Below are 114017 nucleotides of genomic sequence, written 5' to 3' on the forward strand. Positions count from 1 at the left end.
AAACCGATCGCGAACGTGCCGAACGCCGCCAGCGTCCCGGCCACCGGCGAGAAGGTGGGGAAGAACAGCGGCCCCAGGACGAGCGCTCATCAGCCGCCGGCTCCCGCCAGGGCCGACGCCGGGTCCGGTGCCGCCGGGCCCGCCGGCGCCCAGCGGGCGCCCTTCTTGCGGTACGGCCACCATCGGCCGTCCCCGCCCAGACGGAGCTGGACGTCCGCGCCCGGCACCGTCCAGTGGCCGGGGGCGGACGCCCGCAGCGCGGGACGCTCGCCGTCCTCCCACGCCTCCGCCAGCAGCGCCTCCGCTCGCGCGAGGAGCTCCGGGGCGGGCGCCGCGTCCTCCTCCAGTACGGCGAGAGCGGGGGCCCCGCCGAGGCGCCACGCGCGCGTGGCCAGGGCCAGGTCCGCCTGGCGCCGGCCGGTGGCGGCGGCCAGCCGTACGGCGGCCCAGGAAGATGCACCGTCCGGCTCCAGCGCCGCCGCCAGCCGCACCGCGTCCTGAGCGGGCGTCAACTCCGGTTCCCAGGGCTGGTCCTCATGGCCGGGGCCCAGCGCGTCCGCCAGCATCCGGTGCGCCCGCGCCGCCGCGTCCGCCGCGAGGAGCTCCAGGGCGGCCGTGTCGACGCCCGGCGCCGGCTTCGCCTCCGTGTCGAGCGAGGGCGGCTCGCCCGGCTGTCCGGGCAGCGGGGGAGGGGCGGGCAGGGGCGGCAGGATGTCCCGCGCGGCGAAGGCCTCGTCGGCCCGTACGCCCGCGGACACGGCAGCCCCTGCGCGGTCGCCGTCGCCTTCCCCTTCCGCCCACTCCTCCCGTGCGGCGCGCGCCGCGCTCCGTACCTGCAACTCGTCCAGCAGCCGCCGCTCCCCGCGCCCCCGTACGAGCAGCAGCACGAAAGGATCCCGGTCGAGCAGCCGCGCCACCTGGTAGCAGAGGGCCGCCGTGTGCGGACAGTGGTCCCAGGCCTCACACGCGCACTCCGGCTCCAGGTCGCCGATGCCCGGCAGCAGTTCGATGCCGGCCGCCGCCGCGTCCTCCACGAGGTGCGGCGGCATGTCCCGGTCCAGCAGCGCCGCGATGTGGCCCGCCCGGTCCACCGCCATGTCGAGGAACCGGTCCCACTCCTCGTCCGTCAGCTCCTGCAGCAGGACATCGCTCCGCTGCGCCGTGCCGTCCCGGTCCGTCACGACCGCGGTGATCCGCCCGGGCCGTACCGACACCGCCCCCACGGCGCCGTCACGCGCGTGCTTGCGGCCCTTCTTCAGCTGCAGGCCGTCGAGAGCCGTGTCCTCCAGGGCCTTCAGCCACGCCCGGCCCCACCAGGTCTCGGCGAAACCCCGACCCCTCGCGGGAGGGAGCGCCGCGAACGTAAGCTCCGCGTCCGTACGCGTCGTGTCGTCCCGATGGCTCATCGTCCGCTCCCTCGCAGCTCCACCAGCTCCGCCAGTTCGGCGTCGGTCAGTTCGGTCAGCGCGGCCTCGCCGGCGCCGAGGACGGCGTCGGCCAGCTCCTTCTTGCGCGCCAGCATGGCGGCGATCCGGTCCTCGACGGTGCCCTCGGCGACGAGCCGGTGCACCTGCACGGGCTGGGTCTGTCCGATCCGGTACGCCCGGTCCGTGGCCTGCGCCTCGACGGCGGGGTTCCACCAGCGGTCGTAGTGCACGACGTGCCCGGCACGCGTGAGGTTGAGCCCGGTGCCGGCCGCCTTCAGCGACAGCAGGAAGACCGGCACCTCACCCTCCTGGAACCGGGCCACCATCGCCTCCCGCGCGGCCACCGGCGTGCCGCCGTGCAGGAACTGGGTGCGTACGCCCCGCGCCGCCAGGTGCCGCTCCAGCAGCCGCGCCATCGCCACGTACTGCGTGAACACCAGCACGCTCGCCCCCTCCGCGAGGAGGGTGTCCAGCAGTTCGTCCAGCAGTTCCAGCTTCCCGGACCGGCCGGCGATCCGGGGGTCGTCCTCCTTCAGGTACTGGGCGGGGTGGTTGCAGATCTGTTTGAGCGCGGTGAGCAGCTTGACCACCAGGCCCCGCCGCTCCATCCCGTCCGCCTCGGCGACGGCCGCCAGCGTCTCGCGCACCACCGCCTCGTACAGCCCGGTCTGTTCCGCCGTCAGCGACACGGCGCGGTCGGTCTCCGTCTTCGGCGGCAGCTCCGGCGCGATCCCGGGGTCGGACTTGCGGCGTCGCAGCAGGAACGGCCGGACCAGCGCCGCGAGCCGCTCGGCGGCGGCCGGGTCGGTGCCGCCCTCCACGGCGTCGGCGTAGCGGCTGCGGAACGTCCCGAGGCGGCCCAGGAGTCCGGGCGTGGTCCAGTCGAGGATGGCCCACAGTTCGGAGAGGTTGTTCTCCACCGGTGTGCCGGTCAGCGCCACACGCGCGCGTGCGCCGATGGTGCGCAGCTGCCGGGCGGTCGCCGAGTAGGGGTTCTTCACGTGCTGCGCCTCGTCGATGACGACCATGCCCCAGTCCACCCCCGCGAGCCGCTCCGCGTCGAGCCGCATGGTGCCGTAGGTGGTCAGGACGAACTCGCCGTCGGCCAGGCCGCCCAGGACACGCGTGGGCCCGTGGAAGCGGCGCACCGGGGTGCCCGGCGCGAACTTCTCCACCTCGCGCTGCCAGTTGCCCATCAGGGACGTGGGGCAGACGACGAGCGTGGGGCCGGCTGCGGATGGATCGGTCCGCCGGTGCAGATGCAGCGCGATCAAGGTGATCGTCTTGCCCAGGCCCATGTCGTCGGCGAGGCAGGCGCCGAGGCCGAGAGAGGTCATGCGGTGCAGCCAGTTCAGGCCGCGCAGCTGGTAGTCGCGCAGGGTCGCGGCGAGCGCCGTGGGCTGACCGACCTCCGGCGTCCCGCCCTCTGGGTCCGCGAGCCGGTCCCGCAGCGCCCGCAGCCATCCCGTCGCCTGTACGTCGACCCGGCGGCCGTCCACCTCCGTGCTGCCGGTCAGTACGGCGCCGAGCGCGTCGACCGGGGTGAGGGCCCGGTCCCGCGTGTCACGGGCCCGCCGTACCTCCTCCGGGTCGATGAGGACCCACTGGTCGCGCAGCCGCACGACGGGACGGGCGGCCTCGGCCAGCCGGTCCAGCTCGGCCCGCGTGAGGGGCTGGTCGCCCAGCGCGAACCGCCAGTTGAAGGCGAGCAGCGCGTCGGCGGAGAGGAACGCCGGCAGCGCCGAGGCGTCTCCGTACGCCCCGCCGCCCGCCGCGTTCCCCGCGTCGTCCTCCGGCGGGCCGATTACCACGTGGGCGGTCAGCGAACGCGCCAGCTGTTTGGGCCAGTGCACCTGTACGCCGGTCGCCGCCAACGCCCGTGCCGCCTCGCCCAGCAGCTCGGCGACCTCGTCGTCGGCCAGGTCGACCGCGTCGGGCACGGCGGCCGAGAGCAGCGGTGCCAGCGGCGGCCAGGCACGCGCGGCGCGGCGCAGCGCGACCAGCGCGTCCATCCGGGCGCCCGCGTCGCCGATCTCGGGGGCCGCACCCGACCACACGTCGGCGGCGTCGGCGACCAGCGCCGGATCGTTGACGCTGTGCATCTGCACCACGGCACGGAAGGCGGGACCTTCGGCGGTGTCCAGCCCTTCGGCCGTGTCCAGTCCCGTCGCCTCGACGCGCAGCGACACCCGTACGCCCGCGTCGTGGCCGGCCGCGACGTCCGCCGCCCACGCGCGCTGCTCCGGCACATGCTGGGGGGCCCGCTCCGCGTACGCGCCGCCGCCCGCGAGGAGGGGCGCCGCGGGTGTACGCGGCAGTGCGTCGGCGACCGCGTCCAGGAACGCCCGCAGCAGCCGCTCCGGTTGGGACAGCAGCACCATGCCGTCGTCCGCCGTGCCGACGGGCACCGCGTGGGCGTCCGGCGGCATCGAAGCGGCCAGCGTACGGAGCCGCTCCAGGTCCTCGGCGGCGAGCGGTCCCACCCGCCAGGCGTCGTGGTCCGTCGCGCTCAGGCCGGGCAGCAGGCGCCCGCGTGCCACCAGCTGCAGGGCCATCAGGGCGGCCGCGCCCCAGAACGCCACGGAGGGGGAGGCGTGGGGGGAGAGGCGGGCCCGGGTGAGGAGGGGCAGAGCGTCGGACACGGGGACCGTCAGTGCCCGTACGGTCCGGGCGGCCGGCCCACCGCCGTCACCGGCCTCGCCGTTCCCGTCGTCCTCTCCGTTCCCGTCGTCTGTGACGACGGTCAGGTCCTCGACCGCGGTGGCGCCCGTCACCGAGGGCTCGGCGCCGTCAGGGAGAAGGAACCCGAAACGCCCCGCACGGGCGGGGTCGGCGGCCAGGAAGACCGTGGAACAGCGGAGCAGCAGGGGCAGTTGAGCGGGTCGGGCGACGTCGGGGCGAGGGGAGGGCGTTGCTTCGGTGAGTCTCTGCACAGCGCTGACGCATTCCTCAAATTTGACTAGTGCGAGCCGGAGCCGCCGAGGGTACCGGACGGCGTCTCGCCACGCGCCCAAGAACGTCGTGACATAGCCCACTTCGCGCCCAGGGTGCAGTTAGCACCACCCCAGTACGCTGGAAAGCCCCCGCCCGCTTCCGGGTGCTGGTGCCATGGCTCTGGGCGCTCGCTCATCCGTACGTTCATCAGGTCGGCGCATGTCAGCGCACGGACCAACCTCCGGAGAACCCATGCCCCAGGCCTTTGCCGCCCTCGCCGCCCCGCCGCCCTCACCGCCCGCCACCGCCGCCCGGGGCGCCCAGCGCCCCGCCAGCGAGTTCACGCCCCTGCTGCGCACCGTCAAGGAGCAAGGGCTGCTGGAGCGCCGCACCGGCTGGTACGCGCTCGGCATCACCGCCAACCTGCTCGCGCTGACGGCCGTCGCTGTCGGGCTGGTGCTCTTCGGGCACTCCTGGTGGTCCCTGCTACTCGCCGTCCCGCTCGCCCTGCTGTCCGCCCGCGCCGCCTTCTACGGCCACGACGCGGGCCACGCCCAGATCAGCGCGGACAAGCGCACGGACCGCCTGATCCAGCTCCTCCACGCCAACCTGCTGCTCGGCATGAGCCAGGAGTGGTGGAACGACAAGCACAACCGCCACCACGCCAACCCCAACCACGAGGACAAGGACCCGGACGTGGCCCCGGACGTCCTCGTCTTCTCCCCGCACCAGGCCGAGGGCCGCTCCGGACTGCGCGGCTGGCTCACCCGCCACCAGGCATGGCTGTTCTTCCCGCTGACCACGCTCGAAGGGCTCGCCCTGAAGGTGTACGGCTTCCAGGCGCTGTTCTCCAAGGACGGACCGCGCCTGACCCCGCGCGAGCGCCTCGTCGAAGGCGGCCTGCTGTTCGCCCACGTCGCCGGGTACGCCACGCTGCTGCTGACCACCATGTCCGTCGGACAGGCCGTGGTCTTCGCCCTGATCCACCAGATGCTGCTCGGTGTCCACCTGGGGATGGCCTTCGCGCCCAACCACAAGGGCATGGAAGTCCCCGACCCGGACGGCGAGCCGTGGGGCCATCTGCGCCGCCAGGTGCTCACCTCCCGCAACATCCGCGGCGGAGCCCTCACCGACTGGTTCCTCGGCGGCCTGAACTACCAGGTCGAACACCACCTCTTCCCGAACATGCCCCGCCCCCACCTGCGGCTCGCCCAGCCCCTGGTCCGCGCCCACTGCCGCGCGCTCGGCGTCCGGTACACCGAAACCGGCTTCGTCGACTCGTACCGCCAGGCCCTGGGGCATCTGCACCAGGTCGGCGAGCCGCTCCGCGCCTCGTAGGCGCGGGGCCGGGGAACCCGGACGCCCGATCCGGCGTTCTCCAGGGCAGAGAGCGGCCCCGGCCGTCGAGGAGGCGTCGAACATGTCGACAAGGACCAAAATCATCATCGGGGGAGTGGCCGTCGGCCTCCTCCTGATGCCGCTGATCGGATTCTGGCTGTCCCTGCTGGTACTGCTCGGCGTGCCCGCCGTGGCCTACCTGGCCCTGGACCCCGGCCAGCGACGCAGGCTCCGCCGCGTCGCCCGCAAGGAGCTGGGGCGCTAAAGGGCCTGTCTTCCGGATCTTGCCGGGCTCGCGACGCCTGGCACCGCTCCCCCAGAGCTTCGCCTGGGGGGTGCCCCCAGCCGCGTTGTCGTCGGTCGCCAATGGCCCCCGTAGCCCTTCGGGCACGGGGGTGCCCCCACCGCAGTGGCTGCCTCCTCCGCCTTGCGATGCACGGCACCAGACGCCGCTCCCTGATCCGGCCTGATCGACAAGACACCCCCTAACCGGCGGCCGTCCAGTAGGCGGCTAGCTTGTTCATGATCATTGGTCGTTCAATGATCATCCGTATGGGAGAGGGGAGCTCCACGCGATGGGCGGGACGGTCACGACGGTCAGCAGCCATGGGGAGCACGGGTTCAGCAAGGCGAACCGGCCGGCGATCACCCTGCTGGCCGGGCTCGGAGTGGAGGGGGACGCCCACGCGGGCGTCACGGTCAAACACCGCTCCCGTGTCGCTCAGGACCCCACCCAGCCCAACCTCCGCCAAGTGCACCTGATCCACCAGGAGCTCTTCGACGAGGTCGCCGCGGCGGGCTTCACCGTCGCCCCCGGCGACCTCGGGGAGAACATCACCACCCGCGGCATCGACCTGCTCGGCCTGCCGACCGGCACCCTGCTGCGCATAGGCCGGGAGGCCGTCGTCGAGATCACCGGCCTGCGCAACCCCTGCGGGCAGATCGACGGCTTCCAGCACGGACTGCTGAAGCAGGTCGTCGGCCGCGACGAGGAGACGGGCGAGATCGTCCGCAAGGCCGGGATCATGGGCATCGTCAGGACCGGCGGAGTGGTCCGCCCCGGCGATCCCATCAAGGCCGAGCTCCCGGACGGACCGCACCGCCCGCTGGAACGGGTCTGAGCCGCGCACACGTGGGTACCCGACCGTGACACACGGTCGGAGGGAGACACCATGGAAGAGGACGACGAGCGGCGTCAGGGGCCCGGTGCGGACGGGTCCAAGGAGAGCCAGGCCGGCATCCCGAGGGATCTTCCCGACGAACAGGCGGGGAACGGCTCCGACCACTGGGACGCCGACCTCTCACGAGCGGCGGACGACACCCGCGGCGGCACCCCCGCCGGAGAACCCGCCCCCGTCGACGACCCGGAGGGCGGTCAGCCCGCCGAGGAGCCCGCCCCCGACGAACCCACCGGCTAGGGTCCCCCGCCCGTCAGGCCGGACGTACCGCCATCGCGTCGAGGGCCGCCAGCAGACCGGGCAGCCGCGGCCCACGCCCCACGGGGAGCACCTCGCGCGGCAGGTCGTCGAGGAGGACGAAGGCGATGTCGTCCGTCCGCGCCACCAGCGACCAGCCCGGCCCGTCCGCCCGCAGCAACCGCGCCCCGTCGGGTGCGAAACCGGAGCGCACCCGCCCCAGCGGCGGCGGGTCCTCCAGATAGCCGCCCAGCTCGTCCAGCACGCGCCGCAAGGCGGCCCTGCTCCGGTCCCCGGTGCCCTCGCCGCCGCCGAAGGCACCGATAGGTGTCCCGGCGCCCGCGGGAGTCTCCGATGGCGGCGCGAAGTCGCCGTCGCCGAGCCGGCTCCGCCAGGACGCCCAGTGCAGCGCCACCTCGTCCGCACCCAGCCGCCGCAGCGCCGGGCCCCAGGTGCCGGCGTTCGGAGGGCGCAGCGGGGCCGGCTCGTCGGGGCCCGTCACCGGGTCGTGCGGCGCGGGCAGCCCCGGCGCGGCGACCGCGAGCTCCAGCGGCCAGCCCGGCAGGGCCATGACCACGCTGCGCTCGTCGGGGGAGAGGTCGTACTCCATCCCGCAGTCCCACGACGCGATCGCGACGGCGACCAACGACACGTCGTCGACGGCCACCGTCCACCGTGCGCCGTCGCCGTCCTGCCCGAGCACCAGCCCGTACCCGTCGGCGTACGGCTCCAGGCCCAGCGCGGCGCACGCCTCGGGATAGTCGTCCCCGAGCACACTCGGGAACTGCGCGGGCGTCAGCAGTGCGGCCGTCAGCACGTACAGCGCGTCGTCCTCCGCCGCCCCGCCCGTCGTCCGGCCTGGCGCCTCTCCCACCGTCCCGCCCTCGGCGTCCCCGAGATCCCGCGTACCGGCCACGACACCCTCCCCTCCGGTTCCCCGGTGCCCGGTCCTCCGGTGTCCCCGGCCCTCCGGTTCCTCCGACCGGTGTTCCGGCCGCTTGCCGGCGCACCTTAACCAGCGAGTAACCCCCGCGTCGAGAGCCGGCCGCCCGGAGAACGGGCCGGTAGGCCGACGACGTCAGGCGGCGGGCAGTCCCAGGAGGCTCCGAGCCACGCTCTGGGGCGACTCGTTCCGCTCCCGCGCGAGGGCGATGACCGCGCGGCAGGCCAGCTCGCTGACCCCGAACGACAGCGCCTCCGGCGAGACCCAGCCCGTCGCCTCGTCGGCCCTTTCCTGGTCGTCGTCCGCGCACGCGGACACGTACACCGCCGCCGCCTCGAAGAGGTTGTGCTGCCGGGAGCGGGGGGAGCCGTACCCGCCCTCCGGCGCCGGGGGCTTGGGGAACCTGGGGTACCTGAAGAATGTGCGGAGTCTGCTGAACACCGGGCCCACCTTCCCCTCGACCTGGACTGCCCCTCCAACGTAGGGCCCGCTCCCCGGCTGCAGAAGAGGACGTCAGTACTGATGTTCGTCCCGTACGGCGAGGGCCAGGAAGCGGTCGTCCTCGTCCGCGTACGACACCATCCGCCACCCCGAACCCGCCAGCAGCGGGCGCAGGTTGGGCTCGGCGCGCAGATCGTCGGCGGAGAGCGGCCGTCCATGACGCGCGGCCAGGGCGGCGCGGCCGACCGCGTGGAACAGCGCCAGCCGCCCGCCGGGCCGGACGACCCGGGCCAGCTCCCGCAGATCGTCCGCCGGCCGGGGCAGGTGCGAGACGAGGCCGGCGCCGAAGACGGCGTCCAGTACGCCGTCGCGCAGCGGCAGCCGGGCCACATCGGCGAGCAGCAGCGTCCCGCTGCCGTCGCGCCGGGCCCGTACCGCCGCCGCCAGCATCGCGGGGGTCACGTCCACCCCGATGACCGTGCCCGTCGGGCCCACGGCGTCCCGCAGGGGCGGCAGGGCGCGTCCGGTGCCGCAGCCCGCGTCGAGGACCGCGTCACCGGGGCGCAGCCCGAGCTCGTGGACGGCCGCCGCGAAAGCGGGGCCGTCGTCGGAAAACCGGGTGTCCCAGTCCGCCGCCCGGGCGGTGAAGAACTGCTGCACATCCGTGTGGTCATCGGCCATACGGACATGATCCCTCACGCCGCGGCCGCCCGGGCGGCCCCGTCCGCGACCAGGCGGTCGCGGACTACCGGCTACGGGCCACGGGCCACGGGCTACGCGGGCTACCTCTCCTCGTAGTCGTCCCGGTCGACACCGGCCTCTTCCAGCGCCTCGCGCATGGAGCGGCCGCCCTCCTGCCGTTCCCGGTCACGGTCCCGGGTCTCCTTGTCCGGACGGGCGGCCGAGGTGTCGTCGGTCGTCCTCGTCTTGGGGCGGTTCTCCTCGGGAACGGTCATCGCGGAACCCTTCTGTGTCGTGGTCGGAGGTGCGGGCGGCCGCTGCCGCCCGCGACCGGGTACCCAGGCCCCGGCACCGGAACGGTCACCCGGCTCACCGGCTCACCCGGTCGGGTCGCCGGCCGGCCGGGCGTGGTCGTCCCGGGGCGGATCGTCCGGCTCGCCGAACAGCACGTCCCGGCCGGCCGCGGCCGTGGGGAGCCCCCCGGCGGCCCTGGTTGCCCCGCCGCGTGGGTGCATCCGGTTGCCGACGCTCCGGTACGTGAACGGCAGGCCGGCCAGCCGCTCGGGGAGCAGGCAGTTCTTGCCGTCCACCACCACGGCGGGTGACGCCATCCGGGCACCGAGCGCCGACCAGTCGGCCTCGATCGTCTCGGGCCACTCGGTGAGGATCACCGCCGCACGGGCGCCCTCGACGGCCCTACGGAGGTCAGGGCACGGCCGGGCGCCGGGAAAGAGGCGGCCGAGGTGCTCGGCGTCCATGGCGGGGTCCCAGACCCGTACCCCTGCCACGTCCTCGAGCAGCTGCGGCACGACGACGCGGCTGGGAGCCGCCCGCATGTCGTCGCTCCACGGCTCGTAGCGCGCCCCCAGCACCGCGACCTCACAGCGCGCCAGGTCGTCACCGAGCTCCGCGCGCAGCGTGTCGCGGACCAGCCCGGGCTGCGCGCGGTTGACCGCGACCGCCGCGTCCAGCAGCGGGGTGGGCAGGCCGCGGGCCACCGCCCAGTGCGTCAACGCGGCGGTGTCCTTGGGCAGGCACGAGTCACCGAAACCGAGCCCGGGCTGGAGGAAGGCGTGCCCGATGCGCGGGTCGAGGCCCACGCCCTGCATCACGTGGTCGATGTTCAGCTCGGGAGCCGTGCACAGCCGGGCGAACTCGTTGGCGAAGCTGATCTTCATGGCGAGGAAGGTGTTGCTGGCGTACTTGACCATCTCCGCCGACGCCGGTGTCGTCACCACCCAGGGGCAGGCCAGCGGCCCGTACAACTCCCGCAGCGCCGGCAGGACGAGAGCCTGTGACCACAGGCCCACCACCACCCGCGACGGTGTCGACCAGTCGTCCAGGGCGCTGCCCTGGTTGAGGAACTCGGGAGTGTAGGCGTACCGGTCCCGCAGCTGCGGATACGCCACGAGGAAGCCGTCGCTCGTGCCCGGCGGCACCGTGGACTTGAGCACTACGTACGGCGCCGGGAGCAGGGCGGCCGCCTCCGCGAGCGCGACACCGACCTGGGAGAGGTCCGCCGAGCCGTCCTCGGTGGGCGGGGAGCCCACCGTGATCAGCACGACGTCGAAGGGCTCGCGGAGGTGCGTGTGCGCGAGATCGGGGGCGAACCGCAGCCGCCCGGTTCCCAGGGCGAGGGACAACTCCTCCTGGAGACCGGGCTCCGACACGGGCGTCCGGCCGGCCGTCAACGACTCCAGCCGCGTCGCGTCCCGTTCGATGCCGGTCACGTGGTGGCCCTGCCGTGCGAGGGCGACCGCTCCGGCCACTCCCACGTAGCCCTGCCCGACGACGGCGACACGCATAGGAGGCTCCTGACGCTGGTCCGGTGTGGCGGCCATGCCCAGCTTCACCGCGCCCTCACCGCCCGGCCACCCGCCACGGGCGGAAGGGTGACCGGCCCGGACGGCGCGGCCGTCCCGTCGCGGTGACGGAGCACTCTTGCCCTGCTCACGTCATTGCGGAAGGCTTACGGACGCAGGACGACCAAAGGGCGCGGGCCGACGGGCAAGACGCCGACGGGGAACGCAACAACAGTCGCAAGAACGGCCGCAACAACGGTCGCAACAACGCTCGTAAGAACGGGCGCGTGACCGCACGCGGGACCGAACGCGGACGAGGGGGAGATACGCACATGGCTCCGGACAAGGGACTCGACTGGCTGCTGGACGACCTGACGCAGCGGGTCGCGTACATACGGCACGCCCTGGTGCTGTCCAACGACGGCTTGGTGACCGGGGCGAGCAGCGGTCTCGCCCGCGAGGACGCGGAGCACCTCGCCGCGGTCTCCTCGGGGCTGCACAGCCTGGCCCGCGGGTCCGGGCGCCACTTCGGGGCCGGCAACGCGCGGCAGACGATGGTCGAGTTCGACGACGCGATGCTGTTCGTCACCGCCGCCGGCGAAGGCAGCTGCCTGTGCGTGCTGAGCGCCGCCGAGGCCGACGTCGGCCAGGTCGCCTACGAGATGACGCTGCTCGTCAACCGGGTCGGCGAGCACCTCGCGGTCGCCGCGCGGCGGCCCGGCGCCTGAGTTATCCACAGGCCTGACGCGACCGGCCTCCTCCGCGTTACCTTCGTGACACAGAGTGATGACACGCAGGGTGTCGCCTTTCACGGGGGAGGACCGTCATGACGGCCACCGAGACCACCGCACGCACCGTCGCCCTCGGGCGCGCCGCGCAGGAACTCTCGCTGAAGCCCAGCGAGTTCGACCTCGCGGTCCAACTCGGACTCGTGCGCACCGTGCCCGGCATCGGCACCGGCACCAGTACCGGCACGGGGGGTGGGCGGCGGCGCGTCGCCCAGACCGAGATCGACCGGCTGCGCGGCGCGCCCGACTTCCCGGACGGCCTGCGCGAGCGCGTCCGCACCGTCGGCACGGCCGAGGCGGCCGAGCTCGCCTCGATCACCGCCGACCGTTTCACCAAGCTCGCCAGGACCGGGCACTTCACGCCGGTGAGGTTCTACCTCAACCGCTACCGCGCCATCGTCTGGCTCTATCTCGCCGGTGAGGTACGGGAGTTCGCCGCGCACCACCCGGAGCTCCTCACCGGCAGGCTGCCCCACGCCCTGCGCACCAAGCTCGACGCCGGGGACGACGCCCGTCCGCGCAACTGGCGCGCCCGCCGCCTCGGCCTGCTGTTGCGCAGGGCGGAGGACCCCTGGGCTGCCGCGGCGGCCATCGCCACGCTGCTCGACCCCGTCCAGCTCGCCGAGGTGGTCGACGATCCGTACGAGCGCGCCTACCTCGACCGCCTGAGGCCGGCGCCTCCCTACGGCCGCCCCGAGTCCGTCTCCGCCCGCGAGATCGGCGACCGGCTGCTGCTGGCGGACGAGCCGGACGAGATCCTGTGGCACCGCCTCAACCTCGCGCTCACCCTCGACGAGGCCCGCGCGGTACGGCAGGCCCCACGCCCCGACGGCGGCGTCACCCCGGCACCCGACCCTGTACGGACCTCCACCACACCGGTCACCGGGGCGGCCTCCGCGTTTCCACCCGCGCGATCCGCGTCCGGGCGCAGCGGCCTGCTCGCCCGCCTCAGGCTGCGGCGCCGCAAGGCGGTGCCCGAGGTCCACGGGGGGCCCACCGGCCCCGGCCGGTCCAGCGGGCGGCGAGCGGCGACAGGGGCCGAGGCCCCTGCGTTCGGGGGTGAGTGACGGCGTCCGCGTGCCGGCGCCGGAGGCGGGCGCGGATCGGCAGCGCCCACGAGGCCGTCCGGCGAGAGACGGGCGACGGCCGACGGGCGACAAGCGGCGGGGGCGGACGGGCGCAGGCGCCGCGGGCGGCGCAGGGAACCCGCGGCCCGCACGGCGCGGAAGGGCGCGGCCGGCGGGTGCGAGTGCGTGTGCGGGTGCGGGCACGGCCCGAAGCGGCGGTCCGCGTGCGTGCGGCGCGCCGGGCGTGCACCATGGCCGCATGCTGCTGGCCCGTCTCGCGGAGGTCTCCCGCCAGGTCGCCGCCACCTCCGCGCGCTCGCGCAAGACCGCCGCCCTGGCCGACCTCTTCGCGGCGACCCCGCCCGAGGAGGCGCCGCTGGTCATCGCCTACCTCGCGGGACGCCTCCCGCAGGGGCGGATCGGCGTCGGCTGGAGCACGCTCAAGGACCCCGTCCCGCCGGCCGCCGAGGCCACGCTGACCGTCGCCGACACCGATGCCGCGTTCACGGCCCTCGCCCGGGTCGCCGGGCCCGGCGCGCAGGCCGAGCGGCAGCGTCTCGTGCGGGAGCTGATGGGCGCCGCCACCGCGCCCGAGCAGGAGTTCCTGCTGCGGCTGCTCACCGGAGAGGTCCGTCAGGGCGCGCTGGACGCCGTCGCCCTCGAAGGGGTCGCCCTGGCGGCCGCGGCGCCCGCCGCGGACGTACGGCGCGCTGTGATGCTCGACGGGTCGCTGCCACGGGTCGCCCAGGCGCTGCTCGCCGAGGGTCCGGCGGCCCTGGAGCGGTTCCGGCTGCGGGTCGGCAGCCCGGTGCAGCCCATGCTGGCGCACACGGCCAAGAGCGTCACCGAGGCGATCGCCGCGCTCGGCCCGTGCGTCGTGGAGGAGAAGCTCGACGGCATCCGCGTCCAGGTCCACCGCTCCGGCGACGACGTCCGCGTCTACACCCGCTCACTCGACGACATCACCGACCGCCTCCCCGAGATCACCACGACCGCCCTCGGTCTGGCGGGCGACGAGTTCGTCCTGGACGGCGAGGTGATCGCCCTCGACGCGGCCGGCCGCCCGGTTCCCTTCCAGGACATCGCCTCCCGCGTCGGCTCGCGCCTCGACGTGACGACCGCGGCGGCCGCGCTGCCCGTGTCCCCGGTCTTCTTCGACGTCCTCGCAGCGGACGGCCATGTCCTGCTGGACCTGCCCGGCCACGAGCGGCACACCGAGCTCGCCCGCCTGGTCCCCGAACCGATGCGGGTACGCCGTACCGTCGTCCAGGACCCCTCCGACCCGGCCGGCACCGAGGCGGCGGAGGCCTTCTTCGCCGACACCCTGCGCCGCGGCCACGAAGGCGTGCTGGTCAAGGCACTCGACGCGCCGTACAGCGCGGGCCGGCGGGGCCGCTCCTGGCTGAAGGTGAAACCGGTGCACACCCTCGACCTGGTCGTGCTCGCCGCCGAGTGGGGCCACGGCCGCCGCACCGGCCTGCTCTCCAATCTGCACCTGGGGGCGCGCGCCGCCGACGGCTCGTTCGTCATGCTGGGCAAGACGTTCAAGGGCCTGACCGACGCCATGCTCCACTGGCAGACGGAACGGCTGCGTGAACTGGCCGTCGAGGACGACGGTTTCACCGTCCGTGTCCGCCCGGAGCTCGTCGTGGAGATCGCCTACGACGGCCTCCAGCGTTCGCCCCGCTATCCCGCCGGGGTCACCCTGCGCTTTGCCCGCGTCGTACGCCACCGTCCCGACAAGCGGGCCGAGGAGGCGGACACCGTCGACCAGGTGCTCGCGAGCGGACCTCAGGGGGCGTCCCGCATCGTGTAGCGGTGCCGGACCCACAGCGGCAGGACGTACCAGCACACCAGGTACCAGCCCACCACGCCCGCGACCAGCCACGGCACGAAGTGGTCGCTGGTGGCGACGCGCAACACCAGGAACAGCGCCGACACGAGTGTCGCCAGCAGCAGCAGAAGCCCGATGAAGGTCAGCCGGGACGCCCACTGCACGGTCTGCGGTTTGATCCGCCGCCCGGCCACGATCCGGTGGAACGACACCGGGCCTATCAGCGCCCCGGTAGCCGAGGCGCCGAGCGCGACCGTTGCGATGTAGATGCCCTTGTCGGTGGAGGCCAGCTCCTGGTACCGCGGGGTGAACACCACCGTGAGCAGGAAACCGAAGAGGATCTGCACGCCCGTCTGGGCCACCCGGATCTCCTGGATCAGCTCACCCCAGCGCCGGTCCGCGCGCTCCTCCTCCGTCTCGTTCCGCCCCCGTGCCAGCCCCGAGGCGCTCTTGGCGCCGCGTCCGGCGGCACGCCCCGAAGCGCCTCTCTCGTCCTGGTCCGCCATGTCTGCCTCCCGCGGTCGGCTTGAGCACTTCCCTTGTATCCCGGCGGAACCCGCTCAACCAGGGTGGTACGGCACCCGACGGAACTCCGCGGGTGTCGCGCCGCCCGGTAAGGGCCGACGGCTCCCTCGCACCCATGCTCGTACGAAAAACGGAAACGGAAACGGGAACAGCAGGGAAACCGGCACCGGAAACCGGCACCGGAATGCGGCAGTGGAATCCGGCGCCGGGATCCGGAAGCGGAAGCGACGGAGGAAGAGAGACGACATGACGACCCGCGCGGCGGTCTTCGACGTGGACGGCACCCTCGCCGACACCAATCACCTGCACGTCGTCAGCTGGTGGGAGGCGTTCCGGCAGGCCGGGCACGACGTACCCATGCACGCCGTCCACCGCTCCATCGGCCTCGGCTCCCACGACCTGATCGCCCGCATCCTCGGCGAGGACCGCGACCGCGACCGCGACGACGAGCTCAGCGCGGCCCACAAGACCCTCTACGGCACCTACTTCGACCGGCTGCCGGCCTTCCGGGACGCGGGCCGGCTCCTGCGGACGCTGGCGTCGGACGGCTGGACGGTCGTCCTCGCCACCTCCGCCGGGGGTGCGGAGCTGTCCGCCCTGCGCCGTGCCATCGACGCCGACGACGCCATCACCGCCACCGCGAGCGCCGACGACGTGGAGGAGGGCAAACCCGCACCGGAGCCGGTGCGGCACGCGCTGGAGCTGGCCGGGGCACCCGCCGACACCGCGGTCTTCGTGGGGGACACGGTGTGGGACATGCGCGCGGGGACCCGCGCCGGCGTCACCTGTGTGGGGCTGCTGTGCGGCGGCATCCCGCGCGCCGACCTGACGGAGGCGGGGGCCGCCGTGATCCACGACGACCCCGCCGACCTGCTCGCGCACCTGGAGGACGGTCCGTTCGGCCGCCCCACCCCCTGACCCGACCGCCCCGCCGCCTCCCGGCGCGCACCCGTCACTTGCCGAGTTCGCGCTGGAGCTCGGCCTTGTTCATGGACGACCGGCCCTGGACGCCCTTGCGCTTGGCCTCCTCGTACAGCTGGTCGTACGTGGCCTCCTTCGACCCGCCGCCGCCCGACTGCCGACCGCCCCGCTTGGCGCCGGACGACGAGGACGTGTCCTTCGACGACTGGCTCGACCGGCTGGACTTGTTCGACTGGCTCGACTTGCCGGAGCGGCTCGAACCACCCGAACTCTTGGCCTCACCGCTCTGCGCCCGCTGCTTGTTCACCGTCCGGGCGGCGATCTCCTCGGACCGCTCCTCGCTCGCGCCGCGCTTCTTCGAGCTCTCCTTGATGTGCTCGTACTGCCGCTCCCGCTTGGGGCTGGATCCTGCGGGCATTGTTCCTCCTTACGGCCCCCCTTGCCTGTGCTCACCCTCGTACCAGGCGCCCACCCCCGCAAACGCGCGCCCCGGATCCAGATTGGAGCTCCGGAGGCGAGGTATGCGTGCCTGTACGACGCTGAACGGGTACCCCCTGCGGACCAGCGGACGAAGGAGTGGAGCGACGTGGAGAACAAGGCAACGAAGAACCACCCTGCGGACTGTGACGTCACCGTCCAGCTGAGCGACTGCGGTCGCGAGGAGGCGCGCATCGTCTTCGACACGCTCGACCACGTCTTCTCGGCCTGTGACGCGCCCGCCACCGGACCGGAGCAGCGCCACGACCACGAGCCGACCGTCTGGGTGGCGACGTTCGACAGCTCGGCGCACTCGAGCGAGCAGCCCCCCGGCCCGCCGCACCTCGGACACCCCGTCCAGGCCCTGCTGACGGGCGACCACCAGGCGGTGGCCGAGGTGGAGAAGGCGCTCGGCCGCCTCTTCGAGGTACGCACCTCCGAGTCGGTGTCCGGCGAGCACGAGAAGGAGTCGCGCCTGCTGCTCGCCCCGCGCTGAGCCGCCGCTCATTCTCATCCCCGCGACCGTCCGACCGTCTGAAGGACGCCTGGAGGCTCTGAAGGACGCCTGGAGGCATGGAGGCACCATGGCTGTACGGCACCGGTTGATCAGAAGGCCCCCCGAAGCGGTGTGGGCCGTCCTCGCGGACGGATCGCGGTACGCCGACTGGGTCGTCGGCACCGACTCGTCCCGTCAGAAGGACGACAGCTGGCCCGAGGTCGGCTCCGAGATCGCGTACACCGTGCGCCTCGGCCCGTACACGGCCGAGGGCGACACCGTCGTACGCAACTGCGACCCGCCCCGGACCCTGGAACTGGAGGCCCGCAGCGGCGCCCTCGGCACCGCCAGGATCGCCATCGAGCTGCGCCCCTGGGGAGACGAGACGCTCGTCGTCCTCGACGAGCACCCGCTGCGCGGGCCCGGCGGGTTCCTGCACAACGCGGTCCTCGACGCCCTGCTGCAACTGCGCCACCGGGCCATGCTCGGCCGCCTCGCCGACGTGGTGGAGCGGACCGCCCCCGACGCGCCGCGGACCGCCGAAACCCGCACCACCGGCACACCCTGAGGGCCGACCGCACGGAGAGAGCGATGCCACGGACACCGGAACCGGCCTGGCACACCCCCGCCCTGGAGACCACCGCGCCCGACGCGGTCGTCATCGGAGCGGGCCCCAACGGGCTCGTCGCGGCGAACGTCCTCGCCGACGCGGGATGGCGCGTCGAGGTTCTGGAAGCCAACGACGAGCCCGGCGGGGCGGTCCGCAGCGACCGCGGCGTGGACGCGGGGTACGTCAGCGACGTGTTCAGCGCCTTCTACCCGCTCGCCGTCGCCTCGCCCGTGATCGCACGCCTGAACCTCCACGAGGAGGGCCTGCGCTGGAGCCACGCGCCCCGCGTCCTCGCCCATCCCCTCGGCGACGGCCGCTGCGCCGTGCTGGAGCGGGACCGGGCGGCCACGGCGGCCGGCCTCGAACGGTTCGCCCCCGGCGACGGCCTCGCCTGGGACGGTCTGTGCGACATCTGGGACCGGGTCGGCGAGGACATCCTGGGCGCCCTGTTCACCCCCTTCCCACCGCTGCGCTCCTCGGCCCGCCTGCTCGCCCGGCTGCGCGCCCCTGGAGGCCTGCACCTCGCCCGTACGCTGCTGCTGCCCGCGCGCCGCCTCGGCGAGGAGGAGTTCCACGGCGAAGGCGGCCGGCTGCTCCTGGCGGGCAACGCCCTCCACGCGGACCTCGCGCCCGAGTCCGCGGCCAGTGGCGGCTTCGGCTGGCTGATGTCCATGCTGGGCCAGACCGTCGGCTACCCGGTCCCGGTCGGCGGCTCAGGCGCCCTCACCGCCGCCCTCGTACGCCGCCTGGAGCGGCGCGGAGGGGTGCTGCACTGCGGGGAGCGGGTCGTGGAAGTCGTCGTACGCTCCGGACGGGCCGTGGCGGTCCGCACCGACGACGGGGAGACGGTGCCCGCCGACCGGGCGATCCTGGCCGACGTCGCCGCACCGGCGCTGTACGGGGAGCTCGTCGGCCCCGAGCACCTGCCCGCACGGCTCCTGGACGACCTGCGCCGCTTCCAGTGGGACTGGGCCACCTTCAAGGTCGATTGGGCCCTGTCGGGGCCCGTGCCGTGGACCGCGGAGCAGGCCGCCGGGGCGGGCACCGTGCACCTGGCCGACGGTATGGACGAGCTGACCCGCTTCGCGGCCCAGATCGCCATGGGCCGGGTGCCCGACCGGCCGTTCCTCCTCGTCGGCCAGATGACCACCGCCGACCCGGCCCGCTCGCCGGCGGGGACCGAGTCGGCCTGGGCGTACACCCACGTGCCGCACCGCGTACGCGGCGACGCGGGCGACGACGCCCTCACCGGCACCTGGGACCCGCGCGAGCAGGAGGCCATGGCCGACCGCGTCGAGACGCAGGTCGAACGGTTCGCCCCCGGCTTCCGCGCCCGGATCCGCGCGCGCCGCGTCCTCGCGCCGCCCACCCTGGAGGCCCTGGACGCCAACCTCCGCGACGGCGCCGTCAACGGCGGCACGACCGCCCTGCACCAGCAGCTCGTCTTCCGGCCCGTCCCGGGCACCGGCCGCCCCGAGACACCCGTCGAGGGCCTGTACCTCGCGTCGGCGGGAGCACACCCGGGGGGCGGCGTGCACGGCGCCCCCGGCGCGAACGCCGCGCGCGCCGCCCTGCGCAGCACGCGCCCGGTCCGCCGCACCCTGGCCCGCGCGCAGAGCGCCCTGGCGAGGAGGGGCCACCGCGGCGGTTTCTGAGCCGAACGACCTGCCACGGACGGCGTAAGGAGCGCATGCTGGGTGAGTGGGGTCGCGCGGCCGCCCGCCGGCCCCGTCGAGCGGCATGGAGCGGAGGTGAGGAGCCATGGCCGTCGGGGACAAGGTCCTGCTGGTGGACGACCACGAGGACAACCTGCTCGCACTGCAGTCCGCCATCGCGCCACTCGGCCACCCCATGGAACTGGCGACCAGCGGCGACGCGGCCCTCAAGGCGGTGCTGCGCGGCGGGATCGCCGTCACCGTCCTCGACGTCGTCATGCCGGTGCTGGGCGGACTGGACGTCCTGCTCTACATGCAGCGGCTCGAACACACCCGGCACATCCCGGTCATCCTCATCACCGGCTGGGGCGCCAGCGCGCAGCTGCAGCGCGACGCGCTGCGCCTGGGCGCCGCGGACCTCCTCGTCAAACCGATCGACCCGTGGGCGCTCCGCATCAAGGTGGGCTACCTCCACGGCACCAGCCGGCGCCTCTCACCGGCGTAGAGCGCCACCCGGGCCCCCGCGGGCGCTCACCCGGCCCCCGCCGCGCGGGCGCTCACCCGGCCCCGGCCGGCCCACCCGGGGACCGCTCCTCGCGGCCCGCCTCCCCGGCCGCGTCCTCGGCCCGACGGCGCGCCCGGCGCGCCTCGCGCTCGGCCTCCAGGGCCCGGTCCCGCGCCTCCCGGGCCCCGGCGGCGGCCGTGCGCCGCCGCTCCTCGGCGGCTCTCAGCTCCTCGGCGAGGGCGGCTGCCCGCCGTTCCGCCTCGTGCAGCTCCTCGGCCAGCGCGGCTGCCCGCCGTTCCGCCTCGTGCAGCCTCTCCTCCGCGCGCTCCCGGTCCTCCCGCGCCCGCCGGTGCCGCTCCTCCCGCTCCCGTGCTTCCCGCTCGGCCGCCGCGGCCTGCCGGCGGGCCTGCCCCAGCCGCGCCTGCCGCTCCAGCCCCTCGCGCCGCCGCTGTTCCTGCCGTTCCTCCCCCTGGTGCTTCCGCTTCCCCTCCCGGGCCTTGTCCCCGGTCCCGGGCGGCGGCGGAGGAGGGCGCCGCGGCCGCTCCGCCACCGCGTCCGGCGAGGCCGCCGTGAAGCCGACCGGCGCGCTCAGCGGTCTCGCCAGCCGCCCGGCCGCCCACTCCTCGGCCGCCCCCGCATCGACGAGCGCCGCGTTCAGCGTCCCTTCGACCTCGTGCAGGACGTCCTCGCCGACCGGTTGCCCCGCCTCGGCCGCCAGCTGCCCCGCCTCCCGCGCAAGCGCCCTGGCCACGAGATGGCGGCGGTGGCCGAGCTCCCGCAGCCGCTCCCCGTCCAGCTCGTGGTGCGCCCGCCGCAGGGCCTCGCCGAGGGCGACGAGCGACCGTGTCTCCTCCGGCCGTTCCCGTACGAGCAGATTGCCGGCCCACGCGGCCAGGGTCGGTTTGCGCAGGGCCCTGATCCGGTCCGCGAGGGCCTGGTCGCCGGCCTTGCGGGCTTCGGCGGCCCGCGCGTTCCGGGCCGCGGTGAAGCGGTCGGGCCGCAGCCCGTAGAGCTCGTCGGCGACGCTGTCCAGATCCCGCATAGGACCACTGTGGCCGTCCGCGCCGGGTTTCTCCTCCCGGGAGCGTGGCAGTCGTAGCACGCGGGAGCCGGGCCCCTCCCGAGCGGACCGGACCGCCGCCGGGTCAAGGGATGGTATACGAAACGTAATGCCGCGGAGCGGCAAACGACCCGGGCGAAGACCCCGGGGAAAGGACGGGGAAACTCCGGCCGTCACGCAGGGTACGCACGTATGGCGACGGCCCGCACGGCCGTCTTGGTGCCGGCCGTGCGGGCCGCGGGGGAGGGCGCACCCGGGCATTCCGTCCCGCCCGTTCGCCCCTCACGCGTAGGACCGAAGAAGTACGGAGGCGGGATCAGAAAGCGAAGACACTGTCGCTTTCGGTCTCCATCACGCAGGAATTGGGGAATGTGCGGGTGTAGTCCACGCGTCGGCCTTCCCAGACGCCTTGCGCGGTGACGACCACCGGGTCGTAGATCTTGATGCAGGGGCGCTGCTCGTCTCCGCCGAGCTGGTCGAACCGGCCCTGCGCCGCACGCAGTTCCTCGCACGCCCGCTTCGGTGCCGGGTGCGTGCCGCCGGGGGTGGGGGCGCAGGTCAGCGTGGTCGCCCGCAGGGGCGTCGAGGACGCGACGTCCTCGCCCTGCCCGATGGTGAGGACGAGCGCGCTCGGGGCGTAGAGCCGCTGCCCGGCCTCGGCGGACTCCGCGGCCTCCGCAGCGGTCAGCGGGGCGACGGCGGCCACAGTGGCCAGGCCGCATATGAGGGCGCGCTTTACCAGCGTCCGCATGGCATGAATCCTCTCGTTCGGTTTCCCGGATGGGTACGGTGGACACACTGCCTGGTACGGGCTGTTGACGCACATTCAGCGATGCTTTTCAGTTTTGTCTGTTATTCAAGCAGTGACGCGAAACCGCCTGCCCGGAAGCCTCCGCCGGCTCACCCGACACCTCGTCACCAGGCCCTACGGGGCCGCCCGATACGGTTCAAAAGTTCACGATGCGTAGAACCCTGCGGACCGGCGCCGGGTCAACACGGCTGAAACGTAACGGCAACATGGCTCAGGGTGGCGCTGGAACCGGCTTTCATCTGAAGGTAATGTTCAGGCAAAGTCGGCGACGTCGCAGTGGGGCACGCTCGCATGGACACCGCACCACGGTGTCGCGCCCCCCGACGCAGCCGCGGAGACCCCGCGGCCCGCCGGCCCCGTCCATGACCCGACCACACCGCGCCCCAGGCCACGGCCCGGCGCGCAGGAGGCAGGCCAGATGTACCACCCGAAAGCCGCTGTTCCTGAACGGGCGACCGCCCACCGGACGTACCCACAAGGGGAGTTCGGGTCGCCGTGAGGCGCTCGGCCCCCTGTCCCGGCCCGCTCGGCTTCCTCGCCGTCCGACGTCCGCTGCCCGCCGCCGTTGTCGGCGGACCGCAACGCTAGGAACACACCCTCATGTTCACCGCTTTCAAAGACCCGTCCGTATTGCGCCGCGACTTCCTCGCGTCGCTCGTCGTCTTCCTCGTAGCCGTGCCCCTGTGCGTGGGCATCGCGGTCGCCTCCGGCGTACCGGCCGAACTGGGCCTGATCACCGGCATCGTCGGCGGGCTCGTCGTCGGCGCGCTGCCCGGCAGCTCCCTTCAGGTGAGCGGCCCCGCCGCTGGCCTGACGGTCCTCGTCTTCGAGGCCGTGCAGGAGTTCGGCGTCGGCGCGCTCGGCGCCATCGTCCTCATATCGGGGCTGCTCCAACTCGCCCTCGGAGCCCTGCGGTTCGGCCGCTGGTTCCGGGCCATCTCCGTCGCCGTCGTCCAAGGCATGCTCGCGGGCATCGGCCTCGTCATCGTGCTGGGCCAGGTGTACGCGATGGCCGACACCACCCAGCCCTCCGGTGGTCTCGGCAAGCTTGCCGGACTGCCCTCGCTGGCCGCCTCCGTCGCCTCCGGAGGCACCGCGCTCACCGCGTTCCTCCTCGGCGCGGGCACCGTCGCCGTCCTCGTCCTGTGGCCGCGGCTGCCCGCGCGGGTCCGGGTGGTGCCCGGCCCGCTGGTCGCGGTGGGCTTGGCCACGGCCGTGGTCGCGCTGTTCGAGCTGCCCGTCGCCAAGGTCGAGGTGCAGGGGTTGCTGGAAGCCGTCCAGCCGCCCGGCCTCGGCGACTTCAGCGACCTCGCCGGAGTGGCGGCGATCGGGACCATCCTCGCCTTCACCCTGATCGCCTCCGCCGAGAGCCTGTTCAGCGCGGCCGCGGTGGACCGCATGCACGACGGTCCGCGCACCGACTACGACAAGGAGCTCATGGCGCAGGGTGTCGGCAACACGATCTGCGGGGCGCTCGGCGCCCTGCCGATGACCGCCGTGATCGTACGCAGCGCCGCCAACGTGCAGGCGGGCGCCCGCACATCGCTCTCCCGCTTCCTGCACGGGCTGTGGCTGCTGCTGTTCGCGGCCCTGCTGCCCGCGACGATCGGCGCCATCCCGCTCGCCGCGCTCGCCGGCATCCTGGTTCACGCGGGCTGCAAGCTCGTACCGGTCAAGGATCTCGGCCCGCTGTGGCGTGAACACCGGGGCGAGGCCGTCATCCTCGGCGTCACCGCCCTCGCCATCCTGTTCACCAACCTCTTCGAAGGGGTGATGCTCGGGCTGCTGCTCGCCGTGTGCAAGACCGCGTGGGAGACCTCCCACCTCCACGTCGAGACCCGGGAGCTCACCGGGGGCCGGCTCGTGGTCGCCATCACCGGCAACGCCACCTTCCTGCGGCTGCCGAAGATCCTGGAGCAGCTGGAGGGCCTGCCCCAGGACCGGCCCATCGAGCTGGACCTGTCCGGGGTGCGCCACCTCGACCACGCGTGCCGGGTCGCCCTGGAGAACTGGGCGCTGCGCCACAACGACGCCGACACCGAGCCGGTCCGCCTGCTCCACCCGGCCCCGGTGGGCCCGGGGGCCCTTGCGGCTCCCGCGGATCCGGCGGGTCAGCCCTCGGCCGTGTCGAGGGCGTAGCCGACGACGGACCAGGGCGTCAGCCGGTCCTTCTTGACCAGCCCGACGGCCTGGTCCGGCTCGTGCCCGACGGCCTGCCCTGAAGGCTGTCGTTCCGTGGGCTGCCCCACGGGCTGCGCGGCGGCCTGCGCCGCGGTCCCGGTGCCGAGCAGCGCACCGGCGACCGCGGCCACGGCGGCGGCGCGGAGATTCACGGTGCGGGCGGTACGGGCGGCGCCGGCGATACGTGCGGCACCGGCGGCACCGGCGGTGACGGTGGCACCGGTCGTGCGGGCGGAACGGAGATTCACGGTTCCCCTCTCGACTTCGTCAGTCCTCAGTCCTCGGTCCTGCCGAAGATCAACGACCGGGAGCCCCGCAGGTGTCGTGACGCGGGCCGCGGAGAGGGGGATCTCCGCCTGTTGACCAAAAGGTCCGAAAGGAGTTTTATGGGATAAAGGGCAGATAAAGTCTTCCATAGGAGGCAGGCCCGCAATGACCACTCATCCGAGCATCGAGCAACACCCCGATCTGGCCGAGATGCGCTCCCGGTTCGAGCGTGCGACCAGCAACCCCCGTAGCCAGGCGGTCGAGACGCTGGGCCTTCTCACAGGTGTCTACCTGGCCGCCTCGCCCTGGATCGCCGGGTTCAGCGGCCTCACCGCTCTCGCCGTGACCAACTTGATCACCGGTATCGCCTACGTGCTGTGCATGGGCGGGTTCACCTCGGCGTACGAGCGGACCCACGCCATGGCCTGGTGCGCCTGCGCCATCGGCGCATGGACGATCGTCTCCCCGTGGGTCGTCGCCGGCAACGTCGACACGACCCGCAGTGTGGTCAACAACATCATCGTCGGCGTCGTGGCTCTGCTGCTCGGCGCGGCCATGGCCGCAGCCGCCAAGAGCGAAGCCCGCTCCGGACGCACCCGCGTCCGCGGAGGCCCCGGCCCGACCATGGAGTGAGGAACGGTACGGAACGAGGAGCTGACACGCTCGACATGAGGTGACGCGCGCACCGACGCGCCCCCCGTACGGCCCCGACGCCACCGACGGCGCCGGGGCCGCCGCATGCCAGGACCCCCGGCACCGGCCCCGCGCACCGACCACACGAACACGTAACACGGGACAGGTGTGCGACGACCCCGGCGCGGGGATGGCCGTGATCATGACATCGACTTCTGCTCCGGCCCGCCCGGGGCCCGGCCACCGCCCCGCCCGGCAACTCCTCGCGGCCTCCGTCGGCAACGCCGTCGAGTGGTACGACTGGTACGCCTACACCTTCCTGGCCACGTACATCGCCGGCCAGATATTCCCCAAAGGGGCCGAGACCTCCCTCGTCCCCCTCCTCGCCACCTTCGCCGTCTTCGCCGTGGGCTTCTTCATGCGCCCCGTCGGCGGCCTCCTCATGGGCGCCGTCGCCGACCGGCACGGCAGACGCGCCGCCCTGACCGTCACCATCCTGCTCATGGGCGGCAGCAGCCTGCTCGTCGGGCTCACCCCGACGTACGCGACGGCCGGCCTCACCGCCCCCGTGATCCTCGTCGCCGCTCGGCTGCTCCAGGGACTGTCGGTGGGCGGCGAGTTCGCCGCCTCCACCACCTTCCTCGTCGAGTCGGCCGGCCCGGGCCGCCGCGGACTGTTCTCCAGCTTCCAGTACGTCTCGACGACCGTCGGCCAGCTCGCCGCCTCCGGCATCGCGGCCGTTCTGGTCGGCACCCTCAGCGCCGGCGCGATGGAGAGCTGGGGCTGGCGCGTCCCCTTCCTCCTCGGTGCGGCCCTCAGCCTGGTCGGGTTCTGGATCCGGCGCGGTGCGCACGAGACGCTCACCCCCGCCGACGGCGAGGGCGGCCGCCCCCGCCCCGGCCTGTTCGACGCCCTGCGCCACCACCCGCGCGCGTCCCTGCTGATCTGCGGCATCACGGCCGGCGGCACCATCGCGTACTACACGTGGACCTCGTACCTCCCCACGTACGCCGAGCTCAACGCCGGTGTCGCCAAGGCCGACGCGCTGCTCGCGGGCACCCTCGCCCTCGGCTTCTTCGCGCTGCTGCAGCCGCTCGGCGGCCTGCTGTCCGACCGGTACGGCCGCAAACCGCTGCTGCTCTTCTTCGGCGTCGGCTTCGCGGTCCTCAGCGTGCCGCTCCTGCGCTCCATCAGCGGCTTCGGCACGCTCCTGCTGGTCCAGTGCGCGGGCATGGTGCTCCTGACCGGCTTCACGTCGATCTCGGCGGCCGTCAACGCCGAGATCTTCCCGGCCCGGGTGCGGGCGGCCGGCATCGGCTTCCCGTACTCCCTCACCGTCGCGCTCTTCGGCGGGACGGCCCCCTATGTGGGCACCCTCTTCAAGGACCTCGACCGCCCCGGGCTGTTCCCCTGGTACGTCTCCGCCCTCTGCCTGCTGTCCGCACTCGTCTACCTGCGGCTGCCGGAGAGCGCCCACAAGGAGCTGGAACGATGAACCCCGCCTGCTCCGGACCCGACCCCTACGTCGCGTCGTGCCGCAACGGCGTCAGCTGTTCGATGTCGTACCGCGCCCGCAACGCCGCGATCGCGTCGTGGTCCGGCGGGCCGCCCTGGTCCAGGATCTCCAGCAGCTCCTCGAAGTAGCGTTCGTGGTCCGGCGGCGGCGACGCCTGGAAGAACATCTTGGCCGGGGTGTCCGTGCGGTTGGCGAACGCGTGCGGGCAGCCCGGTGGCACCACGATGACCGTGCCCGGCGTGGCCCGCACCGTCCGCTTCCCGGACGCCGACTCCCAGTGCCGCCAGTCGTCCGGCGTGCGTACGCGCGGCTCGAACGCCAGGACGTCCAGTTCTCCCTCCAGTACGTAGAAGAGCTCCTCGCTCCGTGTGTGGAGGTGGGCCCCCACGTCGAAGCCCGGCGGCACCACCACCTCGAAGCTGGACGCCGCCCGCGAGTGCTCGCCCGTCACCTTGAACGTCACCTGCTGGGCGGGCGTACGCAGCGTCCTGCCGTGCCCCGTCGGCACCAGCAGCCCGTCGGGCGCGCCGGCGAGCAGGGCCGCCGGCGTCCCGTGGTGCGCGGTCACCAGGTCACCGGGAGGGACTCGGGTCCACGGATCAGCGCGCCCCGGCGGAACCGGAGCCGATCCACCGGGACCGCGAACCGGAGTCCGGGGAAACGATCCGCCAGGGCGTCGACGAGCAGCTCCGACTCCAGCCGCGCCAGCATGGCGCCGACGCAGTAGTGCGGCCCGTACCCGAACGCCACATGGGGGTTGGGGCTCCGGTCGAAATCGATCGTCTCCGGGTCGGCGAACACGTCCGGGTCCCGGTTGGCCGCCAGGTACGACACGTAGACCGGCTCACCCGCCCGGATGCGTACGCCGGCGACCGTCACGTCCTCCAGCGCGATCCGGGACAGGCCGACGGCGCTGCGGTGCGGGATGTAGCGCAGCAGCTCGTCGATGGCGCGCGGGCGGATCCCCGGTTCGGCGCGCAGCCGGGCGAGGTGCTCGGGGTGCGTGAGCAGGATGAAGACCATGTTGCCGACGTTGTTGGTGACCGCCTCCCCGCCGATCTGGATCAGCAGCGCCAGCCCCACCGCCTCCGAGGCGGTGATCTCGCCCGCCTCGACCGCCGCCCCCAGCAGGCCGATGACGTCCTCGCCGCCGCCCGCACCCCGCTCGCGCAGCACCTCCGCGAAGTACGCGCACATCTCGTCCTTGGCCCGCTGGCTGCGCTGGGCACCCTTGGCCGAGGACAGGATCAGCGACGTCCACTCGTGCATCTGCGGCCGGTCGGCCTGGGGCACGCCCATCAGCTCGCAGACCACGGCCAGCGGGAACGGTTCCAGCAGCCGCTCGGTGAAGTCCGCCGGCGGCCCGTCCCGCAGCACCTCCTCGACGAGCTCGTCGAGGCTCTCCCGGGCCCGTTCCCGGACCCGCTCCACACCGCGCGTGGTGAACGCCGGCGCCACCGCCCGGCGCAGCCGGGTGTGGTCGGGCGGGTCCTCGAAGCCGACCGCCCCGTCGACGGGGATGAAGTGCGGGGCGAGCCGGGTGACGTTGTGCTGGGCCACCAGCTTGCGACTGAAGCGCGGATCGTTGGTCACCATCCGCACGTCGTCGTAGCGCGTCACCAGCCAGGCCCAGCCGTCGCCGTTGGGCAGCTTGATCCGGGTGACCGGCCCCTCCCGCATCAGCTCGGCGAGCACCGGGTCGAAGTCGACCCCGAACAGGTCGAGCGCGGGCCAGGGGCGTACGGGCGGCAGCGTGGCCGTGTCGGCCGTGTCGGCCGTGTCAGCCGTTTCGGCCGTGGTGGCCGTGGTCGTCTCATCCAGCACGGTGCGAATCCTCTGTTGAAGACGCGGTCGGGAACGGTGTCCGGGGCCCGGTCAGCGTTGATCGGAGATGGTCCAGCGGCCGAGGGACATCTCGGCCGTGATGCCGGGGCCGAACCCGGCCAGCAGGCCGCGCGCCTCATGCTCCGCGCTGCCCTCGTCGAACAGCCGGCGCAGCGCGTCCAGGACGACGGCGCTGGCGATGTTGCCGTACTCGGTCAGCGTCGCCCGGCTGAAGCGGAACGCCTCCGGCTCCACCCCCAGGAACTTGCTGAGGTCGTCCAGGATGCGTGGCCCGCCCGCGTGGATGATGTAGAAGTCCAGGTCGGACGCGTCCCAACCGTGCTGCCCCGCCAGCTCCTTAAGCGCCGGAGCCAGTGGTTCCATGGTGCCCGGCACCCGCTTGTCCAGCTTGAAGTGGAACCCGGTGTCCTTGATGTCGTAGGCGATCCACTCCTCCGTCTGCGGCACCAGGTACGAGCCGTTGCGCTCCAGCGAGATCCCGGTCCCGCCGCGCCCGCGCATCACCGCCGCGGCGAGGCCGTCGCCGAAGAGCCCGTTGGACAGCAGGTTGCCGACCTCCAGGTCGGTGGGCTGGTAGCACAGCGAGCAGAACTCGCAGGCCACGATGAGGGCGTTGGCCTCGGGGTAGGCGGTGCAGAAGTCGTGGGCGCGGTTGATCGCCGCGCCGCCGGCGGCACAGCCCAGCTGTGCGATGGGCACCTGACGGGTGTCGGATCGGAAACCCATGGTGTTGATGAGCCAGGCCGTCAGGGACGGCATCATGAAGCCGGTGCAGGAGACGTAGATGATCACGTCGATGTCCTGGGCACGCAGCTCGGCGTCTTCGAGAGCCTGGCGGATGACGGCGGGCACACGGGCCTTCGACTCCGCCTCGTACACGGCGTTGCGGGCCTCGAAACCGGGGTGCTTGAGCGTCTCCTCGATCGGTCGCAGGAGATGCCGTTTACGTACGCCGGTGTTCTCCATCAGTCGCAGCGCCAGCGCCAGCTGCGGGTGGTCCGCGTGGATGGAGCGCGCCAGATCGAGTGTCTGCTGCATGGTGATCACATGCTCGGGGACCGCCACCGCAGGTCTGCACAACGTGGCCATGACGTAAGCCCTTTCGTCGCGTTTGCTCAAAGGATCACGGACCCGCGGCGAGGGCGCGCGTCGAGGAATTCCGGCCCCGTTGAGCCGATCCGGTGAGCGCGGCCCTCCCCGGGACCGGTGAACCGCCGCCGAGGCCCGGGGTGCCCGGCGGCCGTTTCCCCTCCCGGCGGACCCGCTCATGGGCCGCATCACGGCGTCAGGCCCCGCCGCACCGGCGGCCGTGGCGCACGGCACGGAGAAGTGGCGTGCGCGGCGCGCGCAACAACAGCGACGGCGTGGCGTGCCCACGTCTCACCCGTGCGGCCGAGCACGGCATGCCCCGGCCGAGGGCGTCGGCGCAGCATGAGGGAATGCCGCACCACCTCCGCATCGTCCACGGCCGCCCGACCGCCACCGAGCTCGCGGCGCTCACCGCCGTGCTGACCGCACTCGCCTCCCGGTACGCCACCGAGCACACGGCAGCCGGACCCACGGCCGCCCGGCGCAGGGCCGAGTGGGACCGCGGCTGGCGGGCGCACCCCTCGCCCGGATCGTGGCGCGCCCGGTTGGGCGCGGCCGTCCACCACCGCCGGCGATGAGCGACGGCGACGCCCTGCGGCTGCTGCTCACCTCCGACACCCACGTGCCCAAACGCGCCCGGCAGCTGCCCGCCGAGCTGCTCGACGCCGTCGACCGGGCCGATGTGGTGCTGCACGCGGGGGACTGGGTGGACGCCGCCACACTCGACCTGCTCGAGAGCCGCGCCCGGCGCCTGATCGCCGTGTACGGCAACAACGACGGCCCCGACCTGCGCGCCCGCCTTCCCGAGGTGGCCCACGCCGACCTCGGCGGCCTGCGCTTCGCCGTCGTCCACGACACCGGCCCGGCCCAGGGCCGCGAACGGCGCTGTGAGGAGCGGTTCCCCGGCCTCGACGTCCTCGTCTTCGGACACAGCCACATCCCGTGGGACACCACGGCCCCGGGCGGCCTGCGGCTGCTCAACCCGGGCTCCCCGACGGACCGGCGCCGCCAGCCGTACCGCACGTACATGACGGCCCTGGTGACCGGCGGCCGCCTCACCGAGGCCGAGCTTCACCGCCTGGGTTAGTCCGGCGCGAGCCGAGGAACACGGAGACCATGAACGAGCGGAAGCACACGCCCGAGACGGCGACGGAAGAGGTCCTGCACGAGTTCGAGGAGGCCGAACTCGACATCGACGAGGAGAAGCGGGACCGCAGGGGGAAGAACGGCGAGGCGGCCGACACCCTGACCCCGAGCCCCACGGCCCAGGAGTCGGTGCGCCGCGAGAAGGACCGCGAGAGGTAGGCCCCCTGCGGCCGCACAGCGGCGGACCGCTTTGCCATACATCCCCGGGCGGCGGCCGCGCGCGACCTGCTCCTCCGGCACGCGCACATCCGCCCACCCCCACCAGGTGGCGGTGCTCCAGCGGCGGATGCCGGTGGCGGCGGACGACCGCGTCACGCGGTGAGGCCGACGAGCTTTCCCACCTTGCGGCCCTCCTCCAGGTCCCGGTGGGCGGTGGGTATCTCGTCGAGGGAGTAGGCGTGGACGGGCCCGAGCCCGATCCCGCCGGTGGCGATGCGGTCGAGATACCCCTGCAGGACGGCGGCGGGCAGGTCGGCGGCGTCGCCGGAGTAGGCGGCCAGCCGCACCCCTGTGGGCAGGTAGGCGATCGGATAGAAGTCGCGCACGGTCCACTGGTTGGACAGCATCCCGGTGAAGCACACCGTGCCGTGGACGCGGGTGGCCGCCAGCGTGTCCGGCAGGGTGGGGGTGCCGACCAGTTCGAGGGCGGCGTCCACACCGGCGGGGACGAGCGCGCGTACCCGGTCGGCGACCATGCCGTCGTCCACCACGGCGTGATCGACACCGTGGGCGGTGAGGGCCGCGGTGCGCCCGGCATCGCGGGTCGTGGCCAGGACGGTGGCGCCCATGTCCTTCGCCAGGGCCGTCGCGGCCAGGCCCAGGGCCGAGGTTCCACCGCGGATCAGCAGCGTCGGGCCGGGCTTCAGATCCAGGCCCACCGTGAGGGAGCCGTAGGCGGTCTGGAGGGTCTCGGGGACGGCGCCGAGGGTCTCCCAGGGGAGGTCCGAGGCGAACGGGATCACCTGGGAGCGCGGCACCACGGTGTACTCGGCGTAGCCGCCGTCGAAGGTGCGGCCCATGCCGCCCATCATGGCGGCGACCCGCTGCCCCGGCCCGGGCCCGTCCAGCACGACGGCCCTCATGGTCGCGTTGACGGTCGTGCGCATGACGCCTCCTCAGGAAGCGTGCCAGGCGCGGCAATCGACCTGCCGCCACGTACGGCGATCAGGCTACGGGCTCACATGCCGTCAACCTAAGCTGTCAAGATCGCGGTAGCGACGGATGGCGGAGACGGGCGGAAACGGACGGAGGCGGACCGGTGGGAGAGGGCGGGAACGCGTTGTACGTGAGGTTCCAGGGAACGATCCGCAGCCAACGGGGCCACTACCCGGGCGTGTTCGCGCTGGCCAACGGGCTCGCCAGGGACGGCCGGCTCTCCGAGGAGGAGTACCGGTTCTGGCGGGCGGGCAACGACTGGTACGACGCCGCCTACCCCGACCCCTCCGCCACCGACCCCGGCGTCTACGACCAGGACGTGAACCCCGGTGCCGTCGCGTGGTTCAAGACCACGGCCGTGCACCTCATCGACCGGGTGACCGGTTACCTGGACCTCCTGGCGGCCCACGGAGTGGCATGCGAGCGCGTGGAGTCGTCGTCCCCGGGGCGGATCGTCTACGAGGACGACGTACAGGTCGTGGTCGTCCCGTGGGGGACGGAGCCGCCGCACCGGTCCGCCGCCGGAATACCCGCGGAGTGACGCGGTTGTAAGACAGCATGACCACCGACACGACGCACGACACGGACCGCTCGTTCCTCTTCGTCCTCGGCAGCTCCCGCCCGGACGGCAACACCGCGATCCTCGCGAGAGCCGCCGCCGAGCAACTGCCGCACGGCACGCCCCAGCGCTGGGTGGACCTGTCCCGACTGCCGCTGCCCGACTTCCAGGACGGACGGCACGAGACCGCCGGCTGGTCGACCGGAGAGACCGAGGAGATGCTGCGGCAGGCCACGCTGGAGGCCACCGACATCGTCATCGCCTCGCCCCTGTACTGGTACACCCTCTCCGCGCACACCAAGCGGTACCTGGACTACTGGTCGGGCTGGCTGGTGGCGCCCGGCTCGGACTTCAAGGAGCGGATGGCCGGCCGGACCCTGTGGGGAGTGACGGTCATGGCGCACCGGGAGGAGGTCGTCGCCGACGGCCTGGTGACCAGCCTCCACAACTCGGCCGCGTACATGGGGATGCGGTTCGGAGGGGTGCTGTTCGGCAACGGTTCCCGGCCCGGACAGGTGCGGAACGACGAGCGGGCGCTGATACGCGCCAAGACCTTCTTCCAGCGTGAGGCCCCGCTCGCCCGGTTCCCCTACGAGGAGGAGGCCGGGGAGCGGTAGCCTCGCGCTGGAGCCCTGGGTGACGGTGCGTCAGGACGCGGTGCAGCCGCCGAGGACCGGGGCCGAGGTGTTGCCGTTGGTCATGACGGTGAAGCCGAAGCTGGTCGAGGCTCCGGCCGCCAGGCTGCCGTTGCCGTTCGGCCTCATCGTCATGACGTTGCCGCTGGCGTCCCAACTGGGGGTGCCGTTCCAGGTGGCGGAGACCTTCTGCGGCGGCGTCACCGTGACCGTGGTGGTCCAGCCGGTGATCGGCGCGGCGCCCGCGGTCACGGTCACCTGGCCGTTGAAGCCACCGTTCCACTGCGCTGTCCTGGTGTACGACACGGAGCAGGTGGCGCCGCCCCCGCCGCCTCCGCCGCTGCCTCCGAGCGCGGCCAGCACGGCGTGGTACGCGGGCTTCTTGGCGTAGTTGCCGTCGAAGAGCAGCGGCGTGCCGCTGCTGCGCCAGGAGTACTTGTCGGTGACGCCCCAGACGGTGATGCCGGTGCAGCGCGAGACGGCCAGGCACGCCTTGACGACGTTGCCGTAACTCGTGGCCTGGGCGGTACCCGAACCCTCGATGTCGAGCTCCGTGATCTGGACGTCGACGCCGAGGTCGGCGAAGCGCTGGAGGTTGGCCTGGTAGTCGGCGGGCACCGGCGACGCGCTGTTGAAGTGCGACTGGAAGCCCACGCAGTCGATCGGTACGCCACGCGCCTTGAAGTCCCTGACCATGGCGTAGACCGCGTTGCTCTTCGCGTTGACGCCGTCGGTGTTGTAGTCGTTGTAGCAGAGCTTGGCGCCGGGGTCGGCGGCACGGGCCGTGCGGAAGGCCTCCTCGATGTACCCGTTGCCGAGTTTGTCCTGGAAGGGCGAGCTCCGCCGGGCGCCGCTGCTGCCGTCCTGGAACGCCTCGTTGACCACGTCCCAGGCGACGACCTTGCCCTTGTAGTGCTGCATGACGCGGGTGATGTGGTTGTTCATCGCCGACCGCAGGTCGGCGGTGCCCAGACCGCCGACCCAACCGGGCAGTTGCGAGTGCCACACCAGGGTGTGGCCGCGGACCGTCATGCCCCTGCCCAGGGCGTGGTTGACGATCCGGTCGGCCGAGGTGAACGTGAACGAGTTGCGGGTGCCCTCCAGGGCGTCCCACTTCATCTCGTTCTCGGGCGTGACCGAGTTGAACTCGGTGTTGAGTGTGGAGACGTACGGCGCTTCTCCCAGGTACTGCGCCGACACGGCGGTCCCGAAGTAGCGGCCCTTGGCGGACGCCGCCGATGCGAGGGTGCTCGCGGCCTCGGCCGTGCCGGACAGAGCGGTCACGCCCGCCGCGGCGAGCAGGAAGGCCGTACCGGCGGTGAGTAGGCGGCGCGCCCGGAACCGCCGGCCCGGACGTGCGGGCACCGACGCGGATGCGGATGCGGGTGCGGATGCGGGTGCGGATAAGGGGGTCGAGGCGGGTTCGGGGCTCACGGAGGTACGCATGACCATGTCGTGGTCCTCTTCTGGCGGTGCCGGACGACCGGAGGAGCGTCCGGACGGCTGATGGGTCGGCTGCCGTTCGTCGACAGACATGCCGGGCAGGGCGCCCCGCCGAATGGCGCGTGCGTCGGCATGCACTCCCTGCTTCGAAGCAGTGTTCCTGCCAGGATGGCCGCTTCGAAACTTTCGGAACTTCTTCCGAAGGTTGGCCAGACCATACGGCCGCCGCTCCGGGCGGTCAACCGCCGGGACGAGAGCGCCTCGCCTCAGGCCGAGGCCCCCCGGGGCGTCGGCGGCGCGGTGCTCTTGCGCACCACCAGCTTGGTGGCCAGCTCCATGCGCAGCGCGGCCTTTCCGGGGTCGCGCGGACGCAGCAGCATCTGGGCCGCCTCCTCGGCCATCTGCCGCAGCGGCTGATGGACCGTCGTCAGGGCAGGACTCGACCACTGGGCGAGCGGGACGTCGTCGTACCCGACGACCGACAGGTCTCCTGGGACGCTCAGGCCCTTCAGGCGTGCCGCCTCCAGCACCCCCAGCGCCTGGAGATCGCTGCCGGCGAAGATCGCGGTGGGCCGGTCCGGCCCGTCGAGCAACTCCATGGCGTGCGAGAAGCCGCCTTGGACGTGGAAGTCGCCGAACCGCACGTGGCGCGGGTCGACCGCCAGGCCGGCCACCGTCATGGCGGAGCGGAAGCCGTCGAGCCGCGCGAGCGAGCACATCATGTCCTCGGGCCCGGTGATGATGGCGATGCGCTCGTGCCCCTGGTCGATGAGGTGGCGGGTCGCGGCCATGCCACCCGACCAGTTGGCGGAGCCGACGGAGGGCACGTCCGGCTCGGGATCCCCGGCCGGATCGATGATGACGAACGGGATCGCACGGGACCTGAGCTGCTTCTTGACGGCGTCGGGCAAGGTCGAGAAGACGAGCACGACGCCGAGCGGGCGGCGCCGCAGGACCCCCTCGACCCAGTCGGGCCCGGGGGAGTGGCGGGTGCCGCTCTCGGTGAGGACGACTCCGGCGTTGTGCTGCTTCGCGACGTTCTCGACCCCGCGGATGAGCTCCATCGCCCAGACGCTCTCCAGCTCGTGGAAGACCAGCTCGATCAGCGGCGCGTGGGGCGAGCCCTGCGCGCGGCGCCGGTAGCCGTGGGTGACCAGGAGCCGCTCGACCTTGGTGCGGGTCGGGAGGGAGACGTCGGATCGGCCGTTGAGGACTTTCGAAACCGTCGAGAGGGAGACACCGGCCTGCTCGGCCACCTCCGCCAGGGTCACCCGGCCGTCCGCACCGTCGTCATCACGCATGCCCGAAGGATAGGGCACCTCCCGACGGCCGTGGTCCCGCCGTCCGGTCGTCCGCTCGTACCCCGTTGACGGCTGCGGGAGGCTGCCCTACTGTCCAGGACTCGCAGCGACTTTCGCTCATACGCCGGAAACTTTCGAGAGGCTAGGCGATGAAGACACGTGCGCGCTCCCCCCGTATGCTCGCGGCCGGCGTGACCCTGGCCATGGCCCTGAGCCTCGCGGCCTGCGGGGGTGGCGCCGGCGAGGCGTCGTCCGGCGAGGGCGAGTTCCACGTCCTGGTCTACGGAGACGCCACCAACAAGGTCGAGAAGCGGCTGGTCGACGAGTTCAACAAGACGTCGAAGGTCAAGGCCGTCCTGGACACCATCCCGGGCGCCGACTACCAGCAGAAGCTGCAGACCGTCATCAGCACTCCGCAGGCCCCGGACGTCTTCTTCCACTGGGGCGGCGGCAGCATCGCACCGTACATCAAGGCCGACCTGCTGCTGCCCCTGGACGAGTTCACCAAGAACGACCCGCACCTGCTGTCCCGGTTCCTGCCGTCCGTCTTCAACACCGCCGTCATCGACGGCACGCCGTACGGCGTGCCCATGCGCGGTACGCAGCCGGTCCTGCTGTTCCACAACAAGCAGGTGCTGGCCGAGGCAGGCATCCAGCCGCCCCGCACCTGGGACGAACTGCTCGCCGCGGTGAAGGTCCTGAAGGCGCGGGGCGTCACGCCGATCGCGCTCGGCGGCGGCGACAAGTGGCCGACCCTCATGTGGTTCGAGTACCTCTACGACCGCATCGCGGGCCCCGAGCTGTTCCAGAAGGCGCTGGAGGGCGACAAGAGCGTCTGGGAGAGCGCCGACAGCAGGAAGGCCCTGCGCGCGCTCCAGGAGCTCGTCGACGCTGGCGCCTTCGGCTCCAACGCCGACTCGGTGAAGTTCACCGACGGCGGTTCCCCGGCCCTCCTGGCGAGCGGCAAGGCGGGCTTCGAGCTGATGGGCTCGTGGGCGTACGCGACCCACCAGGACGCCGACGAGGAGTTCGCCGAGAAGCACCTCGGTTACACCGCCTTCCCCGCCGTCCCGGGCGGCAAGGGCGACCAGGCCAACCTCGTCGGCAACACCAACAACTTCTACTCGGTGCTGAAGAAGACCAAGCACCCGGAGGCCGTCGCGGAGTTCCTGAAGCTGATGTACTCCGACATCTTCGTCAAGGAACAGCTCGCCGTCGGCAACCTGCCCACCACGACCAACACCGAGAAGTTCCTCGGCACCGCCGCCAACCCGGCGTACTCCCGCTACCAGTTCGACCTGGTCAAGAAGGCGCCCTCGTTCCAGCTGTCCTGGGACCAGGCCTACCCGCCGGCCGCCATCACGCCCATCCACCAGGCCGTGCAGAGCTTCCTCAACGGCCGGACCGACGCGGACGGCTTCATCAAGGCCATGCAGGCCCTCCCGACGGTCTGACGCCGAACCGACATGACCTCACAGCCCCAGACGACCCGGATGGGCCGCCCCGGCTTCGGCTGGGCGCTCCCCGCCACCGTGTTCTTCGCCCTCTTCGCGCTCGTCCCCCTCCTCATGGTCGCCGTCCTGTCCTTCACGACCTGGAACGGCCTCGGACCGCCCGAGTTCGCCGGCACGTCGAACTGGACCAGGGTCTTCCGCGACCCCGTCATGATCGAGAGCATCTGGCTCAGCCTTCTGCTCACCGCGCTCGGCGTGGCGGTCCAGACCCCGCTGAGCATCCTGCTCGGCGTCTGGGCCGCGGGACACCAGCGCAACCGCGCGGTGCTGTCGGCCGTCTACTTCGTCCCGCTGCTGCTCTCCACCACCGCCGTCTCGGTGCTGTGGCGTGCGGTGCTCGACCCGAACTTCGGGGTGCCCTCGCGGGCCACCTGGCTCTTCGGCGACGGCAACCTCTTCGGAGGGCAGGCCACCGCCATCGGCGTCCTGGCGTTCGTCTCGACCTGGCAGTTCACGCCGTTCCACACGCTGATCTACCAGGGTGCCGCCCGGGCCATCCCGCCCGTCCTCTACCAGGCCGCGCTCATCGACGGCGCAGGGCGCTACCGCCGGTTCTTCCACATCACCCTGCCCCAGCTGCGCAACGCGATGATCACCTCGGTGGTCCTCATGGTCGTCGGCGGGCTCACCACCTTCGAGACCGTCCTCATCCTGACCCAGGGCGGCCCCGGCACCGACACCACCATCAGCGCCTACTACATGTACCAAAAGGCGTTCAAGGGCTTCGACTTCGGCGCCGGATCGGCCGTCGCCCTGGTCCTCGTCGCCGCGGCGACCGTCGTCTCGCTGGTCGTGGTGCGGGCTTCCGGCTACGACAGGATGCGCAGCTCCACGGAGGGCCTCTGATGAAGCCACGACCCCACTACCTCGCGGGCGCGGGCTCGCTGCTCTGGCTGTTCCTCGTCGGCCTTCCGCTGTACGTGATGCTCACGGCCACGGTCCGCTCCCGATCCGACTACGCCCGCAACGGCCCACTGGCCCTCCCCGAGACCCTCACCCTCGACAACTACCGCAGCGCCCTCACCGGCGGCTTCGGGCAGTACTTCCTCAACACGCTCCTCGTCACCGCCGCCGTGGTCGGCCTGGTGCTGCTGCTCGTGCCGCCGCTGGCGTACGCGATCGTGCGCGGCGGCGGCCGGATCACCTCCGGCGCCTTCCGGCTCTTCCTGCTCGGCCTGGCCATCCCGGCCCAGGCCGTGATCGTCCCGATGTTCTACCTCATCAGCCAGGCCGGTCTGTACGACAACCTCATCGGCGTCGTCCTGCCCACCGCGGCGTTCTGCCTGCCGGTCTCCGCGCTCGTCCTCAGCGGCGCCATGCGGGACATCCCGCCCGAGCTGTACGAGGCCATGGCCGTGGACGGTGCCTCGCCGCGCCGGATGTTCTTCCGGCTCGTGCTGCCCCTCTCCAAGGGCGGCCTGTCCACGATCGTGGTGTTCTCCGCCCTCCAGGCGTGGAACGGCTTCCTGTTCCCGCTCGTCCTGACCCAGTCCGACTCCACCAAGCTGATCACGCTCGGTCTGTACGACTTCCAGACCGAGCACGGCGTCGACATCCCCGGACTGCTGGCCGCCGTGGTCCTGTCCATGCTGCCCGTCCTGCTCGTCTACCTGTTCGCCCGTCGCGCCCTGGTCCAGGGCCTGATGGGTGTGGGAGGAAAGTGACCACCAACCCGGCCGACACGGCCGAAGCCCAGCCGCCGTCCGCGGCCCCCGTCCCGGCCCACCTCGCCCAGGACGTCGACAGCCCCGTCCCGTCCGGCTCCGCCCAGGACGTCGACACCCGCGCCCCGTCCGGCTCCGCCCAGGACATCGACACCCGCGTCTCCGCCCTCATCTCCGCGATGACCCTCGAGGAGAAGACCGCCCAGCTCTACGGGGTATGGGTTGGGGCCTCGAACCAGGGCGGCGAAGTCGCCCCCCACCAGCACGACATGGAGGAGCCCGCCGACCTCGACGCCCTCCTGCCCGCCGGTCTCGGACAGCTCACCCGCCCCTTCGGGACCGCCCCCGTCGACCCCGCCCTCGGCGCCCTCTCCCTGATGCGCACCCAGCAGCGCATCGCCTCCGCGAACCGCTTCGGCATCCCCGCCCTCGCTCACGAGGAGTGCCTCGCCGGATTCGCCGCCTGGAAGGCCACCGCCTATCCCGTCCCCCTGTCCTGGGGGGCCACCTTCGACCCCGGCCTGATCCGCCGCATGGCCGCGGCCATCGGCGCCGACATGCGCTCCGTCGGCGTCCACCAGGGCCTCGCCCCCGTCCTCGACGTCGTACGGGACGCCCGCTGGGGCCGCGTCGAGGAGACCATCGGCGAGGACCCGTACCTCGTCGGCACGCTCGCCACCGCGTACGTCCAGGGCCTGGAGTCCGCCGGGATCGTCGCCACCCTCAAACACTTCGCCGGCTACTCCGCCTCGCGCGCCGGACGCAACCTCGCGCCCGTCGCCATGGGCCCGCGCGAGCGCGCCGACGTCGTACTCCCACCGTTCGAGATGGCCGTACGGGAGAGCGGGGCGCGCTCGGTCATGCACGCCTACACCGACACCGACGGCGTCCCCTCCGCGGCCGACGAAGCGCTGCTCACCGGGCTGCTGCGCGACACCTGGGGCTTCGACGGCACCGTCGTCGCCGACTACTTCGGCATCGCCTTCCTCAAGACCCTCCACGGGGTCGCCGGCGGCTGGGCCGACGCGGCGGCCACGGCCCTGCGCGCCGGTGTCGACGTCGAACTGCCCACCGTGAAGACCTTCGGCGCACCCCTCCGCGACGCCGTCGCCACCGGACGGGTGCCCGAGGAGCTGGTCGACCGGGCCGTGCGCCGGGTGCTCACCCAGAAGGCGCAACTGGGCCTGCTCGACGCCGACTGGAGCCCCGTTCCACCCGCGCTGGGGGGCGCCGACCTCGACGACCCGGCCGCACTGCGCGGCACGGTCGATCTCGACTCGCCCGCCAACCGGGAGCTGGCGGCGCGGATCGCCGACCAGGCGATCGTCCTCCTCACCAACGACGGCACCCTGCCGCTGACCCCGTCCCCGTCGCCGCTGACCCCGTCCCCGGCCCGGCCGCGCACCATCGCCCTCGTGGGCCCCAACGCCGACGAGCCGACGGCCGTCCTCGGCTGCTACTCCTTCCCCGTCCACGTCGGTACGCAGCACCCCGGCACCCCGGCCGGGATCGAGCTGCCCACCCTGCGCGAGGCGCTGGAGCGCGAGTTCCCCGCCGCACGGATCGTCACCGCCCGCGGCGCGGACGTCGACGGCGACGACACCTCCGGCATCGCCGAGGCCGTACGCCTCGCCCGGGACGCCGACGTCGTCGTCGCGGCGCTCGGCGACCGCGCCGGGCTCTTCGGCCGCGGCACCAGCGGCGAGGGCTGCGACGCCGACTCGCTCGCCCTGCCCGGCGTACAGCAGGCGCTCCTCGACGCCCTCCTCGACACCGGGACGCCGGTCATCACCACGCTGCTGGCCGGACGGCCGTACGCGCTGGGCCGCGCCGTGGCGGAATCGGCCGCGATCGTGCAGTCCTTCTTCCCCGGCGTGGCCGGTGCGACAGCGCTGGCGGGAGTGCTCAGCGGCCGGACCAACCCGTCGGGCCGACTGCCCGTCAGCGTCCCCCGCACACCCGGCGCCCAGCCCTCCACCTACCTCGCCGCCCGCCTGGCCCAGGCCACCGAGGTGTCCAGCATCGACCCGACCGCCGCCTTCGCCTTCGGCCACGGCCTGTCGTACACCGCCTTCTCCTGGAGCGGCCTCACGGTCGTGAACGAGGAGACCGGGACGGACGGTGAGTTCGCGCTCGCCTTCACGGTCCGCAACACGGGCGAGCGCGAGGGCACCGAGGTCGTCCAGCTGTATCTGCACGACCCGGTCGCATCGGTCGTCCAGCCGGTGCAGCGCCTCATCGGGTACGCGCGCGTACCGCTGCCGCCGGGGGAGGCGCGCCGGCTCGAGGTGACGGTCCCGGCCGACCTGGCCTCCTTCACCGGCCGCGACGGACGGCGCGTCGTCGAGCCGGGCGAGCTGGAACTGCGCCTGGCCGCCTCCAGCTCCGACCCCCGCCTGGTGGCGAGGGTCCGCCTCACCGGGGCCGCCCGGTACGTGGACCACACGCGGCGGCTCCACGCGCACATCGGTCCCGTCAGGCGAGCCCGTCCACGGGCAGGCGCATCAGCAGCACGTGATAGGGATCCCAGCGGGACATCGTGAAGTACACCTCCGCCCCGGTGGTCGCCGGGTGGAGGAACCCGCCGTAGAGGCCCGGGTGGTCCCGGCCGTCGGCGACCACCCGCCCCTCGCTCCAAGGTCCCGTCGGCTGCGGGGCGGTACGCGCCACGATCGCGGCACGGGACTCGTCCAGGTGGAGCGCCAGCCACTGGCCCAGATGCGTGTTGTACTGCACCGACAGCTCACCCACGGGACCCCGCATGACCGGTACGGCGTCGGCCTGCGCGCCCACCCGCCAGCCGGCGGCGGTCCAGTACTCGTACGCCGCCGGCTCCAGCAGGGCCGCCGCCGTGGTCCTGGCCAGATGGGCGTCGCCGAACCGGCCGTTGGGAGTGCCGAAGAGGTAGACGTGCTCGCCCCACGGGACCAGCGCCCCCATCTGGAAGGCGCTGGTACCGCCCGCGTTGTCCCAGCGTGCCGTGGAGGGCCTGGTCCAGGTGCGGCCGCCGTCGTCGGACCAGGCCATGCCCGCGTGGTTCGTCACCCACCTGCCGGGTGGCCCCCAGGACCGTACGGACATGTAGTGCACGTAGTCCCGGCCCAGCGCGCTGACCCCGGCGGTGGGAATGACCGTGACCTCGCCGACGCCGGGGTCACCGGGCAGGAAGGGTGCCGCGTGGCCGGGCCGGTCGGTCACCATGGAGTCGAGGTACATGCCGTCGTCCAGCCGGCTGTCGGTGGAGTGCGCCAGCGTGTTGAAGCGCCAGTCGGCGGTGGCGGGCCCGGCGCCCTTGCCTCCCCAGCCCTCTCCGTAGGTGTCGCCGAAGGCGACCGCCACCCGGCCGCGGCTGTCCCGCCACAGCACGCCCAGGTCGGTGGCGTGCACGGCGAACCGGTCGCGGGTCCGGTTGACGTCCCCGTCCCCCTGGCCCGCCACCAGGGCCACGACCTCAGCCCGCGGCGCCGAAGCCGGCGCCGGGGCCGCCGGCGCCTCGTGGTCCCGTGCCCGGTCGGCCGGGCGGGCGTTCCGTACCGACGCCCAGGCGGCCACCGGGATCAGCGCGAGACACACGGCGAGGGAGACACCCCACGCGGTACGCCGTCGTCGTGCCGTACGACGCTGTGCCGCGGCCGCTTCACGACGCCGCCTCACCGCGCGGAGTCCACGCGGCGGGGCCCGGCCGGGTGCCGTGCCAGGTGCAGTCCGACGACGGCGACCAGCACCGTCACGCACGCGGTGAAGATCAGTCCGGCCTGCTCGAGCCCGCGCCACATCGTCAGCGCGCCCACGCCCACCACGGGCAGCGAGATCCCGGCGTACGCCACGACGAAGAACGACGAGATCGTGCCGGCCCGCCGCGCGGCGGGCGCGGCGTTCCCGACCGCGGTCACCGCCGCCCGGAACGCGAGGCCCTGCCCGAACCCGCCGCAGACCGCGCCCGCCACCAGCAGCGGCATGGCCTTCACCCACAGGGACGCGCCGACGAGGAGCAGCCCCACCACCAGCACCAGGCAACCGAGCGGTGCGGCGGTGGCCAGGGTCAGCCGGCCCGTCAGCGACTGTCCCACGGTCGAGGAGAGGAACACGGTGAACACCACCAGACCCGCGACGGCCAGATTGGTCACGCCCAGGGTCTGCGCCACGAAGCTCGGAGCGACCGCCGTGAACAGACCGAGGAGCGAGAAGCCCGCGAACGCGGCGAGCGCCGACGGCACGAACACCCCGCGCGTCTCGGGCGGTACGTGCAGTCCCTGGGGCCGCAGGGGCGTCCGGAGGTGTGGACCGGCCACCGTCTCCGGCAGCAGCAGCACGAGGACGCAGGCGACTGCCACCAGCACCAGATGGGCGACGAACGGCAGCCGGAGCGGCAGCGGGGCGTACTCGGCCAGCAGCCCGGCCAGCAGGGGGCCGCAGCCGAGGCCGCCCATGTTCGCGGCCGTCGCGGCGAATCCGGCGCGGGACTTCCGCCCCGCCGCGGCCAGCTCCATGACGGTCACCGTGCCGACACCGCTCAGCAGTCCGGCCGAGAACCCGGACAGCAGTCTGCCGGCGAAGAGCAGCGGCAGCCCCCCTTCGAGCAGGAAGCACACGGCGCTCGCCGCGGCGAGCGCCAGGGCGTACAGCAGGACGGGGCGGCGCCCGGCCCGGTCGGAGTAATTGCCGGCGAGCAGGAGGGTGGCGATGACGCCCACCGCGTAGACGGCGAAGACGACCGTCACCATCAGCTCGGAGAAGCCGAGTTCCCTGCGGTACAGCCCGTACAGGGGCGTGGGCAGGGTCGTCCCCGCCATGCCGATGGCGAAGACGGCGGCGGCCGCCGGGTAGCCGAGGCGTCGTCCCCGGTTGCGGGGGGAGCTGCGCGCGATCCGAGAGGACGTACCGGTCATACCGGTCACCCTAGGCGCGTGCACCGGGCGCCCAGGGAACGCCACAAGGCGGACGAGGACGCCCGTCTCACGGCTCTCGCCCGATCGGCGGTACGCGCCCCGGGCCTCGCGCCCTGCGCCCGCAACTCGGAGCAGTCCGGAGCAGTCCGGAGCAGTCCGGATCAGGCCGGATCAGGCCGGATCGGCGGTCCATGGCCAAGCGGCCTCGCGGCCCGCCTCGATGAGGCCCACCATCCGGAACGCGGCGTCCGTGAGGCCGCCGAAGGTGTGGCGGCGCGGGCCCTTGAGTCCGTGGGCGGGCCGGTAGCCGGCCAGGTTCCACGTGTAGACCGGGATGTCCGCCGGGACGGGTTCGGCCGGTCCGCCCGGGTCGTAGGCGGCGGTCTGCTCGTCGGTGACGATCAGGACCCGGTCGTGCTCCCGGTACTGCTTCCGCAACGCCAATGCGGTGTAGGTGCCCCCCATACTGCGGAACCGTTTCATCACGTCCAGCACCGGCTCGCCGCGCTCGAACGGCACCGCCGCGCTGCCCCAGCCGAACTCCACCAGATCCGCCTGCTCGGCCCGCATCGCCAACGCGGCGCCGAACACGGCCGCCGCGTCCGCCCGGGTCAGCGTGGACCGTTCGGAGACCGTGTCCCAGAACATCGAGTCGGACCGGTCCACCAGGATCAGCGTCCGCCCCGGCAGCGACGGCACGTTGGCCAGCGAGTGGCCCAGCGCCCGTTCCAGCGCGTCCGCCCAGCGCGGCGACGGCGCGTGCCGGTGGGCGGCAAGGTAGCGGAAGGGGAACTGCCGGGACCGGGCGACCTCGGCGGGGTCCGCGAGCCGAGCGGCGACCCGCGCCGCGACCTCGTCCGAGACTCCCGCCTCGTCGAAGTTGCGCAGGTTCCGCAGGAGCGCCATCGGACCCATCGCGGGGATCACGGCCTCCCAGGCGGCGGCGTCCATCGGCCCGTGGAGCCAGCCCGCCAGGGCCTCCCACGTCATGCCCGCCTCGGCCAGCCGCTCGGCGCCGCCCGGCCCGGTCACCACCGCCCGGCGCTCCTCCACCGGCATCTCCATCAGCGCCCGGTGCGCGGTCAGCAGGTGGTCGGAGGCCGGCGGCACCGCCCGCTCCGGGTGGTGGCGGCGGTCCACGGCGTACCGGAAGAGCGCGCCCTGCCAGGGCTTGCCCGGGTCCGGGGAGGCGTGCACCAGGTTGAGCACGTCACCGAAGCGGAACCACGTGGACGCGGTGTCGTACTTGAGCAGGGACCGCGACGTGTACAGCCGGCGTACGGCGTCGGCGACGCCCCGCTTCACGGGCTGCGGCACGTTCCGCCCGTACGCCGTGAACCAGTGGGCGAGCAGCTCGCCGGGCTCGTCGGCGCGCTGGAGCACCGAGTCGATCACGGACCGGTTGGACGGGCCCTCGGCCGCCCCGGCCTCGAGCCGGGCCCGTACATAGGCGGCGGCACCCACCAGGGCCGCCGTACGCATGGTGCCTTCGCCGCGCAGCCAGCGCAGCAGGCCGGCCGTCCAGACGGGATCCTCGACGGCGAGTTCGCCGACGAGCCGGGCGTACCGGTCGTCGCGTTCCCGGCCGCTCTCGTAAAAGGTCTCCTGGGAAACGAAGTTGCCGACCGCGAGGAGGAAGAGCTCCTGGCGCGGCTCCCGGACGTAGGCCACACCACCCGGGTACGTGCGGAACTGCGGCTCCGGGGGCCTGTGGAGGCGCGGTGTCGGGGCGGGCATGGAGCGGGCGGCCGCCGTGACATGCGGCGCCACGAGCATCTCGGACCACATCTTCGAGACGCGTCGGGTGTAACGAGGCAGCGAACCCCCCCGGATTCAACGGATGGTACGGCCCCGGCCACAAGGGCCCGACGGGCAAAGACGCCCGCGCCTGCCGAGATCAAAGGGGCGGCGGCGTCACTTGGTTGTCGAAAGAAGTAGCCGCAGCCGAGCGCATCGTCAGGCGCGGTCGCGACGCCGACCCTACACAGACCACCGAGCCGCACACCACCGAATTAACGCGGGCGCCCTGGGGAGTCGGCACGTTTCTGCACGGGTCGCCGCCCGCCGCCCAGCCGTGGACGGACGCCGTCTCGGTCCCGACCGCTCGTGCGTGCGCAGGCCGGCCCTGTCCGTCGGGTCCGGCCGTCCCACTGTCAGACCTGCGTGGTCCACTGTCCTTGATCGGAGAACAGCCATCGGGGGAGACACATCATGGAGACCCGTTCGTACGACGCACGGTACGTGGAGGTCCACCGGGCGGCGGTGGCCGCCATCGACCTCCTGCGTCGCCTGGCCGCCGAACAGAACGGGGGCGTCGCCCCTCCGCTGCCCGCTGATGCCGAGGTGGTGCGCCGTCTGGGGGGTACGCCTCGCAACCGGTACCCCCGGTCGGTGGGCCGCCCCGAGTGGCTGGCCGAGGCATGGCGCCGCTGCGACCTGCCGGCGGACGCCCAGGTGCTCCACCCGACGCCTCCGGCCGACGGGCGCGAGGCACTCGAGCGCCTGCGGCGTGACGTGGCGGAATTCCCGCTCGCCGCCGGCCGCCGCTCCGCCCTCGATCACCGGCTGGCGACGGCGTACGAGGCCGGGACGCTCACGGCGGGCGACGTCGTCGAGGCGTACCCGGCGCGCTGGACGATGCCGGTCCCCACGGAGTCCCACCTCAGCCGGGCCCGCCGCGCCTTCGAACGGGAGGTGCGGAGGTACCTGACGACCACTCTGGGAACCGAGCCGACCGCCTGGCTCAAGCTGCTCACCACCGTCGACGCCTTGTGCCGGCCCGGCGGCTCAGGCCTCGACACCCGGCTCAGCTGGCCCGCCCTGGTACAGCGGTCCCTGGACACGGAGGCGGTCGACCCCGCCCGCCTGCTGCCCGACCGCCCGCCCACGGGTCGCGCGATCGAGGACCGGCTGTTCCACGGTCAGTGGTGGTGGCCGACGGGCGAGGTACTGCTGCGGTCCGACGCCGACGTCCTGGACGCGTTGATGCCCGCACTGCCGCCCGGCACGGGCACGCAGCTGGCGCAGTACGTCGTCGCCCTCCGCCACGGCACGCCCAGGGCGGTCCTCGAGCACCTCCTGCGCAGCCGTGACCGTGAAGCCCTGCTGGTGATCGCCCGCGGAATCGACCTGACCCGGGGCACCGCGCTACGGCTCCTGGAGTACGGCGATCCGAAGATCCACCTCGCCGTCCTGGACAATCACTTCTACGTCTGCGCCGAGGAGCGCCGCCAGGCCCTCACCGACCCGGCGGTGCCGCTCGCACCGTACGTCGACCGCATTCCGTGGGGAGCGCTTCCCGACTGCCTCCACGCCATCGAGCCGGCACTGGTCGAGGCGGCGTTCGCCAGCACGCACCGGGAGTCGTTCAAAATGCCGGAGCAGCTGACAGGCTGCCTCAACGTGCTGCGGCACGGGGGACCGGCCCGGCTGTCGGCCCTGCTCGCCACCGGACTCGTGGGCCCGGCGGTGACCCGCATCTGCGAGAAGGCACTGACCGCCGCCGACCCGCTCGCGGCCCTCCGCGCCCGGGCGGACAAGGAGCTGACCACGCCGAAGCTCGCCTCGCGCCTGCGCCGCCTCGGCCCGCGGGCCGGCGCGCGCGCCGCGGACCGGCTGATGGAGCTCCTCGCGGACCCCGACTGGGATTACCTGGAGGCGGAGCACGCCCGCGAGCTGTTCCGGTACTGGTCACAGATGGTGAACCGCCCCGGCACACCGCCCGACGTGGCGGCCCGCCACATCGACGCGATACGCGGCGACTACCGCAGGCACCGCTCCTACGCCGCGAACTGGCTCAGGGGCGGGGGCACGCTGCGGGCCGGACTGGGCTACAGCAGCGATCAGGAGAAGGAGACGGGCCCCCTTGAGGAGTTGCTCACTGAGGGGCTCGTCACCCCCGAGGAGCTGCTGCGGCGGGTGGGCCGGGGCCCGTGCGTACTGCGCCACCTCGGTGACGCCCGGCACCGACCGGACGCCCCGCCGCAGATCGGCGAAGCGGTGGAGCAGCTCACGGCCCTGGTCCGTACGCACCTGCCGGTGACGGACGAAGCCGCCTGGCATCGGCTGTACCACCGACTGGCGGGCTGCGATCCGCGGCGCCCGGAGCTCGGCACGATCGAGGAGCTGCTGACCGCGGAGTGCCGAAGCACCGGACACGACGCCGCGGTGGGCGGAGATCTCGCGGACTCTCCGGCCCCCGGGGACCGGCTCGCCCACGGCCTACGATGAGGCCGTGGGGGACCTGATCGCGGGATGGCTGCTCTTGGTCCTCGGCGTGGCCGGGTCCGCAGGCGGGGTCGCATGGATGCACGGGGACATCTGCCTGCTGCGCCGAGGCGTACGCGTCGAGGCGGACGTCGTCGGTGTGCGGGAGCACGAGGACGGTGACGGCGACGTGCACCACTACCCGATCGTCCGCTTCACCGCCCGGGACGGGACCGAGGTCGAGGGCGAGACGTACGCTCGCGTGCACGAGTACCACGCGCCGGCCACGATCGGCGTGGTCTACGACCCCCGCAAACCCCGAAGGTTCCGGGAGGGCCCGGGGGTCGTCGGGCCCCTGGTGCTCCTCGCCGTATCGGTGCCCGCGGCCGCCGTCGGCCTGACGGTACTGCTGGGGTAGAGCGGGAGGCGGGGGCACCGACCGCACTGCTGACGGTCTGTCAGGGCCGTAGGTGCCCCCCGGAGCTTGACCGATGGACGTGCGGGGACGTAATTTCAGCGCACCGACCCGTGAGCACTGGAAAGGAGGCGAAGTCGGATGCCAATCTTCTCCGACCTGCATCGCCTCGTCCAGCAGGCCGCCTGGGTTCCGGGTCGTGTAGCACACGGCTGCTAAGCAGCCCTTTTCCGGTCTGCCCCCACGCGGGCCCGGTATCTTGCCATCCTTTTGGTTTCCTTCACCGCCTGCGGCACGTCGTTACGTGCCGGTTTGCGCGGGTTCTTGAGCTGCGCCACCGAAATAGAAGGCTTTCACATGGCGACTTGGACCATCAGATCGACCGCGCCCGGAAACGAGGACGTGCCATGGTAGCGGCGCGGATCACGGTCAATGGGAAAGAAGCACCGATTTCCCCGGCAGCACCCCACACCACGGTGCTGGATTTCCTGCGCGAGCGCGGCCTCACCGGCACGAAGGAGGGCTGCGCCGAGGGTGAATGCGGCGCCTGTTCCGTCCTCGTGGCCCGCCCCGGGACGGACAAGCCCACCGACTGGGTGGCGGTCAACGCCTGCCTCGTCCCGGTCGCGGCCCTCGACGGTCAGGAGATCGTCACCTCCGAGGGTCTCGCCACCACCGGCGAAGCCGGCGAGCCCGCCGTGCTGCACCCGGTGCAGGAGGAGATGGCGGTCCGCGGCGGCTCCCAGTGCGGTTACTGCACACCGGGCTTCATCTGCAGCATGGCCGCCGAGTACTACCGGCCGGGCCGCTGTGCGCACGCGGAACCGGCCGACGGCGGCACCGACGCCGAGACCGACCCCGAGCACGGGCCGAACGGCTTCGACCTGCACGCGCTGAGCGGTAACCTGTGCCGCTGCACCGGTTACCGCCCGATCCGCGACGCCGCGTTCGCCGTCGGCGAGCCCGCCGAGGACGACCCGCTGGCCCAGCGCCGCGAGCAGTCCCCGCCCGCACCGGTCGCCACCGCGTACACCCAGGGCGACAGCACGTTCCTGCGGCCCGGCACCCTGGCCGAGGCGCTGCGGCTGCTGCGCGAGCGGCCCGACGCGGTGGTGGTGGCCGGATCCACCGACTGGGGCGTGGAGGTGAACATCCGCTCCCGCCGGGCGGGTTGCGTGGTCGCCGTCGACCGGTTGCCCGAACTGCGGGAGCTGCGCGTCGAAGCCGGCCACATCGAGATCGGGGCGGCGCTGACGCTCACCGAGATCGAACGCCGCCTCGACGGCAGCGTACCGCTGCTGGCGGAACTGTTCCCGCAGTTCGCCTCCCGGCTCATCCGCAACAGCGCGACCCTCGGCGGCAACCTGGGTACCGGCTCCCCGATCGGCGACAGCCCGCCGGTGCTGCTGGCGCTGGATGCGTCGGTGGTGCTCGCCGACGCCGACGGAGAGCGCGAGGTCCCCCTCTCCGACTACTTCACCGGGTACCGGCAGAGCGTGCGCCGTCCCGATGAGCTGATCCGCGCGGTACGCGTCCCGCTGCCGCTGTCGCCGGTCGTCGCCTTCCACAAGATCGCCAAGCGGCGTTTCGACGACATCTCCAGCGTGGCCGTCGCCTTCGCGCTCGACATCCAGGACGGCGTCGTCCGCACGGCACGCATCGGCCTGGGCGGCGTGGCCGCCACCCCGATCCGCGCCCGCGCCACCGAGGCGGCCCTGGAGGGCGAGCCGTGGGCGGCGGAGACCGTCGAGGCCGCGGCCCAGGTGCTGCGGGCCCAGGGCACGCCGATGGACGATCACCGCGCCAGCGCCGGCTATCGCTCCGCGATGCTCGGCCAGAGCCTGCGGAAGCTGTACGCGCAAACCACCGAGGCGGTGTCGTCATGAGCCAGTTGTCCGAGCGTCCCGAAAACCCCGCCGTCGGCGTGTCGATGCCGCACGAGAGCGCCCACCTGCACGTCACCGGCGCCGCGCTCTACACCGACGACCTGGTCCACCGCACCAAGGACGTCCTGCACGCCTACCCGGTCCAGGTCATGAAGGCCCACGGCAGGATCACCGCGCTGCGCACCGAGCCCGCGCTCGCCGTGCCCGGTGTGGTCCGCGTGCTCACCGGTGCCGACGTGCCCGGCGTCAACGACGCCGGAATGAAGCACGACGAACCACTCTTCCCCGACGAGGTCATGTTCCACGGCCACGCCGTGGCCTGGGTGCTCGGCGAAACCCTGGAGGCGGCCCGGCTCGGTGCGGCGGCCGTCGAGGTGGAGCTCGACGAACTGCCCTCCATCGTCACGCTGCGGGACGCCATCGAGGCGGGCAGCTTCCACGGAGCCCGGCCCATGATGGAGACGGGCGACGTGGACGCAGGCTTCGCCGACTCCGCGCACGTCTTCACCGGCGAGTTCCAGTTCTCCGAGCAGGAGCACTTCTACCTCGAGACGCACGCGGCGCTCGCCCATGTCGACGAGGCCGGGCAGATGTTCGTCCAGAGCAGCACCCAGCACCCGTCCGAGACGCAGGAGATCGTCGCGCACGTCCTCGGCCTGCACAGCCACGAGGTGACCGTGCAGTGCCTGCGCATGGGCGGCGGCTTCGGCGGCAAGGAGATGCAGCCGCACGGCTTCGCGGCCGTCGCCGCGCTCGGCGCCAAGCTGACCGGCCGCCCGGTGCGGCTGCGGCTCAACCGCACCCAGGACCTGACCATGTCCGGCAAGCGGCACGGGTTCCACGCCACGTGGCGGATCGGCTTCGACGCCGACGGTCGCATCCAGGCCCTGGACGCCACCCTGACCGCGGACGGCGGCTGGAGCCTGGACCTGTCCGAGCCGGTGGTGGCCCGCGCGCTGTGCCACATCGACAACACGTACTGGATCCCCAACGCCCGCGTCGCCGGGCGCATCGCCAAGACCAACAAGGTCTCCAACACCGCCTTCCGCGGCTTCGGCGGCCCCCAGGGCATGCTGGTGATCGAGGACATCATGGGCCGGTGCGCGCCGCTGCTCGGCCTGGATCCGATGGAGCTGCGCGAGCGCAACTTCTACCGGCCGGGGCAGGGACAGACGACACCGTACGGACAGCCGGTCACCCGCCCCGAACGGATCTCCGCCGTCTGGCGGCAGGTGAAGGAGAACGCCGGCATCGCCGACCGCCGACGCGAGATCGCGGCCTTCAACGCCGCGCACCCGCACACCAAGCGGGCGCTCGCGATCACCGGCCTGAAGTTCGGCATCTCGTTCAACCTGACCGCCTTCAACCAGGGCGGCGCGCTGGTACTGATCTACAAGGACGGCTCCGTCCTGATCAACCACGGCGGCACCGAGATGGGCCAGGGCCTGCACACCAAGATGCTGCAGGTCGCCGCGACCTCGCTCGGCATCCCGCTGCACAAGGTGCGGCTGGCCCCCACCCGTACCGACAAGGTGCCCAACACCTCCGCAACCGCCGCCAGCGCCGGAGCGGACCTCAACGGCGCGGCGGTGAAGAACGCCTGCGAACAGCTGCGCGAGCGCCTGCTCCAGGTGGCCGCCACCCAGCTGGGGGCGAACGCCTCGGACGTACGCATCGTCCAGGGCGTCGCACGGGCGCTCGGCAGCGACAAGGAGCTGGCCTGGGACGACCTGGTGCGCACCGCGTACCTCCAGCGCGTCCAGCTGTCGGCGGCCGGCTTCTACCGGACCGAGGGCCTGCACTGGGACGCCAAGACCTTCCGGGGCTCGCCGTTCAAGTACTTCGCCCACGGCGCCGCCGCGACCGAGGTGGAGGTGGACGGCTTCACCGGCGCGTACCGCATCCGGCGGGTGGACATCGTGCACGACGTGGGCGACAGCCTCTCCCCGATGATCGACATCGGCCAGGTCGAGGGCGGTTTCGTGCAGGGCGCGGGCTGGCTGACGCTCGAGGACATGCGCTGGGACACCGGCGACGGACCGAACCGCGGCCGACTGCTGACGCAGGCGGCGAGCACGTACAAGCTGCCGAGCTTCTCGGAGATGCCCGAGGAGTTCCACGTCACGCTGCTCGAGAACGCCACCGAAGAGGGCGCGGTGTACGGGTCCAAGGCGGTGGGGGAGCCCCCGCTCATGCTGGCCTTCTCGGTCCGGGAGGCGTTGCGGCAGGCCGCCGCGGCGTTCGGGCCCGACGGGGTCAGCGTGGAACTGGCCTCCCCGGCGACACCGGAGGCCGTGTACTGGGCGATCGAAGCGGCCCGCGGTGGCGGCGAGGGCGGCGAGGCCCCGGCCCACGCGACCGCTCTCAGCAATGCCTGACATGACCTGGGTGTCCGCGGTCGCGCGGTTGCGAGCCCGCCGGGAGTCCGGCGTGCTCGTGACCGTCGCGACCGTGCGCGGCCACGCACCCCGCAAGGCCGGCGCCAAACTCGTCGTGGGACGGACCGACACCTGGGGTTCGATCGGCGGCGGCAACATCGAGGCGGTCGCGATCGACCGGGCCCGCGAACTGATCGCCACGCCCGACGCGGAACCGGAGCTCATGGAGTTCGCCCTCAACGACAAGGTGACCGGCCGGCACGGCGTCCAGTGCTGCGGCGGCGCCGTCACCGTCCTGCTCGAACCTCTGCCGGTGGTCCCCGCGGTGGCGGTCTTCGGCGTCGGACACGTCGGGCTGGAGCTGGCCCGCATCCTGGCGCGCCACGACCTCGACCTGCACCTGGTGGACACCCGCCCCGACATGCTCACCGACGAACGGCTCGGCGTGCTCGCGGACGCGGTGGCGCAGGTCCACGTGCACCACACACCGCTGCTTCCGGAGGAGGTGCTCGGCGAGCTGGCGCCCGGCACCCACGTCCTGATCATGACGCACGATCACGCCGAGGACGCGGCGCTGTGCGACGCCGCCCTGCGTACCACCGGTCTCGGCTCGATCGGACTGATCGGCTCGGCCGCCAAGTGGACGCGGTTCCGGCACCGTCTGGCCACCGAGGGCGGCCACGACGCCGCCACCATCGACCGGATCAGGACCCCGATCGGCATCACCGGGATCACCGGCAAGGAACCCGCCACGATCGCGGTGAGCGTCGCGGCCGACCTGCTCCTGACCTTCGAGCGGGAACACCGCCCACCGGCGCGGTAGCCCTCGCCGTCGGCCATCGGGCCCGTTGACACGGCGGGTGGGCCGCCGGCCCGCGAGGGGCCGGCGGCCAGGGGATCAGGAGGCGGAGGCGGTTTCCGATTCGAGGCCGCGGGCGGTCACCAGATGGGCCGTGCCGTCGGCGAGCCGGTACGACATGCCCACGACCGCGACCCGGCCGTCGGCGACCGCCTCGGCCAGGACCTTGGAGCGGTCCAGCAGGAGATCGACGGTGTGCCGGATGTGCTCGGTGATGAAGTCCGCGTCCTCGGTGCGGCCGGCGGCGCGGGCGGCCAGCACACTGGGAGTCACCCTTTCGATCACGTCCCGCACGTACCCGCCGGCGGTCGTGCCCTCCTCGACGGCGCCGCGGGTGGCCGCGACCGCGCCGCAGGCGTCATGGCCCAGGACCACGACCAAGGGGCTGCCGAGCACGCTGACCGCGTATTCGATGCTGCCCAGCACTTCGGAGCCCGCCACGTGCCCGGCGGTCCGTACGACGAAGAGGTCGCCGAGCCCGCGGTCGAAGACGATCTCGGCGGCCAGCCGGGAGTCGGAGCAGCCGAACACCACGGCAAAGGGGTACTGGGCCGGCGCCGTCTCGGCCCGCCGGGCGGCGTCCTGGTTGGGGTGCTCCGGCGAACCAGCGACGAATCGCTTGTTGCCAGCCAGCAGCACCTCGAAGGCTTCACGGGGCGTCAAAGTCTGGGCAGCAGTCATGGGACCAGATTACGGCGCTGACCTCGCGGGGAGCCGCAGCGGGGCCCACGGATGTCCGGATGATCCGCGAGTATCCCGGACCGTGTCCCCGCACCATGGCCGGCACATGTCACCGTGCGGTCTCACCGGTGAACGTCTCGTCGGCGCCACCGCGCCCGGCCGGCGCGGGCAGCCCCTCCAGCAGGTGGCCCAGCGCGCCCCCGACGAGACGGCACACGTCGTCGGCGTCGGCGTCGGTCAGGGGCCGCCTGCCGACCACCACCCGCATCAGGCCGATGCCCAGGAGCCACGACAGCGCGAGATCGGCGCGAAGCCCCCGGTCGTCCGCGGTGCTGAGGGTGGCCAGGGCGCGGGCGTACTCGTCACCCAGCGCCGTCACCACCGCCCCCACCTCGTCGTCGCCGCCCACCGAACGCAGCAGGGTCTCCAGCGACCGCCCCGTCCCCGCGTGCCCGCCCTCGGAGGTGGGATGCAGCAGGCTCCGCAACACCACTTCGACCAACCGCTCCGGCGGCGTGCTGCGCAGCTGCTCGTGCCCGCCCTGCGCGACCACCTCACCGAAGAGGGCCTGCTTCGAGCCGAAATGGCGGAACAGCAGCGCCTGGTTGACCCCCGCGCGGGCGGCGATGTCCCGTACCGTCGCCCGGTCGTAACCCCGCTCGGCGAACAGGGCCGACGCGGCCGCCAGCAGCCGGTCCCGGGTCGAAGTGCCCGTCTGCGCAGGCTCCGCCCCCGCCCCGTCGACGGCCGGCCCGTCCTCCACCGCAGGCTCCGTCCCGTCGACGGTCGGCCCGTCCTCCACCGCAGGCTCCGTCCCGTCGACGGTCGGCCCGTCCTCCACCGCAGGCTTCGCTCCCGTCCCGCCCGCCGGCCCAGCCTCCGCCGGAGGCTTCCCCACCGCATCCCCCACGGCCTTCGCAACCGCCATTTTCCGCCACCCCTCCCTCGTCCGACGCATCGTCCAAGGCCCTTCGCCCCGGGCGCCGTTGACTGTCCACCCGCCCCACCCTAGGTTCGTAAGCAGCTGCTTACACCAGGGAGGTCACCCCCGATGACGACCACTGACGAGCAGGCCCCGCTCGTCTACCCGTTCAACGAGCCCGAAGGGCTCGGCCTGGCCGAGGCGTACACCGAGGCGCTCGAACGTCCCGGCCTGTTACGCGTACGGATGGCCTACGGCGAGCCCGCCTGGCTGGCCACCCGGTACGCCGACGCCCGCCTGGTCCTCGGCGACCGGCGCTTCAGCCGGGCGGACGCACTGCAGCACGACGAGCCCCGCCAGTCCGAGGGGCGGCAGGACGCCGGCATCCTCAGCATGGACCCGCCCGAGCACACCCGGCTGCGCACGCTGGTGGCGAAGGCCTTCACGGTCCACCAGGTGGAGAAGCTGCGCCCGCAGGTACGGGACCTGGCGCACGGTTTCCTCGACGAGATGGAGGCCGCCGGACCGCCCGCCGACCTCGTCGAGTCGTACGCGCTGCCCATCCCGGTCGCCGTGATCTGCCGGATGCTGGGCGTCCCGGAGGAGGACCGGCCCAAGTTCCGGGTGTGGAGCGACGCGGCCCTGTCCACGAGCTCGCTGACCGCCGAGGAGTTCCTGCGCCACCGCGAGGACCTGCGCGCCTACATGGCGGCGTTGATCGAGGACCACCGCGTCAGCCCCCGCCCCGACCTGATGACGGGGCTGATCGAGGCCCGCGACACCGGGGACCGGCTCACCGAGCTGGAACTGGTCGACCTGTGCGTCGGCATCCTCGTGGCCGGCCACGAGACCACGGCCAGCCAGATCCCGAACTTCCTCTACGCGCTCCTCGAACACCCCGACCAGCTCCAGTTGCTCCGCGAGCGGCCGGAGCTCATCGCGGGCGCGGTCGAGGAACTGCTCCGCTTCGTGCCCCTCGGCAGCGCGGCGGCGTTCCCCCGCTACGCCAAGGAGGACATCGAGGTGGGCGGCACCCTGGTACGCGCGGGGGAGCCGGTGCTGGTGGCGGTCGGCGCGGCCAACCGCGACGCGCTCAAGTTCGACGCGCCGGGCCGGCTGGACGTCACCCGCACCGGGGTGCAGCACCTCGGCTTCGGCCACGGCGTCCACCACTGCCTGGGCGCGCCGTTGGCCCGCCTCGAACTCCAGGAGGCGCTCCAGGCGCTGATCACCCGCTTCCCCCGGATCCACCTCGCGGGTGACGTCGCCTGGAAGAACGAGATGCTGGTCCGCGGGCCGCGTGTGATGCCGGTGGGGTGGTGACCACGGTGACCTGGACCCTGGAGGTGGCCCAGGACCAGTGCATGGGCTCCGGCATGTGCGCGGGCCTGGCCCCGGACCTGTTCCGCCTGGAGGGCGAGTGGGCGGAGCCGGTCCGCGAGGAGCTCGCTCCCGACGAACGAGCCCTGGACGCGGCCGACTCCTGCCCAGCGCTGGCCATCATCGTGCGCGACGGCCACCGCACCGTCGGCCCGCGCCCCTGACACACGCGCCGCGTCCCGGTCGCCCGCCCCCGGCCCCGGGCGGGCGACCGGAACCGGAGCCGGGACCGAGCGGGACCGAGCGGGTCCGGCCCGGGCCGACCGGAGCCGAGCGGGTTCGGCCCGGGCCGGCGGGTGTCATCGCGGGAAAGCGCTCCCTGCGCGCGGACTTCCGCAAGCCGGAAACCGCAACCGCGCCCGTTTCGCCCCTTCCAAATTCTCCTTTCCTTCCACAGGCATCTCGGTGAGGGAGCCGTCGACGGCCCTCCCCCCGCCCGTCTCGGGGGACGTCCGGATGTGACACAGGTTCGTCATTGCGGCCGTACCAGCCGCGGACCGACGATGTGGACATGTCCAAGATCAGTCACCGCGTCGTGATCGCGGTCTTCCCCGACGTCGACCTGCTCGACGTCACCGGGCCGGCCGAGGTCTTCACGCTGGCCAACCGGGAGTCGCGCGGCCGCGCTTGCTATCAGGTGCGCCTGGCCGGGCCCGGCCAGGCCGGAGAGGCGGTCGTCACTTCGGCGGGCGTACGCCTCGTCACCGACATCGGCTTCGCCGACGTCGGCGCCGCGGTGGACACGCTCCTCGTCCCCGGCGCGGTCGAAGCGCACGCCGACGGCCCCCGGCCCCGGATCGACCGCCACATCGTGGACTGGATCAGGGACACCGCTCCCCACGCGCGGCGGATCGCCTCCGTGTGCGTGGGTGCGCACCTGCTGGCGGCGGCCGGTCTGCTGGACGGCAAGGCCGCGACCACCCACTGGTCCACGGCCGACCGGCTCGCCGCCGACCACCCGCGGGTCACCGTCGACCCCGACCCGATCTTCATCCGCTCCGGCCGGGTGTGGACCGGGGCGGGCATCAGCGCCTGCCTGGACCTGGCCCTCGCCCTGGTCGCGGAGGACCACGGCGAGGACCTCGCGCTCGCGGTCGCCCGCCACCTGGTGGTGTACCTCAAACGACAGGGCGGCCAAAGCCAGTTCAGCGTGCCGATCAGCCGGCCGCCGGCGTCCCGCAGGGACATCGACGAGCTGCGCCTGTACGTCGCCGACCACCTCACCGCGGACCTGTCGGCGGCCGCGCTGGCTGCCCGCATGTGCCTGAGCGAGCGTCACTTCGCCCGCGTCTTCACGCAGGAGACCGGGACGACACCCGCCGCGTACGTCGAGGCCCTGCGGGTAGAGGCCGCCCGCCGCCTGCTGGAAACCACCGACCAGCCCCTGGAGGAGATCGCCCGGGCCACCGGGCTCCGCTCGGTGGAGACCCTCCACCGCGCCTTCCGGCGGCAGATCGCCACGAGCCCCGCCGCGTACCGGCGCCGGTTCCGTACGACCACGGCCTGACCGGCCGACAGCCCGGCCCGGACCAACACCGGCCCGGCTTCACCCCCTCGAGAGGAAGATCACCATGTCCACGCCCATGTCCACGCCCACGCCCGTGCCCACGCCCGTGTCCGCGACCCTGCGCGACGTGATCGGTCTGCACAACGAGCTGCCGAAGCTCGCCGACGCCACCCTCGTCATGATCGACTTCCAGAACACCTACCGCACCGGCGTCATGGCCCTGGAGGGAGCCGAGGAGGCCCTGGCCGCCGCCGCGCGGCTGCTGTCCGCCGCCCGGGCGCAGGGCGCACGCGTGGTGCACGTCGTCAACGACGGCGGCGAGGGCACCCCGTACGACATCCGCGCCGAGATCGGCGCCATCAGCCCCGAAGTCGCCCCGGTCGAGGGGGAGCCGGTGGTGGTCAAGCGGGTCCCGAACGCCTTCCACGACACCGAGCTGGAGAAGACGTTGGGCGAGCTGGGCGCGGGTCCGGAACTGGTGCTGGCCGGATTCATGACCCACATGTGCGTCACCTTCACCGCACAGGGCGCCTTCAACCTCGGCTACCGTCCCACCGTCGTCGCCGAGGCCACCGCCACCCGCGCGTTGCCCGCCTCCGATGGCACCGCCCTGCCCGCCGAGGCCCTCCGCAACGCCGCCCTGGCCACCATCGCCGACCTGTTCGGCCCGATAGCGCGCCGGGTGCGGGACCTCACGGTCTGACGGCCGGGGGAGGGCTCGGAGAGGGGCGAAGACCTTTCGGGTGAACAACGGCAGGAGGCGCAGGACCCGCCCGCGGCCGACGGGGATACGGACCCTGTGCCTTCCGCCCCTCTCGGGCGACGCCGCGACACGAAGGAACCCGCCATGACCGTGCCCTCCACCATCGACCACCACGCCAGGGGCTACAGCGTTCAGCTCGCCTACTGGATGGCCCAGGCGGCCGACCTGGCGTACAAGGACGAGGCGACCATCGCGCGCAAGGCCCGCGAGTGGGGCTTCGACGAGGTACGCCACCACCACACCCGGTTCACACCGCCGTTCCCCCTCCAGGACACGCAGGCGTACACGATGGCCAGCGACCACATGATCATCACCGGGTTCCGGGGCACCGAGCCAGCTCAGATCCGCGACTGGCTCTCCGACGCCACCACCCCGCCCTGGCCCGGCCCCGCCGGTACCGGCTACATCCACTACGGCTTCGGCGAGGCCCTCGACTCCGTCTTCCCCGCCGTCAGGGACGCTCTCGCCGAACTCCGCAACGGCGACCAGACCGTCTGGTTCACCGGACACAGCCTCGGCGGCGCCCTCGCGATGCTCGCCGGCTGCCGCATGTACCTGGAGGAGCCACGCCTCCAGGCCGACGGCATCTACACCTACGGCCAGCCCCGCACCTGCGACCGGCTGCTCGCAGCCGCCTGCAACAAGGGCTTCAAGGACCGGCTCCACCGCTTCGTCAACAACAACGACATCGTCCCGCAGCTCCCCCCGGAGCCCGCGTACACCCACGTCGACACGCTGCGCTACATCGACTCCCACGGCAGGATTCGCAGCTCCATGCCGGTGCTCGGCATCCTGACCGACCGCGTCATGGGCGCGACCGCCGACCTCCTCGCCCCGGTGAGCGACGGAGTGCGGGACCACTTCATGCACCGGTACGTCTCCGCCCTGGAGAAGAACCTGAACTGACCGCCGCTTCGCCACCGGGCCGGCGGGCGACCTCACCGTACGGCCGTCAGCCGCCAGGGCAGGGGCGACGGGAGCCGGCCGTACACGGCGCCTTCCTCACCGTCCGCGCCGGTCCCCCCGGGCCTCTCGGCCCGCGACGTCTGCTTGGCCTGCTCGGCCTGTTCCGCGCGCGCCGGGCGGCCCGCGCTCCTGCCGACCGCAGACGTGCCGGCCCCGGAACGCCTCCGGCGACATCTCGACCGCCCTCGGCACCGTGGTCCGGCCCCAGGGCCGTTCGGACGCCCGGTGGCGGCCTCGCGGCCGGCGTCGTAGACCTGGGTGCATGGGCGAGGAGAAGACGTCGTGGCACCCCGGCGAGATCGTGCCGGCCAGCGGGATCTACGAGTGCGACTGCGGCGGCGAGCACCACTGGAGCACGGACGTGAAGGGCCACCGCTTCCCGCCGCTGCCGACCGGCTGCTCGGGCGAGTACTGGACGCTGAAGACCCAGGCGCACCCTGAGGACCAGCTCGGCTGACCCGCACCGGCGGGCCGCCGGCCCGGTCACGAGCGGGTGGTGCCGATCTGGTGATCGACCGCGTCCCGCCAGTACTCGGCGACGGTCGGCGACGAGCCGCCACCCGCTCCCCGCACGGGCGCGCCGAGGTCGGCTGCCGGGACGGGGCGGGCGTCCGCCAGAACGGCGTGCTCGTCGCTCGCGTCGTGCCACGACGCGGTGGCGAAGACGTACTTCCCGCCGATGGCCAGGCGTGGCTTGTCCGCGGGCTGTGTCAGCGTGATCGTGCCCCGCACCCCACCCTTGAAGACGTGCCCGACGCGCACCTCGTACAGGTCCGAGGGGATCTCCGCGATGGTACGCCGCCCGGCGTGGCGGACGACGGTGCCGTGGAAGACGTCATCGGCGCTGCCGACGATCCTCCGGGCGCTCTCGGGAGCGTGGACGGCGACGGTCGCGCTCCGCGCGGGGGGAGCGGTGACGTGCCGGTGGGTGAAGTAGCCGGCGGCGGCCAGAATCGCGAGGGCGGCTGCGGCGAGGGCGGCGGCGACATGCTTGTTCATGGGTCTTCCCAACGGGGAGGCGGCGGTGTGCTTCATCACGCCTTCGTAGAAGGGTGGGCTTCCGCACTGCAGCACAACGGCCCGCGTGTCACCCGCTCGCGCGTACAAGTCGTATCGGAGGGACGGCCGCCGACACGCGCGGCTGATACGCGGAGCCCGCGTGGTGACGCGCGCCCCTCGGCGCGGGGTGCTCGCCGCCTACCTCAACGGGCTGCTGGTGCTCCTCGGGCTCGGCGCGACCGGCTGGCTGCTGTTCGAGGGCGTCGGCTGGGGCGCGTACGGCAACTCCTTCGGCTTCGCGACGCTGATGCTCGCCACGATCCTGCCGCTCGGTCTCGCCCTCGCGGCCGCCTCCACCATCCCGCAACTCCTCCAGGTGATCCCCGCGGGGGCCAAGGTGGGGCAGGTGCTGTACGGGGTGTTCGTCATGGTCGGCACGGGGATGTGCTTCAAGGGCGACGGCATGACGGCGAAGGTCGTCGGCGGTGCGGTCGTGCTGGTCGCCCTCGGCGCGGTGAAGCTGCTGGGGAAGGCGGAGCTCGGCATGCGGGGCGACCCCCGGTCGGCGCCCCAGCCGGCGCCGCGGTCCGCGCCGCAGTCCGTACCGCCGTCCGCACCCGCCGCGCCCGCGGCTGCCGGTCCCTCGCCCTCCGGGTTCCCGCCGGCACCGGGGTACGGACCGCCGGGACAGCCGGTCGCCTACGGTCCGACGGCCTCGCACCCCGGCTATGGACCGGTCGCCCCCTGGCCGCCGCAGGCGCAGGCGCGTCCGCAGGCGCCCACACGTTCGGCTTCCTCGATTCCCAGGGCGGCACCGTTGCCGACACACCGAGAGCCCGAACGCCCCTGACTACGGAATCGGGGCACGAAGGGGAAGACGTGCTGGCCGCCTTCCCGCAAGGCCGGACCTGACGGCGGGGCGTGACGACCGGGCCTGACGGCCGGACCTGACGACCGGGCCTGACGGGCCCGGCCGATGCCCGGGCCCCAGGTCAGTCCAGGCAGAACTCGTTGCCCTCGGGGTCGGCCATCACGATGAACCCCGCGCTCATCGGGGGAGCGGGATCGAAGCGGCGCACCCGCGTCGCTCCGAGCGCGACGAGCCGGTCGCATTCGGCCTCCAGCGCCGCCATCCGCTCCTCCCCCTGCAGTCCCGGAGCCGCACGGACGTCGAGATGCACGCGGTTCTTGGCGACCTTGCCCTCGGGGACCTGCTGGAAGAACAGCCGCGGGCCGTGCCCGTCCGGGTCCTCGAGGGCCGACCGCGTGGTGCGCTCCTCCTCCGGTACGCCGATCCGCGCGAGGAAGTCGTCCCACGCGGCCAGCGGGTCGGCGCCCTCGGGCAGGTCGACCCCGGGCGGGCCCGGGTGGACGTAGCCCAGCGCGTCGCGCCAGAAGGACGACAGCGCCCGCGGGTCGTGGGCGTCGAACGTGATCTGGATGTGGCGGCTCATCGGGGTCGCTCCGTTCGTCACTGCTTCGTCTCGACGGGTTCGTCTCGACGGCTTGTCTCGGTACAGAGGGCCACCCTGACACCCATGGCGGACAGAACCGGTCCGCTTCGCTCACCTGCCGCTGAAGGGCCAGGAGTCGACGTCGCGGTACTGGATCGGGCCCGGGCCGCGGCCGTAGTTGCTGCCGACCAGGTGCAGCCGCTCGGCCGGCCATGTACGGCCGGTGAACGCGGAAAGCCCCGCGGCGGCCTGCACCACGCTGGAGGTGTCGTCGCGGCGGGCCCGGGCGAGGGTCAGGTGCGGGTTCAGCGGCCGGTCGGCGAAGGCGACACCGTGCTCCTTGACCAGCGTCCGCACCTCGCCGGCGAGCAGCCGCAGACCTTCGAGGTCGCCGCCGATCCCGCTCCACAGCACGCGCTCGTCGAAGTGCCCGCTACCGCGCAGGGCCAGGTGCAGGGGCCGGTGCCGGGCCGCCAGTTCCGCGAGGGGCGGCTGCAGGAGCGAGACGGCGGACCTCGGCAGCTCACCGAGGAACGCCAGGGTGATGTGCCAGTCCTCGATGCGGTTCCACCGCAGGCGCGGATAGGCCTCGTAAGCGGGTCGCAGCGCCTGCGCCAGTTCCTCCTTGGCGTCGTCGGGCGGTGCGAGGGCTATGAAGACGCGGATGGTCGCGGCCGGAATCTGTTCGTTCACGAAGGACTTCGTACACCACCGGCGCCCGACGTCGACGGCGGGACAGGCCGACGGCCGGTGCGGCCACCCGGTGAGGAACGGGCGGAGAAGTGGGCGACCGTACGATGACCGGGCCCTCGTCGCCCGTCGGCGCCCCGGGGACTCGCACGCGCGGAGGGTCCTGCACCACCGGAGTGCGGACAGAGTGAATCCTTCCGCGCCCGCCGCGCCTCTCATACGTGTGCGGACGACCGTGTCCGCCGCGCACCCCTACCGGGAGGACCCCATGACCACCGCCATCATCGCCGCCGCGGCCGCCGTGCTGCTGTGCGCGTGCACCGCCGCACTGCTGCGCCGCCGGAGGCGTCAGCGTGGCTGACCCCACCTGGCCCGGCGCGACCCTGGTCGCCGCGGCGCAACGCGGCGACGCCGAGGCGCTCACCGCGCTGGTGTACGGCTCCCACCCGCATGTGCACCGGTTCGCGCACTCACTGTGCGCCACACCCCAAGACGCTGAGGACGCCGCCCAGGAAGCGCTGATCATCCTCTACCGCAAGATCGGCATGCTGCGCGCCTCCGGGGCGCTGGCATCGTGGATGTTCCGGATCGTCCGCAACGAGTGCCTGCGGCGTACCCGTGCCCTGCTCCCCAGCAAAGGGGCCGACGTGCCGGGCGGGCTCGGCACGCCGGGCCGGTCCGACGCGTCCGGCGGCACCGCACGCTCCGCCGAGGAGGACGTCCTGCTGCGTCTGGAGGCCGAACGCGTCGCCGCCGCCGTGGCGGCCCTGCCCGACGACCAGCGGCAGGTGCTGGTCATGCGGGACATCCAGGGGCTGCCCGGCCGCACCGTCGCCGACCGGCTCGGGCTCAGCACCGCCGCGATGAAATCCCGCCTCCACCGGGCCCGTTCGGCGGTACGGGAAGCACTGCGCGACGAACCGGCCGGAACGAAGGGCACCGACGATGACACCTGATCCGACCACGACGACATCTCACGTCACCCCCGGTGCCGCCGGTGCGCGTGACGCACCGGCGCGCAGGGGTTTCGCGAGCGCCACCGTCCCGCGCCATCTGGCCCGCGGCGCCCTCGGCTTCGGCGCGCTCGCCGCGTCCCTGGCCCTGCTACCGGTCACCGGCCCGGCGAGCCTCCTGCTCGCCCCGGCCGGTCTGGTCGCGCTGCGCGGCTGCCCGATGTGCTGGGCGATCGGCCTCGTGGAGACGGTCTCGGCCGGCCGGCTACGCCGGTCCTGCGCGGAGGGGAGGTGCGAACTGACCCGCGCCGGAAGCTAGTGCTGCCGGTCGACAGGACTGTGCGGCGCGGAAGATGACGAGCACCCGTTCGGCTTCCCCGGCACCGATGGAATGTGAGGAGGGTGGGCTGGCAGGGCGGGGCCTGTGCACGAGCCCAAGGAACAGGCGGCCCAGGCCACGGTCGGGGAAGGGGAAGCGTGCCGCCGGCAGCGCGGCATCGACGCACCCGACGGGCCCGGCACCACACCACCCAGCGCCCGCCGCCTCCACCCCGACGACCACCGGGCCCCCTGCCCGACTCCGACTTCCGCTCTGACTCGGCCGCGTCGGCGGATTCCGGACGCAGCCGCGGGGGAGCGGTGTTCACGCGCGGCGACCACCTCGGCATCGGCTGGTTGTCCGCCGACAACGCCCGCGGCTCCGGCACGCTGGTTGAGCGGGGAGTCGGGGCCGTCGGTGAGTTCGATGGTGGTCGGCACCCACCCGGCATAAAGCGCCTGCGCACCGCGGACGGGAGCCCGCTCGGGCGGACCGGTCGCGGCTCCGCGATATCAGTTCATGAGCAGCAGCCGCGTATTCGGCACAAGCTTCCGATTCACGCTCGTGCTCTGCACGAATATCGTGAAGTCGTCGTTGTGGTCCGGCTTGATGCGCACTTCCATGTCCGGCAGGCCGAGCAGGGCTCGCGCTTCCGGTCCCGTGTACACGCGGTCCGTCTTCTTCTCCAGCACCGCGATCTGCTTCCGGGCCTGGATCTTTTCCGACTTGCTCAGCTGGTAGAAACAACCTCCGGTGCGGTAAGTGTGCCCGTTCTCGGTGACCCACTCCCGAATGGCCGCCGCGCGAGTCACCGGAATGAGCTGGTACTGGGACGGATCCACCGGCGTGAGACCGGCTGCCTTGATGGTGTCCTTGTTGACCGCGTCCGCACCGGTGGAGAACACCGCCCGCGATCCCCGGATGCCCTTGGTGCGGCCCACCATGAACTTCTCGGTGGCCTCCTGGATGACCTGCCCGGCCTCCTCCAGACCCTGTGTGCTCGTGGCGTCCCAGATGGCGATGTTGTCCTCGGGGAACCCGTACTGCATGGCCTCGCGCTTGCCCATCTGGTCCGGCACGAGCACGGCGAGCGTCCAGTTGTCCTCCTGGGTCTCGATCATCTTGGCCACGGCCTGCACCAACTCCCGCTGATCGCGGGAAGGGGCGTCCGGACAACGATGACTCGCGTTCTCCTGACCGTCGGTCAGGACGAACGTCAGGAAGCTGTGATCCCCGTACAGCTGAGCCGTCTGCGCGAGTTCACTCTGTGACTTCAGCGTGGCCGCCAGCAGCGCCGTCATTCCACCGACCCGGTACAACTGCTTCAAGGACGGCATCCGCAGCACGTCCTTGTCGTATATGACGCACTCCACCTGTCCCGCGAATACGTACACGGTGACGCGGGTTTCCTGGTCCAGCTCATCCGACCGGCGGGCCAGATAGGCGATTTGCTGGTCGGCGACCTCGATGACCTTGTGGCTCAGGTGTGACATGGACGAACTGGCATCCAGCACAAGAGCGACGTGATTGATGTAGTTCTGCCGTCCCGACATGAAAGATCCCCCTCTTCCGACGTGATGCTCAGATCCTCTCACCCACCACTGACAATCGATCTTGATCCAGGCCGGGCCGGGGCGCTGACCGCAGGGCCGCCCCGCCTCGTCCGGGGCGGCACCGAGCAGTCGCCGCCTTCTGCCGCCGCGCTTGCGGTCAGAGCCCGACGGCGCGCACCCGGGGCTTCCGCCGGTACAGGGGGGGGAGCGGGCCGTACGCCGACCGGGTGTGACAGGGCCGGTACTCGATCGTTCACCGGGCATGATCAGTCGACGCATCACGACCGTGCTCGCCGCCGCTCTGTGTGCCGCCACGGCCACGGCCGCCCCCGCCGGCGCCGAGGAACGAGCGCCCTCCGCGTTCAACCTCGAGGACTCCCGCATCAAGGAGTCCAGCGGTCTCGCCGCCAGCCGGTTGCATCCCGGTGTCTACTGGACGCACAACGACAGCGGTGACGGCGCCCACGTGTACGCCGTCGACAGCCGCACCGGGCGGACGGTCGCCACCCTCACCCTTGCCGGGGTCGACCCGCGCGACGTCGAAGCCGTCTCGCTCGGGCCCGACGGCAACCTCTACCTCGGTGACATCGGGGACAACAGCAGCGGCTGGTCGGAGGTGTGGATCTACCGCTTCCCCGAGCCCACGCAGCTCAAGGACGCCACCCTCCCCGCCACCCGTTACACCGTCCGCTACGAGGACGGGCCCCGCGACGCCGAATCGCTGATGGTCCACCCGAAGACCGGGCGTGCCTACATCGTCAGCAAGAAGAGGTCCGGCAAGGGCGCTCTCTACGAGTCGCCCACCGTCCTTTCGCCCTCCGGCGTCAATACCTTCAAGCGCGTCGCCGACATCAACGTGTGGGCCACCGACGGCGCCTTCTCGCCCGACGGCACCCGGCTCGTCGTACGCGGCTACTTCGAGGCCCGCGCCTACCGCTGGCGCGACGGCCGACCCGCCGAGATCGGCCGTCGGCCTGCCGTACCGCTGCAACGCCAGGGTGAGTCCGTCACGTTCACCCTCGACGGCAGGACCCTGATGTACGGCTCGGAAGGCGCACGCAGCCGCGTCGTGCCCGTGACGCTGTCCGGGGAGCTGCTGCCGGAGACCGCTGCCAAGGGGAACCGGAACCTTGCCAAGGGGAACCCCGATCCGAGGCGGGCGGGCGCCGGGGCGGCGTCGTAGTGACCGTCACCTCCGTCGTCGTCCCGGCGCCCCGTGCCGCTCGCAGCCGCGTTGTCACAGCTGCGTGCGGTGGTGAGCCACGCAGGGCATCACGTCGGCACGGGACAAGTCCGTCAGGCGGTCGGGGCGTTCGGGGGTGGAGGCGGGGGTGGCGGGAAGGGAGGCCGTGGCGGAATCCGGGGCCCCGCTGGTGGCGCGCTGGCAGGAGGCGGCGGGGGCTCCGTGGGTGGGCGGCGCGGCTGCCGGGGAGGCCGTGTGGGTGCCGGAGGCGGCGGGCCCGGCGGCGGTGGCGGGGGCGGCTCGATGTCCGACAACAGCGGTCCACCAGCGCGTAGCCGGGCGATGGTGAGCTCCCTGCGGCGGCGTGCCTGGGGCGCGTCGTCGCGTTCGTAGACGAGCCGGACACCGCTGGGCCAGACGCTGTGGACGCTGAGTAGCCGGTACCCGAGCGCGTGGGCTATGTCGTCGGCCCGGCGCTGCCTCGCGGCGGTGAACTGGCCGGGCAGCAGCTCGACTCGGGCACGTCCGTCGAAGCGCGAGCGAATCTCGTCGTCCTCCACCTGACTCCTCTCGGAAAGATCATCAGCTTCAATGCCACCGCACCCTGTGATCGTCGCACACACGAACACCCCCGGCCCTCGCCGCCGGGCAGGCCCGGCTGCACGAGGCCTCTCACGGCGGTGACGTGAAGCCGATGGCCATGCGAGCGGGTCGGTAGACGCTGAAGCACGGCGAACAGGTGATGGCCAGCTGGACCTCGGCCACCGCCTGGAGCAAGCGCAGCGCGGGACCGGCCAGGACGATGACCGAAACCGTCCTGGATCATGACGGTCGGGCACCGTTGAATGGTATCCCGGGACGGGGATATCCACTAGCGGAGTCAGCTCGTGAACGAACGCACGTTACGCAGGCGATGCCGGAGCATCCTCAGGGAACTGGGCATCACCCCACCCCTCCGGGTCGCCGAGCTGTGCCGGCTCCTCGGTGAGCACCGAGGGCGGCCGATCCGGCTTATCCCGTACCCCCTGCCTGTCCCCGGCCCGTACGGGCTGTGGATCGCGGGCCCCCACGCGGACTACATCTTCCACCAGAGGGAAACCAGCAAGGCGCACCAGGACCACATCATCCTGCACGAGGTCGGGCACATCCTGGCGGACCACCGAGGGGATGAGTCGGACGACGCCGTCTGGCGGGAGCTGCTGCCGGACCTTTCGGCCGAGGTGATCAACCGTGCGCTGAGACGCACCTCCTACACCGAGGACCGGGAGCGGGAGGCCGAACTCGTCGCCACCATCATCCTCGAGTGGGCCTCCGTGCTCGACCGGGTCACGCCCCGCGCGCCCGGTGACGTGTCGGCCCGCCGGGTGCACACGGCGCTGGCGGACCGGCAGGGGTGGTTGTGACCGTGCTGTCCCTGGTGCTCGCCGTCGTCCTGTACGGCTCGCTGCTGTGGACGGGGCGGCAGGTGCTGCGTGATCCGTCCGACCGTCTGCTGCGCGCGGTGTTCCTCTGCCTGCTGTGCGCGGGACTGTCCTTCCCGTTCGGTCTCCCCGCCGGTGTCCGGCTCGTCGACGGCTTCACCGGGGACGGCATCGCCAAGCTGGTGCAGAACCTCTGTCTGCTCGGCACCGTGTACTTCCTGGGGTGCTTCTTCATCCATTCGGCGTCGGACCCGGCGGCCGCTCGGGCGCGGGTGCGAGGGGAAGCGGTGCCGTTCGCGGTGACCGCGGTGACCGTCTGCGTGGCCATGGCCATGACGCCGCACGTCGAACGCAGCCATACGTACGCCACGGCGGACATGCGGGTGCCCGGAGTCGCCGTCTTCTACCTCTCGGCAGGCGCCTATCTCACGTACGCCCTGGCCATGGCGCTGTTCTGGACGGTGCGGTACGCCAGGCTGGCGAGCCGACCGCTGGTGACCGGGTTGTGGATGGTGGCGGCCGCCCTGACCGGCATAGTGCTGGCTTCGGCGGTACGGGAGTGCCTCACGCTCGTACGGCTGCTCGGCGGGGCCGTTCCCCAGCCGGTGATCATGGGGGCGAAGCTCCTGCTGGACCTGGCGATCCCGCTGTTCGTGGCCGGCGTGGTGTATCCCGGGCTCGTGACGCGCTGGGCCAGTCTCCGTTTGTGGTGGCACCACGGGCGCGTCTACCGCGAGCTGGCCCCTCTGTGGACGGCGCTGCACACCGCGTTCCCGCAGGACGCGCTCGAACGCCCGCGGGTCGGTCGCCGCTGGGGCCTGCCGAGTCCGCGGAGCGTCCACCGGCGTTACTACCGGCGTGTCATCGAGTGCCGTGACGGTCTCGTACGGATCAGTCCCTATCTGGCGCTGGAGGCTGCCACGGCCGACGCCGAAGCGCCCCTTTCGCCAGAGGTCGCGGCGCGCCATCTGAGGACCGCGCTGCGGGCGTACGCCTCGGGTGAGGACGCGCCGTCGCAGGCGGTTGCGGTTGCCCTGCCCGAAGGGGGCGGCGGACTGGAAGACGACGTACGGCAGTTGACCCGGCTCTCCCAAGCCTTGGCCGCGCATTCTTGAACGAGGAGTATCCATGGACACCCTGATCTCGGCCGGGCGCGTGGTGACCGGGCCGCACGGCCGTCTGCTGGCGGACGGCGCGGTGCTGGTCCGTGGCGGCGTCATCACGGACGTCGGGCCGCGCGGCGAGGTGGAGACCCGCGCCCCTGCGGGCGTCGCCCGCCACCATCACCCGGACGGCACGCTGTTGCCGGGGCTCGTGGACGCGCATGTCCACCTCGCCCTGGACGCGGGGCCCGACCCGGTCACCGCGCTGTGCGAGGCGGACGACGCGAGCGTGGCCAAAGGCATCGCACAGCGGGCCCTCGGCCTGCTGGACGCGGGCGTCACCACCGTGCGCGACCTCGGGGACCGCAACGGACTGGTGACCGCGTTCCGTGACGCCGTCGCGGCCGGCCGGATGCCCGGTCCCCGCGTCCTGGCGGCCGGCACCCCGCTGACGGGACCGGGCGGACACTGCTGGTTCATGGGCGGGGAGGTCTCCGGCGAGGACGCCATTCGGGAGCTGGTCCGCCGTAACGTGGAGCGGGGCGCCGACCTGGTCAAGGTGATGGCCACCGGCGGCGGGATCACCCGGGGCGGCCCGCCGATCTGGGCACCCCAGTTCACGGCCGCAGAGCTGCGGGTCGTGGTGGAGGAGGCGGCGCGCGCCGGGCTGCCGGTGGCAGCGCACGCGCACGGCACCGAGGGCATCGTCGCGGCGGTGGCGGCCGGGGTGAGCACGATCGAGCACTGCACGTGGATCGATCGGGACGGGTTCCGGCTCCTCGATGACGTCGTCGACGAGATCGCCGCCCGGGGCATCCGCGTCTGTCCGGCGGCGAGCCCCGACTGGCGCGGCTTCGCCGAACGTTTCGGTGCCGAGCGCGCGGAGGAGATGTTCGGCGGGATCCGCCGGATGCGCGAGCGCGGGGTGCGCCTGCTCACCGGCACGGATGCGGGCGTGAGCCGGGCCGTCTTCGACGATTTCGTGTCCAGTTTGGAGTTCTTCGCCTACCTGGGATACACGCCGGCGGAGATCGTCGACCTGGCGACCTGCGAGGCGGCGGACGCACTCGGGCTGCGCGAGGTCACGGGCCGCATCCTCCCCGGCCTGCGTGCCGACATCCTGGTCGTGGAAGGGGATCCGCTGCGCGATCTCCAGGCGCTCCGGCGCGTTCGGCTGGTGATGGCGGATGGCCGCCTGCACGCCTGACGACAGGCGGCCCGACCGACCGACCGCGTGGTCCGGCGCGACGGGCACGAAGGAGCGGGCCTCCGCGCACTCCGGGTAGAGCTGAGCGAGCGCGGCGATCTGGGCGTCAGCAGCGCTGAAGGACTCTTCCCGGAGGCGCCACCCGCCTACAGGCGCTCGCCCTCCGCTCGCTCACAGCAGCCTCGGCGTCCGCGCGGAGTCAGGAAGCCGGCAGGATGCCCTCTTCCTGGGCGACGTGGGAGCAGGCCATGGCCGCGGCCGCCATACCGAGCCGGTCGAGTACCTCGATGGACTCCAGCAGAATCCGGGTGTCGGCGTCGGCCATGGCGTTGCCGCAGCGGTCGCGTTCGGCCACGTCCTCGGGGGCCGTGGCGGTGCGTAGCGCTGTCACCCGGGCGGCCAACGCGTCGCGTGAAGCCTCCAGGGCGACGATGCCGCGCACCGCACGGGCGATCTCTTCATCGGTCAGGTCGTTCATGCCCTTCCAGACGGCGCCCAGCTGTCCCCGGTCACACCGTCGTCCCTCCCTGTGAGGGAGAAAACGGCAGCCTCCGCCGGGCCCGTCCCCGCTCCCTGGGGGAGGGAGTCAGAGGCGGACGATGAGGAGGGCGATGTCGTCGCGGGCGCCGTGGGCGACGTCGAGGTGATCCAGCAGGGTGTCGGCGAGGTCGGCTGAGCTGAGTTCGCGGTGGGGGACGAGGGCGTCGGTGAGCCGGGTCAGGCTGGCGTCGATGTCTTCGTCGCGGCGTTCGACGAGCCCGTCGGTGTAGAGCATGTCGCCGGGGCGGTAGGCGGTGCTGGCCTGCGGGCGGGGTACGTGCTCGGGCCGGGCGCCCAGGGGCGGGTCGGTCGCCCGGTCGAGGAATTCGTGGGAGCCGTCGAGGTGGAGGAGCACGGGCGGCAGATGGCCGGCGCTGCTGTAGACGATCAGGCGGGAGCGGCTGTCGATCAGCACGCTGACGGCGGTGGTGGCCAGGGCTCCTTCCACCGCTCGGGCGTACATGCCCAGCACTTCCAGGGCGTGGGCGGGGGAGGTGACGGTGCGGCTGGCGGCGGACAGGGCGCTGCGGAGCATCCCCATGACGGTGGCGGCGTCCGGGCCGTGGCCGACGACGTCGCCGACGGCGACGCTGAAGCGGTCTTCGGGGAGGTCGACGGTGTCGTACCAGTCGCCGCAGATGTTCAGGGAGCCGACGGCGGGCAGGTAGCGGACGGCCACGTTGCTGTGACGGGCCAGGTCGGGGGAGTGCAGCATCGCCTCCTGGAGGGTGAGGGCGACTTTGCGTTCCTTGGCGTGTGCTTCGCGCAGTTCGTCGTTCAACCGCTGAAGTTCCCTGGCGCGGGCGTAGAGCTCCGCTTCCATCTCCTGCTCGAGCGGGCTCATGGAGTCGTGCGCCCGGTGGACGCTGTGGCGTGCGCGTACGAACTCGGTGACGTCTTCAAGGCGGGTGAGGACCCAGGCCACCTCGCCGTCGGGTCCCGTGACCGGGGTGTGGATGGGCGACCACCAGCGGTCGTGGACGTGCCCGGGGCGATCGGGGTCGGGGATCTCGTAGTGCAGCACGGCCATGGTCTGGCGTCGGCCGGATTCGACCGCACGCCTCAAGGCGGCGGCCACGCTCTGCGCCGTGTCGTCGCCGGGCCGGCCGGGAAAGGCGTCGAAGAACAACCTGCCGATCAGGTCCTGGCCCGCGTGGCCGGTGGTCTGGCAGAACGCCTCGTTCACGTCCGCGATCACCAGATCGCGGGTCAGCACCAGGCAGGGACTCGGAGTGACAGAGAACAGTGCCTGGTAGTCGACTTCCGCCGTGCCCGCGCGGATGGCGCCCGTCGCATTGACGTTCACCCCTCAAGTGTAGGAACCGCCCGGTAGCCCCGCAGCCCGCGACGTGCGGAGCTGCCGGGCGCGCCCTGCGGACCCGTACGCGCCCTGTCGCGGGCGACGGTGCGCTCGCCGGCCCGGCCGCAGTCGGGCGTTGCGCGGGCTGGGCACGTTCCGGCCCGAGCCGGCCGAGTGACAGGTTTGCCGGGGCGGTTGTCACCGGGCGGTTGATGCTTGGCCCGTGACGGTAGGTGTCGCTGTCCTGGGTGGGCTGGCTTTCTGCACATCGATCCAGGGGCGGGTGGGCCTTGTGATCAAGGGCCTCGCCCAGAGGGGCTTGTCGGCGCCGGGAGGGGGTGGTAACGGCTACGGGACCGGCTGGAGTCCGCCAGGCTCGCACAGGTCCGCGCCGCGTACCGACGACATCACCACCTACGACCGCCTGCGCGACCGCTGAGTGCGGCGCGCGGCCGGCCTCCTGGCCGACCGCGCCAGCCCTGCTCCTTGGGACTGCTTCGGCTCTGTCGTTGGTCCGGCCGGGCGTCACGCCCACTCCACACCCGGTTCCCGCAGCGTGGCCAGCTGCTCCTGGGGGAGCGCACCCCACCTTCACGGTCACCGGCTTTCGGCTCGACGTCGCCGTCACTGATGCCCGGCTCTTCGAAAAGCACCGAGCCTGCTGGCGATGACCGCCCCAGGAGAGGGGCTCGCAAGGCACCGGGGCGGTGTCAGAGCAGCGAGCGACCGGTGGGCCTGAGCCGCAGGATCCGGGGCGCCGCTGTCTGTTCCCGTTCGATACCCGGCAGGGCTTCGCCCTGGGCGGCAGGATGGGCTTCCACGGCGGCGAGGTGCCGACGGTGCGCACTCTCATCGGCGTACGAGGTGAAGATCGCGGCGACGTTCTCGCCGGTACGGACCGGCAGCCTGGCAAAGGTGTTGTGCGCCGGTTCGGTGGTCAAGAAGGCGAGCGGCGCGGGTCCCGTCTCCTGGAGCACGGGGAGGAGCCGGTCCCGGATCAGCTCGACGCCGTCCTGCCGCCCGGGCGGGAAGGACCACACGGTGGCGGACACGAACCGGTCCGGCGCGGGAGCGCCGACGGGAGGCCGCCCGGAGACCGAGCCGGTGAAGCCGCTCCCGGCCGACACCGGGCGAAGGAGGAGGACATCGTCGGAGTCGATCATGGTGTCGTTCGCCCGCGAACCGTGCTCGGCCCAGACGGGTCCACCGTAGAAGTCCGTGAGCGCGCGATGGCGCGCCGCCATGTCCCGGAAGCCGCGCAACCAGACGAAGCGGTTCGGATCGTCCAGGTCCCGGAACTGGCCGAGCACACTCATCCCCACGTCTTCCTGGGTTTCCAGGAACTCCCGATCGAACAGCTCGATGAGATCGTCGCGCCGGTTCGGACGCAGCGTGTACTGGCGAAGCTCGATCACGGCGGGCGGGCCGACGAGTTCGGTGGGTGGCACAGCAGGGCTCCTGTTCGGCGGGGGCCGGGGTACGGGTCGACGGTAGGGAGGCTGTGTGACAGGTGCTGTCAGGGTTTCCGAGGAGAATGCGGCGCATGTCTGCCAGTCGACTGCTTTCGCTGCTGATGTTGCTGCAATCGCGGGGTCGTGTGTCCGCGCGGGGAATCGCCGACGAGCTGAACGTGTCCGTGCGCACCGCCTACCGTGACGTGGCGCGCCTGCAGGCCGCAGGGGTCCCGGTCTACGCGGAGCCCGGCCGCGGGGGCGGCTACCGGCTGCTCGATGGCTACCGCACCCGCCTCACCGGGATGAGCGAGGGCGAGGCGCGGGCACTGTTCTTCGCCGGACTGCCCGGGCCGGCCGCCGACCTCGGGTTCACGGCCGAGATGTCGGCAGCCCGGTTGAAGCTCCTGGCTGCGCTGCCGGCCGGATTGCGCGAGGAGGCGGCACGGGCCGCGACGCTGTTTCACCTGGACGCCCCCGGCTGGTACCGGGAACCTGAACAGACACCCCACCTCCCCTTGTTGGTCGACGCGGTGCTCAACCAGCGCGCGGTGGAAGTCCGCTACCGCCGCTGGCGCGCCCCGCAGGAGGTGGATCGCCACCTCCACCCCTACGGCCTGGTACTCAAGTCCGGTACCTGGTACCTCGTGGCTGCTACGGAGAAGGGAGCCGCGACCTACCGCGTCACCCACATCCTCGAGGCGGCACTGGGCGACGAGCGGTTCGACCGGCCGCGGGACTTCGACCTGGGCGCGTACTGGGCCTCGTACCTCGACGACTTCCGGGCCCGCCGCTACACCGGCACAGCCACCGTCCGCCTGTCTCCCCGGGGACGCCGGCGCCTGCCCGACAACGTCCCCCCGGAGGTGGTGCGGGCGGTCGACTCCACCGCGACCGCCGTCGGCGACGACGGATGGGTCGAGGCGGTCATTCCGATCGAGGGCACCGAGCACGCCTGCGGCGAGCTGCTGAGGCTCGGAGGAGACGTCGAGGTCGTCTCACCGGCCGAACTCCGCCAGGCCATGACCGCCACCGTAGGGATACTTGCCCGTGCTTACGGCCTCGGTCGGTAGGCGGTCGGAACGTACGGCGACGTCCCTAATCCACCAGATAGTCGATGCGCCCGACGACATACTCCCCGTACCCGAACCGGGATCCCAACTGGCCTAGCCGGTCAAACACTTGGGGCGAGATCGACGAGTGGAAGGCCGTGAGCGCATGGAGTGCAAAACGGAAGGCGAGCTCGGGGCGCACCGTGTCGGCACACCGGTACACCGCCGCTCGTGCCTCGGGCAGCGTGACGCCGGCGTTCTGGTGCGGATGCACGAGATCGGGTACGGCCTTGACCTCACCGATGAGAGCCTGATGATCGTGATGTGGCAAGCAGGGAGCGATCGGTGTCCAGGAGGACCTCGGCGCACCGAACCGCTTCACGACAGGCACGACCACCGCCAGGACCTCATCGAGCCATACGCGCTCCCGGCCCTTGATCGACGGACTGCCATCGAAGGCGTTGCTGTTCGTGAGCTCCCAGAGGGTGGCGATCTCGGCGTCGGTCAGTGCCGAATCCCTCAGCCGTAGCACGTCCTCGATCAGCAGCAACTGGCTCACGATCCCGTTCTCGGTGAAGCCTGTCATCGTTGAGATGTGCTGCTGCTCGCTTTCGGCGTCCAGAATCCAGTCGCCGTGGAAGGAGCCACCCAAGGCGGTGATACCGAAGTCGAACGTCAGGTCGTCGGGAGTGAGGGCGGAGTCGTGCAAGGGATGCTCCTGCATCAGACGGGGGAAGGCGGTCGACACGTAGGAGCCGCCGGGCTGGTGGCCGGGTGCGCGTCGGCGGAGAACGACGTAACCGTTTCCCGCCTTGCTGAACTCTCCGTCACGCGTCATGACGTCACCAAGCGAGTTGTCGGCGCCGAAGGTACCGTCGACCGTGAAGGGGTCGTCCCCCAGACCGATGACAAGGACCGCGACAGGCTGGGGCAGCACCCGCAGGTCCAGCGCCTGGCCGACGCGATCCCGGAATCCGGCCATCCGGCCATCCGGCCATCCGGCCATCCGGCCATCCGGACACCGGCAACGGCAGGCGCGCCGCCGGGCCGTGCTACTTCCCAGCCACTGCCGGCTCCACGGCCGCCCTCGGCACCACGGTTCATGGCCACGGCTGCGGCCTCGGCATCCACATCGTCGCTGTGCATGCGCCCACCCTGACGGACCCGTGGGCGTCCCGTCCTGGAGAGAAGTTCCGCGGGCCGACATGCGCAAACGGCCCGGCGACCGCCCCGAGTAAATACGGTGGCACCGACAGCTTTCGGGCGACAAGACTGCACGGGTGAACACCCTGCCACCACAGTCTGACCCGCTCCTCCTGCCGGTACGGGACCCGCGCGCCCGCGACCTCGTACTCGACTATGCGGACATGCACGCCCTGGTTGCCGACCTGGTCCTGCCCGGCGACGCGTCGATGTACGTCATGAGTGCGATGGAAACCTCCCGCGAGCTCATCCGGCACTCCTTCTACCGGTACGAGTTCGCCACCGTCGCGGTCACGCATTCCCTGTTCGCCTTGGAGCACGTCCTCGCCGAGCGTCTGGGCACGAACGAACCGCTCCACCTCCTCATCGAGCGGGCCACCGACGCAGGGCTCATCACGGCCGGACTCGCTGCCGAACTCGACCGCAGCCGACTGCTGCGCGACAAGCTCGCGCAGGGCGCCGAGTCAAGTGCCGCCCTCCGCCCGCTCCGGGCGGTCGCAATGGTGCGTGCCGTCTTCGACGCCGTCTCCCTGCTCCTTCGCCCAGCGTCCGCGACAGAGGCGACAGCCGCCGACGTGGGCGGAGCACAGCCCGACGGCGGCCTCGCCCGACTGTGGGAGGACCACCTGCGCGCCCCGTTCCCCGACGGCTTCCGCGGCGTGGACTTCGACGGCGTGGACCTGGTCCTCCTGGACGCCGACGTCGCCGGCCTCGTGCAGAGGGAGCTGAAGGGCGGACTCGACGACAATGGTATCGCCTGCCTCTGGGGCTGTATCGCCGACCTCGACAAGATCGTTCCTCTGATCCACGAGGAGTACTGCGCCTCCTACTTTGCGAAACTCCGGACTATGGCCCAGGTCGCAGCAGCGCCCTACATACCCACCGCGATCTGACCACCGGGTTGAAACAGACTCAGGGTTTCCCGCGACCCTTGTCAGAGTCTGGTTCGGTCTCGTTTGGATCAGGCTCTCTGGACCCTTGGCGTTTTTGCCCACTTCGTAGCGGGTGGCGGGCTGCTTGTTCTCCGAGCCGAGTGGCCGGCGGGTCCAGGCCTCGACGGTTTCGGCGGCTGTTGGTGGCGCGCTGGCTTCGCCCCGCGGCCCGCCCGTACGTCACGATAGCGGCGGTGGCGGTTCTCGTAGTGTCCACGCTCATGCTGAGTGCGGTGGGGCTCCGCTGGCAGATGCTGCCGGTACTGGCAGGCGCTGCCGTCACGTTGCCGTTCACCCTCTCGCCCCTGCTGCGACGCCGTACCGGCTGGCCGGCGTGGCGGGCCCGATGGTGGGTGGCGTTGCCGGGGTCGGTGGCCTGCCTCGGCTTGATGGCCACGGGTCCGTTGGCCGCCTGGGCCTTTCCTGTACCCGTGTTCCCCGAGCCGTCGGGCCGCTTCGCGGTCGGCACCCGGGTGGTGCAGTGGACCGACCCACGCCGCCCCGAGACGTTCACCACCGATCCGCACGACCGGCGCACGGTCGTGACCCAGCTCTGGTATCCCGCGCAGAAGAGCCCCGCAGGCGCGCAGCGGGCCCAGTACCTCGGACGCACGGAGCACGAGGCGCGTACCGTTTCCGACGCCCTCGTCCGCCAGGTTGGCCTGCCCGGCTTCCTGGTCGACGGTGTCCCGCGTGCCCGCACCCATTCGGTCTTCAACGCCCTCGTGGCCGACGGGGGCGAACGGTTCCCGGTCGTGCTGTTCTCGCCCGGGTCGGGGGGAGTGCGTACCCAGAACACCGCCTGGGCGGAGGAACTGGCCAGCCATGGCTATGTGGTCGTCGGCCTCGACCACCCGTACGACTCCGCCGCCGTCGTCCTCGCCGACGGCCGAACGATCCACACCACGACCGACTCCACCGGAGACCGGGACAAGGACGACAAGCTAGCGGCTGACTGGACGGCTGTGCGGGCCGCCGACCTCAGCTTCGTCCTCACCCAGCTGGACCAGCTGGACCGAGGTGAGATTGCCGGCCCGCTGACCGGACGCTTGGACACCAGTCGGGCCGCGGTCACCGGCCACTCCATGGGGGGTGCCGCTGCTCTCCAGGCAGCCCGGCAGGACCGCCGGTTCGACGCCGTCATCGATCTGGACGGCTACCCCCACGGCCCCACCTCCCCCTCCCTCCACCAGCCGACGCTCGCGCTCACCCAGGCCATCACCCCAGGAACCGACCCGCACTACATACCCCGCATCGCCAAGGCTCTCCAGCTCAACACCGCGACGAGCTACCGGCTCACTATCCCCGGCGCCGCACACCTCACCTTTATGGACGGGCCCCTGTACCTGCCGCCTGTGCCCTCGATAGTCGGCTCTCTGGGCCGCACCGGCAGCCCGCACGTCGTCGCCGCAACCACGCTCGCCTTTCTGGACACCACCTTGCGGCACAAACCCGGTGACCTGGCCGGCGTTCTGTCGGCCTACGGCAACCTCAGCGTCTACCGGCCGGACAACAGCCGCTGATCAGCTGTGCCACGGCAGCCGACGGGGCACGGCAAGCCATCCTGGGCCGCGGGGAGCAGCGCGCCTGCGACTGTCGGCGTTCGCTTCACAGGGCACAGGGCACCGGGCGCTACACGCGAACGTGCACCACGCGTCATGGCCGGGCTTGCATGGTCGGCCACGCGCCGCGAGCTGGCGCCAGTGCTGGAGCGCATCACCGACCGGTACGTCCGTGACCACGGGCGGCTGCCCGACGAACGGGCCCGCCACGCGCTCGGCTGGTGGGCGGCGCCGGACACCCGCCGGGAGAATGAAGACGCCCAAGCCGGTGGAGCGGCTGCTCGCACGGTGGCGCGCCTCGGCGTCCCTGCGCTTCGGCAAGCAGATGGTCGACGGGCTGTTTCAGCGGTGCCGGGCCCCCTGGGCGGTGGTCCGGCAGAGGGTCGCCCTCCGGGTGAACACCGCGCCCGCCGCCGTCGACGCGGTCGTCTCCGCTATGCGCCGCGCCTTCGGAGACCTTCGCGGCCGCGCCTTCGTACCCGGCTCGGACGACTCCATCGCGAAGGCGGCGCTGTGGTCACAGGCGGGTGGTGACCGGCCGTCGGGCGGTTTCCGCAGCCAGCCGCGATCGACGAGTCTGACCGGCTTGCGGCGGCCTGCCGCACGGCGACGATGATGCGCTGGTAGTCCCACGGAAGCGAGATCTCCTCCACGCCCGGTTCGCGGTGCCCGCTCCAGCAACTCGGGATCCAGCATGCACCGGGTCGTAGTAGACCACCGCCCACGGGTGGTGAGAACCGGCAATCCAGCCGCTGACGGATGGCTCGTAGGCGAGATGCGGTTCTGAGTCAAGCCGCGGCCGCGCGGGCTCACCCCGTCAGGTCGGAGCCGGACCCGGGGAGTGACAAGGCCCGCACGTGGTCGGGTGAGAGGTGCAGCTCATACGGCAGGCAGCAGTCAGAGCAGAGGGTCGCGACCAGTGTCCCGCAGGCGCAGACCTGGTTCAGTCCCCCATCGGGAGTGGCCCCGCAGCATGCGGCGGAGGCGTGCCGCGTCGTCAACCCGCGGCAGTCATCCGGGTTCAGGACGATATTGCCTCGTGGCCCCTGCGAGACCAGTGGCTGCCCGTCGATGTTGTAGCGAGTTCCGTGCCGTGGCATCACCGGGCCGGGTGCCTCGGCAACGACGAGAGGCGGGCCGTACGGTTCCGTCTCGATCGCGTAGCAGCCGGACGGCACAGTGGCCGGCGATGGCCCCATCTCCTCCGCATCCCACCAGGCGTAATCGGGGGCCTCGGGCACCGCCGGCAGACGCTTTAGTGGCCCCGTAAGCGCAGCGCCGCAGGCAGCGCACGCAAACACGGTCATCTCCGGCGTGGTCCGCTCGACCATGGTGGCGTCGGGCGCGGCGGTCTGCTCGCTGTCCAGCCGGACACTGGCCTCATCCTGATGACGCTGATCTTCCATGGAGGAACCGTACTGAAGCCCGCTGGTTGCGGCACTCCGAGAACCGATCACACCAGCCGTTTGACCTGCGACTTCATGTTGGCGGAGGCTCAGTGGAGTCCACCGCCGTGCCCATCGGCTGGGGCGCGGACTCCGCTCCGGCGAGCACCGGCCGATGGGGAGAGGGGCACGCACCCGGCGCGGCCTCGCATCCGCGCCACATCCTCGGTGCACCGGATCCCGGCCGCGCGCGATGCGCCTCCACGACGCGCGCGACGGTGGCCTGGTTTCGTTAGTGCAAGCGGGCGCTTTGTCGATGGTTCCGAGTAGCAGTTGGCGACGCCACGGCGGGCCCGCGACAACGGCACCGCGGCTGGGAGGTACCCCGGCCGTCGCACGGCCGGGGTACCTCAAGACGGTGAGTGTCGGCTCGCGGCAGATCAGCGCCGCAGGGTGAGGACGCCCGGCCGCCACGGCAGCTGGTCGTAGGGTCCGCCCGCCTGCGGGGACTTGCCCTGGTAGAGGAACCGCAGGTTGCAGGGGTCGATGGTCATGGTCTGGTCGGGGTTGTCACGGACCAGGTCACCGTGGCTGATGTCGTTGGTCCAGGTGGCACCGCTGTTGGCCTTGCCTGCGAAGGGGTTGCTCTCGCTGGCGGCCTGCGGGGTCCACGAGCCGCTCAGGCTGGTGGCCGTGAAGGAGCGGAAGTAGCGCCCGTTCGCGCCCATCGCCTCGACGATCATGAGGTACTGGTTCTGGCCCTTGACCTTGTAGACCTGTGGCGCCTCGAACAGGTTGGCCTTCGTGTCGCTCATGATCGTCGTGTACGACGAGCCGAAGTTGCCCGGGAAGTTCCCGATCGGCATGCTCGCCCGGTAGATCTTGCCGTTGTCCCCCGCGAAGAACAGGTACATGTTCTGGCCGTCGGCGATCAGCGTCTGGTCGATCGGGCCGGTGTCGGAGCCGGAGATGCTCCCGGTGAACAGCGGCTGCGGAGCGGACCAGCCGTTGGGGTTGGTGGGGTCGCTCGACGTGCGGTAGATGAACGGCCACGCGCCCCACTGGTACGCCAGCACCCAGATGTTCTTGGGCGCGAAGTAGAACAGCGTGGGCGCCACCGCGGCCTGGCTCATCCCGGTCTGGCCGGCCGACGCCATGTCCGACCAGTTCGTGAAGGGACTGAACATCATCGAGCCGTACGACGACCCTGACACGTTCGACGCGTAGACCAGGTGCTTGCCGTTGTGCGTCACGGTGGTGAAGTCCTTCACCGCGGCCCACCCGTTCGCCGGCTGCGCCAGCACACCCGTCGACGTCCACCGGTACGTCGACGGAAGAGGACACGCGCCGTCCGTCGGCGGGGTTGCGGGCAGGCCGGTCCACTTCTGGTTGCTGCCACCGTTGCACGTCCCGATCTGCACCGCCGTGCCGTTGGTCGTACCGGCGCCGGTGGTCTCCAGGCACAGCCCGGACTGCACGCCGACGACCGTGCCGTCGGAGTTCACCCGCCACTGCTGGTTCGCGCCGCCGGAACAGGCCCATATCTGCACCCGGGTACCCGGCGCCGTGGCGTGGCCCGGGACGTCGAGGCACTTGTCGCCGTACACGGTCAGCTGGTGGGTGTCCGTCGACGTCCACTGCTGGTTGGTCCCGCCCCAGCAGTCGTGGATCTGCAGATACGTGCCGTTGGTCTGGCTGGCGCCCGGTACGTCGAGACACCGGTTCGAACCCACACCGCGCAAGGCGCCACTGGCGGCCGCCTGAGCCGGGGTGGCGACGAGCATGGCCGCCACCGCGGCCAGAGCCGCGAACACGGCGGCGAGCACCGCGGTGGGATGCCTGCGGCTGAAACGTCCTCTGTACATGGTGACTTCCCCAACCTTGGGTGAGCGGTTCCGGCCGGCCTCGTCGGAGGCTGTCCGGACTGTCGTGGAGTGCGGCGCGCGGCGATCTGCGAGCACCACGGCGGTGCGACCTTCTGCAGGACTGATGGCGCCCGGTGCCTTCGGGCCGCGTGGGCGCCCCGGGGCGGAGGTGTGAACGGTGTCGGCGCGGTTCAGGGCGTGGACAGCTCGAACCGCGTGACGCGGACCGAGCCGCCAAGCGCCCGGATGTCCGCGCTCGCGCGCAGCCGGACGCGGCTGCCCGAGACGGGCGCGCTCGTGAGTTCGTAACCGGTGCCGGTGGTGTTCCAGTTGCTGTCCATGGTCAGCCCGCCGACCCTCACCACCCGGGTGGCGCCGCCCTCGCGCTCGACACCGATCCACGCGGAGGCGTCACGCAGCAGCACGAGTCCGGCCCGGTCGCCGTCCCGCATCGCGGCGTGGTCGAGCTGGACCGTGGCGGTGGAGGTGGGTCCCTGGATGCGGTGCGTGAGGGTGTTTCGGGCCCCGTACAGGTCGTTGGTGACCGTCGCGGTGCGCAAGGTCAGACCGTTGTCGGCCGACCACTTGGTGATGTCCGGGTTGTGGTTCCACTCCCCTCTCGGTTTGAGGGTCCTGCCGTCGAAGGTGTCGACGCCGGTCATGGGGGTGTGACCGGTGCCAGCGCCGGCACCCGGCCGCCGGGGTAGGCGTCGACGAATGCCAGGTAGTACCAGGCGCCGTTGAGCGTCTGCACCAGACCACCCTGGTGCGGGACGCCTCCGCCGGGAATGGGCCCCGTGCAGGTCGAGGAGCACCTGCCGCATCGTGTACGGACCGGAGGGGCCGCCCGACGACTTCAGGATGTACTGCCCGTTCGCGGGGCGGGTCAGGAAGATGGAGTACTGCCCGTTGATCTTGTGGAAGCGCGCCCCCTCAAGGGTGCCGACGCTCGACGGGGTCGTGAACACCTGCTGGGTGCGGACCTGGGTGCGGCTGTCGGGGGAGAGCTGGGCCACGCTGATCGCGGTGTTGCCGTACGCCACGTACAGGGTGTCGTCGCTGTCCACCAGCAGCCCCGCGTCGTAGTAGGGCGTACTGATGGTCGTCAGCCGGTTCCACGGCCCCTCGGCGGCCGTCGCGGTGTAGAGGTACGTCCGGGCGAAGTCGACCTGGCCCAGCCAGTAGAACGTCCTGTTGCTCGGCCGGTAGGCCGGCGTCGACGCCCAGATCCCTCGGACATAGCCGCGGCCCCCATTCAGGTCGTACTGGGCACCGAAGTCCAGGACCGGCACCGAATGGCCGGCGATCTCCCAGTGCACCAGGTCGTACGAGCGCAGGACGGGTGCGCCCGGCGAGTAGTGCATGGTCGAGGCCGAGGCGTAGGAGGCGTCTCCGACGCGGATGACGTCGATGTCCGCGAAGTCTTGCCAGATCACCGGATTCACGTATTCCCCGGCGGCACGGGCCGGCCCCTGGGCGGGAGCGGCTGCGGCACGAGAGCCTCCCTCCGGGAGGATCATGCCGACGGCGAGGCCGGTGACGGTCGCCAGCGCATGACGACGAGGAAGAGGCTGACGAGGGCATGACATGCGTGGACGGGCTCCTCGGGCTCGGGATGCGGAGGGCGTATCGCGGAGATGCCCTCCTGCGCGGCGCATCAATTCCCGTGGGTTCGAAATATCGACCGTAGTTCGATTTATCGGTCCCCCTGAATGGTAGGGAAGCGGTGAACGACGTCAACCCCTCTCGCATGTATCGCCGCATGCATCGAAACATTTCGAAGGTCTCCCACGGGAAAGGCGCACGTCACGCCGTCAAATGCCCTGCGCCCCGATTAGTTGGCGCCAGGTGGCGTGTTTACGCGGATGGCGATAGCACCCGGTCGGACGAGTCCGACGCATGCGCGGCACGTCGTTTCCCGAGGGGCGCCGGTACTTTCGACCGCATCCTGACGTGCGTCACGTCGATTCAGCCGGTCCGTCCTCAGTCAACAGGAGGTCTCGGCCCCTCACGCCGACTGCGCGAGGCCACCACGGTCGGCGTCAGCGGAAGCCCGCGCGTGACTCGACGCGTCCCGTCCATAGCAGAGGCGGCGCCGCGCGTAGGTGCGTCCGACGGGACCGGACAGGGCGGAGCCGGCCGTTTCACGCCAATGACCAGCACGTCGGAGATTGGTGGGTTCGCCACCCGGAGGGAGCGCCTTTCCGGTCACCGGAGCCTTGGTCTGGTCGTGAGGGATAGGGATAGGGATAGAGATAGGGAGATCGCTGACGCCGCGTAGGCGGTGATCGCGCCACCGGCCACGAGCCTGGCCCACAGGCGGCCGGGGGGAAGGTCGGACCGTCAGGTCACCCCGAGTTCGATGCGTACCGTGAGGCGCTCGGCCAGCAGGTTGGTGCGGCGGGAGCGCTGGTTCGTCAGCCGCGCGCCGAGTTCGACCTCGTCCTCCCGGCTGTTGTGCACGACCCGCTCAATGCGGGATGGCGAGACGCCGGTCAGAGTGCCTTCGTGGGTGAGGCAGGCGCACGGCAGCCATGCCTCGTCCCCACGCCGCCGCCCGCCCCCCATCGCTCTTCGGCGCCGCCCGGGCTCGGGTGCGCCCTCCACGCTCGGTTCTCCTCTCTGTCCCGTCACGGTCATCCGTCCTTCCCCAGGGCGTCCGGTGATCGTTGCCCGGCACTCCTGATCAGGGTGTTCGCAGTCGTTGGGCGGTTGCCGGCCGTTTGGTGCCCACTTGGAGTGGGCATGTCAGCGCGCGATCGTCCGGTCCACCGTCCGGCACGCGGTGCGACCCCTCAACCCATCGCCTCGACCCCCGCAGGGAGCCGGAGTTGAAGACCTCGCGCCGCGTTACGAAGGGGGCCGCCGTCCTCGGCGCCGCCCTCGCGCTCCTCCTCGCGTTCCCAAGAAGCGCGTTCGCCGCACCGCCGCCCCCGCTTCCCGCGAACGCGTCCGCCCTGGAGCGGGCCTTCCAGCCCGCGTACGACTACGACACCGACGGCTGCTACCCGACGGCCGCGATCGGCCCGGACGGCACCCTCAACCCCGGACTCAGCCCGTCCGGCACGGTCAGCAGCCAGTGCCGCGACTCCTGGGACCTCACCCAGACCAACGGCTACTCCCGCGCGCTCTGTGACAACGGCTGGTGCGCGGTCCTCTACGGCCTCTACTTCGAGAAGGACCAGGCGGTCTGGGGCAGCGGTCTCGGCGGCCACCGCCACGACTGGGAGCACGTCGTCGTCTGGATCCAGAACGGGCAGGCCCAGTACGTGTCCACCTCGAACCACGGCTCCTTCACCGTCCACGGCCGGGCCGCCATCCGCTGGGACGGCCCCCACCCGAAGATCGTCTACCACAAGGACGGCATCGGTACCCACTGCTTCCGCGCCGCCAACGGCAACGACGAGCCGCCCGAGAACCACCAGCGCACCTGGCAGTTCCCCGCACTCATCGGCTGGGACGGCTACCCGCCCGGCCTCCGCGAGAAGCTCAGCCGGGCGGACTTCGGCAGCGCCCACTTCGGATTGAAGGACGGCAGCTTCGCGGACTACCTGGCCAAGGCCAAGCCGGCCGGCGTCCCCTTCGACCCGTACGCCTAGGGGGTGTCCGGTCGATCATGTTGCTGCTGCGGCTGGCGCCCAGGGAAGCTGTGGCACATCGGCGTGATGCGGCAGGTCGCCCACTGCTTCCGGAGTCATCCATGGGTGCGGACGGTATCCTCGTCCACAGCCGTGACGACCAGGACTACGAACTCGGGCTTGGCGATGTGCTGCTCATCGACCTCCATGCCACGGCTGACGGCTGACGGCTGACGGCGCCGTCCGGTCGGCGGTTCCCCAGCTGTGCGCCAAGCACCGTTACGAGGGAGCCCCACTGCCGACAGGTCCGGCTCGGCAGTGGGACCGGGCCACCCGCAGGGTCACCTGATAGGTGATTCGCTCCTGAGGTCGTCGAGTCTGCGGCATCGTCGTCTCCGGCGTCCCGTGACCGGGTGCGCGCGGGAAGACAGGCGAAGCGGCTGGAGGAGCGGCATGGGTGAACGGGAGACGTGGACGACCGACGAGTTCGGCGCCTCGCATGAGGGCGCGGTGGGTGTCCTCCTGGCCGACGGGACCGTACCGGCGCCCGTCCTCTTCGACACGGGCTCCGGTGGGAGCGGGGAGTCGATCGCTCAGTGGAGCGTCTACGACGGCCGCATCACGCACGGGCCGCGCGCGGCCGCGCTGCGCGCGGTGTGCTCGTGCGGCTGGACCGGCACGGAGCACACCCTGGCCTGGGACGAAATCGGCGAACAGGAGCTGGCGGAAGCGAGAGCGGGCACGGCAGACGCGTGCCAGATGGACTGGGATGCGCACACCACCGCAGTAGAGGCCTCGGCCGTGGCCCTGCCGGAGGCGGTCACCTCCTTGCTGACCCAGCTGGAGGAGGAGATCGAGAAGCTGACGAAGACGTCCCCGTTGGCCGCCCTGCGAGCAGCCCGCCGACTGGAGGTGACCGCCGTACGGCTGGGGTACTGGCCGGCCCGCGATGCCCGGCAGGAGACGACGGCCGAACAGGCCGCTGCCGCCCTCGGGCTGGACGAGGACTCGGCACGGACGCTGCTGGCCCGCTTCGGCCGCTTCAGCCCCTACCGCTGAACACCTGCTCGCAGGTCTCACCGGACGAGTTCAACAAGATGCTGGACCTGCTCAACAAGCATAGAGAAAGCAGGCCTGTACTCGCGGGTTGAATTCATCCGGCCTGAGCACTTCCGGCGGAAAGGCGGCGGCCCCCACCACTGCTGGTGAGGGCCGCCGTCGTGTTGAGGGGCTGGAGGTAAGGAACTCTTACAGTGCGGCGCACGCCGTCGCGCGGCGATGACGCTCTACGGGCCACTGGCCGCGCCTGGCTGCGAGACACCGGGCGATGCGTCCCGGCCGGTGGTGACGACGGCGGCAGCGCCACTGGACGGTGGTGACGACGGCGGCAGCGCCACTGGTCGCTGGTGACGCACCACAGCGGTCAGCACGGCCGGGAGCCACTGCCCGTGTCAGGCACCCGGCGTGCGCAGGTAGTACCAGGTGTTGGGGCCGACCTTGCCGTCCCGGGCTATCCCCTTCCGGGACTGGAAGGTCTTCACGGCGCGCTCGGTGTCGGCTCCGAAGACGCCGTCGACGCCTGACGATCCGATGGACACGCCGTGGAACCTCAGCAGTGCCTGGATTTCCCGTACCTTGTCCCCCCGGTCCCCACGGTCGCTGTACGCGGTACCGGGGTAATACCCGCAGTACCAGCCGATGAAGTCGGCGAGCGTGCACCTGGGCGCGGCGGCCGGGACCTGTGCGTCGGGTGCAGATGCCGCTTGGGTGGCGCCCCGGACCGGGGCTGCGGAAGCAGTGGCGGCGCCGGCGAGCAGGCCAGACGCCAGTACGCCCGCCGTGAGGAGGACGGCGGCCTTGTTGCGGATGTGCATGGATTTCCCCCTGGTCATGAGTAGATCACCTGTCTGTCACGGTGACGGGTGAGCAGAGGAAGGGACTGGAACGTGGTCCACCGCTCCCCGTGGCCCGAGTGGCACCCGCTCGGGGTGGTCACGCTGCCGGCCATCGAGCAGGGGTTACTCAACGTTGCCTGTCCAGCTCATCGGGTGTCACCGCTTGGTTCGGGAATGGCCGACATCAGGGCCTGTGAAGGTGGACATGAGCGTCGGCCGTCGGCCGAACCGAGGTCCCCATGCCGCCCGCCGCCCGCAGACGCGTAGGCCCTGCTGCCGTGTGGGGAGTGACTATGCCCACCTGCTGCAATAGTCGACGGCTACGCCTGACTTGGTCAGACACACCTGAACAACCACCTTCTCGGAGGAACCGAAGTCGTAGGAAACGGGCTGGGTCTCTCCCTTCGGGCAGGCGTAGGGCGTCAGATGGTAGGGGTGGCCGTCGTCGAGCACCCGGACCTGGGCGCACCAGCGATCAGCTTCGACGTCCTTCACGGTGCCCCGGACTCGGCCGGCGTATCGTCCGTCTCCGTTGCCCCACCAGTCGACGGTCAGGTTTGCCTGGCCGCCGGGCGCGCCGTCGCTGGTCTTGAGCGATACGGTGCGTGAAGCGGCCGAGGCGGATGGAGCCATGACAACGCCTCCAGCGACCAGCAGTGTGGTTGCGCTGAGAGCGGCCAGCGCTCGTGCTCGCACGCGATTCCCCTTTCTGTACTCCGGCAGCGGCTGCCGGATCGCATCGGCTATGGCGCGGTACCCGCGATCCGTGGTCGGCGGACTTATCCGCCAGTCGACCGGACGTCCCGTCGACGCAGGCGTACATCTTTGCGAAAGGGAGGGCTTCCGAGCGTGAGCAATGCCTGCCATCAACTTGGCTCACAGCGTCAACTCTCCGCGGCCATGGCCGGGCTGTACCTAGCCGCCGTCCCGCCGGCAACGCAACGAGCCGGTCGGTAGACCCCGGTGGCCGTCTCAAGGCCCTGTTGCTCTACGACGGGGGATCGGCATAACGCTCTGCCGGGAGGTCCTGGTGATTCCGCGCTTGCCCGTGGAGCCCGTGCTCCATCAGCGCCGCAGCCTGCCCTGCCCGGCATCCCGCCCGGCGCCCCTGTCTTCTGATGAGGAGGAGACCCGCGTCAGCCGGCTACCGCCGCGCGCATAGGGGCGGGCGATCGATCAGTGGTCGGCAGCGGTCACTGCCCACTCGGGACTGTACGGCCCGTACGAGACGCTCACCTGCTCCTCATCCTCGACCTTCGTCCCGGTGCCGTCGGTGAGCCAGTAGTGCTCAGCTTCCGCCTCGCCGCCCCAGAGGCCCTCGAAGCCGTCCGGGCCGGTGATACGGGCACGGGCGTACGGCGCCCAGTCGTCACCCTTCGCCTTCCACAACTGGAACTTCACCGGCCGGCCGAAGTCCGTCGGTACCGCGATGGTGTACGTGTCCGTGCCGCCCGCCTCGAAGTCGTTGTGGTCAGGGGTGTCGAGCGATCCACGTGATCAACCTGTGGACCCGAGCCCGGGTAGTTGGCGCGGCACGGCGGCCTCCGTGTGCATGCCCTTGAGGCGGTCCTGCGTCCGGGTGCCCCGGTGAAGCTGGACGAGAACGCGCGCTGGCCGTCGCGAAGGCCCGAGGAAGCCGCCAGGTCATGCCGGTCCTTGTTGAGTCGCCTGTCTTCCGTGACACCGAAGTTTGAGCGCGTGCCATTGGCGTCTGAGCAATCCGGCCTGCAGTGAACTCCCCCGTGAGACCTCATTCGCCGCCGCCTGCACCCCCGCCCCCGCCGCTGTGACCGCCGCCGGAGTGCGTGCCCGTATCCGGGCCGGGGTCCCCGTACAGGCGATTGCCCGTGCGCCTCGGATGCCGGCCGCGACGGACTGGAACCGCCTGCGTGCGGCCAACCGGGCGTCGCACGGTCTCCTCCCGGAGCATGGTGCTTTCGACGGAGACGTACGCCGGCATGCTCGGGTCGCACTCGGCCTGTTGGAGGTGCCGCCGGCCCGCGTGCGTCACCTGACGGTCCGCGCCCCGAACATCCTGGAGAACAGATGGCTACGATCACTGCTCTGACTCAGCTGTGCCCGCCACCCTCGGAGCCCAGCCGTCACGATTGGGACGAAGTGGAGCAGTCTGTCGGGCTGTGCCTGCCTGACGACTACAAGCAGGTCGCAGATCTCTATGGGCGCGGTGAATTCAACAACTTCATCACCCTCTACCATCCTGGAGGGCACGAAGAATACAGCCTGACCGGTCCCATGCCGGGACGCCTGCGCGAACAGATCAAGCAGATCTGGCAGGCCGACCCGTATGCCGAGCCACTTCCCTGCAATGTCGAAAATCTTCTGGCCGCAGGTGTCACAGGAAACGGCGACTATATTTTCTGGATCGCGGATCCCGTCGAAGATCCGGACTCCTGGAAAATTACGCTCAATCACGCCATGCGCGGCGGGTGGTTCACATTCGAGGGGAAGATTAGCGAATTCATCCTCGCCGTCCTGCAGGGGTCCGTGCAAGTGCCCATGTTTCCTCGCACGCTTCCCACTGCAGGGCCCGTGTTCTCCCCAGCCCCACCAGAACGCGGCCCCAGCGTGCGGGTCAGCACAGAAGATGCCGCAACGAGCCCTAAAGAAGTCAGAGCATGGGCACGTGCCAACGGGTACGAACTACCGGACCGCGGACGTATTCCTCCCGAGATCGTCCGGGCTTGGGAGCAGCGCGGCGACGGCTGACATCAGATTGGCCTCCCTGCCTGACTGCGCCAAGGCAGGCATGGGCAGCTGGCCCCCTGTACCGAAACCCGCCGCACCAGAGGTCAACGGAGGCTGGCAATTCCGCCCAGGTCGGGAGTGAGTAGAAGCCCACTACCATCCGGCTGCGCCAGACCTGCTCGAATTGTCCGCGACTATCGCCGACCACCCGGCCAGCGGTACGGCGCTCGGGCGGTGGCCGGATATCGCAGCGGCCATCTCGCAACAGCTGCCCGCCGACGGCCAAGCCGTCGGCCTTCCGCCCAGGTGCGCAGCTCACCTGCACCTGGCAGACCGTACGGCCGCTGAGGAGCATCGCGCGGTCGGCATCCCATTGAGCTGGGCAAGGCACGAAGGCCAACACCAACTTGCAGCCACCGGCTTCCTGGCCAAGGTGCACGGGCTGGGCGATCGCAGGCAGGCGTCGGTGAGGTTCTCGACGGCGGTCAGGCTGAGGCGGACACTGGGGCCGGGCGGCAGGAGCAGGACGCGGCGGACACGGGACAGCAGCCGGGGCTCCAGGTGCCCAGTGCCGTAGACCGCCCGGAGCCGCAGCACCACGGCGCCCGCGGCGAGCGCCAGCGCCTCGCTGGCAGCCTTGGTGCGGCCGTAGGCGTTCAGGAGCCCGCGGGACGCGCAGTTCGACGCCTCTCCAGGTCCGGGTATGGGCGGCGAGGTGGTCTGGCGAGCGTCTCGCGACGAGTACGCCGTGTACCCCGGCCACCGCGACCGGGCGGGTGCGGGGACGGCGACGGGCACGCGGACGTGCACCTTGTCCAGTACGAGGATGAACTGCGGCTTGTCGGCGGCCTGCTTGTCGGCGGAGAGGTGAGGGAGGCCGCGCAGCCCGCTCCCGACACGTCCCGGTCGTACGCGCGAGGAGCGACCGGGGCGATGCACCCCCCCAGCGTCCGCCCGCCGGGGCCATGCGGGCGAGGAGCGGGGACGAGTGCTCGATGTCGGAAGCGGTCTCCGTGACGAGGGGGCTACCCCCACTCGTGCGGGGGACGACTCGTCGCCCAGCTCGCTGTCGGTGCGGCGGTGTCGCGGCTCCGCGTGGTTTCGTGCGGTACGGGGAGAGCCTTCAGCCTCAAGTCCGCTTAAGGGCAAGGCGCGGGCGTACGGGACGGGGTGACGCGGGCGGCCCGCAGGGCGAGGGACGCCGCACTGATCGCGCTGGTGAACGACACCTCGGTCAGCACGCCGGGCGCCGAGACCTGGTCGCCCGCGAGGAGGACCCCGTCGCCCCGGTCGATCGCCGGGCGGTCGCGCCACGTGGTGCCCGGGAGGTCGACCGCTCCCGTACGGCCGTTGGCGACGGCCTCGCGGCGCCAGAGGGTGCGCTCGCGCCAGCCGGGGAAGCCCTTGTCGAGCAGCCGTTCCGCGTGGGCGACACCGTCCGCCTTGGACTGCTGCGGGGCGATCGGGAACTGGCCCTGGAGGAGGGTCTGCCCGGCTGGGGCGAGGGAGGGGTCCTGGGCGGTGAACCGTTCCAGCCAGCCGGGTGCGTCCAGGTCGGAGATCACGAACGGGTCGCCGCGGTGCGACCGGAGCGCCAGGTCGAGCAGGACGGTGCGCCCGCTGGGCCAGGTGAGCGCCGGGTCCCCGAGGAGGCGGCGGGCGCCGTCCAGGGACGTGGCGACGACGACCGGGCCGTCACGGTCGGGCAGCGCGTCCACGCGGGCGGAGGTCTCGACGCGTACGCCGAGGTCCCGGGCGCGGGCAGCCATCCGGTCGATGACCCCGCCCCAGCCGCCTCGCGGGTAGTGCGCCTCGGGCGGCAGCGCGGTGGCCCGGCGCAGCCGCTCCTGCACGAAGCGGGCGGAGAGCGAGCCGGGGTCGTGGTGGAACAGCGCGACGGCCGCGAAGTGCGCGGCGGCGCGGCCGGCGGGGCCGCCGGTCAGGCGCTGCGACCAAGTGGCGAAGTCCGCGTCGACCGGGGCCTGTTCGGGCCTGCGGCGTGCCAGGCGGAGAATGCCGAGGGGCGGCGTGCGGCGCAGCTCGCCGTCCAGGTGGAAGCGGAACCGGGCGCTTTCGCGCGGCGGCACGGCGGCCATGGGCCCGAGCAGGCCGCGCTGCGTCAGCCAGGACCAGTGCGGGCCGCGGTGGTAGAGGGCGTGGGGGCCTTCGTTCGTGCGGTACGGGCCCTCGGCGGTGCGGGCCCGTCCACCGAGGGTGCGGTGCGCCTCGTACAGGGTGACCCGGGCGCCGGCTTCGGCGGCGGTGATGGCGGCGGTGAGCCCGGCGAAGCCGCCGCCGACGATGGTGATGGGGGTGGGCATGGTGTCTCTCCCGGAGGGTGGGTGTGTGGCCGTTCCTCAGGGATGACGGGTGGGCGGGTGCGATGTGTGACATCGGGGCGGGTGGGGGTGGTGCGGGCCGGGTGCCGGGCGCGCTGGGCGCCGGATGGTGCAGGCCGGATGCCGCACTGCCGGCTGCCGGGCTGCCGGGGGTGAGTCACCCAATCCACGGTGCCTCCGTAACAGGTGTGTGCAGTGACGGCCGCGGTCACGCGGAGGCGGCGCGCGAGGGTTCGGCGGCGGGCCCGGCGGCCGCGGCGGCGGCCGCCCTGGCCTCGGCCATCTTCTTCCGGCTGGGCAGAATCACCAGCGCCAGCAGGCCGCCGACGAGGGTGCCGAGGGCCGCGGCGGTGAAGCCGATCTGGAGGCCGTCGGTGAAGATCGGGGCCACCGCGTCCCGCACCGGCCCCCGCGCCTGCTCCGGCAGCTCGGCGATGGCGCTCAGGTCGCCGGAAGAGAGCAGCCCGGTCACCTCACCGCGCGCCGCCGGGTCCAGCTGCACGCCCTTCAGCGCGTCGGGGACCCCGCCGTGCAGGTGCTGGATCAGCAGCGTGCCCGTCAGGGCCACGCCGAACACGCTGCCGACCTGCCTGAACGTGTTGGACACGCCCGACGCGGTGCCGGCCTGCTCCGGGCGGACCGAGGAGAGCAGCGCGACGGTCGCCGGCGCTCCCACCAGGGAGACACCCGCTCCGAGCAGCGCCATCGACCACCAGTAGGAGTCGAATCCGCTGCCCGGCTCCAGCTGGGCGAGCTCGAAGAGGCCGACCGCGCTCGCCAGCGACCCGATCAGGATCGGGACCTTCGGGTCGAACTTGGCGGCGGCGACGCTGGCAACGTACGAGAAGACCATGATCGACACGTTGAGGGCGAGGAACCGGACGCCGGCCTCGGTGGTGGACAGACCGTTGACCTGCTGGAGGTAGAAGGTCAGCAGGAAGATGCTGCCGTACAAGCCGAACAGGCCGAGGAAGTTGACGCCTCCGGCGACGACGAGGACGGGGTTGCGGAAGAGGTTCATCGGCAGCATCGGGTCCTCGCTGCGCAGCTCCCAGGCGATGAAGGCGGCCAGGGCGACGGCGGCGACGACGAAGGAGCCGAGGATGACCGGGTCGCCCCAGCCCCGCGCGCTGGCCTCGATCAGGCCGTAGACGAGAGTGGCCATGGCCACGACGAAGAGGATCTGTCCGGCGATGTCGGCGCGACGGCGGTTCGGCGCCTTGCTCTCGGCGAGCCGGCCGGCGAGCACGAGCAGCGCGGCCAGGCCGAAGGGCAGGTTGACCCAGAAGATGGACTGCCAGCCGAAGGCGTCCACGAGGACGCCTCCGAGCACGGGTCCGGCGGCGAGGGCGAGACCGCCGATGCCCGCCCAGATGCCGATGGCGCGGGCCCTCGCGGCGGGCTGCGGGTAGGTGGTGGAGACGAGGGCCAGCGAGACCGGGATCATGATGGATCCCGCGGCGCCCTGGAGCACCCGGGCGACCAGCAGGAACTCGTAGTTCGGTGCAAGCGCGCAGAGGATTGACGCGGAGAGGAAGCCCACCAGACCGCCGAGGAAGATGCGCTTGCGTCCGAAGATGTCGCCGAGCGTCCCCGACGTGAGCAGGAGGCAGGCGACGACGAGGGCGTAGGCGTTGATGACCCACTGGAGCTGAGTCATGTCCGCCGAGAGGTCCGCCTGGATCTCCGGCAGGGCCACGTTCACGATGGTGGAGTCGAGGTACACCATGAAGACGCCCACGCAGATGAAGGTCAGCAGCAGACCTTTTCCTCGGGTGGTGTCCGGAGTCGTTTGTGTCATGTCTTCCTCATGTTCACGCGGAAATGGAGGGCTCCCAACCTGCGCGCAGCGGCGGGCCCTGCGGAGCCTGGGCATCAGAAAAGCTAACTGACCGACGGTCGGTCCGACAAGTGACCGGCGACCGGTCATGTACTCTCGACACAAAAATCTCGAGCAAGAAGGGCTGCAGTGATGGCTCAGACCGCGACCCCGAGGAAGCGCAAGCGCGTCGTGAAGACCCCCGAGGCGCGCAGGGCCGACATCCTGAGGGCCAGCCGGGAGGTGTTCGGGACGGCCGGCTTCGCCGACGCGACCATTGCAGACATCGCGACGGCCGCGGGCATGGGCAAGGGCAGCTTCTACATGTACTTCGAGACCAAGGACCACGTCCTGGCCGCCCTCTGGGAGCAGTACGTCAGCGCCTTCTACGACACCACCCAGGAGATCCTGGGGCGGGGACAGGCCTGGTGGCCCACCATGGACGAGCTGCTGCTCAGGCTCCTGGACCACGCCATCGAGAACGCGGAACTGCACCGGCTGGTCTACGGATCGGCGAACGCGAAGGCGCTGGAGCTGTGCAAGGAGTCCAACGCCCGCGTGGTGGACACGATCTGCGACTTCGTCCGGCGCGGCGCGGTGGCAGGCGCGTTCCGGAGCGCGAACCCCGAGTGGGCGTTCCGCATGATCTACCACGCCGCCGACGGACTGCTGGACGAACTGATCACCGACGGATCGCCGATCGACGCCGAGGCGATCAGCCGCAGCGTGCTGGAGATGGCCCACCGGACGCTCGGGGATCCGGGCCTGGGCCCGGCCGGCCGCTGACGCGCCGCTCGGCCCGATCCCGGGCCGAGCACGCACGAAGCCCGCTCCGGAAGACGCCGGGAAGGCGATGGGCTGCTGCAGTACCGGGGCCACGGAGCGGTCGATGTCCGCGACGCCGGGTTCATCGACGGCATCGGTCTGGCGGTGCGCCACGCCGCAGTGCGCTGGCACGAGCACCCGGACTTTCAGGAGCACTGGGCGCCGCCGCGCGTCCCCGTCGAGGAGCTGCTGGTGTACGGCCCCCGCTACCGCGATACGGCCGCACCGCGGTGAATGACCCGCGCAGGCCGTCCCGCCCACCGGTGCGGGACGGCCTGCTGTTGCCCGGAAGCGGGCCTACCTTTTCCACGGGACGGTCACCGTGGCCGCGATCCGCCTGTGGCTCCGCTCGCAGTGAAGTGCACCATTCAGAGGTCCTTGGCACCTGGGTAGTGCTGGCGAAGTTCTCAGGACGAGCACCAGCTCGTCCTCGGCGAACCCACGTGCTTCGGCCTCGATCAACTGGAGGAAGGGGGCCGTCACTGGTCATCTCCAGCGACAGGGATTGCAGCCTGCCGGAGTGACCGGAGGTTCCGAAGCCGATCGTCAGTGGGCGAGGGCACGCTGGGGGCATGGAATGCGCGTCAGGTGCACGCCGTGGTCGCGGCTGTGTCGACCAGTAGTTGGGACCAGTGGTGGTCACCGCTGGCCTGACAGACGTGCCGAGTGATTTGGTTTGTGTCGAGGGTCCACAGCCGTCGCTCGGTGCCCGTGGCTCCGCCGGCGAGACTCGCAAGTGTGGAGCCGTCGGGGCTAACGGCCAGGACGTGAATGCGTTCCGCGTGGCCGCTGAGGACGGCCGTGGTGTGCCGGGTTTCGACATCCCATAGCCGCAGCGTACGGTCGCCGCTTCCGGTGATCAGGGTTTCCCCGTCGGGGCTGAAGGCGAGGGCGAAGACCGAATCACTGTGACCGGTCAGCACGGCCGTCGACTGGTGGGTGCTGGTGTCCCACAGTCGTGTTGTGTGGTCACCGCTTGCGGTGGCGAGAATGCGGCCGCGGGGCTGGAAGGCCAGTTGGTAGACATCCGCCTTGTGTCCGGTGAGTGTCGCCGTGGTTCGCCCGGTTGTGACGTTCCATATGCGGACTGTCTGGTCGCCGCCCGCCGTGGCGAGCGTCCGCCCGTCAGGGCTGAAAGCCAGGGTGAAGACGGCATCCATGTGCCCGGTCAGCACCGCGGTGGTGCGGCGCTCGGCCACGTTCCAGAGTCTGACGGTGCCGTCGTAGGTGGCGGTGGCGAGCGTGCGGCCGTCGGGGCTGAATGAAACCGTCATGAGCGGGCTTCGGTGTTCGAGGACGGCGAGTTGCCGGTGGGTAGCTGTGCTCCACAACCGGATGCTGGTCTCGACACCCCCGGCCGTGGCGAGCGTGCGGCCGTCAGGGCTGAACGCCAGGCGGCGGATGTTGTTGCGGTGACCGGTGGGCATGACCGTCTCACGCTGTCGGCGCACGTCCCACCATCCGACCGTGCCATCGCTGAAGGCAGTGGCCAGGGCCCGCCCGTCAGAACTGAACGCCACATCGGAAGCACCTTCAATGCGGCTCCCGAGATCGGCGAGCATCTGACGCGTCGCTGTGTCCCACACCCGGACCGTGCCGTCGCCGCCTACTGCGATCGCGCGGCCGTCGGGACGGAACGCCACAGCGTTCACGGCGACGTCGCTGTGGCTGGTGACGACTCCGATCCGTCGGTGGGTGCCGGTGTTCCACAGCGTGACTGTGCCCGCCATGCCGGTGGTGGCGATCACGCGGCTGTCCGGGGAGAACGCGATACCGCGCACTGTCTGGCCTTCGCCGTCCAAAAGGGCGATTGTTCTCCGGGTCTTGACGCTCCACAAGCGGGTCGTGCTGTCATCGCCGGCCGATGCCAGGAGTTGGCCGTCCGGCGAGAAGGCCACCGCTTGGAGGGCATCGGAGTGGCCGGTGAGGGTGGCTGTTGTTCTGCGGGTGTGTATGTCCCACAGGTTCACGGTGCGGTCGGCACCGGTCGTGGCCAGAGTGCGGCCGTCCGGCGAGAAGGCCAGGGCCAGAACAGTTCGGGTGTGTCCGGTGAGGGTGGCTGTTGTGCGGTGGGTCCGTGTGTCCCATAGCCGTACGGCCTGGTCGCCGCCGGCGGTTGCGAGGAGGCGTCCGTCAGGGCTGTAGGCAAGGGTGTTCACGGCATTGGTGTGCCCGGTGAGCATCGCGGTTTCCCGCCGTTTGACGGGGTCCCACAGCTTGATGCTGTGGTCAGCGCCGGCAGAAGCGAGGGTCCGTCCGTCCGGGCTGAACGCTACATCGGTGACGGTGTCGGTGTGGCCGCTGAGGGTGGCCGTCAGCTGCCACGTACGCGTGTTCCACAACTTGATGGTGTGATCCTCACCCGCCGAGGCCACCGTGTGTCCGTCGGGGCTGAACGTCACCGACCGCGCGCTCTTGGTGTGTCCGGTAAGTGCATTGGCGCGGTACATGCCGTACGCGCTGATCAGACTGGAGCGGGCCTCCGACGTGGGGCTGCGCTGGAAGCCTTTCAGCGCCGTCAGCATCGCCGCTTCCGGTCGCTGGGCGAGCAGTGCGTCGCTGCGAGCTGCGTACTCGCGCGATATCGCGATATCGCGCTGTGCGTTTGCGACCCGTTGCGCCCGCACTGCCCAGACCGCAGTGGCGGTGGCCACCAGAAGCAGAACGGCCAGCAAAGCCACAGCCTGGCGCCGCAGCCGTGCACGCCGTCGTACCGCCGCTTCCTCTGCTGCGCGCGCAGCCAAGCCGGCATCGAGGAAGGCCGACTCCAGGATGGTCAGTGACCGTCGGTCCAGGCCGCTGGCTAGCATCAGGCGGGCGCCGCGATACAGTGCCCCGACATCACGACCCAGTTGGTCCCACGCGGTGGCGGCCTCGGTGAGATGCCGGTGGGCACGTAGGCGCTCGCGGTCCTCCTCGATCCAGCTACGCAACCGGGGCCAAGCGGTGATCATGGCTTCGTGGGCGAGTTCGACGGTGTCCTCGCCGATGGTGATCAGACGTGCGCGGGCCAGCCGGTCGAGGATCACGCCCGTGTCGGGGTGCTCGGCGGTGTCGAGTTCGCTTCGGGCAGCCGGGCGGCGGGTGTCAGGGGAGCCTTCACCAGGTGAGATCAGCCGCAGCAGGACCGTCCGGGCCAGCTTGGCCTGCTCGTCTGACAGACCGGCGTAGACGTCCTCGGCAGTTTGCGCGATCGCGCCGTGCAGCCCGCCTGCCGCCTCATACGCCTGTAGCGTCAACGCCCGCCCCCGGCGGCGGCGCCAGGTCTCGTGCAGAACGTGCGACAGCAGCGGCAAGCCGCCCGGCTCACCCTCTACCTCCCGGACCAGCCGAGCCGTCAGCTCCCGCTCGACGATCAGCCCGGCCCCTTGCGCCGGTTTGACGATCACCTCGCGCAACTCGGATGCACTCATCGGCCCGACCAGCAGGCCCGAAGCGGACACTGCCTCGGCCAGGGCACGGTGCTCGGCCAGACGCCCGTAGAAGTCGGCCCGTACGGCGATGACAACGCGCAGCCGGCTGTCCGGCTGCCTGGCGGCCAGTAGCCGGTCGATGAACTCGGTGCGTTGTGCGGCGTCGCGGCAGAGAGTGAACACCTCCTCGAACTGGTCGATGACGATCAGGGTGTCACCGGCGGCGTCCTTCGGCCCCAGGGCGCCGGCATGGGTGCGCAGGGGGTGCTCGCCCGGTATCAGGATCCGTATAGCGGCCACCCCGCTCGCGCTGTCTTCGCGCAGCGTCGGTATCAGCCCGGCGCGCAGCAGAGAGGACTTCCCGCTGCCCGACGGACCGAAGACCGCCGAGAAGCGATGCTCGCCTTCCATCCGGCGCAATTTGGCCACCAATTCGTCCCTGCCGAAAAAACGATCGTGATCGTCAGGCTCGAACCGCGCCAGTCCCTGATACGGCGACAGGCCCCCCTCCTCCAGACCCTGGGACGCCGACTCCTCGCTCGCCTCCTTCCAGCGCCGCTCCCACTCCTCCACGTCACCACCGCAAGCCTTCACATAGGCGAGGGCGACAGCGAGCGAGGGTAACTGCTCCCCAGCGGCCGCCTGCGACAGCGCGGTCACCGAATAGTGGGCCCTGCGGGCCATCTCACGGTAGGTGAGCCCTTGCGCGTCCTGTCGCAGCTTTCGTAACTCGTAAGCGAACCGCTGCACCGGACCCTCGTTCGGATCGACTGGCCTTTCTCGACGCCCCACAACCCCCCCGCTCCCACGTTAATTCCCCTCACGCAGAGGACCGCTGCGCTGAGGGCACGCTACGAGCACGTTCAGCGTCCCTACAAGGCGATCTTGCGCCGATGCCGCCCCGCTCTAGCCGCGCCTGATTGTTCAGTGTGGTGACAGGGGCCTGCTGAACAAAGGTGCGTCCCGCTGAACTGGTGCTGCGGGGCCCCAAGCGCCCCGCTCGCACGACGGCGGGCAGCCGCCCGCACACCGAGCAGAAGGGGGACACAGTCCATGGGAATGAAGACGCGTATCGCGTCCGCGGCAGCCACAAACAGGACGGGTTACTGGAAGCGCGTCCGGGCCGTTGGCGGCGTGGCCGCCGCGGTGACCGCCGCCGTGGTGCTGAGCGCATCACCGGCGTCGGCCAGCGGCGACTACAGCGGTCTGTCCACGGTGGCCGGCAGCGGCGGCTTCAGCGACGACTGGAACGACGAGGGCATCCTGTCGACGAGCCGCCACGCCTCGTCGAACGCCACCTGCCTGTGGCAGAAGGTCCTGTGGGCTGACGGCAAGCTGGACTGGAACAGCATCGACGGCGTGTTCGGTTCGGGGACCCGCGAGGCGACCAAGGCCTGGCAGCGACGTTGGGTGGGCGCTGGCGCTGGCGCTGACGACGGCGTCGTCGGCAAGGCCACGTTCACCGCCGCCGGCAGGTCCCTCGCGGACACAGACGGAAACGGCTCCGTGGACACCTACATCGGAACCGACGGTCGTTCGTTCCTCGTCGGCCGGACCGCTGACGGCGACTACACCTTCTACGACCGCAACGGCGAAAAGCGACTCGCCGGCTACAACTACCGCACCTGCACCTGATCAGAGGCGCATCCCACCCGGCGCCGCCACACGAGGAAGACCCACGAGGACCACCCTCTGAGCGACGCCGGGTAGGCGGGCAGCGGTATCTCCCGGGCGCCCGTGCGCTTTGCAAGGTGCGCCGCCGGAATACCACCGAGGCGGTGATCGGCGCGATCACCGGCCCCGTGCATCGGCCGCAGACGCTCGTGCCGAGCCGCCTCGACGAGACCGAGGTGCTCCGATCGGTCGGCCGCAGTACGCGGCTACGGTCGGACGCTGCGCGCGACCTGGCCGAGCGGTTGACTGGGCCCGGAGATCCCTGGGAAGGCGTGCGGTTCACTACGTCCTGGGGGGTCGCGGGCACCGTTCGACGTCGTTCTGGCCGAACCGGAGCTGGCCGCCGAGATCATGGTGGACACGGCGCTGGAGCGCGGATTGTGGAGGCACCCAGTGCGCTGACCTGATCGGCCAGACCTTCGGGTGGCCTGGGACGGCGAGTACGGCGTCGACGTCGTCCCCGTCTGACCTCCCACACGACGAAGCCCCGCCCGCAGGTCGATCCAACGGATGGGGCATCGGTGCGTTGCCCGGGGGCTAGTTCCAGGTGGTGTCGGCGGCGCCCCACTCCGGTGCCGGGGAGGTGCCCCAGCCGGTGTCGCGCCGGTTCCAGTCCTGGTCGGACCCCCACCCGATGTCGCGGCTCATGGCCCCATCCTTCGTACGCGGGCGCGCGAGGTGCGCACCAGTGACCTCACCCGCGACCATCATCCTCGACGGCGGTGACGCCGGGCATGCAACCTCGACGGCAGTGTCGGCCCTGGTGCTCGACGGCGACGAACACCGCGCGCTGCTGTCATGCCTACACAGCCGGCCGCTTTCGTCCCGGGTTCAGAGCGCCCCCGCTCCCACGCCGCTGCCCGGCCGCCGACCTTCGGTGCCGCCGCGGCCGGCTCGGGCGCGGTGACCCCGAGGGCGGCGAGCCGTGGGTATGAGGCGCTGGTCAGTCCGGCGGTGAAAGAACAACCCAGTGTCGTACCCTCATGATCACCTACGTCCATATAATCATTTTCGACCTCGGGGGGTGGTCGGCGGACGGGCTCTGTCCAACTTCCCCACGCACCACATGGAGGGGAAAACATTGATCAGGATGAGGCGAGGGCGAAGGTGCGCGGGCGTCGTTGCGGGCGCAGTGCTCGCGGCCCTGGCGACGGTGCCACCGGCCCAAGCGCGCGTGGCGGACACGATACAGGCCGTGAGAGCACAGGAAAGTGTCGTCGCAGATCCTGCCCTCCCGGACCAGCTCGACCTGCCGGAGATGCCTGACCTTCCCGGGGAAGTCGTCGACATCGCCGCGACGCCGTTCTACGACTCACTGGTGAACGTCAATTCCGGCAAGTGCCTGGACGTCCCGGGCAAGTCCAAGGCCGAGGGCGTCCAGGTGCAGCAGTGGACCTGCAACGGCGGAAAGAACCAGAAGTGGATGCTGAAGTACGCCGACACGCGGCTCAGCCTGAAGATGTATTACGTGGTCAATGAGAACAGCGGCCAATGCCTGTCGGTCAAGGGCGGCAGCAGCAGCGACGGCACCCCCATCATCCAGTGGCCGTGCAAGGCGGGTGACACCGCCGAGTACTTCGTACCGCTGAAGGTGAAGAGCAGTACCGGCACATGGTTCGTCCTGTGGAACGCCAAGACGGGCAAGTATCCCCAGGTGAACGGCCAGAGCCAGGAGAACGGAGCCAAGGTCAGTCAGTGGAAGGGCCAGGAGAGCAAGCACTTCTACTGGCACCGCTGACAAGAACGAGAAGCGTGCGCCCGTGGACTGCACAGAAGTTCCGCGGGCGCAGGCTGTCGGCCTACTGCACCGGTACATGTACCGGTGCAGTAGGCCGAGGGGACGGAACAGGCCCGACCGCCCCGACGTCCGCAAACCGGTGCCGGGTAGGGGCGCTGGCAGCTCGTGCCGGTTTCGAAGTCGCGTCCATCGCGGTGGTCGGGCCTGAGCCAAGACGTCGTGCGGTGCTCATGCACGGCAGTCTCCTTCCGCCACGGCTATACAGTCGCCCGAAGCGACGCATGCGCAGCTGCCTCAGATCACTCCGAGCTCGGTGAGGACCGCGTGGCGGTCGGCCGGCAGCTTGACGCGGCGCGCGCTGGTTGCTGATCCACACGCCGAGTTTCACCTCGTGCTCCTGGTCGTCGTGCACGATCCGCTCGATGTGGTTGCGGGGGACGCCGGTCAAGGTGCCCTCGCGGGCGAGGTAGGCGCGCGCTGCTGCGACGCCGTGTTCCCATGCCGCCGCTCGGCCGCCGCCGGTGCGGGCGCGGGTGCGCTGACCCCGAGGGCGGTGAGGCGTTCGCGCTGCGCGTCGGAGAGCCCGGCCCAGGTCTCGCGCTGCCGTGCGAGCCACCGGCCGACGTCCGCACCGTGCACGGTCACCCCCGGGGGTGATCTCGTCGGCCGCCGCGCCGCCGTCCACGATCAGCGCCCGCGTAGTACCGCTGCCAGTCGATCGGCTACGCCGGGTTCCAGTCCGGGTCGAATCTCCGCGATCACCGCGCCGCGCGGAGCCGCCGGCGTCCCGTACCGCCCCATGTACAGCCGGGCGGCGGCGAGGTTGTCCTGCCAGTCCGCCTCAGCCGGGTCCCACAACATCCCCAGCCGCTCCAACCGTGCCACGAGCCGAGCTGTACGGAGGCGTACGCCCGCCAGGGCTGTTTGAGAAGCGGCGGTGTTCGCGGGCGGACGACGCGATCCACCGCAACGGTCATCCAGGTCATCAAGGTCGACCAGTCCGCCGCCTACCCTGTCTTCGCCTACCGGAGCTCTTTGGAGTGCGGCGGCGAGCTCCGCTCTCCGGATGGACGAACCCTTGGACGAACCCTGCTGGGGCCACCTGTGATGGGCGCATCTTCTCCCATCCCGTAAGCTACTCGTCGGTAATCGGGGGGTCGCCGTTTCCCTTCGTGCACCCCCCAGGGGAACTCGGGGCCTGGCTGCAGCGGACTGACCATCCGTGAGCGCCGTGCCCTCCGGCATGGGACGTGCATGTACCACCGTTTCAGATTCAGAGCAGTCACTTTTTTTACGCTCCTCGGCGTTTTCATGACGCTCGGCATGGGTGAGGACAGCGCGCTCGCCACGCAGAGCATCAGACTCGTCAGCGCCGAGAGGCAGCTGAGCCAGGCCGAGGCCAAGCTCGACAGCGACCGGCTCGCCGCCATCGTCAAGGGCACTGCGGCCGCCTCCGGCTGTGACAAGCTGCCGCTCCTGGAGAAGCCTGCCTGCTACCGGGAGTTCGCCGGCAAGGCCATAAAGGTCGGCGCCGGCATCGGCATGTTCGCCTACGGCATCCACCATCTTCACAAGGACACCGTCGACCACTTCGGCACGGTGAAGAAGGAGGTCGCCAGGCTGCAGAAGCTGAAGGAGGCCTTCAAACAGGACCCGAGCACCATCGCGGATCCCGAGTACCGCAAGAAGGTCGAGGGCCAGATACGCGCGGTCGCCGCCGGCGCCCAGACGGACATCGACAAGCTGATCCGGGACGTTCTGGAGACGATCGAGACCATCATGGTCATGATCCAGCTGACGCTGATGCTGATCCAGCTGACCCTGATGCTGGCGCAGATCGTCAGCGACCCGGCGTTCAAGAAGGCGGCCAACAGCATCAGGGACAGCCTCGACGGCATCAACAAAGCCCTTGATCAGATCAACGCCGGCTTCGCGGAGATGAACCGCGGGTTGAACATGATGAACGACGCCGTCGACGACATCAACCGCTCGCTCGACGACATGAACAAGTCCATCTCCAAGGCCAATAAGGGCATGGACCAGCTCAACGAGGGCATCGGCGAGGCCAACAAGGCCGTCGACGACATGAACAAGGTCGTGCCTGATATCAAGAAGGCCGCCGAGAAGCTCCATGAGCTGCCGGCCATCGACTTCGACTTCTCCCACATCGGCAAGACCTGGAGCGACGGCTCCTCCGGCCTGGACTCTGAGGAGCAGCAGCGCCGCATGTCGGTCCTGCTCGGTCTGCTGCCGGGCGTCGGCGATGGCAAGGGCATCGTCGAGGCGGTCACCGGCAAGGACCTGGTGACCGGCGAGCACCTCGACGGCTTCGACCGGGGCCTCGGCTCCCTGGCCGTGCTGCGGTGGCTGAAGCTGGGTGGCAAGCTCATCCCGGACGACATCAGGGGCGCGCGCAAGGGCGACGCGGCCCTCGAGTGCAACAGCTTCCCGGCCGGAACACCGGTTCTGATGGCGGACGGCTCGCACACGCCGATCGAGGACCTACGTGAGGGCGATCTGGTCCTGGCGACGGAGCCTGGTGGCGAGAGCGAGCTGACACGGCCGAGGCCGGTCCAGTCGGTGCCGTTCACGTCCGCCTACATGGACAAGACGTTCGTCCGCCTGACCGTGGCCGCCGACGAAGGAGACTCCCGCGGGCAGGGCACCGTCACCTCCACCGAGAACCACCGGTACTGGCTGCCCGAACGCCAGACCTGGGTCCCGGCCGGTGGGCTGCGCACGGGCGACCGCCTGCGAACCCCCCAGGGCGGGCTGATGACGGTGACCGCCACCAGCCGTTCCACCGACCGGCTGGACACATACGACCTCGACGTCAGCGGCATCGACAGCTACTACGTCCAGGCCGGCACCGAAGACGTCCTCGTCCACAACTGCACCGATCTGGCGCGCGCCGAACAGATGTTCCCGGGCGTCGCGCACACGCTGGACGAACATGTCAACGTCACCCAGCAGCAAATGAAAAACCTGGCCATCGAAAAGACCCGCAAGATGGGCCGCCCCACATCCAACTCCCGCTGGTCCAGCGCGGCCCTCGCCCAGAAGGCTGTCAACCAGCTCGTCACCGAGAAGGATGCAGAAGTAAAGAAGTGGGTGGCGAATGCCGGTAAACCCAGTGGGAAGCAGCAGCTGACCCTCACCGGAACATGCGGCACCGGGTCACTTGGCGACAGCATGGACCACCTCGGCAACTACAGCCCTACGACAAGCAACAAATGCAAGGTGACCCTCGCCGCCAAGCGTGGCCACAAGCCCGGCGGGTTCTACGTCCTCACCGCCTACCCGCTGTAGAAGGACCCTCACATGCACAACCCAATTACAGAGCAGGACAATCTCACCTTCGACTTCGGAGCTACCGACCTGGGCACATCCTTCCACCGCGATTGGAGTAACTATGCCGACAGCGCGCTGGACCACATCGCGCAGCGGTACGGCACCGAGGGCGACCCGACCCCTGTGCTCCTGCTCATCGAGGACCTCCTGCGGCTGAGGGATTCCACCCTGAGCGGCGAGGCGATCAGCCTGCTGTGGTACGCCACCGACATTTCGCTCGGTGCTCCCGGCATCCCGGGCAAGGAGAGGGAGTGGCTGCAGGAGGTACTGTCCTTCGTCATCCCCATCGCACGGTCCCGCGGCGCCTCAGCAGTCTCCTGCTCGACCTACCCCCCATGCGTGCCGGACGGCACGAGTGCGGCGGCAATCGAGCACCGGCGGCTCACGGCGGACGTCGTGGAACTGGTCGGGATGCTCGACCAGCAGCAATCATGGAGCTACACACCACTGGCGCCAACACGCCAGGCACTCGTGCGCTGCGCCGAGACTGTGTGTTCCGAACTGGCGTTCCGCTTCCTGCTCTGCGCTACCGGCCCGTTCTGCTCACGCCTTTCCCCGGCGACGTACGAGCGCCTGGAACGCGTGAGTGCAGCGTTTGGGCACGGGCCGTACGTGGTCAGCGCGGTCCGTTACCTCGTGGACGAGTCGGCCGCCCCCTCGTGACCCCGGCCCGGCTGTACGCGGCACGAGGACTGGGAGAAATTGGCCCTACGCCGGGGGAGTACCCCGGTCGTTCCTGACGACGGTCTTCGAGACTTCCACTCGTAGGTCGGCGTCGCCATGCCTGGCGACGCCGATCGGGGGTGTACGCCGCAATGCTGGCGAGCCTCGGGGGCCAATGGACGTCTGTCCGGCGCCGCGGGCTTCAATCCATCCGTGGGCAGACCCCGCCCCGCCCCGACCCAGTAGGAAGGAGGCTGGGCACGCTGCCGGTCCGGAGCGGGCCGGCGAACGCGAAGTCTGCGGCGCGCGGCCTTCGTGATCAGGCGATGCGTGGTAGGCCTGGCCCCGACCCGCGGGTACGGCATCACACCGGTCCCCATGGGCAAATGCCAGTGCCCACTGGCGGAGCCCGTATAAAACATGGCTTCTGCCCGGACCGTCGGTTCGGGCAGAAGCGGGTGCTCCGGGCAGAAGCCGCAGGAGTTACTGCGGCATCAGACCAGCAACGACGGGCAGGATCTTCTCCTCGACGTCCCCGATCCCGGGCCCGCCTCCACCGGCGGCGGCAAGTCGGCCACCCTGCGCTGCATCGCCTGCCAGGTGCTCCACCACGGCTCGCTCGTGTTCGTCCTCGACACCAAGCGCATCTCCCACCCGTGGGCCCGCGGCACCGACGGCGTCACCTACTGCCGCGACATCGCCGACATCCACGACCAGCTCATCGAGCTCGGACAGATAGGCCGGCTGCGCACCCGGATCGCCGACGAACTCGGCATCGACGCCGACCCGAAAGCCATCAGCCGCCGGCTGCTGATCCTCCTCGAAGAGATCAACGCCACGATGAAGCAGCTGGCCCGCTACTGGGAGAAGATCCGCGCGTCCGGCGACCCGAAGGTCTCCCCGGCCGTCGACGCCCTCAACGAAATCCTCTACATGGGCCGCCAGCTGCGCATGGACGTGCTCCTGGTTGCCCAGTCCGCCACCGCCCGCGCCCTCGGTGGGCCCGAGGTCCGCAAGCAGTTCGCCACCCGCATCCTCGCCCGCTACAGCATGAACGCCTGGCGCATGCTCGACCCCCGAGGTCCACCCGGCACCGAAGTCAACCAAGCACCACGGCCGCGCCTAGGTTGTCATCGGCGGCACCGCCCACGAGACCAAGGTGCTGCTCTTCACCGAGACCGAAGCCCGCGAGTGGGCCACCACCGGCAAGAAGCCCGCCGACGACCCGAACCCCGCAGTCCTCCCGGCGCAGCCCGGCCCCGTGCAGATGCAGAAGCCAGCCACGACCGGACGTCGTCGCCGACGGTTGGGGCCTCAAGCCCCCGGCCACCGACCCGGGCGACGCCACCTCAGCGGCGACGTCGCCGGCGAATCCCGCCCCCGGTCGACGACGACCAGGCGGTGGGACTCCGCTAGGGGGTGTCCGGAAAGTCATGTGAGCCAGAGTCGGAGGCAGGCGAGGGTGACCATGGCTTGGTAGTGGCTGGCGCGTTTGTCGTAGCGGGTGGCCAGGGCCCGGTTCTGTTTGAGCCGACTGAAGCAGCGCTCGATGACGTTGCGCCGGCGGTAGGTGGCCCGGTCGAGCCGGCAGCGTGCTTCGCCCCGGCGGATGCGTCCGTTGATCTGGTCGATCCGTTCCGGGATCGTCGCGGCGATACCGCGTCTGCGGAGGTAGGCGCGGATCTTGCGGGCCGAGTAGCCCTTGTCCGCGACGACGCGGTCGGGCCGGGTCCGGGGCCTGCCCGGCCCGGGCCGGGCGATGCGGACCTTGGCCATGACGGGTTCGAACTGCGTGCAGTCGTTCACGTTCCCGCCGGTCAGGGTGAAGGCGAGCGGCCGGCCCCGGCCGTCGCAGGCGAGGTGGATCTTGGTGGTCAGTCCGCCGCGGGAGCGGCCGAGTGCTTCACCTTCCCAGGTCCCCCTTTTCGGGCCCCGGCAGCGTGCTGATGGGCCCGGACCGTGGTCGAGTCGACGCAGACGATCGTCCAGTCGACCTGCCCGACGGCGTCGGAGTGCTGCTGGACATGGGCCAGGAGGCGGTCCCAGGTGCCGTCGGCGGACCAGTGCCGGAAGCGGTCGTAGACCGTCTTCCACGGCCCGTAACGCTCCGGCAGGTCACGCCAGGCAGCCCCGGTGGACAGCTTCCACAAGATCCCGTTGACGACCTGGCGCCGGTCCCGCACGGACCGGCCCATCCGGCCCGGCGCCAGCAACGGAGCGATCAACGCCCACGACTCATCCGTCAGTTCATGTCGACGCACCACGAACAGAGCAACGAGCGATCGACTTTCCGGACACGGCCTAGGCCCACGAACGCCAGCCGGACGTCACCGTCGCCGCCCTGCGCTACGCCCGCGCCAACGACCGCACCTTCCCCAAGCCGGTCGACAAGCGCGGTGCCGAACTCCTCCACCGCGTCGGCGACCTCAAGAAGTGAGCCCGCAACCGGCCCCGCGCCGGGACCTGTCCGCTCCGGCCGACACGATCCCTACAGCCCTGGAGAACACCGTTCACCAGGCACAGCACAGAAAAGGAACACCATCACGATGACGAACACGACCGCGCTCCCGAAGCTGCTGCGCCTCACGGACCCGGACCTGCGCGAGCACCTCCAGGCGCTGCCCGACTCCGCCGCACTCATCGCATCAGCACCGACGGCCGGGCCATCGCCGTCGACGTCGACACCGCTCCGCACATCCTGGTCTGCACCGGCACCGGCACCGGCAGCACGACCATCCTGCGCACCCTCACCGCCCAGTTCCTCCACCAGGGCGCCCACGTCCTGGTCCTCGACCACACCCGCATCTCCCGCCTGTGGGCCAAGGACCTGCCGACGGTCACGCACCGCGGCAACGTCGCCGGCATCCACGACGCCCTGGTCGTCCTCGGCTCCGAGCTGGAACGCCGTACCGGCCTCGACGGCGACCTCGACGGGGTGCCACGGCTGATGGTCGCGATCGACCGGGCCGACGACTCCCTGCGGCACCTCGCCCGCTACTGGGAGACCTTCCGGCAGGAGGACGACCCGGAGCGCTCCCCGGCCATAGCCGCCCTCGAGGCCGTTCTGTACGAGGGGCGCGCGGCCCGTATCCACGTTATCTACGACGGACCCGCCACCACCGGCAGCCGCCTCATAGCCGGCGCCCGCGAGCAGTTCGCCACTGTCATCCTCGCCCGGGGTCAGCGCCGGCACCTGGCAGTGGCTCGCCCCGGTAGGCGACCCGCCCCCAGAGCACCCGCTCCCGGGCCGCGTCCACGTCGTCCACCAGCTGACCCTGGAAAACCGGCAGTGCCGCCAGCAGCCCACGGCCCCTGCCCTCGTCGTCCGTATCCTGCCCACCCAGCCCCAACCACCCGTCGCCTGAGGATCGGGCAGCGCACATCGCCGCCATCAATCGATGGCCCCCACGGTGAGGGCGGGCAGAGCCCGCCCTCACACCAGCTTCGAAACACCCTCACGGCTCCGGAGCCGTGTACTTCAGAGGCTTGGGTTCCGCGCCGGAGCGCCTCAGCTCCTGGTCAGGGTGCGCCCGAGAAGGGGGAGCAGGCGGTCCCAGTGGCGCTGCAGTGCGGCGGGGTTGAAGGCATCGGTGTCAGGCATTGTGAAGCCATGAACGGTGCCGGGATAGATCTCGGAGGTGTAGCCGACACCCGCCGCATCCAGGGCCTTGTTGAGCTCGCCGAGAGCCTCGTGCGTCAAGTCGCTCTCGGCATGGCCGAAGTGGACCTCGGCGGAGAGCTGGGAAAAGCTGTCGGGGCCGTCGACTCCCACCGGACCGTGGAATGCGGCGACGGCGGCCACCTGGCCGGGGTGGGCCGAGGCGGTGCGCGTCGCCAAGAGGCCACCGATGCAATAGCCGGTCACCGCGACCGGTCCGGCGCTGACCTCGGGCTGAGCTGTGAGGAACCTGAGGTATGCGTCAGCGTCTCGCAGGACACGGTCGGCGGTGTGCGCCTCGATCAGGGGCATCAGCTGAGCGAAGACTGCGGGCCGGGCCTCTTCTCCGATGTGCTCGGGAAGTTCAATCACCGGTGCCGTGCCGTGCCGTGCCGGTAGAAGACGTTGGGGACGAGCACGTAGTACCCGTGCCCGGCCAGTTCGCGGGCCATTTCTCGCAGCACGGGCCGGATGCCGAAGCCGTCCGCGTACATCAGCACCCCTGGGTGCTGCTCGCCGTGGACGGGGAAGGCGGCAAAAGCATCGGCCTGGCCGTCCGCGGTGGGAATCTGCAGCGTCTTGGTGGGCATGAATTCTCCTGTCGCGGTTGATGTGTCGAGCCTGTAATCAACACCCGACGGAGGCGGAGCCCGTGCGGCAGCGCACGCTCCTCGATCGAACAGCGGGCCCGCACTGGCCCGCACGGCGCTCAGAAGGGCACCGGGTCACCAATCCGTGTGTGGCGCAATGCCGTCCCGGTAGTCATGTCTGCAACATAGCCCACCCAACGAAGCCGCCGCCAACACCGCCAAACCACAGTGCAGTTCGCAAGAATGATCTCGGCCAACACCTCGCTCCCGAACCCGCTCGACGCGCTGCCCTGGCACCCATACCGATCTTGAAGCTGCACGGTCCTCACTGCACTGTGAAACACCTCCTCGCCTCACCAGGCAGGACTTGACAGAGAATCGGCCGGGTGGGGAGCGAAGGAACCGCTGGTGTTCCGGCCCGTGGTGCCCGACCTTGTCGCCGAGGTCGAAGCCGACACCGCCCTCGACCTGAGCCGGCACCGCCACCCCGTGCGCTACCTACGGTTCCGGGACGACATGTCCGCTGGCGACGTCCGGGCAGGATCCGCCACCGCGCGGCCGGTCGCACGCCCAACGGCTGGCCGGTCCGCGGCGCCCTGGTCCTTCGAAACCGTACGGGCGAAGGTGAGTACGCGTACTCACGCCGAGCCGGTCACCGCACCCATCCGCCCTGCCGCCACGTCTTCATAGGGTGCTCGTATGCCCGACCAGACCGTGCCCAGCCCCGCCACCAACCCCGACGCGCCCGAGCCGAGGGCCTCCTCTCGCGCCCTGGGCGCTCTGAGATGTGGCGGCGCCGCGCTCGTCGGCGTCTTCCTTCTGATCGGCCTGCTCGCATGGGGGTCGTGGGCGTCGACGGACTTCCCCCGCGTGGCGCCCGAGGAGATGGCGAAACGCGCCCTCCAGCGTTCCCAGGAGGCTTACAGCGTCATGGGCTTCGCGCGCACCATAGAACCCGGAGTCGAGAAGATCGGCGTCAGCACGGAGAACACGCTCGGTTCCGACTTCTGCTACGACGGCGGCTTGCTGGGGCTCAAGGATGAAACCATCGACGGCGCCTACTCGATGAGCCATAGGTGGGCACTCGACCACGTGCCGGCGGGCCAGGCGGTCCCCGGTCTCCGCCGCCTCCACCGGTCCCTCCAGGACGAAGGCTGGAAGGTCACCTCCTACCGCGAAGGCGAGCGGGGCGGGTCCTGGGACCTGTTCGTCCAGCGGGACGACGGCAACGAGCGGATGTCCTTCACCTGGTACCCGGACCGCGAGTACTTCACCGGCGGTGCCTCCGTGCCCTGCGCCTACGACCCCGAGTGGAAGCACGGCGATGTCGGCCCTGCCGGAGACAACCAGCGGCCGCCCGCCTTCGGACCCGCACCGAGGGACTAGCAAGGCGCACCCACCCCCGTGGGCGCCACCGCGCGCGAGCCGTACCCCACCCCGCTCCCAGGATGAGAACTGGGTCACAGCAGTAGCGTCCAATCGTGGACGACAGCCCTCCCCTCCGACGGTGATGATCAGGTCCTCAGCCGTGTTCAGGAGGGGGTATCGCTGTGCTGGTCCTGCGCCAGATCACCACATGCACCGAGCCGTCGACCGTTGTCATCGAACGCCGCGTCCGCGCCCGCGACCGGTCGGTGGACTACCGGCTGGAGGTCTGCCAGCGCCACCGGTGGCTGCCGAGCAACTGGATCGGACGCCGCAGTACCGACGGCGCCGGCGGTCAGTGCGGCACCGTCACCGACTACCGCCCCTACGCCCAGATCGTGCCTTTTCCATGGCTGCTGGCCGACTGGCTCACCGCCACGGTGGCCGGGAGCTGTACGCGCGCCGCTCCGCCGCCGCGCCGCTGCGTACAGGTGCAGCGCCTTTTACGGCCGCCGTGCTGCCGTTCCGCGTTCCGTCGTACGGTCGCGCCTGCCCCGCCCGTGTCACCCCACCGCGCGCGGCCGCGTGTTCAGGCCGGTCGGCGCGCCGCCGAGATGCCGCGCCGCCTGCCGCCTGCCGCCTGCCGCCTGCCGCCTGCCGCCTGCCGCCGGCTCGGCGTCCGGGGCCGGCTGCGTGGAGTCCTCGTGATGTCCCCTGAGGGGTTCTGGCTCACCGGGTTCCCGAGGCTATGGTGAGCGGATGCGACGAAAGGGCGTGCTGCGCACGCTGATGGTGGGCGACACCGTCTGGCTCTGGGGTCGACGGCACCGGCACCCGGACTGCCGGGAGACCCTGTCCCTGCGTCGGGCCGACGCGCCACAGGCCCAACTCCGCTTGGTCTTCCGCTCCGGTGAGAGCGGCGCGGCGGGGGGCTGGCCCCTGGGTGAGGGCGAGATCATCGGCGCGGGGGGCCACGTCCTCAACCTCAACGAACCCGGGGTGGCGCGCCGTTTCCTGGACGAGGCCATGACACGCGGTCTGCTTCCCACTGTGAACGGTGTGCGGGAGGAGGACGGCTGGCCGCTGTTCGAGGCACTCGTGTCGGGCACGACGCCCCATACGACCTGAATATCTTGGTCGCGAGCGTTGTCGACGCTGCCGGGTCTTGATCATGGCGAAGGCTCCGGTGTGGTGCAGGTGTCCTTGCCGCCACCGTCCGGCGCCGGGCCGTGCCGGGGTCGCACGCCGTTCGCCTCCGCAGCCCGTCGTACCTCCGACTCGCGCCGCCTCCCTCCGACGCTCGCCTCCTGGACCCGTTCGCTGAGGTGGCCGCGCGTTTGGACCGTCAGCCGCCGCTGAACTGCCGCGCCCGACCGGCCTGCTGTCCTTGCGCCCACCGCCGTGCGGGATCACCCATTCGCCACAAGAGGCGCCCTGGCCTGCGCGATCACATATACACGAGCGAGGACACGGAGCAGGACACGGACAGGTTTCCGCTGCGGGCCGGAGCACTTTCCTGCCCGCAGCGGCGGCGGCATAGCGGGTCCACGAACTGGTATGCGCCGGGAGCCCGGGATGCCGTAGTGTGGACGGGTCCCTGTGCCGAGATGTCGGTGGCAGCGACCGGATTTCTTGTTCCTGCTGTGTTGATCTTGAGGTGACTTCTTATTAACCAGGCCGTGTAGTCGTCCGCGTTCCCCGCGTGCTGTGGTGTCGCACGTGTTTTGGGGGCGGACGTCGCGCTGGCCTGAGTTGCGTCACCGTCCCCCGCAGTTTTCTGTCCCGGGTGCAGCTCTGCCATCTGCCCCGGGTTTCGTGCTTTCCGCCCCCCCGGTGCGGCAGCTGGCAGGGCTCCCCGAATTCTCTTTGGATCAGGAGTTTCCGTCTTGTCTGCCTCCGCGCTCGACAACGAGCCGCAGCACACTACTCAGACCCCAACCCGCCCCTCACCTGGACTGTCGAAGATGGGCCTGACGGCCTGGATCGCCCTATTGGTGCTGCTGGGCGCCGAGCTCATGGACATGATCGACCAGTCGGTCGTCCTGACCGCCCTGCCCGCGGTCCAGAAGTCGACCGGCGCCGGACCGGACACGGTGCAGTGGCTGACCACCGGCTACTCACTGCCCATCGCCCTCGGGCTGATCACCGGCGGACGCCTCGGCGACCTCTACGGCCGCCGCAGGATCCTCCTCATCGGCACCGCCCTGTTTACCACGGCCTCACTGTTGTGCGGCCTGGCTGCCGGGCCGGGCGTGCTGATCGCCGCCCGCGGGCTCCAGGGCCTGGGAGCGGCCCTGATGATCCCGCAGATCCTGGCCACCCTCCATGCCACCTCCGAGGGCCAAAACCGCAGCAAGGTATTCGGTCTGTACGGGGCCGTCATGTCACTCGCCAATGTCCTGGGCCCGGTGATGGGCGGTCTGCTGACCGAGGCAGATCTGTTCGGGCTGTCCTGGCGGCCGATCTTCCTGGTCAACGTGCCCGTCGGCCTCGCCGTGATCCTCCTCGGACGCAAGTTCATCCCCGAGTCGACCGCGCGGAAGGCCGACCGTCCCGACCTGACCGGCATGCTGCTGTCCGCGCTGGCCATCGTCCTGATCGTCTTCCCGCTCTCCGAGGGGCACCTGCATCACTGGCCGCTGTGGTGCTTCGCCCTGCTCGCCGCAGGCCTGCTCGTCCTGGGCGTCTTCCTGCACCACCA

At 71.5% G+C, this 114017-nt stretch carries 102 protein-coding genes and 3 pseudogenes (1 of these 105 running past the window's edge); 60 read left to right on the forward strand and 45 right to left on the reverse strand.

The window, feature by feature from the left end; translation table 11 throughout:
- Positions 1-89: 89 nt before the first annotated feature.
- Positions 90-1406, reverse strand: coding sequence for an SWF or SNF family helicase (locus AB0A69_RS27010; RefSeq protein ID WP_361427246.1), 1317 nt, complete (start codon positions 1404-1406; stop codon positions 90-92).
- Positions 1403-4360, reverse strand: a complete 2958-nt coding sequence (locus tag AB0A69_RS27015) for a DEAD/DEAH box helicase (protein ID WP_361427249.1) — start codon at positions 4358-4360, stop codon at positions 1403-1405. The genes AB0A69_RS27010 and AB0A69_RS27015 overlap by 4 nt, the downstream gene beginning before the upstream one ends.
- A 253-nt stretch (positions 4361-4613) precedes the next feature.
- On the opposite strand from AB0A69_RS27015, the gene AB0A69_RS27020 reads away from it, so the two are divergent.
- The 4 genes from AB0A69_RS27020 (at position 4614) to AB0A69_RS27035 (ending at position 7117) form a co-directional block, all read left to right on the forward strand.
- Positions 4614-5699: an acyl-CoA desaturase gene (locus AB0A69_RS27020; RefSeq protein ID WP_361427252.1), complete on the forward strand. Its 1086-nt coding sequence runs from the start codon at positions 4614-4616 to the stop codon at positions 5697-5699.
- 82 nt (positions 5700-5781) lie between these two features.
- Positions 5782-5964, forward strand: a complete 183-nt coding sequence (locus AB0A69_RS27025; protein ID WP_361427255.1) for a hypothetical protein — start codon at positions 5782-5784, stop codon at positions 5962-5964.
- Positions 5965-6274: 310 nt separating this feature from the next.
- Positions 6275-6820, forward strand: coding sequence for an MOSC domain-containing protein (locus tag AB0A69_RS27030; RefSeq protein WP_361427258.1), 546 nt, complete (start codon positions 6275-6277; stop codon positions 6818-6820).
- A 51-nt stretch (positions 6821-6871) separates the two neighbouring features.
- Positions 6872-7117 carry a hypothetical protein gene (locus AB0A69_RS27035; protein ID WP_361427261.1) on the forward strand — a complete coding sequence of 82 codons (246 nt, stop codon included), beginning with the start codon at positions 6872-6874 and terminating at the stop codon, positions 7115-7117.
- 13 nt (positions 7118-7130) lie between these two features.
- On the opposite strand, the gene AB0A69_RS27040 is transcribed toward AB0A69_RS27035, so the two are convergent.
- The 5 genes from AB0A69_RS27040 to AB0A69_RS27060 form a co-directional block, all read right to left on the reverse strand.
- Complete coding sequence (locus tag AB0A69_RS27040) at positions 7131-7988, reverse strand: hypothetical protein (protein ID WP_361427592.1); 858 nt, start codon at positions 7986-7988, stop codon at positions 7131-7133.
- Positions 7989-8192: 204 nt separating this feature from the next.
- Positions 8193-8498: a hypothetical protein gene (locus AB0A69_RS27045; RefSeq protein ID WP_361427264.1), complete on the reverse strand. Its 306-nt coding sequence runs from the start codon at positions 8496-8498 to the stop codon at positions 8193-8195.
- A gap of 72 nt (positions 8499-8570) precedes the next feature.
- Entirely contained in the window at positions 8571-9179 is a 609-nt protein-coding gene (locus AB0A69_RS27050; protein ID WP_361427267.1) for a methyltransferase domain-containing protein, read from the reverse strand.
- A gap of 101 nt (positions 9180-9280) precedes the next feature.
- Positions 9281-9454 carry a hypothetical protein gene (locus AB0A69_RS27055; RefSeq protein WP_361427270.1) on the reverse strand — a complete coding sequence of 58 codons (174 nt, stop codon included), beginning with the start codon at positions 9452-9454 and terminating at the stop codon, positions 9281-9283.
- A gap of 102 nt (positions 9455-9556) precedes the next feature.
- A complete protein-coding gene (locus AB0A69_RS27060) occupies positions 9557-10984 on the reverse strand; it encodes a nucleotide sugar dehydrogenase (RefSeq protein WP_361427273.1) in 1428 nt (475 codons plus the stop codon).
- Positions 10985-11313: 329 nt separating this feature from the next.
- Here AB0A69_RS27060 and AB0A69_RS27065 point away from each other — a divergent pair, with 329 nt between their 5' ends.
- From AB0A69_RS27065 to AB0A69_RS27075, 3 genes are all read left to right on the forward strand, one after another.
- Positions 11314-11709: a roadblock/LC7 domain-containing protein gene (locus tag AB0A69_RS27065; protein WP_361427276.1), complete on the forward strand. Its 396-nt coding sequence runs from the start codon at positions 11314-11316 to the stop codon at positions 11707-11709.
- A gap of 98 nt (positions 11710-11807) precedes the next feature.
- Positions 11808-12836 (forward strand): DUF6397 family protein, encoded by a 1029-nt coding sequence (locus AB0A69_RS27070; RefSeq protein ID WP_361427279.1) that lies wholly within the window; start codon positions 11808-11810, stop codon positions 12834-12836.
- 259 nt (positions 12837-13095) lie between these two features.
- Positions 13096-14652, forward strand: coding sequence for an ATP-dependent DNA ligase (locus AB0A69_RS27075; RefSeq protein ID WP_361427282.1), 1557 nt, complete (start codon positions 13096-13098; stop codon positions 14650-14652).
- Here the strand turns inward: AB0A69_RS27075 and AB0A69_RS27080 are convergent.
- Positions 14628-15176, reverse strand: a complete 549-nt coding sequence (locus AB0A69_RS27080; protein WP_361427285.1) for a DUF6328 family protein — start codon at positions 15174-15176, stop codon at positions 14628-14630. The genes AB0A69_RS27075 and AB0A69_RS27080 overlap by 25 nt on opposite strands.
- Before the next feature lie 265 nt (positions 15177-15441).
- Between AB0A69_RS27080 and AB0A69_RS27085 the strand changes: the two genes are divergently transcribed.
- A complete protein-coding gene (locus tag AB0A69_RS27085) occupies positions 15442-16113 on the forward strand; it encodes an HAD family hydrolase (protein WP_361427287.1) in 672 nt (223 codons plus the stop codon).
- Positions 16114-16147: 34 nt separating this feature from the next.
- Here the strand turns inward: AB0A69_RS27085 and AB0A69_RS27090 are convergent, their stop codons facing one another.
- The gene (locus AB0A69_RS27090) at positions 16148-16534 is read right to left on the reverse strand and encodes a plasmid stabilization protein (protein WP_361427290.1); all 387 of its coding nucleotides are present in this window, start codon (positions 16532-16534) and stop codon (positions 16148-16150) included.
- Positions 16535-16702: 168 nt separating this feature from the next.
- On the opposite strand from AB0A69_RS27090, the gene AB0A69_RS27095 reads away from it, so the two are divergent.
- From AB0A69_RS27095 to AB0A69_RS27110, 4 genes are all read left to right on the forward strand, one after another.
- Positions 16703-17089 carry a hypothetical protein gene (locus tag AB0A69_RS27095; protein ID WP_361427293.1) on the forward strand — a complete coding sequence of 129 codons (387 nt, stop codon included), beginning with the start codon at positions 16703-16705 and terminating at the stop codon, positions 17087-17089.
- Positions 17090-17177: 88 nt separating this feature from the next.
- Complete coding sequence (locus tag AB0A69_RS27100) at positions 17178-17657, forward strand: SRPBCC family protein (RefSeq protein WP_361427296.1); 480 nt, start codon at positions 17178-17180, stop codon at positions 17655-17657.
- Between the two features lie 23 nt (positions 17658-17680).
- The gene (locus tag AB0A69_RS27105) at positions 17681-19354 is read left to right on the forward strand and encodes an NAD(P)/FAD-dependent oxidoreductase (protein ID WP_361427299.1); all 1674 of its coding nucleotides are present in this window, start codon (positions 17681-17683) and stop codon (positions 19352-19354) included.
- A 106-nt stretch (positions 19355-19460) separates the two neighbouring features.
- Positions 19461-19859, forward strand: a complete 399-nt coding sequence (locus AB0A69_RS27110) for a response regulator (protein WP_361427302.1) — start codon at positions 19461-19463, stop codon at positions 19857-19859.
- A 52-nt stretch (positions 19860-19911) separates the two neighbouring features.
- Here AB0A69_RS27110 and AB0A69_RS27115 read toward each other — a convergent pair whose 3' ends face one another.
- Both AB0A69_RS27115 and AB0A69_RS27120 read right to left on the reverse strand, forming a co-directional pair.
- Complete coding sequence (locus tag AB0A69_RS27115; protein WP_361427305.1) at positions 19912-20901, reverse strand: hypothetical protein; 990 nt, start codon at positions 20899-20901, stop codon at positions 19912-19914.
- A gap of 334 nt (positions 20902-21235) precedes the next feature.
- Complete coding sequence (locus AB0A69_RS27120; protein WP_361427308.1) at positions 21236-21670, reverse strand: subtilase-type protease inhibitor; 435 nt, start codon at positions 21668-21670, stop codon at positions 21236-21238.
- A gap of 660 nt (positions 21671-22330) precedes the next feature.
- Here AB0A69_RS27120 and AB0A69_RS27125 point away from each other — a divergent pair.
- Positions 22331-23869: a SulP family inorganic anion transporter gene (locus AB0A69_RS27125; protein WP_361427310.1), complete on the forward strand. Its 1539-nt coding sequence runs from the start codon at positions 22331-22333 to the stop codon at positions 23867-23869.
- Here AB0A69_RS27125 and AB0A69_RS27130 read toward each other — a convergent pair.
- A complete protein-coding gene (locus AB0A69_RS27130; protein ID WP_361427313.1) occupies positions 23842-24159 on the reverse strand; it encodes a hypothetical protein in 318 nt (105 codons plus the stop codon). The two genes, AB0A69_RS27125 and AB0A69_RS27130, sit on opposite strands and share 28 nt — an antisense overlap.
- Before the next feature lie 184 nt (positions 24160-24343).
- Here AB0A69_RS27130 and AB0A69_RS27135 point away from each other — a divergent pair, with 184 nt between their 5' ends.
- Positions 24344-24811, forward strand: coding sequence for an SPW repeat protein (locus tag AB0A69_RS27135; RefSeq protein ID WP_361427316.1), 468 nt, complete (start codon positions 24344-24346; stop codon positions 24809-24811).
- Positions 24812-25013: 202 nt separating this feature from the next.
- Complete coding sequence (locus AB0A69_RS27140) at positions 25014-26306, forward strand: MFS transporter (RefSeq protein ID WP_361427319.1); 1293 nt, start codon at positions 25014-25016, stop codon at positions 26304-26306.
- Positions 26307-26331: 25 nt separating this feature from the next.
- Here AB0A69_RS27140 and AB0A69_RS27145 read toward each other — a convergent pair whose 3' ends face one another.
- The 3 genes from AB0A69_RS27145 to AB0A69_RS27155 form a co-directional block, all read right to left on the reverse strand.
- A complete protein-coding gene (locus AB0A69_RS27145) occupies positions 26332-26895 on the reverse strand; it encodes a cupin domain-containing protein (protein WP_361427322.1) in 564 nt (187 codons plus the stop codon).
- Complete coding sequence (locus tag AB0A69_RS27150) at positions 26892-28079, reverse strand: cytochrome P450 (RefSeq protein ID WP_361427595.1); 1188 nt, start codon at positions 28077-28079, stop codon at positions 26892-26894. Before AB0A69_RS27150 ends, AB0A69_RS27145 begins: the two co-directional genes overlap by 4 nt.
- Positions 28080-28202: 123 nt before the next feature.
- The gene (locus tag AB0A69_RS27155; RefSeq protein ID WP_361427598.1) at positions 28203-29450 is read right to left on the reverse strand and encodes a type III polyketide synthase; all 1248 of its coding nucleotides are present in this window, start codon (positions 29448-29450) and stop codon (positions 28203-28205) included.
- 161 nt (positions 29451-29611) lie between these two features.
- On the opposite strand from AB0A69_RS27155, the gene AB0A69_RS27160 reads away from it, so the two are divergent.
- From AB0A69_RS27160 to AB0A69_RS27170, 3 genes are read left to right on the forward strand one after another with little or no spacing between them, the layout of a single operon-like run.
- Positions 29612-29839: an acyl-CoA carboxylase subunit epsilon gene (locus AB0A69_RS27160; protein ID WP_361427325.1), complete on the forward strand. Its 228-nt coding sequence runs from the start codon at positions 29612-29614 to the stop codon at positions 29837-29839.
- A gap of 14 nt (positions 29840-29853) precedes the next feature.
- Positions 29854-30348 (forward strand): metallophosphoesterase, encoded by a 495-nt coding sequence (locus AB0A69_RS27165; RefSeq protein WP_361427601.1) that lies wholly within the window; start codon positions 29854-29856, stop codon positions 30346-30348.
- 29 nt (positions 30349-30377) lie between these two features.
- Positions 30378-30566, forward strand: coding sequence for a hypothetical protein (locus AB0A69_RS27170; protein ID WP_361427328.1), 189 nt, complete (start codon positions 30378-30380; stop codon positions 30564-30566).
- Positions 30567-30718: 152 nt separating this feature from the next.
- Here AB0A69_RS27170 and AB0A69_RS27175 read toward each other — a convergent pair whose 3' ends face one another.
- Positions 30719-31513 (reverse strand): zinc-binding dehydrogenase, encoded by a 795-nt coding sequence (locus AB0A69_RS27175; RefSeq protein WP_361427331.1) that lies wholly within the window; start codon positions 31511-31513, stop codon positions 30719-30721.
- Positions 31514-31686: 173 nt separating this feature from the next.
- On the opposite strand from AB0A69_RS27175, the gene AB0A69_RS27180 reads away from it, so the two are divergent.
- Together AB0A69_RS27180 and AB0A69_RS27185 are read left to right on the forward strand one after the other, a co-directional pair.
- A complete protein-coding gene (locus tag AB0A69_RS27180; protein ID WP_361427604.1) occupies positions 31687-32103 on the forward strand; it encodes a hypothetical protein in 417 nt (138 codons plus the stop codon).
- Positions 32104-32120: 17 nt separating this feature from the next.
- Entirely contained in the window at positions 32121-32738 is a 618-nt protein-coding gene (locus AB0A69_RS27185; protein ID WP_361427334.1) for an NAD(P)H-dependent oxidoreductase, read from the forward strand.
- 30 nt (positions 32739-32768) lie between these two features.
- Here the strand turns inward: AB0A69_RS27185 and AB0A69_RS27190 are convergent, their stop codons facing one another.
- Positions 32769-34121, reverse strand: a complete 1353-nt coding sequence (locus tag AB0A69_RS27190) for an endo-1,4-beta-xylanase (RefSeq protein WP_361427337.1) — start codon at positions 34119-34121, stop codon at positions 32769-32771.
- 344 nt (positions 34122-34465) lie between these two features.
- Positions 34466-35500: a LacI family DNA-binding transcriptional regulator gene (locus AB0A69_RS27195; protein WP_361427340.1), complete on the reverse strand. Its 1035-nt coding sequence runs from the start codon at positions 35498-35500 to the stop codon at positions 34466-34468.
- Positions 35501-35649: 149 nt separating this feature from the next.
- On the opposite strand from AB0A69_RS27195, the gene AB0A69_RS27200 reads away from it, so the two are divergent.
- From AB0A69_RS27200 to AB0A69_RS27215, 4 genes are all read left to right on the forward strand, one after another.
- On the forward strand, positions 35650-36954 hold the full coding sequence (locus AB0A69_RS27200) for an extracellular solute-binding protein (RefSeq protein ID WP_361427343.1): 1305 nt from the start codon (positions 35650-35652) through the stop codon (positions 36952-36954).
- A gap of 12 nt (positions 36955-36966) precedes the next feature.
- Positions 36967-37860 (forward strand): sugar ABC transporter permease, encoded by an 894-nt coding sequence (locus AB0A69_RS27205; RefSeq protein ID WP_361427346.1) that lies wholly within the window; start codon positions 36967-36969, stop codon positions 37858-37860.
- Positions 37860-38678, forward strand: coding sequence for a carbohydrate ABC transporter permease (locus AB0A69_RS27210; protein WP_361427349.1), 819 nt, complete (start codon positions 37860-37862; stop codon positions 38676-38678). Before AB0A69_RS27205 ends, AB0A69_RS27210 begins: the two co-directional genes overlap by 1 nt.
- A 179-nt stretch (positions 38679-38857) precedes the next feature.
- On the forward strand, positions 38858-41221 hold the full coding sequence (locus AB0A69_RS27215; protein WP_361427606.1) for a glycoside hydrolase family 3 N-terminal domain-containing protein: 2364 nt from the start codon (positions 38858-38860) through the stop codon (positions 41219-41221).
- Here AB0A69_RS27215 and AB0A69_RS27220 read toward each other — a convergent pair.
- The 3 genes from AB0A69_RS27220 to AB0A69_RS27230 all read right to left on the reverse strand — a co-directional run bounded on the left by AB0A69_RS27220 (position 41154) and on the right by AB0A69_RS27230 (position 45343).
- Entirely contained in the window at positions 41154-42251 is a 1098-nt protein-coding gene (locus AB0A69_RS27220) for a DUF4185 domain-containing protein (RefSeq protein ID WP_361427352.1), read from the reverse strand. The genes AB0A69_RS27215 and AB0A69_RS27220 overlap by 68 nt on opposite strands.
- 77 nt (positions 42252-42328) lie before the next feature.
- Complete coding sequence (locus tag AB0A69_RS27225) at positions 42329-43567, reverse strand: MFS transporter (protein ID WP_361427355.1); 1239 nt, start codon at positions 43565-43567, stop codon at positions 42329-42331.
- 171 nt (positions 43568-43738) lie between these two features.
- Positions 43739-45343: a TROVE domain-containing protein gene (locus AB0A69_RS27230; protein ID WP_361427358.1), complete on the reverse strand. Its 1605-nt coding sequence runs from the start codon at positions 45341-45343 to the stop codon at positions 43739-43741.
- A 435-nt stretch (positions 45344-45778) separates the two neighbouring features.
- Here AB0A69_RS27230 and AB0A69_RS27235 point away from each other — a divergent pair, with 435 nt between their 5' ends.
- The 5 genes from AB0A69_RS27235 to xdhC all read left to right on the forward strand — a co-directional run bounded on the left by AB0A69_RS27235 (position 45779) and on the right by xdhC (position 53275).
- Complete coding sequence (locus AB0A69_RS27235) at positions 45779-47797, forward strand: hypothetical protein (RefSeq protein WP_361427361.1); 2019 nt, start codon at positions 45779-45781, stop codon at positions 47795-47797.
- A gap of 4 nt (positions 47798-47801) precedes the next feature.
- Complete coding sequence (locus AB0A69_RS27240; protein WP_361427364.1) at positions 47802-48191, forward strand: DUF3592 domain-containing protein; 390 nt, start codon at positions 47802-47804, stop codon at positions 48189-48191.
- Between the two features lie 404 nt (positions 48192-48595).
- On the forward strand, positions 48596-50074 hold the full coding sequence (locus AB0A69_RS27245) for an FAD binding domain-containing protein (RefSeq protein ID WP_361427367.1): 1479 nt from the start codon (positions 48596-48598) through the stop codon (positions 50072-50074).
- Positions 50071-52452, forward strand: a complete 2382-nt coding sequence (gene xdhB / locus AB0A69_RS27250; protein WP_361427370.1) for a xanthine dehydrogenase molybdopterin binding subunit — start codon at positions 50071-50073, stop codon at positions 52450-52452. Before AB0A69_RS27245 ends, xdhB begins: the two co-directional genes overlap by 4 nt.
- Before the next feature lies 1 nt (position 52453).
- Positions 52454-53275 carry a xanthine dehydrogenase accessory protein XdhC gene (xdhC, locus tag AB0A69_RS27255; protein ID WP_361427373.1) on the forward strand — a complete coding sequence of 274 codons (822 nt, stop codon included), beginning with the start codon at positions 52454-52456 and terminating at the stop codon, positions 53273-53275.
- 75 nt (positions 53276-53350) lie between these two features.
- Here the strand turns inward: xdhC and AB0A69_RS27260 are convergent, their stop codons facing one another.
- Positions 53351-53992, reverse strand: a complete 642-nt coding sequence (locus AB0A69_RS27260; protein WP_361427376.1) for a carbonic anhydrase — start codon at positions 53990-53992, stop codon at positions 53351-53353.
- Positions 53993-54101: 109 nt separating this feature from the next.
- Positions 54102-54683, reverse strand: a complete 582-nt coding sequence (locus AB0A69_RS27265) for a TetR family transcriptional regulator (protein WP_361427609.1) — start codon at positions 54681-54683, stop codon at positions 54102-54104.
- A 360-nt stretch (positions 54684-55043) separates the two neighbouring features.
- On the opposite strand from AB0A69_RS27265, the gene AB0A69_RS27270 reads away from it, so the two are divergent.
- The 6 genes from AB0A69_RS27270 to AB0A69_RS27295 all read left to right on the forward strand — a co-directional run bounded on the left by AB0A69_RS27270 (position 55044) and on the right by AB0A69_RS27295 (position 59987).
- The gene (locus AB0A69_RS27270; RefSeq protein WP_361427379.1) at positions 55044-56237 is read left to right on the forward strand and encodes a cytochrome P450; all 1194 of its coding nucleotides are present in this window, start codon (positions 55044-55046) and stop codon (positions 56235-56237) included.
- Positions 56234-56458 (forward strand): ferredoxin, encoded by a 225-nt coding sequence (locus AB0A69_RS27275; RefSeq protein ID WP_361427382.1) that lies wholly within the window; start codon positions 56234-56236, stop codon positions 56456-56458. The genes AB0A69_RS27270 and AB0A69_RS27275 overlap by 4 nt, the downstream gene beginning before the upstream one ends.
- Positions 56459-56805: 347 nt before the next feature.
- A complete protein-coding gene (locus AB0A69_RS27280) occupies positions 56806-57801 on the forward strand; it encodes a helix-turn-helix domain-containing protein (protein WP_361427385.1) in 996 nt (331 codons plus the stop codon).
- Positions 57802-57865: 64 nt separating this feature from the next.
- Complete coding sequence (locus AB0A69_RS27285) at positions 57866-58504, forward strand: isochorismatase family protein (protein WP_361427388.1); 639 nt, start codon at positions 57866-57868, stop codon at positions 58502-58504.
- 144 nt (positions 58505-58648) lie between these two features.
- Positions 58649-59470, forward strand: coding sequence for a lipase family protein (locus AB0A69_RS27290; protein ID WP_361427391.1), 822 nt, complete (start codon positions 58649-58651; stop codon positions 59468-59470).
- Positions 59471-59792: 322 nt separating this feature from the next.
- Positions 59793-59987 carry a hypothetical protein gene (locus AB0A69_RS27295; RefSeq protein WP_361427394.1) on the forward strand — a complete coding sequence of 65 codons (195 nt, stop codon included), beginning with the start codon at positions 59793-59795 and terminating at the stop codon, positions 59985-59987.
- Positions 59988-60013: 26 nt separating this feature from the next.
- On the opposite strand, the gene AB0A69_RS27300 is transcribed toward AB0A69_RS27295, so the two are convergent.
- The gene (locus AB0A69_RS27300) at positions 60014-60529 is read right to left on the reverse strand and encodes a hypothetical protein (protein ID WP_361427397.1); all 516 of its coding nucleotides are present in this window, start codon (positions 60527-60529) and stop codon (positions 60014-60016) included.
- 163 nt (positions 60530-60692) lie between these two features.
- On the opposite strand from AB0A69_RS27300, the gene AB0A69_RS27305 reads away from it, so the two are divergent.
- Positions 60693-61379, forward strand: coding sequence for a hypothetical protein (locus AB0A69_RS27305; protein WP_361427400.1), 687 nt, complete (start codon positions 60693-60695; stop codon positions 61377-61379).
- Between the two features lie 142 nt (positions 61380-61521).
- Here the strand turns inward: AB0A69_RS27305 and AB0A69_RS27310 are convergent, their stop codons facing one another.
- Both AB0A69_RS27310 and thpR read right to left on the reverse strand, forming a co-directional pair.
- Positions 61522-61983, reverse strand: coding sequence for a VOC family protein (locus AB0A69_RS27310; protein ID WP_361427403.1), 462 nt, complete (start codon positions 61981-61983; stop codon positions 61522-61524).
- A 111-nt stretch (positions 61984-62094) separates the two neighbouring features.
- The gene (gene thpR / locus AB0A69_RS27315) at positions 62095-62676 is read right to left on the reverse strand and encodes an RNA 2',3'-cyclic phosphodiesterase (protein ID WP_361427406.1); all 582 of its coding nucleotides are present in this window, start codon (positions 62674-62676) and stop codon (positions 62095-62097) included.
- Positions 62677-63026: 350 nt separating this feature from the next.
- On the opposite strand from thpR, the gene AB0A69_RS27320 reads away from it, so the two are divergent.
- Complete coding sequence (locus tag AB0A69_RS27320; RefSeq protein ID WP_361427409.1) at positions 63027-63629, forward strand: RNA polymerase sigma factor; 603 nt, start codon at positions 63027-63029, stop codon at positions 63627-63629.
- Positions 63619-63945: a hypothetical protein gene (locus AB0A69_RS27325; protein ID WP_361427412.1), complete on the forward strand. Its 327-nt coding sequence runs from the start codon at positions 63619-63621 to the stop codon at positions 63943-63945. Before AB0A69_RS27320 ends, AB0A69_RS27325 begins: the two co-directional genes overlap by 11 nt.
- 512 nt (positions 63946-64457) lie before the next feature.
- Here AB0A69_RS27325 and AB0A69_RS27330 read toward each other — a convergent pair.
- Entirely contained in the window at positions 64458-65498 is a 1041-nt protein-coding gene (locus tag AB0A69_RS27330) for a vWA domain-containing protein (protein WP_361427415.1), read from the reverse strand.
- A 262-nt stretch (positions 65499-65760) separates the two neighbouring features.
- Here AB0A69_RS27330 and AB0A69_RS27335 point away from each other — a divergent pair, with 262 nt between their 5' ends.
- From AB0A69_RS27335 to AB0A69_RS27350, 4 genes are all read left to right on the forward strand, one after another.
- The gene (locus tag AB0A69_RS27335; RefSeq protein ID WP_361427418.1) at positions 65761-66681 is read left to right on the forward strand and encodes a hypothetical protein; all 921 of its coding nucleotides are present in this window, start codon (positions 65761-65763) and stop codon (positions 66679-66681) included.
- A gap of 887 nt (positions 66682-67568) precedes the next feature.
- Complete coding sequence (locus tag AB0A69_RS27340; RefSeq protein WP_361427421.1) at positions 67569-68084, forward strand: hypothetical protein; 516 nt, start codon at positions 67569-67571, stop codon at positions 68082-68084.
- Positions 68081-69217: an MAB_1171c family putative transporter gene (locus tag AB0A69_RS27345; RefSeq protein WP_361427424.1), complete on the forward strand. Its 1137-nt coding sequence runs from the start codon at positions 68081-68083 to the stop codon at positions 69215-69217. The genes AB0A69_RS27340 and AB0A69_RS27345 overlap by 4 nt, the downstream gene beginning before the upstream one ends.
- Positions 69218-69230: 13 nt before the next feature.
- Positions 69231-70412: an amidohydrolase family protein gene (locus AB0A69_RS27350; RefSeq protein ID WP_361427427.1), complete on the forward strand. Its 1182-nt coding sequence runs from the start codon at positions 69231-69233 to the stop codon at positions 70410-70412.
- 199 nt (positions 70413-70611) lie between these two features.
- Here AB0A69_RS27350 and AB0A69_RS27355 read toward each other — a convergent pair whose 3' ends face one another.
- The 3 genes from AB0A69_RS27355 to AB0A69_RS27365 all read right to left on the reverse strand — a co-directional run bounded on the left by AB0A69_RS27355 (position 70612) and on the right by AB0A69_RS27365 (position 73700).
- Positions 70612-70890 carry a hypothetical protein gene (locus AB0A69_RS27355; RefSeq protein WP_361427430.1) on the reverse strand — a complete coding sequence of 93 codons (279 nt, stop codon included), beginning with the start codon at positions 70888-70890 and terminating at the stop codon, positions 70612-70614.
- A gap of 108 nt (positions 70891-70998) precedes the next feature.
- Positions 70999-72258, reverse strand: a complete 1260-nt coding sequence (locus tag AB0A69_RS27360) for a SpoIIE family protein phosphatase (RefSeq protein WP_361427433.1) — start codon at positions 72256-72258, stop codon at positions 70999-71001.
- A gap of 704 nt (positions 72259-72962) precedes the next feature.
- Positions 72963-73700: an NIPSNAP family protein gene (locus tag AB0A69_RS27365; RefSeq protein WP_361427436.1), complete on the reverse strand. Its 738-nt coding sequence runs from the start codon at positions 73698-73700 to the stop codon at positions 72963-72965.
- A gap of 95 nt (positions 73701-73795) precedes the next feature.
- Between AB0A69_RS27365 and AB0A69_RS27370 the strand changes: the two genes are divergently transcribed.
- A complete protein-coding gene (locus tag AB0A69_RS27370; RefSeq protein WP_361427439.1) occupies positions 73796-74776 on the forward strand; it encodes a WYL domain-containing protein in 981 nt (326 codons plus the stop codon).
- A gap of 25 nt (positions 74777-74801) precedes the next feature.
- On the opposite strand, the pseudogene AB0A69_RS27375 reads toward AB0A69_RS27370, so the two are convergent.
- Positions 74802-75761: pseudogene (locus tag AB0A69_RS27375) on the reverse strand (hypothetical protein); the annotation flags it as partial.
- 274 nt (positions 75762-76035) lie between these two features.
- Here AB0A69_RS27375 and AB0A69_RS27380 point away from each other — a divergent pair.
- From AB0A69_RS27380 to AB0A69_RS27390, 3 genes are all read left to right on the forward strand, one after another.
- Entirely contained in the window at positions 76036-76851 is an 816-nt protein-coding gene (locus AB0A69_RS27380) for a hypothetical protein (protein ID WP_361427442.1), read from the forward strand.
- Between the two features lie 260 nt (positions 76852-77111).
- Positions 77112-78413, forward strand: a complete 1302-nt coding sequence (locus AB0A69_RS27385) for a dienelactone hydrolase family protein (protein ID WP_361427612.1) — start codon at positions 77112-77114, stop codon at positions 78411-78413.
- A gap of 289 nt (positions 78414-78702) precedes the next feature.
- A complete protein-coding gene (locus tag AB0A69_RS27390; RefSeq protein WP_361427445.1) occupies positions 78703-79068 on the forward strand; it encodes a hypothetical protein in 366 nt (121 codons plus the stop codon).
- Positions 79069-79261: 193 nt separating this feature from the next.
- On the opposite strand, the gene AB0A69_RS27395 is transcribed toward AB0A69_RS27390, so the two are convergent.
- The 3 genes and pseudogenes from AB0A69_RS27395 to AB0A69_RS27405 form a co-directional block, all read right to left on the reverse strand.
- Positions 79262-79858 carry a hypothetical protein gene (locus tag AB0A69_RS27395; protein WP_361427448.1) on the reverse strand — a complete coding sequence of 199 codons (597 nt, stop codon included), beginning with the start codon at positions 79856-79858 and terminating at the stop codon, positions 79262-79264.
- 419 nt (positions 79859-80277) lie between these two features.
- The gene (locus AB0A69_RS27400) at positions 80278-81702 is read right to left on the reverse strand and encodes a non-reducing end alpha-L-arabinofuranosidase family hydrolase (RefSeq protein ID WP_361427451.1); all 1425 of its coding nucleotides are present in this window, start codon (positions 81700-81702) and stop codon (positions 80278-80280) included.
- A 191-nt stretch (positions 81703-81893) separates the two neighbouring features.
- Positions 81894-83291, reverse strand: a pseudogene (locus AB0A69_RS27405) (family 43 glycosylhydrolase).
- 1242 nt (positions 83292-84533) lie between these two features.
- On the opposite strand from AB0A69_RS27405, the gene AB0A69_RS27410 reads away from it, so the two are divergent.
- Together AB0A69_RS27410 and AB0A69_RS27415 are read left to right on the forward strand one after the other, a co-directional pair.
- A complete protein-coding gene (locus AB0A69_RS27410; protein WP_361427454.1) occupies positions 84534-85301 on the forward strand; it encodes an NPP1 family protein in 768 nt (255 codons plus the stop codon).
- Positions 85302-85733: 432 nt separating this feature from the next.
- Complete coding sequence (locus tag AB0A69_RS27415; protein ID WP_361427457.1) at positions 85734-86339, forward strand: hypothetical protein; 606 nt, start codon at positions 85734-85736, stop codon at positions 86337-86339.
- 392 nt (positions 86340-86731) lie between these two features.
- Here the strand turns inward: AB0A69_RS27415 and AB0A69_RS27420 are convergent, their stop codons facing one another.
- From AB0A69_RS27420 to AB0A69_RS27430, 3 genes are all read right to left on the reverse strand, one after another.
- Positions 86732-87172: a peptidoglycan-binding domain-containing protein gene (locus tag AB0A69_RS27420; RefSeq protein ID WP_361427460.1), complete on the reverse strand. Its 441-nt coding sequence runs from the start codon at positions 87170-87172 to the stop codon at positions 86732-86734.
- Between the two features lie 294 nt (positions 87173-87466).
- Positions 87467-87808, reverse strand: coding sequence for a hypothetical protein (locus tag AB0A69_RS27425; RefSeq protein WP_361427463.1), 342 nt, complete (start codon positions 87806-87808; stop codon positions 87467-87469).
- A 543-nt stretch (positions 87809-88351) separates the two neighbouring features.
- Positions 88352-88576, reverse strand: coding sequence for a hypothetical protein (locus AB0A69_RS27430; protein ID WP_361427466.1), 225 nt, complete (start codon positions 88574-88576; stop codon positions 88352-88354).
- A 645-nt stretch (positions 88577-89221) separates the two neighbouring features.
- Here AB0A69_RS27430 and AB0A69_RS27435 point away from each other — a divergent pair.
- Positions 89222-89902 (forward strand): histone-like nucleoid-structuring protein Lsr2, encoded by a 681-nt coding sequence (locus AB0A69_RS27435; protein WP_361427469.1) that lies wholly within the window; start codon positions 89222-89224, stop codon positions 89900-89902.
- A gap of 1118 nt (positions 89903-91020) precedes the next feature.
- Here AB0A69_RS27435 and AB0A69_RS27440 read toward each other — a convergent pair.
- Together AB0A69_RS27440 and AB0A69_RS27445 are read right to left on the reverse strand one after the other, a co-directional pair.
- Positions 91021-92202 carry an FAD-dependent oxidoreductase gene (locus AB0A69_RS27440; RefSeq protein WP_361427472.1) on the reverse strand — a complete coding sequence of 394 codons (1182 nt, stop codon included), beginning with the start codon at positions 92200-92202 and terminating at the stop codon, positions 91021-91023.
- 226 nt (positions 92203-92428) lie between these two features.
- Positions 92429-94021, reverse strand: coding sequence for a DHA2 family efflux MFS transporter permease subunit (locus tag AB0A69_RS27445; protein ID WP_361427475.1), 1593 nt, complete (start codon positions 94019-94021; stop codon positions 92429-92431).
- A gap of 171 nt (positions 94022-94192) precedes the next feature.
- On the opposite strand from AB0A69_RS27445, the gene AB0A69_RS27450 reads away from it, so the two are divergent.
- Positions 94193-94825: a TetR/AcrR family transcriptional regulator gene (locus AB0A69_RS27450; RefSeq protein ID WP_361427478.1), complete on the forward strand. Its 633-nt coding sequence runs from the start codon at positions 94193-94195 to the stop codon at positions 94823-94825.
- 144 nt (positions 94826-94969) lie between these two features.
- A complete protein-coding gene (locus tag AB0A69_RS27455; RefSeq protein WP_361427481.1) occupies positions 94970-95098 on the forward strand; it encodes a hypothetical protein in 129 nt (42 codons plus the stop codon).
- A 350-nt stretch (positions 95099-95448) separates the two neighbouring features.
- Here the strand turns inward: AB0A69_RS27455 and AB0A69_RS27460 are convergent, their stop codons facing one another.
- A complete protein-coding gene (locus AB0A69_RS27460) occupies positions 95449-99027 on the reverse strand; it encodes a helix-turn-helix domain-containing protein (RefSeq protein ID WP_361427484.1) in 3579 nt (1192 codons plus the stop codon).
- Between the two features lie 309 nt (positions 99028-99336).
- Here AB0A69_RS27460 and AB0A69_RS27465 point away from each other — a divergent pair, with 309 nt between their 5' ends.
- Both AB0A69_RS27465 and AB0A69_RS27470 read left to right on the forward strand, forming a co-directional pair.
- On the forward strand, positions 99337-99912 hold the full coding sequence (locus tag AB0A69_RS27465; protein WP_361427487.1) for a peptidoglycan-binding domain-containing protein: 576 nt from the start codon (positions 99337-99339) through the stop codon (positions 99910-99912).
- Positions 99913-101146: 1234 nt separating this feature from the next.
- Positions 101147-101689, forward strand: coding sequence for an RICIN domain-containing protein (locus AB0A69_RS27470; RefSeq protein WP_361427490.1), 543 nt, complete (start codon positions 101147-101149; stop codon positions 101687-101689).
- A gap of 61 nt (positions 101690-101750) precedes the next feature.
- On the opposite strand, the gene AB0A69_RS27475 is transcribed toward AB0A69_RS27470, so the two are convergent.
- Together AB0A69_RS27475 and AB0A69_RS27480 are read right to left on the reverse strand one after the other, a co-directional pair.
- Positions 101751-102137, reverse strand: a complete 387-nt coding sequence (locus AB0A69_RS27475) for a hypothetical protein (protein WP_361427493.1) — start codon at positions 102135-102137, stop codon at positions 101751-101753.
- A complete protein-coding gene (locus tag AB0A69_RS27480) occupies positions 102134-102334 on the reverse strand; it encodes a helicase associated domain-containing protein (RefSeq protein WP_361427496.1) in 201 nt (66 codons plus the stop codon). The genes AB0A69_RS27475 and AB0A69_RS27480 overlap by 4 nt, the downstream gene beginning before the upstream one ends.
- A gap of 609 nt (positions 102335-102943) precedes the next feature.
- Between AB0A69_RS27480 and AB0A69_RS27485 the strand changes: the two genes are divergently transcribed.
- The 3 genes from AB0A69_RS27485 (at position 102944) to AB0A69_RS27495 (ending at position 107119) form a co-directional block, all read left to right on the forward strand.
- Positions 102944-104998 carry a pre-toxin TG domain-containing protein gene (locus tag AB0A69_RS27485; RefSeq protein ID WP_361427499.1) on the forward strand — a complete coding sequence of 685 codons (2055 nt, stop codon included), beginning with the start codon at positions 102944-102946 and terminating at the stop codon, positions 104996-104998.
- 12 nt (positions 104999-105010) lie between these two features.
- The gene (locus tag AB0A69_RS27490) at positions 105011-105703 is read left to right on the forward strand and encodes a hypothetical protein (RefSeq protein WP_361427502.1); all 693 of its coding nucleotides are present in this window, start codon (positions 105011-105013) and stop codon (positions 105701-105703) included.
- A 420-nt stretch (positions 105704-106123) separates the two neighbouring features.
- Positions 106124-107119: a hypothetical protein gene (locus AB0A69_RS27495; RefSeq protein ID WP_361427505.1), complete on the forward strand. Its 996-nt coding sequence runs from the start codon at positions 106124-106126 to the stop codon at positions 107117-107119.
- 15 nt (positions 107120-107134) lie between these two features.
- Here the strand turns inward: AB0A69_RS27495 and AB0A69_RS27500 are convergent.
- The 3 genes and pseudogenes from AB0A69_RS27500 to AB0A69_RS27510 all read right to left on the reverse strand — a co-directional run bounded on the left by AB0A69_RS27500 (position 107135) and on the right by AB0A69_RS27510 (position 109951).
- Positions 107135-107967, reverse strand: a protein-coding gene (locus AB0A69_RS27500) for an IS5 family transposase (protein ID WP_361427508.1) whose coding sequence is annotated in 2 segments (ribosomal slippage) — positions 107135-107625 and positions 107625-107967 — 834 coding nt in all. Because the reading frame shifts where the segments join, the coding sequence is not laid out codon by codon here.
- A gap of 224 nt (positions 107968-108191) precedes the next feature.
- Positions 108192-108896 carry a hypothetical protein gene (locus AB0A69_RS27505; protein ID WP_361427511.1) on the reverse strand — a complete coding sequence of 235 codons (705 nt, stop codon included), beginning with the start codon at positions 108894-108896 and terminating at the stop codon, positions 108192-108194.
- A 315-nt stretch (positions 108897-109211) separates the two neighbouring features.
- Positions 109212-109951 (reverse strand): annotated as a pseudogene (locus tag AB0A69_RS27510) (dienelactone hydrolase family protein).
- Positions 109952-110650: 699 nt separating this feature from the next.
- On the opposite strand from AB0A69_RS27510, the gene AB0A69_RS27515 reads away from it, so the two are divergent.
- From AB0A69_RS27515 to AB0A69_RS27530, 4 genes are all read left to right on the forward strand, one after another.
- On the forward strand, positions 110651-111337 hold the full coding sequence (locus tag AB0A69_RS27515; RefSeq protein ID WP_361427514.1) for a hypothetical protein: 687 nt from the start codon (positions 110651-110653) through the stop codon (positions 111335-111337).
- A 164-nt stretch (positions 111338-111501) separates the two neighbouring features.
- Positions 111502-112071, forward strand: a complete 570-nt coding sequence (locus AB0A69_RS27520; RefSeq protein ID WP_361427517.1) for a hypothetical protein — start codon at positions 111502-111504, stop codon at positions 112069-112071.
- Between the two features lie 4 nt (positions 112072-112075).
- Positions 112076-112444: a hypothetical protein gene (locus AB0A69_RS27525; RefSeq protein ID WP_361427520.1), complete on the forward strand. Its 369-nt coding sequence runs from the start codon at positions 112076-112078 to the stop codon at positions 112442-112444.
- An 836-nt stretch (positions 112445-113280) separates the two neighbouring features.
- Positions 113281-114017, forward strand: the 5' portion of a protein-coding gene (locus tag AB0A69_RS27530) for an MFS transporter (protein WP_361427524.1). Its footprint extends 664 nt past the window's final position; the window shows 737 of its 1401 coding nt (coding positions 1-737); its start codon is at positions 113281-113283; its stop codon lies off the right edge, out of view.

The organism is Streptomyces sp. NPDC045431, assembly GCF_040646655.1.
Classification (GTDB): domain Bacteria; phylum Actinomycetota; class Actinomycetes; order Streptomycetales; family Streptomycetaceae; genus Streptomyces.

Coding starts and splice junctions, on each gene's coding strand:
- AB0A69_RS27010 (WP_361427246.1), bottom strand. CDS start 1,406: ATGAGCCATCGGGACGACACGACGCGTACGGACGCGGAGCTTACGTTC.
- AB0A69_RS27020 (WP_361427252.1), top strand. CDS start 4,614: ATGCCCCAGGCCTTTGCCGCCCTCGCCGCCCCGCCGCCCTCACCGCCC.
- AB0A69_RS27025 (WP_361427255.1), top strand. CDS start 5,782: ATGTCGACAAGGACCAAAATCATCATCGGGGGAGTGGCCGTCGGCCTC.
- AB0A69_RS27030 (WP_361427258.1), top strand. CDS start 6,275: ATGGGCGGGACGGTCACGACGGTCAGCAGCCATGGGGAGCACGGGTTC.
- AB0A69_RS27035 (WP_361427261.1), top strand. CDS start 6,872: ATGGAAGAGGACGACGAGCGGCGTCAGGGGCCCGGTGCGGACGGGTCC.
- AB0A69_RS27050 (WP_361427267.1), bottom strand. CDS start 9,179: ATGGCCGATGACCACACGGATGTGCAGCAGTTCTTCACCGCCCGGGCG.
- AB0A69_RS27055 (WP_361427270.1), bottom strand. CDS start 9,454: ATGACCGTTCCCGAGGAGAACCGCCCCAAGACGAGGACGACCGACGAC.
- AB0A69_RS27060 (WP_361427273.1), bottom strand. CDS start 10,984: ATGCGTGTCGCCGTCGTCGGGCAGGGCTACGTGGGAGTGGCCGGAGCG.
- AB0A69_RS27065 (WP_361427276.1), top strand. CDS start 11,314: ATGGCTCCGGACAAGGGACTCGACTGGCTGCTGGACGACCTGACGCAG.
- AB0A69_RS27070 (WP_361427279.1), top strand. CDS start 11,808: ATGACGGCCACCGAGACCACCGCACGCACCGTCGCCCTCGGGCGCGCC.
- AB0A69_RS27075 (WP_361427282.1), top strand. CDS start 13,096: ATGCTGCTGGCCCGTCTCGCGGAGGTCTCCCGCCAGGTCGCCGCCACC.
- AB0A69_RS27080 (WP_361427285.1), bottom strand. CDS start 15,176: ATGGCGGACCAGGACGAGAGAGGCGCTTCGGGGCGTGCCGCCGGACGC.
- AB0A69_RS27085 (WP_361427287.1), top strand. CDS start 15,442: ATGACGACCCGCGCGGCGGTCTTCGACGTGGACGGCACCCTCGCCGAC.
- AB0A69_RS27090 (WP_361427290.1), bottom strand. CDS start 16,534: ATGCCCGCAGGATCCAGCCCCAAGCGGGAGCGGCAGTACGAGCACATC.
- AB0A69_RS27100 (WP_361427296.1), top strand. CDS start 17,178: ATGGCTGTACGGCACCGGTTGATCAGAAGGCCCCCCGAAGCGGTGTGG.
- AB0A69_RS27105 (WP_361427299.1), top strand. CDS start 17,681: ATGCCACGGACACCGGAACCGGCCTGGCACACCCCCGCCCTGGAGACC.
- AB0A69_RS27110 (WP_361427302.1), top strand. CDS start 19,461: ATGGCCGTCGGGGACAAGGTCCTGCTGGTGGACGACCACGAGGACAAC.
- AB0A69_RS27115 (WP_361427305.1), bottom strand. CDS start 20,901: ATGCGGGATCTGGACAGCGTCGCCGACGAGCTCTACGGGCTGCGGCCC.
- AB0A69_RS27120 (WP_361427308.1), bottom strand. CDS start 21,670: ATGCGGACGCTGGTAAAGCGCGCCCTCATATGCGGCCTGGCCACTGTG.
- AB0A69_RS27125 (WP_361427310.1), top strand. CDS start 22,331: ATGTTCACCGCTTTCAAAGACCCGTCCGTATTGCGCCGCGACTTCCTC.
- AB0A69_RS27135 (WP_361427316.1), top strand. CDS start 24,344: ATGACCACTCATCCGAGCATCGAGCAACACCCCGATCTGGCCGAGATG.
- AB0A69_RS27140 (WP_361427319.1), top strand. CDS start 25,014: ATGACATCGACTTCTGCTCCGGCCCGCCCGGGGCCCGGCCACCGCCCC.
- AB0A69_RS27155 (WP_361427598.1), bottom strand. CDS start 29,450: ATGCGGCCCATGAGCGGGTCCGCCGGGAGGGGAAACGGCCGCCGGGCA.
- AB0A69_RS27160 (WP_361427325.1), top strand. CDS start 29,612: ATGCCGCACCACCTCCGCATCGTCCACGGCCGCCCGACCGCCACCGAG.
- AB0A69_RS27170 (WP_361427328.1), top strand. CDS start 30,378: ATGAACGAGCGGAAGCACACGCCCGAGACGGCGACGGAAGAGGTCCTG.
- AB0A69_RS27175 (WP_361427331.1), bottom strand. CDS start 31,513: ATGCGCACGACCGTCAACGCGACCATGAGGGCCGTCGTGCTGGACGGG.
- AB0A69_RS27185 (WP_361427334.1), top strand. CDS start 32,121: ATGACCACCGACACGACGCACGACACGGACCGCTCGTTCCTCTTCGTC.
- AB0A69_RS27195 (WP_361427340.1), bottom strand. CDS start 35,500: ATGCGTGATGACGACGGTGCGGACGGCCGGGTGACCCTGGCGGAGGTG.
- AB0A69_RS27200 (WP_361427343.1), top strand. CDS start 35,650: ATGAAGACACGTGCGCGCTCCCCCCGTATGCTCGCGGCCGGCGTGACC.
- AB0A69_RS27205 (WP_361427346.1), top strand. CDS start 36,967: ATGACCTCACAGCCCCAGACGACCCGGATGGGCCGCCCCGGCTTCGGC.
- AB0A69_RS27210 (WP_361427349.1), top strand. CDS start 37,860: ATGAAGCCACGACCCCACTACCTCGCGGGCGCGGGCTCGCTGCTCTGG.
- AB0A69_RS27215 (WP_361427606.1), top strand. CDS start 38,858: ATGACCCTCGAGGAGAAGACCGCCCAGCTCTACGGGGTATGGGTTGGG.
- AB0A69_RS27225 (WP_361427355.1), bottom strand. CDS start 43,567: ATGACCGGTACGTCCTCTCGGATCGCGCGCAGCTCCCCCCGCAACCGG.
- AB0A69_RS27230 (WP_361427358.1), bottom strand. CDS start 45,343: ATGCTCGTGGCGCCGCATGTCACGGCGGCCGCCCGCTCCATGCCCGCC.
- AB0A69_RS27235 (WP_361427361.1), top strand. CDS start 45,779: ATGGAGACCCGTTCGTACGACGCACGGTACGTGGAGGTCCACCGGGCG.
- AB0A69_RS27245 (WP_361427367.1), top strand. CDS start 48,596: ATGGTAGCGGCGCGGATCACGGTCAATGGGAAAGAAGCACCGATTTCC.
- xdhB (WP_361427370.1), top strand. CDS start 50,071: ATGAGCCAGTTGTCCGAGCGTCCCGAAAACCCCGCCGTCGGCGTGTCG.
- xdhC (WP_361427373.1), top strand. CDS start 52,454: ATGACCTGGGTGTCCGCGGTCGCGCGGTTGCGAGCCCGCCGGGAGTCC.
- AB0A69_RS27260 (WP_361427376.1), bottom strand. CDS start 53,992: ATGACTGCTGCCCAGACTTTGACGCCCCGTGAAGCCTTCGAGGTGCTG.
- AB0A69_RS27270 (WP_361427379.1), top strand. CDS start 55,044: ATGACGACCACTGACGAGCAGGCCCCGCTCGTCTACCCGTTCAACGAG.
- AB0A69_RS27280 (WP_361427385.1), top strand. CDS start 56,806: ATGTCCAAGATCAGTCACCGCGTCGTGATCGCGGTCTTCCCCGACGTC.
- AB0A69_RS27285 (WP_361427388.1), top strand. CDS start 57,866: ATGTCCACGCCCATGTCCACGCCCACGCCCGTGCCCACGCCCGTGTCC.
- AB0A69_RS27290 (WP_361427391.1), top strand. CDS start 58,649: ATGACCGTGCCCTCCACCATCGACCACCACGCCAGGGGCTACAGCGTT.
- AB0A69_RS27295 (WP_361427394.1), top strand. CDS start 59,793: ATGGGCGAGGAGAAGACGTCGTGGCACCCCGGCGAGATCGTGCCGGCC.
- AB0A69_RS27300 (WP_361427397.1), bottom strand. CDS start 60,529: ATGAACAAGCATGTCGCCGCCGCCCTCGCCGCAGCCGCCCTCGCGATT.
- AB0A69_RS27310 (WP_361427403.1), bottom strand. CDS start 61,983: ATGAGCCGCCACATCCAGATCACGTTCGACGCCCACGACCCGCGGGCG.
- AB0A69_RS27325 (WP_361427412.1), top strand. CDS start 63,619: ATGACACCTGATCCGACCACGACGACATCTCACGTCACCCCCGGTGCC.
- AB0A69_RS27330 (WP_361427415.1), bottom strand. CDS start 65,498: ATGTCGGGACGGCAGAACTACATCAATCACGTCGCTCTTGTGCTGGAT.
- AB0A69_RS27335 (WP_361427418.1), top strand. CDS start 65,761: ATGATCAGTCGACGCATCACGACCGTGCTCGCCGCCGCTCTGTGTGCC.
- AB0A69_RS27350 (WP_361427427.1), top strand. CDS start 69,231: ATGGACACCCTGATCTCGGCCGGGCGCGTGGTGACCGGGCCGCACGGC.
- AB0A69_RS27355 (WP_361427430.1), bottom strand. CDS start 70,890: ATGAACGACCTGACCGATGAAGAGATCGCCCGTGCGGTGCGCGGCATC.
- AB0A69_RS27370 (WP_361427439.1), top strand. CDS start 73,796: ATGTCTGCCAGTCGACTGCTTTCGCTGCTGATGTTGCTGCAATCGCGG.
- AB0A69_RS27385 (WP_361427612.1), top strand. CDS start 77,112: ATGCTGAGTGCGGTGGGGCTCCGCTGGCAGATGCTGCCGGTACTGGCA.
- AB0A69_RS27390 (WP_361427445.1), top strand. CDS start 78,703: ATGAAGACGCCCAAGCCGGTGGAGCGGCTGCTCGCACGGTGGCGCGCC.
- AB0A69_RS27395 (WP_361427448.1), bottom strand. CDS start 79,858: ATGGAAGATCAGCGTCATCAGGATGAGGCCAGTGTCCGGCTGGACAGC.
- AB0A69_RS27400 (WP_361427451.1), bottom strand. CDS start 81,702: ATGTACAGAGGACGTTTCAGCCGCAGGCATCCCACCGCGGTGCTCGCC.
- AB0A69_RS27415 (WP_361427457.1), top strand. CDS start 85,734: ATGGGTGAACGGGAGACGTGGACGACCGACGAGTTCGGCGCCTCGCAT.
- AB0A69_RS27420 (WP_361427460.1), bottom strand. CDS start 87,172: ATGACCAGGGGGAAATCCATGCACATCCGCAACAAGGCCGCCGTCCTC.
- AB0A69_RS27425 (WP_361427463.1), bottom strand. CDS start 87,808: ATGGCTCCATCCGCCTCGGCCGCTTCACGCACCGTATCGCTCAAGACC.
- AB0A69_RS27435 (WP_361427469.1), top strand. CDS start 89,222: ATGGCTACGATCACTGCTCTGACTCAGCTGTGCCCGCCACCCTCGGAG.
- AB0A69_RS27440 (WP_361427472.1), bottom strand. CDS start 92,202: ATGCCCACCCCCATCACCATCGTCGGCGGCGGCTTCGCCGGGCTCACC.
- AB0A69_RS27445 (WP_361427475.1), bottom strand. CDS start 94,021: ATGACACAAACGACTCCGGACACCACCCGAGGAAAAGGTCTGCTGCTG.
- AB0A69_RS27450 (WP_361427478.1), top strand. CDS start 94,193: ATGGCTCAGACCGCGACCCCGAGGAAGCGCAAGCGCGTCGTGAAGACC.
- AB0A69_RS27465 (WP_361427487.1), top strand. CDS start 99,337: ATGAAGACGCGTATCGCGTCCGCGGCAGCCACAAACAGGACGGGTTAC.
- AB0A69_RS27485 (WP_361427499.1), top strand. CDS start 102,944: ATGTACCACCGTTTCAGATTCAGAGCAGTCACTTTTTTTACGCTCCTC.
- AB0A69_RS27490 (WP_361427502.1), top strand. CDS start 105,011: ATGCACAACCCAATTACAGAGCAGGACAATCTCACCTTCGACTTCGGA.
- AB0A69_RS27495 (WP_361427505.1), top strand. CDS start 106,124: ATGGCTTCTGCCCGGACCGTCGGTTCGGGCAGAAGCGGGTGCTCCGGG.
- AB0A69_RS27515 (WP_361427514.1), top strand. CDS start 110,651: ATGCCCGACCAGACCGTGCCCAGCCCCGCCACCAACCCCGACGCGCCC.
- AB0A69_RS27525 (WP_361427520.1), top strand. CDS start 112,076: ATGCGACGAAAGGGCGTGCTGCGCACGCTGATGGTGGGCGACACCGTC.